Here is a 115343-nt window from a genome sequence, read left to right on the forward strand (position 1 = left end):
GGTGTCAATCGCACCAGCCACTATCGTGTAGGTTGCAGTCCAAGTACCACTACTGTTAGTTGCTGCAACGGCTGCACCACCACCAAATTGGCTGAAGTTGACAGTCGCGGCACTGATGGTATCGCTGTTATCGTCGCCAAAGGCGGAGTTGTCCCAGCTGGCAGTGACCGTATCGCCAATCTTGTAGGCGCCTCCGGTTCCGGTCGCACCGGAAATGCCAATGAAGGCATTGCTGACGGTCGGCGCTATGTTGTCGACGGTGGCATTGCTGGTATCGGCCGTGGTGGTGGGGCCACCCGCGTTGGTAGCCGTGATGCTGACATTGCGACTACCGGCATCGATGCCGCCCGCGGTAATAGTATAAGTCGCAGTCCAGGTGCCACTGCTGTTGCTGGCCACCACAGCGGCACCGCCGCCAAACTGTGAGAAATCGACGGTAACGCCGGTAAGGTCCGCGTTATTATCGCCGCCTGCGGTATTGTTCCAGGTCGCAGTAACCGTATCGCCCATCCTGTAGGTTCCCCCCGTGCCCGCTGCGCCGGAAATACTGATATTGCCATCTGTTACTACCGGGGTTGACGAATTGACCAAGAGGTAAAAATTATCATTGGTGCCATTGACTGCATCCGCGCCACCATCGTTGAGATTGTCGTCCCCCCGAGACTCCATCAAGGCACCCGTCTTGACAAGCCGAATGTCGTAAGTTGGCGCCAGTTCGATAGTCACAGTACCATTCAGGTTGGCGAGGTTACCGCCCGATAAAGTCATGCTGTAATCTGTCGAGCTATTTTGCACCACAGAGGTAATCGTTGCCGTTGTCCCTCCGACCGTAAAATCTACCGCGCCAACCCCTGAGACTGGTACATCGAAAAGCAATCTCCAAATTAATGAATCGGCATCCGTTGGTGAGGTCGCAGGTGTCTGACGTGTGATGCTTTGGATCCGGCAACCCGATGATGTTGAATAGTAATCAGGACTACAAAGAAATACCAATCCACTGAAGCGCTTATTAAAATCATTATCCAAATCACCACTGTTGCTGGTTGCTATGTTCTGACTCGGTTGCAGCAGATCATTTTGACTAAGAAAGCTTAATACATCATGCGGTACTACGGTCGCATCGGATAACTCCGGCAGGTACGAGTCGGTAAAAGCGGCGAAACTCTGCGCACCGTCAAACTCTGGGGCGAGTTCAGCCAGACTAAGCTCATCTTGCTCACGCAAGATACTGAAACCACTATTCGCCGACCGCCCCATACCTCGGCCAGACAGGTGCGATAGGACAGGTGCTGCCTGTAATGGTGCGGCCAAAAATAACAGCGGCAATCCCTTTTTAAACATCTGCTTATCCATAAAATGCGACCTCTTGGCTACAACTTCACCATTTTAATGGCGGAAAATGAAATACTGACATTGCCTGCTTATCGTCCGGCAGCAATAACTCAGGATAGACAGCGCCGGCTAACACGGCGACATCGTAAATTTGATCGATATTCCCTTCAAAACTGACATAGCCAACAACAGTGTTGTCGGCCAGATTAATGCACCAGATGCCGCTCAAGGTTTCAGCATTCTCTTGTGTTATGGCGGCAGGGTCTGCGATGCCAGAGTCACGCTCTTTAGATAAACCGACAAACATCAAAGGGCCATAAAAATCCATGCCGCGGGTAAAACCAGGCAACTTCACCACGTCAATCACTTCTTCTGTGCGGGGATCAAAGCGACGCACTAAACCATGGCCCGACTCACAAAAATAGACGTATCCTTGGTAACAACGGGGTGAATGGGGCATAACTAAATTGGCGAGCTTTAACGCCCCGGTTTTAACATCAATCAGAGTGCCCTTATCTTTAGCGGCCTCACGCCAAGATCTTGCGACATCCAGCTGGTTAAAGGTCGTCACATAGGCAGGCTCACCGTCCAACATCGCCATGCCGTTTAAATGGCAACGATCTTCAGGCATCAGTTCAGAAATAAAACTTGGCTTCCAGCGCGGCACAAAACTGTAACCAGGCTCTAGGGTCCCGAGGCACGAAAAGTTGCTATTGACCACCCATAGGCCTTTTTTGCCATAGGCAATGTCATGAATATTGATAAGCCCTGTGGTATGGCTCGCGCTCGCGATATAACAGGTATCGGCCTGTGACGGCTCAGATAAAAAGTCCAGCGCCGCATCACTGCGTCGAAAACGCCAGACTTCATGTAATGTCCCTAAGGTAATCTGTTGCGGCGTAACGGCTAACCCCATAGGGCGCGGAACATTTTTGAAGTGAACATCCACTTTGTTACCGTCTGAGCGGATAAAAAACAACCTATGGGCCTGATAGCTAGTCACAACCAAGGAAATGTTTAAACCCGCGAGAATTGCGGGGAAATTGCTGCTGCAGTGACTGGCAAAATCCAGTTCCCGATTCACTTCATCTGCGGATGGCACTGGGGGCGTCATATCTTGCATATTATTCTGGCATCTTCCTTAATTTATCGAGCAGCTGATCCACATCCAGTGAGGGATCATTGGCAATTAGCAAAGCTATGTAACCTGTGATAATTGCAGCAGAAACTGAGGTTCCTGAAAAATAACTATAGCCACCATTGGCATCCGTGCTGATTATTTTTTCACTCATACTCCATACATCCACTGTATAACCAAAATTACTGCTCTTTAATGGCATGCCATTCGCATCGGCGGCACCGACCACTATCGCACTCGCTATGCTGGCCTCATGCATGTTTGGGGTTAACAATTTGCCCTGATTGCCCGCCGCAAACACCACAGCAACCCCCTTGCCCTCTCGCCCCTCGCGCGCCATCACATCCACAACATCCTCGATAGGCTCGAGTAACCATTGACTATGCCAACTGCAGTTGATCACATCTGCTTTGGCAAGATAAGCAAGATAAAAACTTTGTAAGGTCTGGCTAGTCCAAGTATCTCGCTGACTAATACCAATAAAGCTGGCCTTAGGCACCAACCCTTCGGGCGCGCGACGATTGTGCAAGCCAAAAAGCACCCCGGCGATTTGGGTACCATGCCGCCCAGTAGAAACCTCGTGGTGCGGGTTGGCATCCACCAATTGCCTGCTAGAAAAATCATAATAAAAACGCGTATTCAACTGTGCAAATTCTGGATGTGACAGCTCAAAACCATCATCGATCACAGCCACTGTGACCCCTTCACCGCCATTCGAGGGCCACAAACCACTCTTCTTCACTCCAGCTAAATGCGCGGGTAGCGCCCACACCTCGCTTATTCGCTCAGACCCAGATCCCATAGGCGCAGCGGCCCTTTGCCTTTGCTGGCGCAAATCGGGTTGAATAAAAAGAAGTTTCGCTTCAGCTTGTAACTTCACCAAGGCAGCAAATGCCTGCGCTTGCCCATCATAATGGAGCAAAAAATAGCGGTAACGATTCATCAAAAACAAATCGGTAATCCGCGTCGCATCCGGCGCCATTGCGGCCATTTCAGCCGTGGTGACCTCACGTGTTGTTTTTACAATCAGACGAGGGGCGAATTGCACAATGAGATCTGCAGCCTTTTGGCGATAGAGGCCGTCACTCGCCGATTCGAACCCAACCCATTGCCCATAATTTTTAAATGTCACTGTCTCCGCCTGTAACGGCGCAACGAACAGGGGAACAAACACCCAAAACCACCGCAACAACAGGTTAATGACCTTCATCGTTTACATTCAATCCCAGCCATTAACACGCGATTAAGACAGCCTCTTACTTAGTCCAGTAAGAGGCCTTAACCACCACACTGCCAATCCAACTAATTACGAACTGGGTATTCGCCATTGAGCGCAATACAAAACTCTAAGGTCAAATAAGGTTGAGTATTCGGATGTGACATACCTGAACCCGCACCTGCAAGACTATTTTGCGACATTATGCTATCCACAGTCGCTGTGCTCGGTACCATGTAAAAAATATTTTCACCGCTGCCACCCGCGCCATCCGCGGCTATATATAAGGTTTCATCAGGACCAGCTTGATTACCTATGGTTGTTCTGCCATTTAAAGAATGGCTGTGTGCAGCCATTTGAGTGCTTAACAGTGTCACGTCTGCCACACCGCTAAATTTACCCAGTACCACATTTGACAACCCAGATCCCTGTCCCGAACAAATAGGTGTCGCGCTTCTAAAATCCGGTAAATTAAATATCGTGCTACCGTTACCACCAAAGGCAATGCCCAGCACAGAGTAGAGCGCAGGATTTTGCGATATCGGTATCGATTGTCCATCACACAGCGCCCACCCATAGGGTGGAAAAGTGTTTGCCATTATTCTGATTTCACCAACAAATGGATCGGCCATAATGAGACTCCATGAATACTCAGTAGATTTAATTTCTGGATGGAAACAAGCCATTCAGACAGATAATGTAAGTCACAGCCAAGGATGGCATCACATTCGCATGTGGTAGGCTATTACCAGCGGTAGAAACCGAAGTGGCCGCCAGTGTCGCCAGCTGATTGGTGCTAGCCTCTGCCAAATAAATCTTATCGCCATCCGTTTGAGCGGCAAACAGCGCATTACTTGGAAATTCCGAGGACGCCGCCGCCTTATTCGCAGCTAACGTATGGTTGTGAGAGGGTAATTCAGTGGATACCAGCGACACAGTCTCCGCACCAAATTTTCCCCCTATCGTCCGTGCCGTTAAACCGGGCCCTTGCCCCACCCCCACAGGTACTCGGCCACGTAAATCGGGCAGGCCGAAGGTATTGACGCCATCACCGCCATACAAGGTGCCTATCAAGGCGAACATCGCCTGATAGTCATTAACCGCTAGCATGGTTCCATCACACTTATGCCAGTTTACGGGGGCATAATTCCCGCCAAATAATCTGATTTCACCAATAAATGCTTCGCTCATCATCATCTCCTGCTTGTCGGTATAGGTTAATTACGAGATGGAAATATGCCTTGCAGGGCAATACAGAAATTGACCCCCATCGAAGGTTGACAATTCTGATGTGGCAACCCTCCGCCCGTGAGTCCAATCGAACCTGGGTCAAGACTGACATGATTAGCGGCATCGAAGGGGGCATACATATGAGTCGCTTGAGAGCTCTGTTTATTAATGGCGGCACCTATGACGTTATCCGGCAATGCCTTTAAGGTCGCAGGTGACGATGAGGCCGTTACTTGGTGATTATGGGCGGGTATTTGTGCCTCGGTTAATGCGATCCCCTCATTACCACCAGCGGTGCCAATTGTACTGGTGACATAAGTGAGTGAATTTCTCGCCGTGGTGCCCAAATGCACTGGGACTCGCCCCCTTAAATCCGGTAAGCCAAACGTTGTCGTGCCATTACCCCCAAAATTCTTACCGAGCAAAGCAAATAGTGCGGGATTTTGCTGAACGGACAGTAAAGATCCATCACACTTTGCCCACCCTCTGGGCGCCCAATCAAAACCAAATATCCTTATTTCACTTATAAATGGATCCATCACTCTCTCCTTTTTTACACTTTACAAGGGTTCGATTTCACTCTTACACTCAAGTCAAATAACCATAGGGGTGACGCATGACAGATCTACAACACAGGATTCAATTACGGCCTTACCAACCAGAGGATCTGCCTTTTTTATTATCACTTTACGCAACAACCAGGGACGATGAATTATCTCAAGTTCCCTTTACCGCGGACCAAAAAGCGGCATTTTTACAGCAACAGTTTTCGGCTCAACTGCATCACTACACTCACTATTACAATACCGAGCAGTTCTTTATCGTCGAATGGGATCAGACGCCGATAGGCCGATTATTTGTCGACCAGTGGACAACTGAAATCCGCGTAGTCGATATCAGTTTGCTTCCCGCATATCAAAAACAAAAAATTGGTAGCTATCTCTTTGAGCAACTCTTTACTAAAGCGCGCCAACAACACATTGTGGTCAGTATTCATGTGGAACAGTACAACCCAGCACGCCTATGGTACGAAAAGCTCGGTTTCAAACATAAAAGCACGGCAAATGAGGTCTATCTGCTAATGGAATGGCAGCCTTAAACGACTCTGCGATTAAACACAATTTCGTATTCCACCTGACTCTTAGGGCTCATAAATAAGGTTTCAGCCCCTAATGCTGGGTGCTCAAACATATAATTGCCTTGGGGAACCCGAATATTTTCCTGTCCTAACAAATAGAGCGCAAAAGCCTCCCATTGGGGAGCACTTTGTACACCTTGTTCGACATTGTGAATAACCAGCTGAAGACGACTCCCTTGAGAGTCAGTCAATGTGATGTGATCGCCTAATAAAGCGGTTAACTGCTTGAAAGTATATGCTTGCATTTTCCATCCCTAGAATAAAAACGTTAACTTTCTGATATTTTTAAATATAAACAGCTAGGTAAAGTTAGTTTACGTCACAATAAAATACAAGATAGATGTTACTTTTTAGTTTCAAAAAGGTGAAGGTTCGACCAGTTGCAATAACTGTGGATCTGTGCTTTTTGCTTAGCCGAAAAAAACATTTGTTTGGACTGTGAATCTGCCACGAAAAATTGCGTCGCGGTTTTAGAATGTATTAACTGACATAACTCAACTTGGCTTCGCTCTTCTGCAGAGAGATCCAACAAAAACCACTTAGCAATATTATCCGCTATCGCAGGTAATACATTTTTATAATCCATAACGAGCACTTGACTCTGCCTACTGACATCTAAGCTGTAGTCCAATAATAACCGCAGTACCTTGCATTGATAATCCAGTGTCGTCTCGTTAGCCTCAACCCTTGATAACTCACTAAACAAAGGTCCTGATGGGTGTCGCACCATATGAAAGCCGACCGACTTTTGCTGTGAAGCCAGTATTTCTACCGGATCCCTGAGTAATAATAAGACAGGAACCTTGGGATACAGTGACAGGATCAAGGGCCAGAACTGCAAATCCCACGCATTCCATTTAATCAACAAATGCTGTTCAGGATGAAACAACTGACCTTGGGTATTAATGCAAAATGTTAAAGCCGCACGTCTTTGTGTGTCTGATAGGCTCCTGTCCAGTAGCACTTGAGTCAGCAGAGGCGACTCAGATAACACCCTGCATTTAGATAGCCCAGCAAAACTACGCGACACGAGTGTGGAACCACAACGCGAGAGGTGAAAGATAAAACCCGCTGGCTGCACTTGCGCCGTCAGCCGAAGTGGATCGGGCAGCGGTAATAGAGGGGTTCTAGGCCTTATCAAGGCGGACAGCATCTGGCTACGCACGGCACAAATATGCTCAGAGTGAAAAGGTAATGTCGGTTTTTCCATGGCGGAGATCCACTCTAGCACCCTGTGTTTTGGATCATAGTTTGCTGGAGCCCAAAACTGACACAAGAGGGATAAATCGGCCTGCAAAGATTGCCGATTACCTGCACTTAAGATAGCCAGTAATTCACCATCACCATAGTCTGGCAGAGCCCAAAACTGCCGAAGATACTGACAGAACTCAACCATAGTCGTCGCCTTGCTCAGTTCCCTCAAGGCAATCGGACTATGGACTAACGACCAATACCGCTGCGACTGGCTCATAACGGATACATGTTAATGTATTGCACCATACGTGGCAGCTTAGCCCTGTTAGGACTGGCACCATGGGGCAAGGCATGGTGCCAAATAATGAGATCCCCCGCCTTTGCCGCTATCGGCTTCACCGACCATTCATGCCAATCCTGCTGCTGCAGCTCGATATCCGTTTTAGCCTGTTCAACCAGCCAATCCGTTATCTTAAGATGAAATCCGGGGACGCAACAAAATGCCCCTTGATCCTCGCTGGTGTCGGTTAAATAGATTAACCCTTGGGTGCCAAACTCGACCGGGAGTTGTAGCGGCATATCCCAATGCATATCGGGCCCAGGAAAACGCCATATCTGTGTTTCAGGGGGATTGAAGCTGACTCTATCGGTCGTCATCACCAGATCGGTTCGCTGCCACAACTGTTCAAATACTTGGCGGATGAGTGGAGTCTGGCGATTCGCATCGAGAGTTGGGTGACGAAACAGCTGTAGCATAATTTTCTGCATCAATTCATGGGGATGATACCAAGTCGCAGTGTCTTGTTCATTCGCCCCTAACTGTCGCCAAATCAAGGCTCGCGTCGCGGCGCATTGCTCTGCCGATAACACTTGCGGGATCACTAAGTAACCTTCACTGTGCCAAAAATTGAGTTGTGACTCACTGAGTACTGCCGCCGGATTTGAGTCTTCAACCTCTGCTGAATTTAAGTCTTCGACTTCTGGTACTGTGACCGATGGCATTAATCCATGGGAAATAGCGCCTAATTGCTGATTAATCCCAGCAATATCCGCGGCTGTCAGCTTGGCGATTTGCTGAATGTAAGCAACAAAAGCTGACTGATGATCGTTTTGATATAAAGCTCTTAGACCCGGCTCGAGCCCTATTCCACAAAGATCCAGCAAGGTTTTATCTAAGTGCCATTCATTAGCCGGTTCAGTGAATGGCACTCCCCGTTTGCGTAGCTGTATCTTTTGCCAAAGCCGCTGCAAATGATAAATGCCTAAGCAGCTCAGATCGTCACTCGACACAAGCACAGGTTTTTGCTCTATAACATCAAACACAAAATCGGGATGAGTACCCTGCTCATATCGAAAAGCAAGGCATGAGAGCGGCTTAAGCCAATGTTCACGTCGATATCGAGGTAACGTGAGTTGAGATTGGTTTTCGCTCAGCGTGGAATTACCATAGACTTGAATGGAAGTCGTGAACTTAAGCGTTACCGCACTCGGGCTGAAATCGGGGAGCAGTAAAGTACCAGCCAAGAAGCTACGGTCTCCACTGGCAAGTAAGCGCGCTGTTTGTAGGTTGAGCGCGAATAACGGTCCTAAATAATGCGTCTCCACAAAATCCTGCACAGTACGACACTCAAGCCAAGCGTCTAACTCAATATTTTGCGGGATGAGCACACCATCATCGGCAAGATACGCCTGTAAATGGGTAAAAATTTGCACTTGCGGCTCCTGTTGCAACAAGTGCTTCATGGTTTCGGAAAGAATCACATCAAACTTTACGACTGTATTTGGCTGCCAAAGCGTGGCATCCGCACAGACACGCTCCACCACACGATCAGCCAAATCAAAGCGTTCAATAAGCTTAGTGACTTTATCTAACGAGGCTTGATGAATGTCGAGCAAAGTCACTTGAATTTGACTCGCAGAAAATAACGGCAGCAGAGGTAATAATAACCAAGCAAAAGGTCCAGTCCCCGCATATAGGATGTTCACAATCTGCCCGGGATGAGCCTTTAGACGATCTTGTATTGCTTGATAAATCCCTTGTATAAAGACTCGACCCCGTTCGGGATCTTCGGCACACTGCGCCGCGGTAGTGAGTGACACCGCCTTACCAAAAGGCGTATGGCTCGCCTCAGTATCCAAAAAAGACTCGGGGTGTAACTCCACTGCCGCTATTTGGCATAACTGCTTCAGCATGGGATCAATGAGCCGTTTAGACTCTCCTGCTGAGGTTGACAGCAGTAGCGCATTAGCAAACTGAGTTAATACAGCTACATCCAAACTATGCCCTAATTCAAGCTCTGATTTTTGCAGCATCGATTAACTCCCTTAACCATGTATTGACCTCGCAATCAATCACTAAATTGATCCGCGCATCCTGCCCTTTATTTTCAACCCAATGGACTTGGTCGGCATTGATATACCAAAGCTCTCCGGCCTGCATGGGTACACGTTTATCGTCCACGTAAAAGTTGAGTTGCTCATTCGTTTGCAGTGGCAAATGCAGTCTTGCCTCGCCTTGTTCTAGGCAGAGTCCTTGATCTCTATGGGGTTTGATTTCTGCCCCCGCATGTAAGCGCATCAAACGCACGGATTTCACTGGGCAGGCTAAAGATTGTAGAAAATGGCATAACGCAGGGCTCGATTCGAGTTGAGGCAAATTTTGCCAGTACTGACCGGTAGAAATTGAGAAGGCTTGCAAGATAGGATGAGCACCGCGATACTCTGCAGCACAGCGTAAGACGAGAACATCCCAACCACCCATATAATCACGCTGATTTACATGGGGTAACCAGTCTTGTTGCAGTAAAGCATTCAACTCTTGCTGTAAACTAAGGGAGTTTGAAACTTGAGCTAATAGGGCAAAAGAACAGATATCCATATCCAACCGCTTAATTTTCAGACTAAAAATAATTAATCATCCAAGACTAGCACAAAGATTTAAGCATACAAGTGACTCGAATCATCGTCATCACTGAGTATTACGCAGTGCAACAATCAATGCTAAGCGTGATTCAGTTTTGCAAAAATAGGAAATACCCATGTTTAACTGGAAGACTATCGATACGGTTCTGCTCGATATGGATGGCACCCTATTGGATTTGCACTTCGACAATCATTTTTGGCTGAATTTAGTACCGCAGGAATTGAGTCGACAACAAGGTGTGAGCCACAACGAAGCGCAGCAATTAGTTGTGAACGCCTATGAGAAAGTCGTAGGCACGCTCGATTGGTACTGTCTCGATTATTGGCAGGAGCAACTGCAGCTCGACATTATGGGCTTGCACCGCACTTTAGTGGATCGTATTCAACTGCGCCAAGACAGCATGCCATTTTTAGCGGCCTTAGCCTCTGCAGGTAAACGGCGCATCCTAGTGACCAATGCGCATCCTAAGAGTCTTGCCCTAAAGCTTGAACATACCGAGCTGGCCGCGGGGCTCGATGCCATGATCTCCAGCCACGAGACGGGTTACCCTAAGGAACACCCACAATTCTGGCTCACCTTGTTTGAAAAGTTTCAACTTGAGCCAAGTCGCTGTCTCTTTATCGACGACAGCGAAGCCATACTCAAGGCCGCTAAACTTGCTGGCGTGGGCCATCAATTGGGGATTGCTAACCCAGACAGTAAAAAACCAGTCAAAGTCTTTCAAGATTTCCCCGCGATTACCGACTATCACTCACTACTGACTGATCTAACGCGATAAAAAGGCTATAAAAAAGGCACCTAAGGTGCCTTCGTTTCTATTCATCGCATTGTTTTATGATCGGACATTTAATCGCAACTCTCGCATTACGGCCTTCACATCTGAGCACTCACATTAAGTTTAAGTGCTCATCTAAAACAGCGCTATAACCCAGGGATCCGCCCCTGATATACCACAGGGAAATAACCATCCGCACCACGCTTACCTAAAATATTCAGCGACTCACGCATATCTTCCGGTTGCTCTGCCGTTTCTTTAATCTTAGCCTCAACCTTCACCATATTGCCTTCATCTAACTGTAAGGTACCAACAATACCAAGCTGGTTCTTGGTTTCATCTGTGGCCAATTGCGCTTTGCCTTCGACACAACTCAGTCCGAGTTCAATATTACCTAGAGGATAGTTACCAAACTGATTCTTAACATTGGTTTGATTCAAAAACAGCTTACCAGACAACTGTTCACACCAAGGCTTACCTTGCTCTAGCGTCTCAACCAACAAACTGACTTCACCGGTAATTTCGGTTCTAAAGGGCAGTTTTGCATTGCCGAGTAAAAAACTATCCGGCGCTTCGAAACGTAGCCCCTGCGCACTTAAGCCTCCCATAGACCAAGAAATTAATCCCTTAGCACTGACAGGTGTTGCGCGGCTGCCCACTTGAAAATCAACTTTCACTTTACCTAAAAATAGCGCCCAAGGACTCAGATCCCAACGCACTTGCTCTACCTGACGCTGCGGCATACTTAAGGTTTCTATGCTGCCAGACCAAATACTGCCACTCACACCCGAAACACTGATATTCGCGGGCAATGGGGCTAACGCTATCGCAATCTTAGCGGGGAATAGAACGACTAAAAATATTAAATAAATCAGTACGCCTATGATGACTTTTTTTATCAAACTCACAGCTACACCTTAATTTATTGCGCTAATTGGATACGTCTCACTTTGACATAGCCAGGTACATCGGCCTCAGCCAAATCAACACTTTCGAGTGAAAGTCCTTTCTTCTGTACTAACTCACTCAAATAACCTAACAAGGCATCAAAAGGAACATCGTCCATCCACACTTGGATCTTATCGCCTTGGGGCTGCATGCGAGTAATCACTAACCCATAATTGCCCGCAGTTTGGTTAACCACTGAGCTTAAACTGCCCGACGTAGTTGGCTTAGCACCGTTCTGCTTAAGACTCGCTATTTTATTCGCCGTTTGTTTTACATAGTTCAACGTCTGTTGCTGTGCATTGAGGTTACGTAATGCATCGGCTTCAGCATTGGCAATCGGCGTCCAAACACCCCAATAAAAAATACCTATAACTAAGAATACCGAGCAAAAGCCCACTAATTGCTGCTCGCGCGATGCGAGCCCTTGCCACCAAGTCCGCAAATTATCCATCTTATTTGCTCCTCAAAGTTAAGGTACTGGTGACTTGCTCTTCACCGCTATTCATAGTGCCGCCATCGAGTTGAAAACGACGACCGACAATCTCTTTAAACTTCTCGATCTGCGCGTAATTTTTCGCACTCACTTGCATACGGATCTCGTTACGCGCGCTTTCGAATCTTAGGCTATTAGGTTTAAGTTCAGGCACTTGCTTAAAGGCATCCTGTAAACCATCGAGCATGGCAAAAAACTCGGCACCACTGCCCTGTCCCTGCAATGCACGTAACTGACTTTCCATCTGCGAACGTAGATTAACAATGCGCGAATTTCCCGGGATCACTTGCTGATAAATGGATTCACTCTGGGCTTTAAGATCGGCAACCTGACCATTGACTTGATGTATAGTCAGCCCTTTATTCACTAAGGCCAGCACACAAGCGATGGCAATAACGATGGCCGCACTTTTCCACATCATCAACTGTTTGCTGTATTCACGCTTCGGCGTGTAAACGCCGCTCAGTAAATTCACTGGCGCATGCAAAATACCGCGGGCTAACACTAACATAGGTAGCTCGAGTGACTGCGGCTTAAGCTCGACACCCTCGAGTTGCATCTCGGTATAACTGGCGACAGAGACTTCGCCCTGTGCAGGCTTAAGTTGTTCTAACGCAATTGGCAACCAAGGCAGAGGTAAGCTCTGGCCCGAAGCTAATCCGGTACGCAGCAATAGCTCATTGCCAAAATTCATTGCCGCCCATTGGCACTCTTGCAATGGCAAGGCTAAACAATCAGGCACAATGCGCTTCACTTTTAAACCCGCTTCGGTCAAACAACTCAGCCAAGTCTGCATTTGCTCATGGGCCACTGCGACCACACTTAAGGCATCACCGTCACGTGGACCAACAGTAAAATGCATAGCATCGACATCATCGGCTAAGGCTTCTTCGAGCATAAAAGGCAAGGCTTTCAAGGCTTGGCGTTGACCTTTTTCGGGCAAATGCACACTAGTGAGCGTCATTGCCGCGGCGGGCACTAACACATCGACGGGACGATTGCCCGCACGCTCGGTTAAGGTCGACAAACCTTGAGCATTGGCGAGCTCGCCAGAGGCGATAATTTCCTGTTCTTGCTCCGACCAAACGAGCCAAGAGCACGCTTGCTCTGCTGTTCTGCCTAAGCGAATAAATAGCCGTTCACTCACAGTTTTTCTCCACCAGTCCCAGTCAAGAAAGCGTGACTGAGCTCGTTGCTATTATTTTTGTCCACCAGATTCTGCCGGGTGAGCACTTCCATTATTTTTGGCCACCAACATCAACCCCTGACGGGTGAGCACTGCCATTATTTTTGCCCACCAACATCAAACACTGCCGGGTGAGCACTTCCATTATTTTTGGCCACCAAACTGACGGGTGAGCACTTCCATTTTATTGCCGCCGCTCTTTTTGAGCACACTTTCCATTCTAAATACGGCGTTATCAACCTTCGCCCCCGAGGCCAATAAAAAATATTGGCTATCGATGACAAAGCTCGACTTCATGGCACCTTCCCACTTGATCGATCCCATGGATGAGCTTTCATAAAAGTCATCTATCTTGGCAAAGCCATCGCCGGGGCGTTGGTTGATGATACTTTCTGCTTCGCCTACCGAAATCTGATTTTCGAGCATGCCAGCTAACAGTGCCGCTTGCTCTACTTCCAAGGTATTCACATTCAGTAATTGCCTGTCATTGCCAGGGATAACGCATACATAGGGCAAGAGTTTCAAATAGATATCTTGGGTGTATCCCATCACTGCCCGTAATTCACTGCGATGATTCATCAGTGTATTGGCCGCACGGTAAGGCACATTTCGCGCTTCGTATTCCGCATCTTCGGCACCATAAGGGCTAGCAGTGGTGTCTTCGTCGATATAATCTTTTAAGGTCTGGGTCAGACGGTCCGCACTAAAGTCGTCCATCCCTAAACTCACCAACAAGGCCTTATATTGCTTCGCCGCCAGCGGCAGCTTAGGTTGACTGTTTTCCACCTCTTTCGTGGTCACAGACAAGGCATTTAAGTTAAAACAGGCGCGCATATCAGTGATCTTGCCAGCAATTTCACCGTATTCCGCCGGAAACACAACATCGGCCATGGCCCAATATTGTTGCCTGTGGACTCGACCTTCCGAGTCGTCTAAATCTTGTTTTAAAATCTTCTTCGCCAGTTCTTCGGCAGAAATCGCGTACCAATAGGCTTGATCGTACTGGGCCAAGTTCAACGTTCGACGCATGGATAACTGATTACGACCTGTGATATTTGTCGCGATGATCACCACCATGGCCACAATCAAGAGCACAACTATCAGTGCGACACCGCGCTGTTTAGACCGAGATTGGGTTCTCATTCGCGGCCCTCATCTTCAGGGTCACCATCACCTGGATCACCAGAACCGTCACCAGGATCGTTCCCCGAGCCATCATCGACTCCATCACCATCTTTGTCTTTATCTTTGTTCGTATCGTCAGGATTTTCGTCTTTATTATCGTCATCCTTAGACTTTTCTGGTGCAACAGCACCCAGCGGCAACAAGAACTTACGTTGGATCTTGCCTAAACCTTCAATCTCAATCTCCATGGCGATCGCTTTAGGCAACTTAGTCGCCTCGACTTTACGCTCCCACTTATCTTCCATGAAGAAGGAATATTCCACCGACAGCACTTTGTCGATAATCACTGTCTTAATTGGCTCGGCGCCAAACTCAGGCTCAGGATAAGGAAAATACCAACGTTCCAGCCGCCCTTCATGCACCACATACGCCACCGACTGCAAGCTGCCTCGCGGTAATAAACCGTCGGGATTTAACCAGCCTAAACGGTAAAACACTAAGGCTTCCGATTCCGAATCTAAGATATCATTGCCCGTTTGGAAGACGGTCGAACCTCGACCACCTTCGAGTAATCTTGGTGTGCGCGCCACCATTTGCGCGAGATCACGCTCAATCGCACCAAAACCTTGCTGTAGAGCTTTAAGCCGAGTTGAAAACGCGCGCGTCACTTCATCGTTAGTCAGCACTGTGCTGAGTACCGCATTAGAAGCCAAACCTATCATGGCGAAAATCGCGATGGCGATCAGCATTTCCAGCAGGGTGAATCCCCGCTGCGCACTAGTTAGTTTTAAGGACATAACTGCTCACTTGTGCGGCAATACGCTGATAGCGTTCGTCTTCACTCACACTTATGCGGATCATACGAAAATTATCGTCCGTCGTTTTCACCACTTCTTTACGCCAATACCAATCCTTTCCTGCGAGCTCAACTTGACCTTCTTTTTTACCGATTTCAGGAAACTGTGGATCAAGTCTGGCATCGACCATCTGATTATCAGCCACCCACTGTGCCAAAGTGCGCGATTCCAGAATCGGCATGTTTGCCATCTGCTCGCCCAAACTTTTAGTGATAGACACGGCCGCAATTGAAAATACGGCAAGGGCCACAATCACTTCGAGTAGGGTCATGCCCTTAACGCGTTTCATCGGGGCGCCCTATGGTTAATCTGCCCAGCGCATCACCGACCACTAACGTTTCGGCCTGCTGGCCTTTGTTAGTTTTAGCGATAAACGTCAGCTCAAAAGCGCTCATTTCACCGCTCGGGAATAGCATGACCTGTGGCTCAGGGTGTTTCTTCTTATCATCGGCAGAGGGTTCAATCAGCGGTTCTTCGAACCAAGAATCGTCTTTCTCATCCTCTTGTACCAAAGGTAAACCATCGAGCACTAAGTTCAGTACAACCCCTGGCTCCATTTGCTTTTCAGATAAGAGTCTGTCTTTATCCAAAGGCTCCCACTTACCTTCTTTATAAAAAACAAACTGATAACTGGTTTTCTCAATCACAATACCAATAAACTGGCCACTTAAAACGGTTTCATCAAGCACCATTTCAGTGGCCGCAATAAACTGCCGCGCCGTTCTATCTAAGGCCTGTTGCGGCCCAGAATTGCCGATAGACATAGTCACAGCCGCAGCCGTGAGCCCCATCAACAAAATCACTAGCATCACCTCCATTAAGGTGAAACCAGCGTGACGCAGCTTTAGCATCTTATTGGAAATTCTGTAAATTCCAGTTACCGATGTCATCTTCGGTACCTGGTTGACCATCGGGGCCTGCACTGAAAATATCTAACTTGCCGTTTTCGCCAGGGCTTAACAACAGGTAGTTATTGCGCCATGGATCTTCTGGCAAACGTTTTACATAACCATCTTCACGGTAGTTACGTGGCTCAGGCGAAATCGTAGGCTTTTGCACTAATGCTTCTAAGCCTTGTTCGGTCGATGGATAAACACCGTTATCTAACTTATACATATCTAAGGCATTTTCGAGTGCAACTATGTCAGACACGGCTTTTTGTTGGTCAGCCTTGTCTTTGTTACCCATCAAGTTAGGCACAACCATAGAGGCTAAAATCCCTAAAATCACGATAACAACCATCACTTCGAGTAAGGTAAAACCTTGATGTTTCTTGTTCATTTGCATCGACTACTTCTCCTAAAAAATCCTATGCCAATCGACTTGGTCATAATCCATAAATTCAAAAATTAACCGCTAATCAAGTTATTCAAGGCTAAAATTGGCTGCAAAATTGCCATCACGATAAAGAGCACAACACACGCCATACTGACCACCAGCATAGGTTCGAATACACCCAATGCTATGTTGACGTTACCTTCGAATTCCCTGTCTTGGTTATCGGCGGCCCGCTCTAACATCTGCTCAAGTTGACCACTCTTCTCGCCCGACGCAATCATGTATAACATCATAGCCGGAAACAACTTAGTATTAGTCAACGCTGCACCTAAGCTAGTTCCTTCCCGCACGCGTGCAGTCGCCTCGTCAACTGCGGCCCGCACTCGCATATTCTGCAACACTTCACTCGCAATACGCATACCATCGAGCAAAGGCACTGAACTGGCGGATAAGATACTTAACGTCCGCGCAAAACGCGCCGTATTTAATCCCTTACTCACGCGGCCAACAACCGGCATGCTCAATAAAAAATTATCGTACTTCATCCGAAACGCAGGTGACTTTAACATGCGGCGAAAGAGTGCGAATAACAGCACTAAGGCGATAACCACAAACACACCATAGTTTTGAACAAAGTCAGAGGCCGAGATCAAAAATCGGGTCGAGGCGGGAAGCTCAGCGCCCATGTGCTCAAACTGTCCGACCACTTTAGGCACAACCGCTGCTAGCAGGATTGAAATCACCCCTATCGCCACTGTGGTCAAAACCGCGGGATAAATCATAGCTTGGGTCAGCTTAGATTTAAGCTGTTGGCGTCGCTCTGTGTAATCCGCTAACCGATTAAGCACCACTTCTAAGTGACCCGACTTTTCACCCGAGGCCACCATGGCACGGTATAAATCATCGAAAATATGCGGAAATTCAGCCAAGGAATCGGCCAGACTATAACCTTCCACCACCCGAGAACGTACCGCCATAATCATGCTCGCGAGACGATCTTTCTCGCACTGCTGACCAACGGCTTTAAGGGATTCTTCAATCGGTAAACCCGCGGCCACTAAGGTCGCAATTTGGCGGGTGATCAAAGCTAATTCAGCAACTGAAATGCCACGTTTGAAAAACGAAAAACTGCTGCTCTTAGCTTTGGCTTCTTTTTCAGTAACAGGCAGTATTTCCAAGGGCATCATGCGCTGATCACGCAGTTGGCTGCGGGCGTGTCTGGCGGTATCCGCCTCAATCACGCCCTTAAGCTGCTTTCCCTTGGCATCCAGTGCCTTATATTCAAATGCTGGCATAAATTACTCCTCGCGAGTCACACGTAGCACTTCTTCGAGAGTGGTGATGCCCGCGAGCACTTTGCTCATGCCATCGTGACGAATGCTCGGTACAAACTGACGAATATACTTTTCGATGGCTAACTCACCGCGGCCGCCATGGATCAATTCACGCACATTATCGTCAACCAGTAAAAGCTCATGAATACCGGTTCGACCACGGTAGCCATTGTTACCACAGGATTTACAGCCATTGGCACGGAAAATACGTCTGTCGTCATCGGCGGCTATGCCCAGCAACTCACGCTCACGCGCATCGGGCACATGCTCGATTTTACATTTAGGACAAAGGGTTCGGATCAAACGTTGAGCCAACACACCGAGTAAACTTGAAGACACGAGGAAAGGCTCTACGCCCATGTCTTGCAAACGTGTAATCGCGCCAGACGCTGTGTTGGTATGCAGGGTTGAAATCACCATGTGGCCAGTGAGTGACGCTTGCACCGCAATTTGCGCAGTTTCGAGGTCACGGATCTCACCTATCATCACGACATCGGGATCTTGACGCAAAATAGCGCGCAGACCACGGGCGAAAGTCATGTCGGCCTTAGTGTTAACTTGGGTCTGACCGATACCGTCTAACTCGTATTCGATAGGGTCTTCTACTGTGAGTATGTTGGTGTCTTTGGAGTTGATCTCCGTCAGACCCGCATACAAAGTGGTACTTTTACCCGAGCCCGTAGGGCCAGTCACCAAAATGATCCCGTGAGGACGACGAATAAGATCTTCAAACTTAACGCGAATACTGTCTGTCATCCCCAATTGTTCTAAATCGAGGTTACCAGTATTTTTATCCAGCAGACGCAGTACAACACGTTCACCGTGGCTCGATGGCATGGTCGATACCCGCACATCTACCGCACGACCTGCGATTCGCAGCGAAATACGGCCATCCTGCGGCACACGTTTTTCGGCGATATCGAGGCGAGCCATAACCTTAATCCGCGACACTAACAGCGACGACAGTTTACGGTTTGGCTTGAGGACTTCCTTAAGTACACCATCGATGCGGAAACGCACCACGAGCTGTTTCTCGTAGGTTTCGATATGGATATCCGACGCTTCTTCTTTAATCGCTTCAGATAACAAGGCATTAATCAATTTGATGATAGGCGCATCATCATCACCTTCAAGTAAGTCTTCGGTCTGCGGCAGCTCTTCGGCAAGGGTGAATAAATCCATCTCGTTGCCAATGTCTTCCATCAACTGCTGCGCTTCAGACGAGTTCGCCTGATATGCTTGAGTGAGTTTGGCCTCAAACTTTGCCACTTCGAGCTTAACCAAAGGCAAATCAACACCCGAATAACGCCGCGCTTCGAGCATAGCCGTTAAGGGTGTTTTACTCGTATAGAACAAGCTTAACTCGCCCGTTTCACCCAGCGCGAGCACCACATCGTGGCGGTGTGCAAAGGCAAAAGGTAAACGCTCTTTACTGCTCGAACGAAATACCTCATCACCTTCAGCTTCAAGGCCTAGCTCATTAGAGACTTGGCTGAGGTCATCGACTTGGGATAGTTGAATTTCACTCATTGGTTTTATCTTTGTTTTTGTTTTCATCGAGCGTTTTGAGCGTTGGATCCGTTTTACGCATCTGAGTATCTAAGCCTTTACCTTCTTTATAACGCTCTAAAATCTCGTTAACTTCAGGAGGTAAATACTCAGACTGATTCCATTCTTCCAACACTGGCACTTGAGTATTTGGCATTAAGTTCACGCCCCGCTCTTGCTGTTCAAGCTGTAATGCTCTGAAATAATTATATTTACGCCCAGCAATCCCTTCCATCGTGATGCCATCACGTATGATCGTTGGCTTGATGAAGATCATGAGGTTTTTCTTCGTTTTTTTGCTCGAAGAAGATTTAAACAAATGTCCTAGAATAGGGATATCACCCAAGAACGGTACTTTTTGTATACTTTCTTGTACTTCTTCGTTGATCAAACCACCGAGTACCACAATTTGACCAGAATCCGCCATAACGGTAGTGGTTAAGCGACGAGTCGCGAAGGAAATATCCACGCCTGTATTACCGTTAACCCCAGAAACTTCCTGTTCAATCGTCAGCTTAACTGAGCTGCCTTCGTTGATCTGTGGCACCACTTTCAGTTTAACCCCAACCTCTTTACGCTCAACGGTTTGGAATGGGTTGCTGTTGCTCGAGCTGGCGGTAGAACCTGTCAGAATAGGCACTTCGTCACCCACAATAAACGAGGCTTCTTGGTTATCTAAGGTCGTAATAGAAGGCGTTGCCAGTACGTTTGAGTTAGTGTCACTGGATACGGCTTGGATCAGCGCACCAAAGTCACCCATGGCCACACCCCATGCCATACCGTTCACTTTACCTAAAGCTTGGGCAAGTAAGGTAACATCGCCCTTCGTACTCGGGTTTTGACCTATCACCTGACCAGTACTCGGGTTAGTGATGAATGTGCCTTCTTTATCTTGCGCCTGCCATACACCAGCGCCAATCTCACCTATGGTTGGGCCTAAGTTATTAAACTGAGTGCCGCCGCCCGCTTTCGCCGCCCATTGCACCCCAAAGCCGACACTGTCGCCTTCGGCAACTTCGACAATAATGGCTTCTACGAGTACCTGAGCACGGCGGATGTCGAGTTGATTAATCACGCTCTCGATAGTGCGCATCTGATCGGGTTCAGCACTGATCACTAAGGCGTTGGTTTCAGTATGCGCCATGATATTAATTTCATTACGGCGTTTACCACCTGCAGCCTGAGCGCTCGGATCTTTCTCGCCTTCCAACTTTTGGGCAAAACCGGTCAGCACTTCAACTAAATCTTCTGCTTTGGCATAACGTAGATAACGAACTTTTGTGTTACCTGTGCTGGCTTGTTCGGCATCGAGACGACGGATAAGCTCGACCACACGTTGGCGGCTCTTCTCATCACCGCTCACGACTACGGCATTGATACGTTCGTCAGCAACCACTTTTGGCGCTTGGCCTGGCAATTGGGATTGGTTAGCAGTAGCACGATAAAGGGTATCTATGATTCGTACCATTTCACCCGCGGAGGCAAATTCTAACGGCACCACTTGCACCGAGGTATCGCCTTGCTTATCCACTCGACGGATAATTTCGACTAACTTGTTCACGACAGCAGCACGGCCAGACAACATCAAGACATTGGAGGGGTCGTAGTTCACTACGTTGCCGCCACCCGCATTATCATTAAGTTGACGTAATAACGGCGCTAATTGCTTAGCCTCAGTGTTATACAAGGCCACGATACGCGTCACCATTTCATCACCAAGGCCGGGGTCATTATCGTTAGCGACTCGAATTGCAGCGGTTTTGGCATCTTTGTCTTTGATGACTTTAATAACGTTATTTTCCATCTCAACGATGGCATAACCGTAAACTTGTAAGACGTTGAGGAAAAACTGGTAATACTGTTCATCGTTCAACAGATCATAACTGCGAACGTTGATTTTGCCGCGAATTGTCGGGTCAACTATGATGGTCTTATTCAGGTTTTTACCAACGATATTGATAAATTCTTGAATATCCGTGCCTTTAAAGTTGGCCGCATACTGTTCAGACCAAGCGAATTGGGAGGAGAACATGGCTGCACCCGCAACAACCCCAGCAATCAGCTTGCGTCGAATCCTTTTGTTATTCATTCTTTTTCTTTCCTCTAACGCGTGTTATTGCGGCAAACTAAACATGATTTCAACCAATTGTCCTTCCCGCTCAACCATAATAGAAACTTCGGTTAACTCGGGTAATTGGCTCATCATTTCTAACGCTTGACTCATTACGGTCAAGTCGTATCCATTAATCGATTTGGCTAAATCGTTAGCTTTAAAACCCGCCTGCTTAAACAAATTGGCGTCTTTCCCTGGATTCAAGCGATATCCCGCCACAGCGTCACCCTGTCTGACAGGTGAAATGGCAATATAATCGGTGATCTTACTGGGGTCGGCTAACAATTCGGTGCGGGATTCGGCGAGTTCTTGGGAGATTTCGGCATTTTTACGTTGATCGACACGGCTCACTGCCGATCCAGTCTTATTAGTCTTAGCTTGTTGTAACTGCTGATTGGCTGGGCTTTGGCTAGTGTAAACTAAGCCATCGAGCATTAATGTCTCGTAACGGCCAGCGTTAGTGATGATAATACGGTCGGCATAGACTTCTTTCAGTGATGCCGAAGTGCCCTTAATTTTATCGCCTAAGCTGTAGGTCTCTTGGCTGCCGTTTGACTCAATGATCGCTAAGCCTTTCTGATCCGCTGTCGATGCAACAACGCCAGTGAGCTGAATAGAGAGCGTGGTCTTAGGCGCGTCGGTCACAGTCTCAACAACCTCAGTTTTTGGCTTTTCAGATTTAGCATCTGCCTTACCAAAGAGACCAAGCTGCTGTAAACCCGCAAGATCAACCTGCCCAGCACCTTTACCCGTCAGGTTAACGGGCGTTGGTGACCAAGCACTGGGTGATGAGCTAGTAGGCACTAATTTCCATGTAATTTGCGCGGCTAACAACATGATCACAATAAAACCCAACCAGAAGACTATCCGGCTTAAGGGCTTATGGGGCATGCCAATGGCTTTTGCGATAACTTTATCTAATAAATCCATATTTTATGTGGACCCTCGATACAGGTCTCTGTTCTGATTATAATAATTAGGCGGTTACCGTCTCATGCTAACCTAGGCAGCATTTGGCAACAAGCCCATAACAGCATTCAAATTGGCGAAAATAGGCCAATTATGCTAACTTTGCCCGCCATAAAAGGGTGTGAAGCACGCCACCCTTTAACATAATAGAAATGCTCTTCACGCATTTTCTTGCTCGGCATGTGAACTCATCGATCTTTTAGCTGGAGACACTATGACTCAAGGTCAAAGCGATAAAACAGACATTCGACTCGATAAGTGGCTTTGGGCTGCACGTTTTTATAAAACCCGTGCCATCGCCAAAGAAATGATTAACGGCGGCAAAGTACATTACAACGGCCAGCGTGCCAAATCTAGTAGGAATGCCGAGATAGGCGCCGTCCTTAAGATACGCCAAGGATATGACGATAAAGAGATCGTCATAAAAAAATTATCGCAATTACGCCAAAGTGGTGCGATTGCACAAGAATTGTACGAAGAAACCGCGACAAGTCTGGCTAAACGGGCCATTAATGCTGAGCAACGACGCCTCCACATGCTCAATAACCCGATACCCGATCAGAAACCAGATAAAAAGCAACGACGCCAGCTCATGCGCTTTAAAGACCTTTAACAGTGAGATACACGATGAACCAAGATACTTTACACCGCTACTTGTTCGATAATGCCGATGTGCGCGGTGAACTGGTGCAGTTACAAGACAGCTATCAACAAGTGATCAGCGCCCAAGAATACCCAGCCGTACTGCAAGTGCTACTGGGTGAATTAATGGCAGCCACCTCACTATTAACCGCTACATTGAAATTTAGCGGTGATATCAGCGTACAGTTACAAGGCAACGGCCCTGTTTCTTTAGCAGTGATCAACGGTAACAATTTACAAGAGTTACGCGGTGTGGCTCGCTGGAATGCTGAACTCGCCGATGATGCTAGCCTCACAGAACTCTTCGGCCAAGGCTATATGGTCATCACCTTAACACCCGACGAAGGTGAACGCTACCAAGGTGTCGTTGCACTAGACAAGCCAACGCTTGCGGCCTGTGTTGAAGAATACTTCAATCAATCTGAGCAGTTACCTACGGGAATTTGGTTATTTGCCGACGGCAAACAAGCGGCGGGCATGTTCCTACAAATTCTGCCAAGCCAGCAAGATCACAACGCCGACTTCGAACACTTGAGCCAACTGACGTCGACCATCAAGGCCGAAGAGCTATTTACTCTTGATGCAGAAAGCGTGTTACATCGCCTCTATCATCAGGAAGAAGTACGCTTATTTGATCCTATCGATGTGAGCTTTAAATGCACTTGTTCCCATGAGCGCAGTGCCGGCGCGATCAAGACCTTAGATCAAGCAGAAATCGAAGCCATACTCGCCGAAGATGGCAAGATAGAAATGGGTTGCGAATATTGCCACGCTAAATACACCTTTGATGCCATAGACGTAGCAACCTTATTTGCTAACGGTCAAACATCAACAACCCAGCAGTAAAACGACTCCCGCTAAAAAATGGGCGCCCTATTTGGCGCCCATTTTTTATTCATACCTATAATCCCCTCACACATTGCACTCGGCTTAGGCTACAATCGCCCTCACTTTGTCACCTAGCACGACTCAGGCGATAAATAAAATTAAATCGGCAGACGATCGATATTAAAATAACCTTACAAATCAAATGGAGACCTCACTATGGCGGATGGATTAAACCGCGTTCACTTTAACCCCTCAACAGCACAACTTGTCGAATTTGCCCTGCTACGCGGCGAAGGTGAATTGACAGCCAATGGCGCATTAGTTGCTAAAACAGGCGCTCGCAGCGGTCGCTCACCTGGCGATCGTTTCATTGTAAGAGAACCCAGTTCAGAAGCTGATATCGAATGGGGCCCAGTCAATCAGGCTTTCGATCCAGGTGCTTTTGAAGGTTTATGGGCACGGGTTGAAGCTTACCTAGCCGATAAAGAACTGTTTGTATCTGATCTCGAAGTCGGTGCTGACACTGAACATTACCAACCAGTACGAGTCACCACGCAATACGCTTGGCACCAACTGTTCGCCCGCAATCTATTTATCATTCCTGAAGAATTTAATCGTAAAGACAAACCAGTGTGGCAGATCATCAATGCCCCTGACTTTGTTTGCGTACCAGAACGTGATGGCACTAACTCAGATGCGACCGTGATTTTAAACTTCGCTGAACGTAAAGTGCTGCTTGCTGGCCTGAAATACGCTGGCGAAATGAAAAAGTCTATGTTCTCAGTGCAAAACTTCCTACTGCCAGCCCAAGGCGTGCTCCCAATGCACTGCTCGGCCAACGTGGGTAAAGATGGCGACACTACGCTGTTTTTCGGTTTATCTGGCACAGGTAAAACCACACTCTCTGCTGATCCAAAACGCTTCCTGATTGGTGATGATGAACACGGCTGGGCACCCGGCGGTGTATTCAACATCGAAGGCGGTTGCTACGCCAAATGTATCGATTTAAGCCAAAAGAATGAGCCCGTGATTTGGGATGCGATTCGTTTCGGCACTGTGCTTGAAAACGTCGTTATGGACGAACACCGCGTACCTAACTACAAAGACAGCAGCCTGACGGAAAACACCCGCGCAGCCTATCCGCTGGAGCACATTGCCCAACGTAAAGAAGACAACTGCGGCGCTGAGCCACATGCGGTTGTATTCTTAACCTGCGACGTATCTGGCGTATTACCACCGGTTTCTATCCTGACCAAAGAACAAGCGGCATACCACTTCTTGTCTGGCTATACCGCCAAAGTAGGTTCGACTGAAATCGGCTCAACCTCGGCGATTCAATCCACCTTCTCAACGTGCTTCGGCGCACCTTTCTTCCCACGCCCTGCTGGCGTGTACGCAGAACTGTTGATGAAGCGCATTGAGTCATTCGGTAGCCAAGTGTACTTAGTCAACACAGGCTGGACTGGCGGTCCACACGGTGTAGGTAAACGTTTTGACATCCCAACCACCCGCGCCATCGTCGATGCGATTGTCAGCGGTGAATTGAAAGATGTGGAAACTGTCCACTTAGACACCTTGAACCTCGCCGTTCCTGTGGCAGTCACAGGCGTAGACAGCAATTTACTCAATCCAATCAACACTTGGGGCGATAAAGCGCTATATGCCGAATACGCCCAGAAGCTAGCAGAAGCTTTCACTAAAAACTTCGCTAAGTATCAAGTGTCAGACGCTATCCGCAATGCAGGCCCAAAGGCTTAAGCACGTAGCGGCTCCATTCGGATAATGTAATCAAACACATTGTTGAGTAAAAAAGCGCGGGTTCAGTCATGAACCCGCGCTTTTTATTTGCGGCTAAATTGATTTAGTGATGATTAAATCCACCCGCACTAAAGCCACTGCGATAGATTTTTATGTGTTTTATTTCTTATCGATTAGTTAAACCAAGCTTAAATTAATGCTGCGTTTTTATAATCGCCGATAACAATCATCATTTTTAGGAAGCGGCACCCAAATGGAAAATCATAAACCTGTCACTGGATTCCAGCGATTTCTCAATGGCGTCGAAGTCGTCGGCAATAAACTGCCCGACCCAGCAGTATTATTTGCGATGTTTCTGGGCTTAGTCTGGTTGATCTCTTGGGGATTATCGGGTGTCAGTTTTGATGAAATCGACCCTCGTACTGGTAACCCGATTCAAGTCGTCAATATGCTTGATGGTGGTGCGTTAACCGCTTTTACCTCGGCGATAGTCACGACCTTTGTCACTTTCCCGCCGCTAGGTGTGGTGCTTGTGGCCATGCTGGGCCTAGGCGTTGCTGAACATACTGGCTTTATTAATGCAGGGCTGCGCTCCATTTTATCTGTTACCCCCAAGATGTTACTCACTCCGGTATTGATAGCCGTGGGTATTCTAAGCCATGTCGCGGTTGATGCGGGTTATGTACTCGTTATCCCACTCGGCGCGGTGATCTTCTACGCCGCGGGTCGTCATCCCTTAGCCGGTATTGCCGCCGCTTTCGCTGGCGTATCCGGTGGTTTTTCTGCGACCGTTGGCGTGCCATCCAGCCTTGATCCTATGCTAGCGGGCTTAACTCAGGCAGCGGCAAGATTATCAGCCGACCCCGCGGCCGCGACATTAACGATTAACCCACTAAATAACATCTTTTTTACTTCGGCTTCTGCCATTTTAATTATCTTAGTTGGCTGGTTCTTAACGGATAAAGTTATCGAGCCGCGCCTAAAAAACACTGCGGTGAATGGCGATCCCAGCACGCTCCCAACCCTAGATGAACTGCAACCCCATGAGCGCCGCGGACTCAAATTCGCCATGGCCGCCATGTTGTTGTGTGCATTAGGATTAGTATTAACCGCCTATGGTGAACATTCTGCTTGGCGTGCTACTGACGGCGCCCTAACCAGTGCTTCAGCGCCATTAATGCGCTCCATTGTGGCGATTATTTTTGTGTTTTTCCTCATTCCCGGCATCGTGTATGGCTATGCCGCTGGCACGGCAAACAACCACAGAGCCATTATTCAAGGCATGAGCAAATCCATGAGCGGCATGGGTTATTACATCGTCATGGCTTTTTTCTGCGCCCAGTTTATTTATGCTTTTGGTCAATCCAATTTAGGCGCATTAATGGCCATTAAAGGCGCGTTGGCGTTAAAGGAATTAGCCCTTCCTATGGGTGTGACTTTGGTGGGAATTGTGTTTCTCACGGCGTTCGTCAATCTATTAGTGGGTTCCGCCTCAGCCAAATGGGCATTGATTGGCGCCATTATGGTACCCATGTTAATGGAACTAGGTGTGTCACCGGATTTGACTCAAGCCGCTTACCGAGTGGGCGACTCATCCACTAATATCATCACCCCACTGATGCCTTACTTTCCGTTAATTGTGGTGTTTTGCCAAAAATACGTTAAGGAATCAGGCATAGGCACCTTAGTGGCGCTGATGTTACCGTTTTCAATCAGTTTTCTTTTACTTTGGAGCGGTTTCTTACTGGCATATTGGGCCTTAGGCTTGCCTCTAGGGATTGGCAGCTCGTTCTCCTTCCCGGCACTATCTTAGTGTGAATATCGCTTGGCTGAGATTTTCGGCTGAGCGATCACAGATAAACAAAAATGGCGCCCACTTAGTTAACTGTGAGCGCCATTTTTATATCTATTGAATCAAGCTATTGTGTTTACTTAGTATCCGATCTCAGCACTAACTCTACTCGACGATTCTGTTGTTGCCCCGCCTCATCATTATTGCTGGCAATGGGCGCATGCTCGCCAATACCCACAGCTTCAAGCTGTTGAGTTTTAATACCATGACTTGCGGTAAGCAACTTGACGACTGCAACAGCACGACGTTGTGACAAACCTTGGTTATAAGCTTGGTTGCCTTTGTCATCAGTGTGGCCAACCACATAAAATGCGCGGCTTGGGTTAGCGCTTAAATAACTCGCCAGCACTTCCACAACGGGCAGAGCTTCTGGTAATAACTTGTCGCTATCGTACTCAAATAACAGCCCTTCTAGAGTGACATGTCCTTTAGCTTCAATTTGATCAGTCAAAGCCGCAAGGTTGATACCGACACGGTCATCCTTAAGTTGAGTTTCTTCCAATACCCGTAACTCTGTCCATAAGCCGCCAATAAAGCCAATGGTATAAGTACTTACATGCACATTGCCCTGGGGGCGAGTTAAGGTATACCAGCCATAAAACTGGCTCTCTTCATTACCAATATTGACTAAAGAATCAATTGCCTCGACAAATTTTCTTTCAGGGCCACAGGCCTCTCCCTTACACTCAAATTGCGCCTCGAAGCCGAGTTTAGTCAGCGCTGCTTTATAGTTGCTAAACACCTCATAACTTGAGTATTCCTTTGGCAACTGATAACCATTCTGAGTCAGCTTACCTGCACGCTCCACCACCACAGGTTTGTTGGTAGCATCCATAGCAGATACGAAAGCTGTGCTAGCAAAACCCTGACGTTTAAATTCATGAATCACAGCGCCCTTTAAGCGACTTAGCAACGGATGATCTTCAGCACCTTCAGTGTCCTTTTGTACATTGTCATTAAACTCAATCTGCTTAGGTGCTTGTTGTAAAAATGCCGCATTAGCAGTGACTAAACCTAAAGGTTCAGGCACAACTTCTAAGGTCGTGATATGGATAGTTGCATAAGAATTAGTCGTGCTTGCAGTTTGTATCGCAGTATAAAACTCTTTCTGCTCATGCTTAACTCGAGCGAATAAATAACCATTATCGACACCAATCACGCCATCCAACAAGGCAATATTCTCTTGCAATAGACGAGTATTACCGCACGTTTCAAGACGACACTCGAATAATACTTCACCGCCAAGCCTTTTCAATTGAGCCCGATAATTATCGAGTATATGGTTAGGACTATATTCAGGTGCTAATTCGTATGTTTGCTGCTGTAACTGGCCAAATATTGGCTTAAAGCTAAAGTCCGCTCTACTCTCGCCAACGCTGATAATAAAAGGATACTCAACATAGTGGCGAGTCAGCTCTTCTTTTAACTTTGCCGTAGGAAACAGTGTAAATAATTCCTCATCGGCCGCCTTTAACGGCAACGACGTAAAAGTACCCATTGATAACGCCAATAAACCCACTAAGCAACCTGAACTGAAAACACGCATTAATATTTACCCTCCATAGAAATACTGGTGAGCAAGTTAACACTAAATGCAGTATCAAATAACAAATCAGAAACAAGTTAATACTTTAGCGTGATTGTGATGATGAACTCTACACGCAAAAATAACTGGCGAAAAAAACAGGCTAACAACATATTAGATGTCAATCGCTTAGCCTGTCTGTTAGCCGAGATTCACTTTCATCACAAGGATGTTTATTTTGCGACTACCCCACTCTGCCCGCGCTCTATCCATAATCGCCCTTTTATTTATGCCTCTATGTGTGCAAGCAGTAAATCAAAAATTAGACGATGAATTAACCCAACGCTGCTTAGGCACTTTCGATTTTATTAAGACCCAAGACCTAGCGGCCTTTATCGCTCTTATGCCGTACGCACCAACTCAAAAAGAACAGGAATATGCTGGCGAGATTTTGCAACGCTCCCACAAGCGCTGGTATGTTGACCGAACCATGGATGAAATTACTCCCAAAGGCGTGAGCTACAGCCAAGCAGATGAATTTAAACGGCAAAAAGGCGCTATCCAAGAGGCAAGAGTTAAACTGCTGATCACCAGCCCCAATGAACAAGCCTCGGTCAGTTGCAAATTTGTCGAGACGCAAGAAGGTTGGTTCCTCTCCAAATTGCCGTAAGTGACCTAAAACAGCCAACGACATAAAGGCAAGGTAGTGATGCAGTATTCGCAATTATCTAAAAAAGCTCCAAGATTTATCAATCCTGATGGATTACCTGAACAGCTTCGCCTTGCAACTAAAAGCCATTATGTTCGTCGAGGGTTAGCATTATTGGCGCTATTGCCACTTTCGGCATCTCTTATCATGGCGATAACCCTCGACGGCGGTGAGCAGACTTTTTACCAGTTTGTGGTGGCATTGTTGCTACCTGTAGTGCTCATTCTCTGGGCGTTCAAGCAGCATTTGGTACTTGATAATCCAAGTCAGCAACGTTTCGTACAATCACAATTTTTGGGTTATCACTTCAAAAAAGCCTACCTAGCCCCACTGAAATCTACCGAGTTACTACTGCGCCACGATAGCTATAACAGAAATCAATATGAGCTTAAGTTGCATAATCTTGTGTACCCCATCGGGGGTTTAACCGATACCACCCAAGCTATGATGTTCTTTGCACAGACATTTAATCTCTCTGCCAAAGAGCAAATCACCCAATTTCCCAATATCCGTGAGCTAGACATACTCTCATCGAATGAACCACTTATCGCGTCACTCTCGCTAAATGGTCAGGATAAACCTATCGCGCAAGAGGTCGACACCATCAACACGGCCGATGGATATAGCGCACAAGCGATTGACGCTAAAGAGAATGACAATCCTACTCATCGTCCGCCTTCGGCAGATATCGAACCACTTTGGCACCCCAAATTAATACTTAAACTGTTTTATCCGCTGCCATTTATTATGGTGTTTGGCTTTGCGATGAAGTTTATTGGAAGCCTATAGCGATGCACTTTAAACAACTCTCACCGACCATAGCAATCATGGCTAAAACTCGAGCACAAACCATTGGACGCTGGATTTTTGCAAGCCTAGTCGCTTCAATCACCTTATTTAACGCACTAGGTTTTGAACATTGGTCCTATGGCGAAGTGATTATCTGGTCATTCATTGCACTTCTTAGTTGGCATCTGCTATTTGCTCGAAGGCGTATTCAGATTGATCTCGAACGGCAACTGATCACCACTAAAGTCAGTTCGCTCTATCCGCTAACTCAACAAGTCATCCCCATCAACCACATCGCAGCATTTCAAATACGGCAACGTCTCGGCCAGCCCCATGGGTATGATTTGTTGATAGTGATGGATACTCAAATTGAACCATTGAAATTTCAATATGGTGACTTGCACCAAATACAGGAGATAGGTAAGCAATTATCAACATTTTGCAATGTTCCCCTGCTTAGCTAACTGGAACCTACTATGTATGTTTTTAAAATAATCTGAAAATTGAAGCTAAACGGATATTGATACTTATGGAAAAGATAAGAATTATTGCACTGTGTAGTTTACTTGCCTGCAGTATTTTTCCTGCTAGCGCCGCACAGGATAGAGATCAGGCTTTGGCGACTTTTGACAGCCAAACAGTACCACTCATAGAGCAAGCCATTGCATTAGGGGAAACAGCGCCTGAGGACAAAATTGACGATGCGTTAGATCGTCATCAAGGCGATGCACTTGCCGTTATAAGGGAAGGCATTCCTCAACGTCTGGCGATTAAGGCAAAGCAACAGCTTACGTTAGCGAATGAGTACCTTAGGTATTTTAAAGAATTACAGCAGCAAGTTCCGCATGCGAGTCAATGCCATCAACCAGAACTTGTGGCAGATTTCAGAACACAAATCAAAGAGCTCAACGCCTATGTGGATAGGCTCAACACTTACCCTAAACTCCAAAACCTAGGCGACGCTTTTCCAGCCTTAATGGACATGAATATTAATCAGGCACGGGTTAACACCTTAACGAGTCTGTTTCATCGATTTCGGCTCTGTGTTTTAGGCGATGATACACCAGCTATTGTCGATGGACTCACAGGCGAGAAAGGGGATGCAATAGCCAACGCCTTGACCAATGCATTTGCTGCTAAACAGGGCTTGCCCCACCCAACTGCATCACAAAATATGGCGGATGAAATGGCTGAAGATGATGCGCCAATACTCGATGATATGGGAGATGAACAAGCCATCGAAGAGGATACTGAGCAAGACAATAGCGAGTCTGATGAGCCTGAAACTGAGCTCGCTACTGAAATTTCACAACCGATATCCGCCGTTAAATTCAGCAATATGCCACTTAATGACTGCATCCAAAAACAATCGAAACTCTTCGCTATTCAGCAGAGCCAAGAACTCAGCCTACTTAACTGCCAATTTAATCCCACTGACATAGTGACGCTGCAAGATCTCAGCGCCTTTACCCATCTCAACACCCTAAGCTTAAAAGGTGGCACGCTCAGCACACTCGGTAATCTGAACAGTAATAATCTTAAAACCTTAATGCTGACCGATATGAAGGTAACTGACTTTTCTGGTAAAAACCTGCAACTCGATAGCCTGTTCCTCAGCCGCATTAGCTCAAATAATTGGCCAAGCTTAATCGAACTTAACGTCCAGACCATCAGCATTGACAAAACAGTGAATTGCGCTGAACTCAAAACATTATTGGCATCAAAAAAGCTTATTCCTATCCATCCTGGACTGAGTCCAACAGAAATGGCAGAACGTATGCAACAAGCAGAAACCAATGGCATACCGCTGTTAATGCTGGAATGTGCGATCTAACCAGCTCAAGTCTCTCATTAAAATCTTCAAGCTAAGTATGCACCTTTCATACTTTTGCATACTTGTTTGATTTTTAAACAGAAAGGAAAATACACAAGCAATTAACACTAGCACAACAGTCGCCTGAGTTAATTACAGGATTGGATGTTAAGTCGTAGCGAAAGGGATTTCTCTAAAAAATGGTAAACGTCTCATCAAAAGCGTTCTCAATTACTATCCGCTATTGCCTACCCCGTCATCGTACCCAATGTAAAGCTAATCACATTTGAACAATAGAAAAACGCTCCAAGATATTGATTCATATTAAAATAAAATAGACACAGCTTAAATAATGGCGATGGAAGTTGCCGAGTATATTCACGTAAGGATACAAGATGTTTAAACCTAAACTGCTCTCTTTGCTTATCGCCACCAGTTTGCTGACGGCATGTTCTGGCTCGGACGATAAAGATGATACAACACCGATCCCAGAGCCGACGCCACCCACAGAATACGCACATAAAGTCACAGGTCAGGTCACTTATATCGGCGCTATCGCGGGGGCCAACGTGTGCGTCGATCTTAACCAGGATTTAAGCTGCTCTGAGGGCGAACCTAGCACAACGACGGATACCGATGGTAAATATCAAATAGATTGGAAAAGCGAGACCGAAAAACCTAACTATTACCTGTTGGCCAATTGGATTGATAACGCGGCGTCATCTGCACGCTCAGCATTGGCGATGAGCTCCGCCGCAGCTAACACCAACGCCACCACTGGCGGCATGAATATCGTTGCCCTGCCCGATCATGCGGGTCATATCAATGCGCTGACTAATATTGAATTTTCACGCTATCGCAAGATGATTGAGGCCGACTTAACGCCACAGCAAGTGATTGAGTTCCGAGCAAAACTAAAAACCTTATACGCCAGTGGATTTAAACAAGTTGAAGCCGATTTATTTAGTCTTTCGCCCGAAATCACCCTGCAACCGACATTTATCGACACGCTGCTGTTACACGATTATCTGCTAAATCTCACCAATGAGCGCACAGTGGAAATTTTGGCAGCCATCGAAGTGTTAATCGCCACATTTGAAGCCTTCGAGAATTTAATCCTAGGGTATGGATTTGGCACTGATGCTTATCTGCAAACCAATCCTGTTGCCGTCACTAATAAGGTGGAAAGCACCTTAGTGTCCTTCGGTTATATGGAAGCGCCGGTTGATGACAAAGCCATGAACAGTGTTGACTGGGATAATGTGTATAGCAGTATGCACAATCAAGCAGGCGAATTACACGTACTCAGTATACAAACCGTACGCAACAGTCATTTTATCACCTTGGATTATGGTGTTGATAAGCAAAGCCTTACTGGCGTAATCTCAGGTAAAGTCGCTATGCTCATCGAAAAAACATCTCAAGAGGATACTGAAACCGAATGTTGGAATGAGCCGATGCAAAAATGGATTAATTCCACACGTAACGATCAAGGTTATGCCAGTAAAGAGCCGATCATCGAGGGCAACCTATTAAAAACCGTCTACGCTGGCACTGATGTCGAAATCCAAATGAATTTTCAGAAGTACCAAAACAGTGCCGCTGACTGGCAAGATTTGCTAGTGAACCTCCCTGCGGATCTTAAACTGGCGCCACTCGCTTGGCCTGCACAGATATATCGTATGGATCTTAAGCAAGTTGCCGATGTGATTTGCCGCAATGAAGCTCCCATCAAACATGAAACTGATGTTGCAACAGCAAGTCAGATGTACTCTAAGCTGCTAGTGCAACTCTTCTGGTCGTACGCTTACCCTGACGGGTATATTCAAGATACGCCCAATAAGTTCACTCTTCTCGATAGTTTCGGCCAACCCGAAGCGCAATATGAATGGGGCATTAGTACCAGTCCAAGTAATGAGCAGCTGTTGACCATAACTCAAATAGTTGAAGACCCTATTGAGCGCGAAATGGTTAGTGCACACTACTACCTAGTCAGCCCTTACTTGCTGACCGAAGTTGAGCTAAACAAGGCTTTTGATACATCAGTAAATAAACAGTTTTATCGCTTCACCTACGACAGCAGTTTCAGCAATACGCTGTACAACCACTTTAAGTCCTTAGCAAAGTAAACCTTAATCCATCCGCGCCCCTGAAGTGACATTTCGGGGCGTTTATCTGGGCTCATCTTAAGTGGCTAAGCGCCAAGGTAACGTAGGGGCGACTCGTCACCCATAGCGCCATCAAGCAAATTAGCACCGATTAAAGGCTTATAAACGCATCTCGCTCATAGTAAAAGATAATAGCTTCAAGTAGTTCCTGTTCACTGGGCTGAGCTTTTTGCTGCTTAATATTATCGATTACATCCTCGATTTGATCCATATTGAGCAGATAGCAATAACCATTGTTTATCAGACTATCTTCAAACTCATCGATTTCTTCATTAGACCAATCCCTCATATCATCGACAATTGGCAGTAGCCGCGTGGTCAGTTGGAGAATTTCATTTTCCGCAGTATCTTGATAAACGAGCCAATATTGTAAGCCTCGCTGAGTAATACACTTATTAATCCAGTTTTTTAACGGATCTGATTCGCCAAGGAATGATCCTATATCCACCAATGTCTCCTTCATATTAACGTCAGAGTGACATGTTAACTTGCTTAAAAAATATAAGTCTATGGCTTTGAGTTAATCTGCTTCTTCCAATCACTTGCAGTCAGTTCATCCATAAATAATGGAAAAAACGGGTTGTATACCACAGAAAAAACTACGCAAAGGTTAAAATTGATACTTTCAACAGTCGTTATATCTACCCAACGCGACTCTGCAACCTAACGCAAAATCACAATTCATCAATCCAGAAGTTAAAAACCCACAATAAAATAAGCTTTATTCATTTTTAAGTGCATAAATTTAAGCATTCCTCATTTAACGTTAACGTGATTTAGACTTTGGTTATTTTGAAACCAAGGTTAGTGATGTTTCACAATCCCCTGCTATGCAATTGTGGTACTTTACTCGGTCAAAAATGTCGGGCATTTGCCTTTAACATAGAGTGAACCTTTAGCCTAGATTAAGCCTTAATCACTAAGCCTTGAGTCGTCTAGGTTCAAATCGTCTGTGCATGACACAAAATGCTGCGGCAACTGGGGAGTTTCGCAAGAATGAAGAGCAAGAGTTTATTAGGTAACATTGGTGTGCAAGTGGTTATTGCCATGATTATCGGTGCACTGGTGGGTTTTATGATGGGCGAGAGTGCAAGTGTGTTTGCACCACTCGGAACCATTTTCATCCATTTAATCAAAATGCTAGTGATACCACTGGTATTGGTTTCTATCATCAGCGGAGCAGCGAGCTTAGGCGATAGCCCATCGGCGGGTAAGATTGGCATTGGCACTTTCGGCTTTTTTATTGTCACGTCGGGCTTTGCCGTTGTGCTTGCACTCTTGATGGGTAATCTGTTCCAACCGGGTGCAGGCGTTGATTTTACCGCCCACAGCAGCACAGACTTGATGGAAGTAACCAAGGAACATGGCGCATTACCAGGGGTAATGGATACCTTTATCGGCATGATCCCAACCAATGTGTTCGAGTCGCTGAACGGCGGTAACATATTACAAATCTTAGTCTTTAGTATCTTCTTCGGCATCGCACTGACTAAAGTTAAAGGCGATGGTGCTAAACCTATTTTGGCCGCACTCAACACAGTCGTTGATGCCTTTGTGTGGATGATCAACTGCGTGATGATCATTGCCCCTATCGGTGTATTTGGTTTGATGGCCGATTCTGTCGGCACCTTCGGTTTTGATGCACTAGAAGTCGTGTTTAAGTTATTCGCCGTGTTTGTGGCTGCGATTCTGATCTACGGCTTTATCTTCTTCCCATTAGTGGTGCAACTCTTCTCAAGAGTGTCGGCGCGCCAGTTTATTTCGGCAATGAAGAAGCCGCAGGTAATGGCCTTATCGACCGCCTCTTCAATGGCGACTCTGCCAGTGAATATGGAAACCTGCGAGGAAGATCTTAAAGTCTCTAAGGCAACAACGGCTTTTGTACTACCGTTAGGCGCCACCATTAATATGAGCGGCAACGCGATTTATTATGGTTTAGTGGCCATGTTCTTCGCCCAAATGTATAACGTTGATCTGTCGATGACAGCCTATGCGGCCATCATTTTCACCTCAACCTTAGGTGCAATTGGTCAAGCAGGTGTGCCGGGCCCATCCTTCTTAGTAGTGGCAGTGCTGTTAGCTGCGGGAATTCCTATCGATGGTTTACCTTTGCTGTTTGCATTAGACAGGGTTTTTGACATGATCCGTACCGCACTCAATATCACTGGCGATGCAGCTTGTGCCTTGATTATGGATAAATACACAGAAGTTGACGTTAAAGCGGATAGTGAGCGCAGCTTAAGCTAACTCAAACACTTTGAATATCGGCTTGAATAGGCAACGCTTATTCAAGCCTTTTTTATATCTGCAGCACGGTATAATGGCCTGCCTCTACACGCATCAGTTAAGCCTATTTAATCTGAGTGTTAATGTGATCTCTCCCGCGCCATCCACTAAGCTCAATTTGCTAGATTTCGCAATTTACATTTCTTTATGGCGCTATGGCCGCAAGTGACACGGTTTTTCTGCGATACTGCCACTAGATTAACATCGCTAAGTTAGCTCAAAGGAATTTTGCCCTATGTCTGTATTTGCCCCAGCCACACCCTTTGCCGACTTTATCTATCGCCATTTCCGCTCAATTCACGCCCTAAAGCTCGGGCTAGCCTTACTCGTTGCTGTCACTATTAATGCCATTTGGGCGCCACCGCATTTTATTTGGAGCATGGTCACGATAGTGATCATTATGATGAGCTTACCTCAAGTAGGCGGCGCGATTGAAAAGTCGCTACAAAGGGCGATAGGCACTTGTTTAGGCTCAGCTTATGGGGTGATGTTAGTTGCCACAGTGGACAGTTATTGGCTAATCATGAGCCTGCTGATCTTAGCCGTTAGCTTGATTTGTTTTATCTCGGCCGGACGTTATAGCTATGCTTATTTAGTGGCCGGATTTACCATCATAATCGTGGTCGGCGATGCCAACCATGACACCTCTGAGGCACTATGGCGCACGGCCAACATCCTCTCCGGCTGTGTGATTGCTATTTTGGTCTCACTGTTCATTTTCCCGATTAAAGCTAAACAAGATTGGCGCTCCCAACTCACCCATGCCATCGACAATATGGCCGAAGTATTAGCCGAGCATCTTAAGGCGCCCGCCAATCATGAGCTCGATTTTCGCGCTAGACTAGAGGCTGCGATGAAGGCCGTACTCACTCAAAAGAAACTGTTTTTCTCCTTGGAATGGGAAAGTCAAACCCTCAAAAAACACAAAGTGCTACTGTCACAGTTAGCCAATAAACAAGTGCGCTTAATCACCTTACTCGAACTCTTACCCTTAACCCGCTGGCAGGAAGAAGACAAAGACGCCTATCTGCAGATTAATGCGGTTGCCTCTGAGCTTGCCTTCTATTTGCAACAACTTGCAGAATTTGTAGCGGGTAAAGCTCAACAATTACCGACACTACCAGAATGCTTAGATCAAGAATTACAACACAGACTCCAGCTTGCCCTAGTCGCAGCCACTCAAGCATCAATCGCTGATCCAGTGACAGCCGTAAACGACCAAGTGCCGCAGGGATTTGCACTCACAGGTTATAGCTGGCTGATTTATCAGCTCGCGATTGCCGTCGAAGCACTTTATAAAGACATTGCCATTATCGACATTGCCTATCACAAGCGGCCAGCTTCTCAGATAACGCCCAACAAAACGGCTTAGTCGATTTTCCCATTCCGCTTAGTGCTTAAATCCATGTCAGAAATGCCGGATAACCCTTAGCCGCCCTTGCGTTAACGGGGCGTTTAATGAAAAGATACCGTCCTAATAAAAATTCGATAGATGGACTCTTTTCATGCGCTTGTTTTCTTTCTCCGTTATCGCCATTGCCTGTCTCTCTACGGGCAATCTGTACCCTGGGAATGCTTTTGCCAATGATGCGAAAACCACAGCCCAAACAACTCCGGCAGCCACTATGGCGCAAGCCTCTACCACAGAAACATTGGCAGTTGGCTCCCCAGTAATCACAACGTCACAGGATGCAAGTCCAGCAGCGAATAGCCAAGCAACTGAAACTGCGACTAATGTACTGACCGATACCACAGTTGCAGCGCCAGAAGCACAACCAGCGCCCATTCCTGAACGAGCCAACACCTTTGTCAACGATGTGATTTTACCGCCCAGCATCACTTGGCATGGCGCCAGCGAATCGCTCATGTTAAGTGTTGATAGCGAGTGGGCGACTCCCTTTGAGCAAAGTGGCGGTATTGAAAGTCCAAGCTACGATGCCACTATCGCTTGGCTCGACAAACTCGCGGGCGAGACAGATAAATTACAAAAGGTTAGCTTAGGTAAGAGCCCACAAGGGCGCGATATTTGGATGTATATCGCCAGTAGCGAAGGCATTAATGAATCGGCACGCCTCAAACAAAACACTAAGCCGACAGTGCTAGTGCAGGCGGGGATTCATGCGGGAGAAATCGACGGTAAGGATGCCGGCATGATGCTGCTACGAGACATTATCCAAGGCGATAAAAGTGCCCTGCTCGATAAAGCCAACCTCTTGTTTGTGCCTATTTTTAGTGTTGATGCCCATGAGCGCAGCGGCGAATTTAATCGTGTAAATCAACGTGGCCCTGTGAATATGGGCTGGCGCACTACGGCTAATAATCTCAACCTTAACCGCGATTATGCTAAGGCCGACAGCTTAGAAATGCAGCACATGCTGCGCGCAATCAACGTATGGCAACCGGATCTGTATATCGATGTGCATGTTACTGACGGCATCGACTATCAATACGATGTCACCTTTGGTTATAACCTCGCCCAAGGCTTAAGCCCAGCCAGTTACCGCTGGCTCGAAAACAGCTACAGACCTGCAGTTGAAGCGGCATTAACGGAACAAGGCCATATTCCCGGCGCACTGATTTTTGCCGTGGATAACGCCGATATTAACAAAGGTATGTCGCTGTGGAATCCGAGCCCGCGCTTCTCTAACGGTTATGGCGATGCTCGCCATTTGCCCACCATTCTGGTTGAAAACCACAGTCTAAAGCCCTTTAAGCAAAGGGTGCTCGGCACTTATGTGATGTTAGCGCAAACCCTCAAAACAGTGGGTGAACAGGCGACAAAACTTAAGAGTGCGATTCAAGAAGATAAATACCGCGCCTCACCACTAATTACCCTTACTTGGAAATTAGCACCATTAGAAAAAGGCTGGGATTTTAAAGGCATAGATTATCAACTTGAAAAGAGCCCCATCAGTGGCGTTGAAGTTGTGCGCTGGACAGGTGAACCTAAGCTTTACCCTAACTTGCCGGTGATGGCTGAAACAGTGCCCGACATTAAGGTCACTCGTCCGAGTGCTTACTATATTCCAGCGCAATGGACTCAAGTGATTGATCGTCTTAACGTGCATGGCATTCGCATGACCACGCTCAAAAAGCCAACCGAGTTGAAATTGCAGCAATATACCCTCAGCAATCCCGTGTTTAACACTAAGGATTTTGAGGGCCGCCAAACGGTCAAAGCCGAGTCAGAGTTAACCAAAGTCAGCACCACTCTGCCCGCTGGCACCATTAAAATCAGTACAGATCAACCGCTAGGCGATCTAGCGATTTTACTGCTTGAGCCGCAATCACCAGATTCTTTACTGCAATGGGGTTTCTTCAATCCTATCTTCACTCGTACTGAATACATTGAAGATTATGCGGTAGAGCCACTGGCGGCCAAGATGCTAAAAGATGATCCTAAGCTACAAGCTGAGTTCGACAAAGCACTGACCAATGCAGAGTTTGCCGCCGATCCTGAGGCACGCCTACGCTGGTTCTATGAACGCAGCCCTTACTACGATAACCAATACCTTAAGTATCCGGTTTACCGTAGTCGTTGATCATCGCGATTACAAAAGGCTGTGATTACGCTGGCTTACGCGCACTGATGCTATACACCAAGGGCACCTTCTGCCCTTGGTGTGTTAACACATAACGACCATCTTCTTGCGCTTCGAGCCCTTCAAAGCAGTTATAGGGGCTGAAATCAAATTCGTGGAAAAACTCCAACACTAAGCCCGCCTGCAATAACGCATTGATCACTTCAGATAAACTGTGCGACCAGCACATTAAGGTCTGCTGATCATCACCGGTATTTTCGGTATATGTGCCTTCCTGCTCTATGTCTGGCTCACCCCGATTAAAATAGCTATAGCCATCGAACAACTGCTGCGCAGGATGGAACTCGGCCATATAAAACTGTCCGCCGGGTGTTAAACAGGCAGCCACAGTCTGCGCCCACAGAGTTAAATCCGGCAGCCAAACAATGGCACCATAGGACGTAAACACAATATCGTGAGGCTCAACCTTGCTTGCCACACTGTAAACATCGCTACAGATAAACTCGGCGGACAACTGTGTCCGTTCTGCCAGTTTTTGCGCTTCAACAATCGCCACCTCTGACAAATCGACGCCTGTGACTCTCGCTCCCATTCGCGCCCACGACAAGGTATCTAAGCCGAAATGACATTGCAGATGCAGCAAACTTTTACCTGCAACCTCGAGTTCACCTAGCTCAATTTCCCGCAGCGAAGTCTTACCATTAAGAAAACCCGCCACATCATAAAAATCAGAAGTTAAATGTACCCGAGTGCGCGCATCCCAAGCCGTCTTGTTCGTCGTTAAATAATCCATCTGCATCCCTTCTTATGTTTTTTGTATTTTTGATTCCGCGTGACTTACGGAGCTTAAACTAACTTAATAAATGAGCAATTTCACTAATCTATGAGTAAATCACCCATGTAGCGGACATGTCCGCACAGTGAACCCCGGACACTTTTTAGCTTAACAAATTGATTATAAATGAAAATTAAAATTGGCATGGGCTGTGCAATGTCTTATTCATCGCAAGACGACTCAGCACTCACCCAAAAAATCGAGTGCCAGATAAACAAGGAAGCTAACATGTCACTACGCCCATTTATATTCACCCTCGCTTTTATAGTGTTTTTTACTGCGGGGGTATCGCTCACTGGCTGCATTCTTAATGTGAACGCTGCAGGCATGCCAGACTTAGACCACCAACAACGCGAACTCACACTCGATAGCCAAGACTTACAAGGCCTGATTGCTGAAACTGGCGCAGGCAGTTTGGAAATTATCGGTGTCGAAGGCCTAACCCAAATTAAACTCGTCGCCGACATCTATAGCAATAAGGACGGCAACGATGACAGCAAAGTCATTCTCACCCTTGAGAAAAAAGCCAATAAAGCCAAGCTCAAGGCCAACTTTGAGCAAACAGATTCTAATAATAACTCGCCCTATATAGACCTAAAACTGCAAGTCCCTGCGAACTTTACACTGGATATTGATGACAGCTCAGGGGCTATTTTGATCAGCAAGATGACGTCAGACATGAACGTCAAAGACGGTTCGGGTGAACTCACTATCAACGGTGGTAACAATATCAACATAGAGGATGGCTCAGGTGATATTGAAATCAGCCAAATCAACGGCAGCCTAACCATTGAAGATGGTTCAGGCACAATCAAGGTGACCGATATTCGCGGCAATATCGCAATTGATGACGGTTCGGGCAACATAGAGGTCGCCAATGTGCAAAGTGCTGTGACCATCACAGATGGCTCAGGCAACATTAATGTCTTTAATACTAAGGGATTAACGATTCTTACGGCAGGTTCTGGCGATGTGACATTTAACAAAATCGACGGCCCAGTGAGCATGGAATAACGCGCCGTTTTACCACCCTACACCCAAAGGTTTTACCCACTTCCCGGCGTAGAGGCTGATGTTGCAACGGTTCCCAGCCAAGATGTCAGTCTTCTACCCACCCTTTTAAGCGTATGCCAGACTTATGCATTTATGCCACTAACCCCTTGTAGTGGCATTTTTTATACCGAAATTAAGCTTGAGTTTGCAGAAATGATGTTGATTTTATTCAGACCGTTACGCTTTAACCTTGTGGATTTGCTAAGATTGTCAGCCTTCCCACTTCAATAGTCGAAAAGTCACACTGTATTGCCAGTAAGGTCGAGAATATGGATCAGTTTTCGGAATACCAAAAAGAAATTGAAGCGCTTTCTCTATCGGATAACCCTAGACAGATAATGGAAGGACTAGGGGATATTTGTTTTGATGGCGAATCTTTTTATCGCAACGGCAATAAAGCCCTAGCCAAACACATTTTCAAGCATATTTACGCCTTAGATGCGCACTCAGACTATTTCTCACACGCCAGGACTGTCGCAAAAGCCTTTCTTATAACCTTGGAAGAAATTCCCCCTATCTCCCTAGAAGAGGCTATTTTACAGATAAAGCATGAGCATGCCTCATTAGCTGCACATCAATTATATCTGCTGATTGCAAAGCGTATTTTTAGGGAATTTAGTCACCATCAAGACGCTATCCACATCACTATGCAATATCTCACCAAAGCCGAGGCACTTACCCCTCTGAGCAAGAGTGACCTTCGCTTTAAAGCTTTAGTCAGCTCAAATAAGAGTGAGTAAAGGGATAGCGTGACAGAATAAATCATCAGAATTTAGAGCCGCTTCTCAAAAGAAATGCAAAAATATACCAGAAGAGATCAACGTTCTGAATTCGACAACCCAATTTTAATTAAGTGATAATATGGACATTTCATCTTTTAAGAAATATATAAAGTTAGCACCAGAAAATGTTTCAGAATGGCAGAGGTGGGAAAATTCATTACCTACCTTCGATTCTATATTACCAATATTGGATTATGTATATAACGCTGAGTGGCAGCGAGATGATTGGAAAGCCATAATGGCATTCATTCGGAAAGGTTATGTTGAGCAAAATGAATCATCTGAATTGGTTGACGGGATTAAGCATGTAAATATATTCAACTCCAAAGTTATTAATCTAAAAGTTGATGTCGCAATTTCATTAAACTGCTCCATTGTTCGTTCATTAGAGTCAATTAATTTATGCTCAGACTCAGTTGAATCATTAAGTGTGTCCCATGCAAGCAAACTCTCTGAAATTACTGGAAACACCCAGAATTTAAGCTACTTATCTTTAAATAAATGTCAAAAGTTAGATTTTTGTTCTATCATTTCAACGCTGGACAGCGTAAAAATTTTAGACCTCAGTGGAAACCCACAGTTGTCCAGTATTGATGAGTTGCGTGGAAATAAAAATATTTTTGCGTTATATCTTGTTGAAACAAATGTAATCAAGACTAAAGAGACAGTAGAAATTTTGGCTTCGATACCAAACTTGAAAAAACTTTGGATTAAAGCAAACAAAAAGGAGTTGGAACTTTTAAGAGAAGCCCTACCAGGGATTGTAAATTAAGCATAGAAAAAGACCGGACATGTAGTTCGAGAGCGTGAAAAGATCTGTGTAAGTGGCATTCTTAACCTATTAAATGGAGTTCAGAATACCAATAGCAGACAAACTTATCGCTCAGCAGAAGAAACCCAAGCATAGTCGGATGTTAACTGCCGCGCCATTAAGAGTGGGTGTCCCATTTAATAATTATATGCTTTTTGAGATCTCGTCTCTAAATACCCCCAGCAACTCATACTTTTTGTAAATCGTGGCTTCAATGGTAAGCCTCATATCAAGAGCAGCATAGCGAAGTCTGAAATCATCCCCTGAATTAAGATGCTCAATGCTACTAGCATAATGCTTTAGGGCCATTACTAAATAATTGCTTTCCATAACAATACTCGAATAACTAAGTTAGATAAGCCAATAACAAAAAAGGAGCCCTCAAAAATGAATCCGGCCACCCAAGTTAAAACAACATAATGCACTCTGGGTTTGGCTTCAAGCAACGGAAAGTCACTTAGTCGCGAGTTTATCGAGACGCCCACTGTTAAATGTTGCAACGAAACAACAGAATCGGGGCCGTTCTTGTTAAATGAAAGGGCAGCGTATCACTGGAATGACAGTGCTGAATCATTTCATCGACACACATAAGTGGCACAGCAGGCTAGAAGCTTGTATCCAACTTAGAAAGCAAATATTCACGGCGTTTTGTAAGAAGATCTGGGCGCTTTGCAAAGGTACTTGGGGCATTAGGAAGAGCTGCTATTGTGGCCGCCTCTTCAACATTTAATCCCGATAAAGGCTTATTGAAAAGTGCATGGGATGCGTAGGAAAAACCTTTTGAATCTTTGCCAGTATGCACTTGGGCCAAATAAAGAGTTAATTGCTCATGCTTCGTAAGGTGAATCCTTACCAACTGCAGCCATAGAAATGACTCTATATGCCTACCAATCATTGATTTGGGCTTATTACAGATATTTAAATTATCAATAATTAACCTTGTAACAAGCCAATCAACATTCTCGCCAGTGGATATACGAACGAGCTGCACGATCAAGGGTGGAGGCTCAGATTCTTCTGGTGTAGCAACTTGGATGAGTCGAGTAATTTCTACACGGTGATGCTGAAAGTAAAAAAGATCATAAATTGCAAAAATTATCAGCGGCAGCATCACAACAATTGCTGCCGCCCAAGACGAAATTTTAAGACCTAGTCTCATTATGGTTCCTCAAATAAATCTTGCTAAATTAAAACGGGTTTATCGAAACATCCATAGTTAAATTTTGCGACGACACAAAAGATATAGGAACATGTTCCAAAACTGAGGGTACAGACACATCTCTCTTAGGATTAACAGCCAACGCCGAAGTATCAGAATGCACCATACCCTCGGAGTTGCCGCAGGGTGAATAGACAAATTGCGTGAGTCTCGGCATGGATGCCGAGCTAGCTTTCGCAGGTGCAGGGACGCATCCTTCGGAAGCGATAGCAAATTTGGCAATGAGCACAAGGGGCTTCAACTCCGTCAGGGGCGTCTTGGAGAATCCAAGGAGGATAGGACGAGCAGTCCTCCTTGGTCGGGTGTGGGGTGAAGCCCCACGACGTTGATTTAGCTTTTGCCTGAACACAATAAGATCTGAATGATGTCAGAGTTCAGTGTTATCTGAGTACAGATTCGATCAACGCCAATTTCTGAGCACGACTCAGTTTTTTAACCGCGATTTCACGCTTTAGGGCATCGCTGCGGGTGCCGACTTGTTCTTGATACATCAAGGTTAACGGACCTTTACCGCGCAAATACTTAGCGGATTTGATACCACCCGATTGATGCTCGCTAAAGCGTCGTGTGACATCTGTGGTGACACCTGTGTATAAATGCCCGTTGGCGCAGCGGACTAGATACAAATACCAGAGGGGTGCTGATTTTATGGGTGTAGGCTTCGGTGGTGCAGGATTTAATGGTACGGGATTCAGCGAAGCTTCTGTAACAACATTTTTGGTTGCGACAGCGCTAGTCACTGGGACAAGTGTGTCTGCCACCAGTGACTCATGTTGCTGTACAGCTTCTATGTCCGTATTGCCTAGGCTGACGGCTGATTCAGTCACTTGCGAATAACCTACTTCGCCATACCTAATAGACTCAAGAAGAACGCATATTCTTGGGCAGTGTCTTGGTACTGGCGATAACGACCACTCTTACCGCCGTGGCCAGCTTCCATATCCACATTGAATAACAACACCTTATCATCCATCTTGTACCACTTATTCTGTACATCGCGCAGTTTAGCGACCCACTTGGCGGGTTCAAAATACTGCACTTGGGAATCATGCAAACCAGTCGTCACTAACATGTGTGGGTATTCTTGCTCGGTGACATTGTCGTAGGGCGAGTAACTCAACATGTAATCAAAGTAAGTTTTCTCGTTCGGATTGCCCCACTCGTCGTACTCATTGGTCGTCAACGGAATCGACTCGTCCAGCATAGTCGTCACCACATCAACAAAAGGTACATGGGCTGCAAGGGCGAAATACTTGTCCGGCGCTTGGTTAGCAATCGCGCCCATTAGCAAACCACCCGCGCTGCCGCCAGAGGCAACAACCTTGTTTTTGTCGCCATAACCTTGCGCCGTTAATGCCGTTGTTACGTCGATAAAATCATTGAAGGTATTCTGCTTATTCAACAATTTACCATTGTCATACCAAGGGCGGCCGAGCATTTCTGAGCCGCGCACATGGGCGATGGCATACACAAAACCGCGGTCAAGCAGACTGATAACAGATGAAGAAAAATCGGGTTCTACTGTGTAACCGTAAGATCCATAACCGTATTGGTACAGAGGGTTAGTGCCATCTTTCTTGAATTTATCTTTGCGATACACCAAAGAGACGGGCACTTTCGCACCGTCGCGGGCCGTCACAAATATCCGTTCGGCACGATACTGGCTGGCATCGAAGCCGCCTAAGACTTGATCTTGTTTCAATAAATCACGTCTATCGGGATTCACCAGCGAATATTCGTATACGGCTTCTGGCGTCGTTAGGCTGGAGTAGAAAATGCGTAACTTATTGCTGTCTTGCTGGGAATTAATCTCTAAACCCATCACATAAGCAGGCTCATCAAAGCTCAACTCGAAGGGCTTTTGACCATTGAGCGGCATCACTTTAATCCGCGTTAGGCCATTTTCACGGGTCTGAATAATCAGATAATCCTTGAGCACTAACTCGTCTTCGATACGGGCATTGGAATTATGCGCAACCACTTCTTGCCACTTAGATTTATCCGCAGCATCTTTAATGGCGACTTTCATCAAACGGAAGTTAGTCGCCTGCCAGTTGGTGAGAATGTAATAAGTATCACCCAGCTTAGACACACTGTATTCGTGACCTTCTTCCCGCGCTAATACTGGCTTGAATAAACCTAAAGGCTCGCTGGCATCGAGAATAGACACTTCACTCGTCGTGGTGCTTTCTTGGAACAACACAATTTGCGACTCATCTAAGGTTTTGCCGAGTGAGATATAAAATGAATCGTCTTGTTCTTCATACACTAAGACATCGCTCGATTGCTTAGTGCCCAGCTCGTGGCGATACACTTGATAGCCCAGCAAGGTTTTTAGATCTTTGGCGATATAGAACACATGCTTGTTGTCGTTCGCCCACACTACGCGACCTTCGGTATTTTCAAGCACGTCGGTGATCATGTCGCCCGAAGCCAAGTCTTTAAAATAGATGTGATATACACGGCGGCTTAGGACATCTTCGCCAAAGGCCAACATGGTTTCATCTGGGCTGACACTGGCGCCGCCTAAACCATAAAACTCATGGCCCTTAGCTCGCTCGTTAACATTGAGCATCACTTGCTCAACACCATCGGCGCCCTTACGGCTGATCAGCGGATATTCGCTGCCCTCTTGGTATCTGTGATAGTAGCTGTGCTGATGCCATTGGTACGGCACGCTCGACTCATCGGCGACTAAACGCTCGGTTAACTCTTTATAAAGACCATCTTGCAGCGGCTTTAATGGTTTGAAATAAGCAGCGGTATAGCGATTCTCAGCGTTGAGATAGGCCAACACTTTAGGATCTTTGCGCTCATCATCACGCAGCCAATAGTAATCATCGGTACGTGTTACGCCATGTAAAGTCATCACATGGGGAATTTTTTCAGCAACCGGGGCGGGTACTTGCCCTTTGGAGGTCGAACAAGCGGATAACAGCATAACAATACCTAAAGTGAGTAGCAGAGAGCGCATTTATACGTCCTTGTGACGTCCATAACGACCGTCGAAGAATGCGACGGCAAGTCAATTAGCTTATGTGTTCAGTATGATAGTGGTCAGGTGTGCACTAGCGCAAACATTGAACGTGAGAAGTTGCCATTCGCGGTAAATAAGAGCAACATAACCGCGTTTTTGAGCGCAAATGGCTCAAAAGCAAATTCTCAGGGCGGGGTGAAACTCCCCACCGGCGGTAAATGGGTAACGACTAAGTGATTATTTTGCTGAGCGACACCCAAAGCCCGCGAGCGCCCGAAATCACTTTCGGGGTCAGCAGATCTGGTGCCTTAGATTTTGCCTAGTGCAAAACTGACTATTCCAGAGCCGACGGTAATGGACTGTTTACTTTAATGGCGACAGTGCTGAGTCCGGATGGAAGAGAATGTAAGACAACATTGTGGTATCTCAGTGCAACGCGCTTGTGTATCTCAGTGTTAGCCTCATGTTTTGCAATAACTTCACACCAAGTGAAGTGATATTGCTACAGCAAAATCGAGCCTTTTGGTTTGATTACGTTGTATTTCTGCACGCCCTGATTCTGGATATTCCAATGTCGTTTATTTAAGGATATTAACCATGAATCAGTCTTTACTTGCTCCTTTTGGTACTGCTATCGAACGCGTTGAAGCGGGTCTTAATGCCCTGCGTCAAGGCCAAGGTGTATTAGTTGTCGATGACGAAGATAGAGAAAACGAAGGCGATTTAATTTTCGCTGCCGAGACGCTGACTAACGCGCAAATGGCCATGCTCATCCGTGAATGTAGCGGTATTGTTTGCCTGTGTTTACCCGATGCAAAAGTCAAAGCCCTCGAATTGCCCCCTATGGTGGAAAACAACTCGAGCCAATACGGCACTGCGTTTACTGTGAGTATTGAAGCTAAAGTCGGTGTGACTACAGGGGTTTCTGCCGCCGATCGCGTGACCACCATTAAAGCGGCGATTGCCGATGGCGCTAAGCCAAGTGATCTCGCTCGTCCTGGCCATGTGTATCCACTTCGCGCCCAACCGGGTGGGGTATTGACCCGCCGTGGTCACACTGAAGGCACTATTGATTTAATGCAACTCGCGGGTTTAAAAGCCGCTGGCGTATTGTGTGAAGTCACTAACACCGATGGCACTATGGCGCGTTTACCCGAAATTATTGCCTTCGGTGCTCAGCACAATATACCCGTGTTGACGATTGAAGATATTGTCGTTTATCGCAAATCATTGCTGGCCAATGTCGGCTAGATAACACGCCAATCGCCTGAATCTAGGGCATTGATTTAAATAGAAGGACGTTTAGCTACGGCAAACGTCCTTTTTATTTAAGTAGATTTACCGTTAACAATCGCGTTCCACCTAATGCACTAAAAACCGATGAAAGGTAAAGTTAAACAAGTCATTCTTTCGAATGATGAAATACTGCTTCACATCACAGACAAAGCAAATGCTTGTTTGATAGGTGCAAAATAGGTTAATAAAAATAGTCTCTTAGCATGATATATAACAATTTGCTTAATTTCGTGACCTAGATTAGATATCCATAAACTAAAGGTCGCGGTAGCTGGCCGCCTATGTTAAATATCCTCACCCTGTGCCTAGTCCTATTTGTAACTCGGATTCAACGTTATTACGTTGAATTTTCTTTTTCTGCCTAGGCGAACGAGTGGAGTGATCTTTAATGCCGTCAGCGCTACACCATCTCAGTTTGAAGCAAAAGCTCATTCTGTTTTCGTTAGTCCCATTATTAATGATGAGCTTTTTCATTCTGACGCGCATGCATGACTTGATAAAGGAATCACACTCGGCCAAGCACAATCATCTTGCGGTACAAACGACGGTACAAATCACTGAGCTACTCTATCAGTTGCAAAACGAATATGGTCTAAGTACAAATCAGCGACCAACCGATGAAGTGCTATTACAGCAACAAGCGACTAGATCAAAAGCACTCGATGCATTACTGAACAGTGAGCCTTTAGAGCATCTTCTGGAGGCGCTCGACCCTAAAAGTATTGAAGCAAACAAAATGAACGCATTGTTGGATGCGCTCAAACTCACAGGCAACAAGCTCGCTAACGTTCACCAAAACCACACAGACGAAACACTGAGTCAGTTTACGGAACTCTATAATCAATTCCACACTCAGCTTTTGCAGCTCATTCAGTTATTACAGTTACAAACCAACGAAATCAGTCAGTCCCGTGCCTATACCGATCTATTGAACCTACTTATGGTGCAGGAGTTGGCCGTAAAAGAACGAAGTGCCATCAATCAATTACTGCTCAGCAAGTCACTCAATATTAATGATTACCGCACCATAATCTCCTTTATGTATGAATATGAGCGAGCCGTGATGCACGCGAGTAATGCATCAATTTCCGATAGAAGGTCCTTACTGCAAAATCTACAAGATTCGCCAGAAAATCAACGCATTCTGCAAATCAGCAAGCAAATTGAACAACAAACTCGCATTAGCGCTCTGGCACAAAATATTAATGCCTACTTAGGTTACGGTGGCTTAATGGGCAGTTTTCAGGACTATTTGCTTAAGGGCGATGAGATTTCACTGCAAAAATTTAATGCAGCACTTGCGACGATTCAGCTTAATTTGGATGAACTCAGTCACGAGACTCGTTATCTGCCCGAATTTAAGGCGGCGCTGAAAACCATTGAGGACAGCATAAATCAATACCAGTTCAGCATGGTCAAGTTGCAGCAACTGCAGCAACAAGGTTTGCCGATGACGAAGATCAAAGCCATCGCGCAAGTCCCAGCCAGTGAGGACAAATTAAGCCAAGCGATGAGCCAACTATTAATGCCGCCACATCCAATTGATAGCCAGGAGTGGTGGGATCTCACCACTCAGCGTATCAATCAACTACATTTGCTGGCGCAAAATATCACCAAGAACATGGCGCAGCAGAGCGAATATCAACAAAACCACACCTTAATCTTACTCAGCTTATACTTGTTCTCGGCTTTGTTCACCGCGACCATCACACTTTGGCTTGGACAAAAGATAATCCGCAATTTTATGGATAAGATCACTAAGATTGCCAATGACATGCAGCAAATGGCAGCAGATCCACAGCTCAATATTAATATCCAAGTCTCAGGCACAGATGAACTCGCCCGCATGGCCCGTGCCATGACCCGTATGATTAGCGAACGGCAAAAAGCAAACCATGCCCTAAGCCGCGCTGCAGCTGTGTTTGACTATTCTGCCGAAGGCATAATGGTGACAGATGCCGACAACCATATTGAACTAGTCAACCCCGCGTTTTGTCAGATCACGGGCTATTCATTGGAAGAAGTGAAAGGCCGCAGTCCCTCCCTACTCAGCTCTAGCCGTCATCCTAAGCACTTTTACACCGCCATGTGGGAGTCACTACAAAAAGAAGGGAAATGGGAGGGTGAAGTTTGGAATAAACGCAAAGATGGCCAAGTATATCCCGAGTATCTAGCGATCACTGTGGTGCGAAATGAGCAAGGTAAAATAATCCAACATATTGGTTTATTTATGGATATCAGTAAGCGTAAGCAATATGAGCAGGATCTTTGGTATCAGGCCAACTTCGATGGGTTAACTGGGCTGCCTAATCGTAAGCTGTTCAATGAACGACTACAGCACGAAATCCATGTGGCGCAGCATGACTCTCGCAAGCTGGCTATCTTGCTGATTGATTTGGATCAATTCAAATATATCAATGATGTACAAGGTCATGCCACTGGCGACTTATTACTTAAAGATGTCGCAAAGCGCTTAGAAGGCATTGCGGGGAAAACCGATTTTATCGCACGTATCGGTGGCGACGAGTTTGTACTTATTTTGCCGCGACTGACTAACGAACTCGCCATCGAACACATGGCAACCCGAATCATTGAAACCTTAGGTATGCCATTTAACTTAAATGACCGCGAGATCCAGATTTCGGCCAGCTTTGGTATTGGCGTCTATCCCGAAGATGGGTTAGATACCGGCTCACTCACCCGCAATACCGAAACCGCCATGTATCAAGCCAAAGACGCAGGGCGGAACAATTTTAAATACTTCACCGCGGGTATGAATCAAGCCATGTTCGCCCGGATGGAGTTAGAACAACGCCTACGCCGTGCCGTGGCACAAAATGAATTTGCCCTGCATTATCAACCTATCGTGGATATGCAAACCGGAAGTGTCTGCAGCGTCGAAGCCCTTATCCGCTGGCAAGATCCCGAGCTTGGGTTGATCCCGCCGGATCAATTTATCCCGTTAGCCGAAGAGACTGGATTGATAGAGCCTATGGGCGAATGGGTGCTCAACCAAGCCATGCATGACCTGAGGCAATGGCAGAAAAGTGGCTTAAATATCAATGTCGCGATTAATGTTTCCAGCCGCCAATGTATCAATACACGCGGCATGGGGTTCGACCAAGTGTTGCAGGAGTGCTTCAACCGCCACCACGTTAACCCACGAAATGTGCATATTGAGATCACTGAAAGCATGCTGATGGGCGATGCCAGCCATTGCTTGAGCACGCTCGAGTCTATTCGTCATTTAGGCTCGCAAATCTATATTGATGACTTTGGTACGGGTTATTCTTCCCTGAGTTATCTGAAAAAATTCCCGATTTCAGTGATTAAAATCGACCGTAGCTTTGTGGAAAATGCCCTCGAAAATAACTCGAACGCCAACTTAGTCAAAGCGATTGTCATGATGGGACAAAGCCTAGAAATGGAGTTAGTTGCTGAAGGCATAGAAACCGAAGCACAGTGGCACTTCCTACGAGATTTAGGTTGTCACTTCGCTCAAGGGTATTTGATCTCCAAGCCGCTCCCCTTCAATGAAATCACTCCCTTGCTACGCATCAAGCACACAGCACTGTTGAATGATGGCTATCAAGATAAATGCGTGAATATCTAAGCTTATAAAAAATAAAATGATAAAGAACAAAAAAGCAGCCTAGGCTGCTTTTTTGTGGCAAATAAAACGGACTTAAGCCTGTGGTTGGCCTTGGCCGTTCATTATGCTTTCGCCACCCTTAGAGGCTAGCTTAGCTAAATCTTTATCAATAAAGAACAGTGCTTTACCATCTTCGCCCACTAAACGTATCTTATCGACAATCGACTTAAACAGCTTTTCTTCTTCGTGCTGCTCAGCGACATACCATTGTAAGAAGTTAAAGGTTGAGTAATCTTGATTCGAAAATGCGGCATGGGCCAAGGCATTGATCTGACGGGTAATCAGCTGCTCATGCTCATAGGTTAATTCAAACAACGCCAGTAAAGAATCGAACTGTGACTGCGGCGCCGCAATCGCACCTAACAAAGGTAAGCCACCAGTTTCACTCACATACGTGAACAGACGACGCATATGGCCCATTTCTTCATCCGCGTGCTCACGCATAAACTTAGCTGCGCCTTCAAATCCCTGATCTTCACACCACGCACTCATTTGCAGGTATAAATTTGAGGAGAAGAACTCCATATTAATTTGTTCATTCAACTTTTCGATCATAGTTGCAGACAGCATAGTAAATCCTCTTTTGCATTCGAACTGAATCATGGGGGACATTGTCATCAAGGGGGTCGACAAAAGCAACAAAATTTACCTTTGGATTTCTTGCTAAGTTAATGATTCATTGATAAAAATGATTTTCATTTGTTCATCGACTCGCGTTCAACCCTCGAATTAGCGCAGTAAATTGTGTGACTTCTAGCGAGGTTATCGCCCAAAGTGGCAGAAAAAACTGACTGGCCTATCACAGAAACTCACATGCAAATCATAGCCATCCCAGATCACCGTGGCATAATAGCCAGTCATAATCAGGTGGAAATTCATTCAGCGTCATTACGACCCATTGCATATAAGGCAGACCCTAATGTCCGTAACAGCCGATCCTTGTTCGCAACCTAGCTTAATGCATCCAGATCAAGCTATTCCCCTTTTGCTCGAGCAAGTTAGTCCAGTGTCAGACACCGAAGTCGTATTGCTTCCCCATGCCCTTGGCCGCGTCCTAGCAGAAGATTTAGCTTCCTGCATCGACCTGCCGCCCTTTAACAACTCTTCTATGGACGGCTACGCCTTCCGTTTTGTCGACTTAAATACGCAAACCAATCAGACCGCATTGCGCCTTATCGGCAATTCCTTCGCCGGCCATGGTTTTAAAGGTGAAGCCAAACCTAATACCTGCGTGCGGATCATGACGGGCGCACCTGTGCCTACGGGTTATGACACAGTGCAAATGCAGGAAGAAGCTGAGGTTGAAGGAGAGATTATTCATATCCGCCACCCTAAGGCGCAAGGCGCCAATGTGCGTTGCCGCGGTGAAGAACTCACCCAAGGCACTAAAGTGCTCAGTGCTGGCATTCAAATTGGTGCTGCCGAACTCGGGGTGTTGGCCACGATTGGCGTTAGCCAAGTGCGAGTTTATCGTCAGCTTAAAGTGGCCTTTTTCTCCACAGGCGATGAACTGCGTCCCGTTGGCAGCGAATTAGCCCTAGGACAAATTTACGATTCAAACCGTTACTCGATCCAAGGTTTACTCAGCCGCGCTAACGTGGAATGGCTCGATTTAGGCGTGATTGCCGATGATCCTGAAGCCATACGTCAGGCATTTCGCCATGCTGCCAGCCAAGCCGACATGGTATTAACCTCGGGTGGCGTGTCGGTCGGTGAAGCAGATTTCACCAAACAAATTCTTGATGAGGAAGGCAAAATTACCTTCTGGAAACTCGCCATCAAACCAGGCAAGCCCTTTGCCATGGGCCGTATCGGCAAAGCAATATTCTGTGGTTTACCGGGGAATCCCGTGTCTTCTATGGTGACGTTTTACAAACTCGTTTGGCCAATACTGAACAAGATGCAGGGCTTAACCCCAGTTGCACCTTTGATGTTAGACGCTACGCTCACCACGCCTGTGCGTAAACAACCGGGCCGCGTCGAATATCAACGGGGCGTTTTAAGCCGTAATGCACAAGGTAAACTTGAAGTTGCCATTACCGGTAGCCAAGGTTCTGGCATGTTGACTTCGATGAGCTTAGCAAACTGTTTCGTTTTATTGGAGCAATTCCAAGGCGATACTCCCGCTGGCACCCTAGTGACGGTCGAGCCATTTAACAGCGTGCTTTGCTAGGAAAATCTCAATGAATGTGCCAGAAGATATTCTCAGCGACAGCGAACTCTTAAGATACAGCCGCCAAATATCCATCAAGGCTATGGATATCGACGGTCAAGAACGCTTAAAACAGGCCAAAGTGCTGATGATAGGTGCTGGCGGTTTAGGCTGTGCCGCCAGCCAGTACCTGACAGTTGCGGGTATTGGTGAGCTGACACTGGTCGATTTTGATACAGTTGAATTATCCAACCTGCAGCGCCAAGTGCTGCATCAAGATGCCAATGTCGGCCAGCCTAAAGTCGAATCAGCTAAACAGAGCCTCATGCAGCTCAATCCCTTTATTAAGATCAACATTATCAATGCAGTATTAGATGATCATGAGATTGACGCCCTAGTCGCCGATCACGGACTAGTGCTCGACTGTACCGATAATGTCAGTGTGCGCGAGCAACTTAATCTCAGCTGTTTTAAGTATAAAGTGCCCTTAGTGTCTGCCGCGGCAATTCGGATGGAAGGCATGGTCACTGTGTTCGATTATCACAGCGAAACGCCTTGTTATCATTGCTTTAGCGCCCTATTTGGCGAGCAACAACTGAGCTGCGTTGAATCGGGCATCCTAGCACCAGTGGTCGGTATGATAGGTTGTTTGCAGGCGGTTGAAGCCATCAAAGTGATTACTGGTATGGGTAAAACCTTAGCAGGACGTATTTTGATGATCGATGCAATGACGATGGAGTTTCGCGAGATGAAGTTACCGAAACAAGCCTGCTGCAATGTTTGTGGCACTGAAGAGGCTTAGGTTGTTCTCGCTTGAAAAACGGCTTTATTTACACTAGCTTAATTGCCACCGCTTAATTTGCCGTCATATAGCTCAACACTGATGACGCTTAATGGCCCGTTAAAATAAGGAAATCACAAGGAAAACATATGGATTCGGAAAACAGTGTATTTGACCGCATGACCACAGACGACCCCATCGTTGGCGCAGGTATTTACAACCTCGTTATCGGCCTCACGCTGATTTGGGGTTTTGCCGTTAACTATTGGATGGTCACCAATATCGACCCAGAGGCGATTGCCAGTGTTAATCCTTGGATTTTCTTTATCGGCTATTTCGCCTCCTGTTTCTTTGGGATTTATCTGTTCCAAAAATCGACTAATCCCGTTGTCAGTTTTATTGGCTACAACTTTGTAGTCGTGCCCTTCGGCTTAATTATCAATATGGTGGTCAGACAATACGATCCCGAATTGGTGACTGAGGCCATTCGTATCACAGGGCTAGTGACTATAGCCATGATGTGCTTAGGCACACTCTTCCCCGCCTTTTTCCAAAAAATTTCCGGCGCACTCACGATTGCTTTATTGCTCGTTATCGTCGTCGAACTGATTGAAGTGTTTATCTTTAATACTCACCACGGCATTTTAGATTGGATAGTCGTGCTGATTTTCTGCGGTTATATTGGTTATGACTGGGGACGGGCGAATCAAATCCCTAAAACCATAGATAATGCCATCGATAGCGCCGCCGCTTTGTATATGGATATCATCAACTTGTTCCTACGTATCCTGCGGATTTTAGGGCGAAAATAACTCACCAAGGAGTGTCTATGAAAATCAAATTCCTGCTTGTTACTGCTCCACTTCTGGCGAGTCTGGTATTAGTCGGATGCAGTGATACTGAACAAGTAAAAATAGCCAATCCCGCCTCTGAGTATTGTGTCTCCATTGGTGGCAAATTAACAATTGAGAAAACTGCCGAAGGTGAACATGGGATCTGCACCTTACCCAGCGGTGAAGCAATTGAAGAGTGGGCGTTATTCCGTCGCGATCATAAGGAAGAAAAGCCGCAGTAACAGTGGCTATTTTTACCTTTAATAAAAACAGGCGCCATTAGCGCCTGTTTTGTTAATAGTACTTAATTGGGTCATACCCAAAAAGCCTTAACGGGCTAAGTGTTCACCGCGCCAGATTTTGCGCTTAGCTGCAGACTGGAAGCTCCACGCCAAAACTCGCGTAATTTTATTACCCTGCTGCATCTCAATCGTTTTCACAGTATCGACGTTCAACTGCGCTAAGGCTTGATAACAAGGTTTCAGGTTTTCCTTCTTCGACACTAGACTGGTAAACCATAAGCATTGATCTGCAAACATTTGGCTCTCACGGATCATAGTCGCTAGAAACTGTCGTTCACCGCCTTGGCACCAAAGTTCAGCTCCTTGACCGCCGAAATTCAGCTTAGGTGCAACCTTTACCAAGCCACCTCGATTGAGCTGCAGATTATTCACCTTACGCTTTGTACCTTCGCTCGCCTCAGCCATAGAGGCATGAAATGGCGGATTGCACAGGGTTAACGCAAAACGTTCTCCGGCTTGAATGATTCCCTTGAAGACCGCCTTGTCATTTGGCTGTAATCGTAAACTTATCTGCCCTTGCAGCACTGGGTTTTGCTCAATAATACTCTGCACATTACTGAGTGAATGGGCATTAATATCCGAGGCGACAAATTGCCAACCGTATACTTGGCAACCCAATATGGGATAAATACCGTTCGCGCCAGTGCCGATATCTAATACCCTAGTTTTATCCAAAGCAAATACATCATCGCCTTCGGCTAGAAGGTCTGCTAAATAATGTAAATAATCGACTCGACCTGGAATAGGAGGACATAACGCTCCATCAGGAATATCCCAAGATTCAATCCCATAATGATGTTTCAGTAGCGCCGCATTAAGCATCTTAACCGCTAACGGATCGGAAAAATCGACTGATAAAGCCCCATAAGGCGTGGGTCGAACAAAGGCTTTTAGCTTAGGGAATGAACTCATCAGCGCCGGAAAATCATAGCCGTTCAAGTGTACATTTCGAGGATGCAAAGCTTTTTTAATCTCAGCACTGGGCCTGTTTTTGACCGACTTGGCTTTGCCTTTCACCTCAGTTCTAGCCTGCTTTGGTGCTTTAGTTTTTGCATGACCAATGCTGGCTGTACTAGTTAGGCGTTTCGCAGTCACTAATTGGACGGGTTTCACGGCAGGTTTTGACATAATAGCTCTTGTAACGCAATGGGCCGACCTGAGTCAGCCCATGGAATGGGGCAGTAAATTAATCGTACAGATAAGAGGTAAACAATAAGTTTACGATCAAGGGTTTGCCAGCTTCTTTGGTGATCAAGTTGTTGACCATTTCAAAGCACTCACGACGAATCTCTTCACGACCCGTGAGCGACTTAATCTTCTCTTCCGATTGATTGCCTAACACTTCAACAATCGCGGCTCGCAATAATGGATTATGGAGCTCAATTGTCACTAGATCATCTGGACTCTTTACCATTAACTCAACGCTAATCTTCACAAAACCCAATTTCTTGCGATTAGAAATATAGTTAGTGACAATTTCGGGTTCGAAACCATAGTAGGCATACTCACCCGTAGGTGGGGTTGCTGCAGCAGGTGCAGCTTCTTTTTCATCGGCCGCATAAACACTGAAAACACTTGTAAACAGGATAAGACAGACTGAGAGTAATTTTTTCATAGCGACTTACGGCTCCCTAAAACAATAATGGTAATGGAAGAAACTTCCCAATCTATATAGCCAAACAACCTGAAGATGCAGTATCCGTATCTGGAAGTAGCTTGGGTATATATGCTCGCGTCGCGACATGCTAGACTGCCGACGTTTGTTTATATTGTAACGAGTATTTAATGAATGTGACTAGCTTAAGCTTTCCCTATGGTGAATCTATTCAGTGGTTTTCAGCCGATCTAGCCGACAAACTCCCCAAATCGCCCTTGAAAGAATGGTTGCTTGCCACTGGCAGCCTAACGCAAAAACTCAAAACTTGCTGCGCTCAATTTGAAGTAAAGGTACTAGGCGAAGGACTGCATGCTCCCTTAGAGGGCGAATATCCCCAGCAAGGTGCTGTATGGATCCGTGAAGTCTTGCTTTGCCTCGACTCGATACCTTGGGTATTTGCCAGAACCTTAATCCCTGAAAAATTAATGGCCGAGCGCAAAATGGATTTCCTTAGTTTGGGTACTCGCCCCTTAGGTGAATTACTGTTTAGCCAAGATAACTTCATCCCCGGTAGAATCGAAGTTGCCAGTTTCGAAACCTGTAGTCGCCTTGCCCACTTAGCTGAAAGTTTAGATCAAAGTGTCGAACATGCACTCTGGGGACGCCGCCGCTATTTCCATCACGGTGAGCATGAAATGATCGTCAGCGAAATCTTTCTGCCAGCGGCCGAGCAAGCTATCCGTCAGTTGTAAACTTTAGACTTCATCCAAAGCTTAGTCAGAATTTAGCCTCAAGACAGATAAAAAATGCCTCTAGATCAGAGGCATTTTTGTTCGTGTTTCAAACAATCAACTTAGTGAACATTTAACTGGCGGCGCCAAGTCAATAAGCTAAGGAAGGCAAGGCTTAACCAACCTAAGCTGCCGCCACCTGAACTCTCACTGGCCGGCGGAGTTACTGGAGGCGTAACAGGTGCAACAACCGTTACCGTCGAACTGCTAATCGCCTTAGTATTTTGCGCATCGATAACCGTAAGTGTCACTGTATAAGTGCCAGCCTTCGCATAGGTATGGGTTGGCGCCGTGACAGTGCTTGTCGTGCCATCACCAAAATCCCAAGCGTAGGTTAATACTCCCATACCACCATCAACGTTACTGGTGAAGTTCACCGCTAATTGACTAACTGTCTTACCAAAACTGACAGTTAACGGCGCTATAGCATCAGAGTTCGCATTCGCAAGACGAATAACCGCAGTACCATTGTTGCTGGCTTGAGATAGTACCTGCATTGTCAACCCTAGCTGCTGCAACACCATACCTGACTGTGGCTGTAGTGGCGCGCTGTAATCAAAACTGTCATCGAACAGGCTGACAGCATCGCGATGATTGTCCTCAAAATAGAAGGTTTGATTTACTGTACTAAAGGCCGCATCACGAATTTGTACGTCGGTAGAGCGAGTGCCAATCATGTTTTGGTCAGCATCAATCACGCCAATCAAGCCATGGCCAGCATGGTTTGAAACGTTATTGTCTCTGAAACCTAAATCTTCTAACCAGAGTAAAACTCCGGGATCAAAGCTTTTTGCTTTCAAACCCGCATCGACACCATTATGGCTACGCAGCTGAATAATATAACGAGACTGGGATTTTGGATCCGGACGAGAATCCTTAATCCGGCTATAGCCATAAAGCGTCATTTTATCCGCAACTTCAGCGTTATCACCATATAACTCAGTGGTATTTTGTTTAACACTGATGTTATCAATAGTGATCCCTGACTTAGAGGTTAAATCATCGGTGACATAGTTGATCTCGACAGCAACAGATTTTCCAGAATATGCTGATAAATCATATTCTAATGTTACCCAAGCATCACGACCTTCCGCCTGAGCAAGCGCAGACGATTCACCAGTGATGATATGACGAGCGCTATTTATCCCATTGTTCGACTTAGTGTAATTACCCGCAATGGCCGCACCATCCACTTTCACCTGCATGTAGTCAAAGTCAAGTTCAATACTCCAACTGGCCTTCATACTCAGAATCAGTTTATCTGTGGTTACGGCAGGTAATTTAACATTAAAAATCATGCTGTTATTCAGCATATTTCCTTGGCCAGAATAGTACTGATAACTGCCCTGATAAGGTGTTTTAAAAGGAATTAGCGTTGGAGGAAGTGGAATAGAGATCTGATTAACCGCCTGATGATTAACCGCCTCATTCAACGTCACTTCCATGCCTGATTTGGGAATGCTATCTAAGGTGATTTCACGTTCATTCAACCACTTACCTTTGTATCTTTTCTGTAGATAAGATCGAGCATAAGGGCTAAAACCACTCGGCTGAGCGCCAGGAATAGCACCAGCCCAACTACCACCAGACATTAAAGACCATAGCCCCACAGGCGAGCCGTCTTTCTTATCATTTTCAGAGGTATCGTACTCATCAGGCAGACCTAGATCATGGCCAAACTCGTGGGTACACACGCCCGTTGCCGCATCAATAGGCTGGATTGTATAACCGAATACTTTTTTGTTCGTACCAGGAAGCGCATAACCATTGGTTGCTTGGTCGACATAATATCGATGCGACCATATCGCACTCGATCCTAGTTTTCCGCCGCCGACCTCTTCGCCTACGCTAGAGTGGAAAATCATCACATGGTCGATAATGCCATCGGGCTCATCGTAAATACCGTTATTGTTCAAATCATTTTGGTCTTCAACATCATAACTCGCCAACTCAACTGCAGACATATTTGCAACCGCTTGAGATACAGCTTCTTTTACCAATTGTTCGACCTGTGAATCACTACGGGTATCTGGATCATTAGCACCATAGTATTCGGCATTTTGCGAGGCGGTATACCAGCCCTTCACATCCCCAGTAAAGGAGAAGGTTTGCCCAGAAACCGCTTGATAATATTGATACCCCGAATCTAACGTCTGCCCCTGTGGACCTTTGAAGCCCGTAGGCGAAAAGAGTAATTCCTTGTAGTGGGACGCAGGATAACTCGGGTAATACATGTCTGTATCCCCCGCTTTTAAGCCATTATCATCATGTTTTAGATCAGCAAAATCCACTAATACTGTGAGCACTTTAACGGTTTTCTTTACATCCGCATCGGCCTGTAAACGCTGTGCGGATGAGCGCATCATTTGCGATGATTTAGCTCTTTGTAGACGCGCATGTTCAGCTTCAACTTCGATGCGCGGCGCTTTGGGTTGTGCCAAAGTGGCGCGATGAATATAAGCTTCTATCGCCTCCTGCTTTACGCTATCACTGGCATCGGCGGCCACTTCGCCACGCTTAATCAACCAATATAAAATTCGATCTTTATTAATCACACCCGCATCTGCAGGCGTATGATTCGGAGCGGCAATACTCGCGCCGCTAATCAATGCCAACATCAGTCCAAACGCTGTTACGCCTTTTGTACTTCGCATTTTTAACATCCTTCTGTAACAGCTAACGCCGTTTACGCCATTCTATTTATTAAGACTAGTGTCTCTTTGTATTAAGACAAATTGCCTTTAATTAGTAACCTACTCAGGGTTTATCCGTCTTCAAGTGATAGAGACAGAGTTTTCGACATTAGCAGCACTGCACCTCAGTAACAACTTGATACACCTGTTCGCAGGTAAGATTTGCACTTTTGTCAGCAAACCTCTGTGCTGACTCAATTCCAAGCCAAATCTCAGCCATAAAAAAAACGCATTAACAACGTTAATACGGTTTCGTTTTGATCAAACTAGATAAAGTTAGCCAGCGGTTTTCAGATAGTTTGAAATGCCGTCGAGGAACATTTGCACTGAGATCATGACCAGCACCATACCCATCAAACGCTCGACTGCTGTGAGCCCCTTTTCCCCCAGCACACGGGTGAAAAGTTTATAAAACATTAAGATCACCGCACTCGCCCCCCAAGCTGACACTAACGCTATGGTCCAATCGCCCATACGTGAGCTATCGGTATGCGCCAGTAAAATCAAGGCTGCAAGAATCGATGGGCCAGCCATCAAGGGAATAGCCATAGGCACGATAAAAGGCTCTTCTCCCGCGGCTAATCCAACGACACCACCGGGTTGGGGGAAAATCATCTTAATCGCGATCAAAAACAGAATAATACCGCCTGCAATACTCACAGATTCGGAACGAAGATTTAAGAAACTTAAAATGGCTTCACCCGCATAAAGGAAAGACAACATGATCACTAAGGCGAAAAGTAATTCTCGGATCAGTACCTTACGACGTTTCTTGGGATCGATATGCCGTAGAATCGACGCGAAAATCGGCAAATTCCCCAAAGGGTCCATGATCAGAAACAACATTACCGCAGCAGAAAATATATCCATTTAACGTATCAACACCCAAGCCAACATAAGCCGATATTATATACCCAAACAATCTGAAGATGCAGGATTCAGCGGGAATGTAACGCACTTTAGGCAAGGCGGTTATTTGCGGACCTAGTGGGCTAAGTTAAAAATAACCAACACGGCATAAAGTACGTTACAACCCGCCGGAACGGAGCGCCGAGGGAGCTCCACTTCTGTGTTGCAACAATTCAAAAGGTGGCCGACATTCTGTCATTGATGCTCCTTGAATTGAAGCACCCTAGGCGCTCTGAAACTCGTATCTTCAGGTAGCTTGGGTATAGTACCTTTTCTCGAGTTAGATCTGAAAATTTCTCCGCAGAATGGCCAAAGTGAATAAAATTCTCACCTTCAAAACACAGTATAAAATGTCAGTTGAGTAAATTGCCTGCAAGTCACTGCTCACTTTGCTTTACAGCTGGTATACTATGGCGTTTTTTCAGCAAATTTTCCGTGGAATCCATGCTCTATCTTCTTGCTAGCTGTATCGCACTCTTAATTGGCCCTCTGTTTTATCGCTACTTCTCATCGAGTAGTGGCTTACAAAAGGGGCTCGATGGTTTTATATTCGTCTCATTAGGCGGATTAGTGCTGATCCACATCTTGCCAGAATTACTCGAGCATGGTGGCATGCTTGCGATCGTCTTTGTACTCCTCGGCATCTGGGGGCCTACCGCCAGCGAACGCCTATTTCACCGTTATTCAGAAGTCACCCATAATTTTACGCTTTTCTTGGGTATTGGTGGCTTATTACTGCATACCATCACCGATGGCACCGCTATGGTTTTGGCGCAGCAAGACGATAACTCCATTCTGCTAGCTCTTGGTGTCATACTCCACCAATTACCCGTCGGTTTTGCAGTATGGTGGATACTTAAACCCCATCTCGGAACACGTTGGACACTTATGATCTTTGCAGCCCAGATGCTATTTACAGGCATAGGCTATTTCGCCGGTGAGCAACTACTTCCTTATTTAAATATCGATGACACTGTCTACTTACAAGCCTTTATTACTGGCACAATTCTGCATGTGGTACTACATCAACCCCATGGTCAGCATGAAAGTGATACGCAAGGCAAATATGAATACCAAGCTGGCATAGGTAGTTTGCTCGGCATCGGTTTACTCGTGATATTGCTATTAATGGATTCAGGCGGCCACGAACATGCCCACCATGATCACAGCACAGAGCAATTAATGACTTGGCTATTAAAGCTCGCACCCGTGTTGCTGCTAAGCTATGGTGCGGCTGCGCTGCGCTTTAAATTAGGTTTGACGCCGCAGGATGGCAGTTTAGCCCGCCGCTGGTTCCAACGCTTAGCAGGGCCTGAAGCCTTAGTGATCACAGCTCTACTTCTCGGTCCTTGGTTAGCGTTATTCCAATTGCTTGTAGTGTTTATTCTGAGTGCGTATTTAAGCCATGCTAACGTCACCATTACCGATCCACACACTAAATTACCCAGCAATTCACTGCGTTTCGGCTTTGCTCATTTAGTCGATCGCAGCGCACCTTGGATTTTACTTAGCCTAGTATTAGTGAATTTAATTGGCCACCCTTCAATGCCCTTAAGCAATCCATTGCTACAGGTTGTTGTGCTATTGCTTGTATTTTTACCAATGCGTTTCTGCAACTTAGGCGCCGCCGTACTCGCTCTTGCACTGGCTTATAGTGGTTGGAATCCTATCGCGATTATGATGCCGCTGATTGCAGCACCTGTGCTCAACATAGCTCAGCTTAAGTTAATGACATGGACGCAAAGGGCGATATTACTGAGTATTATTGCGCTGAGTTTAGCCGCAGCATTACGCTTACCACTATGGTTCTCCTTATTTACCTTGCCTGAAGTCGTGAACTTAATTGCTCTACTGATCCTCTCAGGGTTGTTTGCTGCCAGCTTACTGCGCTTAGGTCCACGTAAATTTTTACGCCGCTTAATGCTCAGCAAACCGGTAGCTCATGCGCATAGTCATTCGCACAGCCACGCCCATAGCCATTCCCACGAGAATACACATACTCATGAATCTAGCGCTTCGCACACAGACGAGCAGAAATCTGTTGTGACACCTAGTGCTGATAAACATGCACATGAACACGCAAAAACGGATAAGCACTCGCACCACTAACGCTGTTCATTTGTGAGCAGACAGGCTAAGTTAATCTACCTTTGGATTAATTTAGCCTGCTATGTGCATACTCTTTGTCGCCATTAATGCCCATCCTAAGTATCCCTTAATCATCTGTGCCAACCGCGATGAGTTTCATTATAGACCAACTGTGCCAGCGCATTTTTGGCCGCCGGAAGAAAACATACTCGCGGGTAAAGATCTGCAGGCCGGTGGCACTTGGTTTGGCATCAATAGACAAGGACAAATCGCAGGCGTAACCAATCTGCGCGTTCCGCAAAAGAACCCTGAAGCCATGCGGAGTCGTGGCGAGCTGATTACTATGACGCTCAACTCAGGATCGCTCGTGTGCCCTAATTGGCTCGTTGAACATAGCGACAATTATCAGCCGTTCAATCTCATCTTCGGCCAAGGTACAGACTTATATTGTTTTAACAGTATCAATAAAGACACAGTAAAACTTGCCGATGGATTTCATGCCATTAGCAATGGTGCACTCGATGATATTTGGCCGAAAATGGCGAAGGGACAGCAGGCATTAGAAGCGGCAATCAGCCAGTCCAGCAGTATAGAAGTGCAAGTACTGTTACAACTAATGAAAGACGATTCCCAGCCGCAAGATAATGAGCTGCCGAATACGGGAGTGGGGATCGAGTGGGAACGGCGTTTAGCTGCGATTTATATTCGTCACCCCGACTATGGCACCCGATCCACCAGCATTCTGCTCGAAGATGCTGAGGGCGGTATGCATTTCACCGAAGTGAGATACGATGGCAAAGGTAGACAGCTTGGACAGCAGGATTTCCATTTAACCCTGCCCGCCGAGCCGCCAGCCAAACCAGACTGTTTATTATCGCAAATATAATTTGAACTGCAGTGCAGCACTGAGTGTAAAGGACACGGTTTAGTCTGAACTGTGGTCCATAGTGATCACCCAACGATCGTCGATTTTTTCAATCAACAGAGTAAACGCGCCCGTTGGGGCATCTTTTATCCGCCGTAAATCCCAGCGCCCAACAACCATAGCGGCGTAATTACTGAGCATTTTTATTTCTTTGATAGTGAACTTCAGTTCACCAAGCGCTTCTTTATTTGGATAATTTTTCTTATAGGCAGCGAGAGTTTCTTCCCAGCCAAAACGAAACTTACCATTAGAGACAAAACGCAGTTGATCACTCTTCCAATAGCCTTGCATATAAGCATCGAGATCACCGCGATTCCAGGCGTCTTCTTGGCCTTTGAGCATCTGCGTAATTTCATCCGTCGGCACCGCATTAACATGACAAGTCAGCAAGAGTAACAGTGCCGCAAAAACACGCTGCCAGATAACCTTGTTTAATAGTCCATTTTTCAACATAGTATCGTTCCCCCACAATCAATCAGGTTAAACTGTATTATACCCAAGCTACCTCAAGATACGAGTTTCAGAGCGTCTAGGGTACACCAATTCAAGGCGCTTCAATGAAAGAATGTCGACCACCTTTTGAATTGATGCAACACGGAAGTGGGGTGCCCTAGGCGCTCCGTCCCGGCGGGTTTTAACGCATTTTATGCCGTGTTGGCTATTTTTAACTTAGTCCACTAGGTCCGCAAATAGCCGCCTTGCCTAAAATGCGTTCAATTACCGCTGAATTCTGCATCTTGAGGTTGTTTGGGTATATCGCGAATTCAGTACAGACTATCTTGTTTAAGCCAGTTTAAAATCTAAAAAAGCTGATGATATTATTAATTTTTCGACTCTGGGCACCGAACTATGTTTACACCACTTTGCCGTTGGCTACTTAAAACTTCAGGCTGGCAGATAGAAGGCCAACTGCCCGACTGTGCTAAATACATCATCATAGTTGCGCCGCACACTAGTAACAGGGACTTCATTGTCGGCATTTTAGCCCGTGGCGCCCTAGGTATCCGCATTCACTTTCTCGGCAAACACCAACTCTTTATCCCGCCTTGGGGCTGGTTTTTCCGCGCCATTGGCGGCAGTCCGGTGGATCGGCGCAAGAACAACAACTTAGTCGATGCCGCCGTGCAGCTGTTTGAGTCAAAATCCGATTACAAGTTAGCGCTAGCGCCAGAAGGCACCCGCGGCCCAGTGACGCGCTGGAAGTGCGGCTTTTATCATATAGCCAGCAAGGCCCAAGTACCCATTACACCCGTTGGCTTAGATTTTAGCCGCCGCACTGTCGTTATCCGCACACCACTGCAACCCAGTGATGATATCGTGACCGACATGCAAGAAATTTTGAGCTTCTATCGCACCATTAAAGGCCGTCATCCCAAGGTGATCCCTGATTTTATAGCGAGTGCTAAACATTAACATTTATTCCATTTAGAGCAGCAAATATGCAACCCGAAACTTGGTTACTCTATCTCTTTGCCATTGTATTGATTGGGATTTCACCCGGTCCTATCGCTATGTTATCTATGTCCCATGGGATCCACTTCGGCAAGATGCGTAGCATAGCCACAGGCCTTGGCAGTGTTAGCGCCGCTTTAATCTTAATGATGGCGTCAGCGGCAGGATTGGGGGCGATTATTAGCGCCTCAGAATACGGTTTTACCCTGCTCAAATGGTGCGGCGCGGCCTATTTAGTATTTTTAGGTATTAAGCTGTTATTGACGAAAAACCAAGGTCAAGCCCTTGAAGTTAGCCCGTCAGAGGGCAAAGGTACGCCTGCGCAGCTTTATAAGCAGGCGTTTCTAGTGGGGATCAGTAATCCGAAGGATTTACTGTTTTTTGCCGCCTTGTTTCCGCAATTTATCAATCTTGCCGCGCCGCAATTACCGCAACTGACCATTCTTGCAGTCACTTGGGCCGTGGTGGATTTTAGCTTTGTGATGATTTACGCGAGCATGGCCAATGTGCTTGCGCCCGGCCTAAAGGCGAGCAACAAGCTGCATTGGTTTGACAGAACCAGCGGCGGTGTTTTTCTTACCTTAGCCGCGATTCTGATCAGTCGAAACTAACCCTCGACCTTCACCGATTTTAAACTGCGAATATCATTGCCGGTGGGCGCTTGGAACGCCTGCAGACCAAACTCAGGCAATATTGCAAAAACATGGTCGAAGATATCCGCTTGTATCGCTTCATAAAATGCCCAGCGAGTGTCATTGGTGAAGATATAAATCTCGATCGGTAGACCCTCTGTGGTTGGCGCGAGCTGCCGCACCATTAGGGTCATGTCCTTGTGCACCTTATCGTGACGCTGTAGGTATTCCTGCAGGTAAGCGCGGAAGGTGCCAACGTTAGTCAAATGGCGACCATTCACTTTCATATCAAGGTCAGAGACTCTGGCATTCGCCTCACGAATTTCATTTATTTTTGCGGGGAAATATTCTTTTAAGCAATTGATCTTACTGAGACGTTCGCGCTCTTCCTCGGTCAAAAACTTTATACTGTTGATATCGATATTGATCGCGCGTTTGATCCTGCGACCGCCCGACTCAGACATACCCCGCCAGTTGCGAAACGCATCCGACACTAAGGCATAAGCAGGGATCATAGTGATGGTTTTGTCCCAGTTACGCACTTTCACTGTGGTCAGCGAGACTTCTTCTACCGCACCGTCGGCGCCGTATTTGTCCATCTGGATCCAGTCGCCTTTACTCACCATACGGTTAGCCGCTAACTGAATGCCCGCCACAAAACCTAAGATAGTGTCGCGGAACACTAACATCACAAAACCCGTTGCCACACCTAAGCCGCTGAGGAAGTACACAGGTGATTGATCGGCCAAGATTGAGATAGAAACGATAATCCCAACAAAGAATAAAAATAGCTTAGTTAACTGTACGAAACTCTTAACAGGCAAGCGCCGACTCACCAGATTCACATCTGAAATTTCATCAACCGCATCCATACCTGCATACATAGCGCGGATAATCAGCACCACTAACCAAATACTCAGTAATCGGTCGACTAGCCCGCTTAACAGTGGATGCTCAGTCAGCGCGATTGGCACCAATAGATTAAGTACGATAGCGGGCACAAGCATGGCCAGCTTTTCAAGTACCTTATAACGCATGAATACATCGTCCCACGTCGCCTTAGAGCGCAGGATCACCATATTCACCGCACGAATCACCACGCGTCGGACAATAAAATAAGCGATGCTCGCTAACAGTAAGCAAGCAATGACCATAACTGTGGTCGATATTCCATCAGAGGGTTGGCTATCAATCCCAAAGCCCGCTAACCATGCCGAAATTTCGAGCCTTATTTCCTGATCCACAATTTCACTCCAACGTAGGCGCTAGCGCAACAAACCCATACAAAGGTAACTGCCGAGTTGACCTCGGTTAAATGTCACCCTAGAAAACACTCAAATCAAAACACAAAATATTTACAAACACTTATTTTAAAAGAGATTTTAGCATTTTGAATTGACCCCGCACACAGGAAAATGAACAATATTTCCCCTATCCCTAAGGAAACCATCCCATGTGTCGTCATTCATATACGCTAGCCTGTCTTAGCATTGGACTCCTGAGCCTATGCCAACCGCTTCAAGCGGCCGAATATAGCACTTCTAAGCAATTAGTTAGGCCAGATAAATCAGACGAAACTGCCAATGCACCTTATATCGCTCTCATGCTCGATTATATTCCCGCCACAGATAATCTCTATGGCATTACAATCGCCCCCTATCATTTCGATAATAATTACCAACAATGGGGTTATTACCTAGGCTATGCCCGCAGTCGTGAAACCGATATTATCGTGCCAGAACCCGCGCAGTCCTATCGCCAAGAAAGCCTCTTCCGCTTAGGCTTAAGCTACAGCTTAACGGCAGATTTAAGCTTTTATGCCGGAGGCAGCGGCTATATCAGCACAGTGTCTTACACGAATAACATTTCACCCAAAATTGTCGATGGCAAACCCACATGGGAAGAAGATAAAACGACCCGTTGGGGCGCAGAAGCTGGGCTAAGATATCGAATCACTGAGCACTTCATACTGAGTGCCGGTTATAACTCCAGCACAGAATCCACTATTTTAAGCATAGGTTACGCGGGCTAAGCTCCTAGCGATTGGGCTTGAGCTATTTATTGCGTTAGCTCGGCTCGCGCCTTAGCAAGATCAGCCTCGACTTCGGCGACTTTATTGCGTTTCTTGTTGATTTTATCCATAGAACGACCTTCTTCTATGGCTTTGGCCAATTCGTTTTGGCGCTCGGTGAGTTTTTCCTCTAAGGCCTCAACTTTAGCGACTCGCTCGGCGTATAAGCTATCATCGTCGCAATGTGTTGAAACTTCGTCATAGGCCTTTTCAAGTCCCGCGACTTTATGCTTATTACCTGCCGCTTTTGCTTGGGCAAGTTCGGCACTAATGGCATCTAATTTCGCCGCGCAACCCACTTTCGGTGCTTCAGCAGCCAAAGTGACTGTGCTAAATGCCAATCCAATCACTAAGCCATAAATTCCATGTTTCATCTGCATCTTAATCTCCTGTTACTTTATTCATTGAGCATACCGCTCATGTCCCCTAATAGTGCCACAGTCAGCTAGCTCAATCTGTACTAGCGTTAAAATCTCGCCTTTAAATCCACTTTATTCATCAAAACACGACTTAGACAGTGACTAACAGGCGGCAAATTGTTTATGTTAGGGCAGAATATTGACTCAGACGGATATCGAAGCCAGAAAATTAATGCACACTTCATTACGCCTTAGCGCACTTAGCTCATTGTTATTGCTAACATCATCGGTTATGGCGGCCGACGTAGCCAATATCACCCTAGAAAATGGCGCCCAAGTCAGACTCAAAGACGACTTTACCTGGGAATACGTGATCACTGAAACCAAAGCCGCGCCCAATGCCCTAGCCGCTGCAGCCGTAGCAAGTGCATCAAGCAATGTTGCCAGTGTCCCAAGTGCCGCAGTTACCACTCAAACTGTTGCTGCGCCAGTCACCACCTTGACCGCCACTGCGATTACCCAACCTGAGCTATTAGGCTCAACGGCAAAAGATGGGATCAAAGTCAGCTTTGCTGAAGGTCAATGGAAAGGCGACAAACTCGGACTCAGCTTCGATCTCGCCAGCACCAGCAATGAACACGTTACCTTAGTTGAAGTTGAAGCTAGCTTCTTCGCCGATAATGGTACTTTGCTCAAAACCGAAAAACTCGAAGTGTGGGAAGCCATTTTCCGCATGCCTGAGACCTATCTACGCAAAGGCGAACAGCGTAAAAGCAGCGTCATTTGGGTCGAAGGCATAGATACATCCCAATGGCAGAAGCAGCTCATTAACCTCAAAATAACCGAAATTAACTCACGCTAACTGGCAAAGAAGTAAGGGATTGCGAACCCGTTTTCAATCCCTTATCAACACTTTTATCAAATGTTATTGCTTTGTAGAGCCTGTGTTCGAGTAGAATGACAACACTTACTCTCCCTTTATTTTGAGCCCACGAGCAAGATGCATAATCTGATATCCAATCCAGCATTGTACCTTGTTGCTACGCTCTGTAGTGTCAGCCCCTTGTGTTATGCCGACACAGTTTTTTTGCTCAATGGCGATAAAATTAGCGGTGAAATTAAAGAGTTTAACGATCAAAATCTCATCATCAACACCAGTTATACCCCTAAAATTACCATTCAACGCAGTGCCATTCTCAGCCTCGAAGTCACAGATACTAGACCTTGGAGTGTCAGTCGTTCCATACAGGACATAAGTATTCAAGCCTCTAATGAACATGGCATGGTATTAATTAATAACCAGCACACTCCCGTGAGTGAGTTGAGATTCTCGCAGCACTATGCAAACTCAGATTGGAATTTTAACGGTAGTGTAGAAACCACACTTGATGTCACCAAAAACAAGAAAAATAGTCAGAAGCTACATATCAAAGGCGATATCACAGCGGAAACCTTGCAATGGCGACATAATCTCAAGACCGAAGTGCGCTATGAAACCGAAGATGACGTGACTAAGCGCAACACCCTCGAAGGACATTATTCATTAGACTATCTACTCAATGAGCATTGGCTGTTACGTCAGGAAGATTTTTATGAAGAAGATAAACTCGGCATCGATAGCCATAGCTATTATGCAGCGCTCGGTCCTGGTTATCGCTTTTGGGGTGCTGGGCGCGATAAATTAGACTTCGTCGTAACCTACAACCATTTTTGGCTTGAACAACAGTCCTTTAAACTAGAACTAAATGCTTGGGCGGCCTCACTTAACTATAAACAATATTGGTTTGGTGGCATTTTAGAGTCCTATGCCGATCTGCAAATTGCCTTCCCAGATATGCCTTCGATTGATTACATCTCAAACTCGACAGTAGGACTTAAATATCTGCTAACTCAGCGGATTTATTTGTCATTTAAATACGACTTCAACGACACTAAAACAGTGATAGGCAATACGAGAGATACCAGCTACACCTTAGGATTAGGGGTTAACTTCTAATCCTCACTCCCGATACGCTAACCTGTGTGCCATAGGATGCTCATCATTCAATTGCAGTAAATCCCATAAGTTACCGTAGAGATCTTTAAACACAGCGACTGTGCCATAGTCTTGTTCTTGCGGCTCACGCGCAAACTCCACGCCATCGGCGACCATGCGTTGACAATCCCGCAAAAAGCCATCGGTATTCAAGAATTTAAACAGGGGGATATCCAAACAATTTGAGGATTCAGCTAGCTTATCGATCAACGGTTTCCTCGCATTATATCAGCCCCTCGATTGAGGGGCTTTCTATCATTGATTAGAGACTTCCAGCATTATACAGCGGCGCCCAAGCGCACATTGTACGATTGTTACTTACATCAAACAGATTGAAACGACTACAGTTATTGTCATAGTTATAACTACCAATGTTGATTCTATATTGTCCCAAATGTACATCTTGCAACGACACATGGCGGCCATCCTTTAATAAAGAAAAATGCAAATGTGGCCCAGTTGAACTCCCACCTTCACACAAGGCTGCATTTTTATTATTTGCATAAATGCCCATCACGGTATTCTGGTTTACATATTGACCATTACGCACTGTAATTTGATCCATATGATAATAGTTAGTCGCCCAACCGTTAGCATTTGTCACCCGTACTTGGCAGCGAGACAACACATTGACAGTCCCAGCATGTGCGGAAGCAACCGAATAAGTCGGACTTCCCCATTGTGGCCAATCGTAGGATACATCGATTGATGATAGCGGATAGCCAGACCCAGTATGCGAATGAGCACCGTTGGATTGCCATGAATATCCCTGTCGCCAAGGCATTTGCAGCATGTTACTGGGTGGCAGACTGCTCGCGGTGATATTCGCCAATGGGACGACTTGTTGCATCGACTGAGTTGAATCAGCTACAAGCGGATTTTTAGCAACTGAACTCATTAACAACTCACGGTCAGTATTGCCAAATAATAATCTAAACTGCTCAATGAATGGGTCCAATCCCAAAGCGTGCTCACCCGTCATAACGGCATGTTGCTGTTGCTCTATCCTACGACCGTTTAACAAAGCCAATAATGCGAAACTTGATGCATTAACTGCGTCGGTACTTGGCGGGTATAGGCCTTTTAATTGAGACTCTTCATAGGCATAAAAACGTTGTGATAGCTGAGCCAATACATCTTGGAGTTGTTCCTCAAAGCCCTGCTTATCCGATAATGTTCCCAAAGGTCGGTTAAGCGCTACAGTTGTTGGAGACGAAATTAACTGAGATTGCATTTCCATCAAAGTCAGTATGACTTTGGGGTTAATACTATAATATCCAGCCCAATGCGTAATCGCCTCTTCTTTATCGATTAAATCAGGAACATTGACGTAAATAAAGTCAGCTAAATCAAACTGCGATGCATCTACGCCATATAAAAATACAAGATTATTAAATGGCAGTAACACGCTAGGCATATCTACCATTTTTATTTCATCTGCATCAATATGATACTGACTGGTTAGCATATCAGATGCGAACGATGGTAACGCTATTATCGCGGAGACACTTAACGCGCGGCCTATCCATAATGCCGTGCAACGTATTTTAAAAAAATTCATACTTATCAGATTCCTTTAGTAAGTCACTCAGATTAAATATTATTTTCAAATGCCAGCTTGCTTTAGACGTAATGATATTCACGACTAAATTTTTATAGCTAGAGAACATTAAAGAAGCTAAGTGACAATAATCGCCTATGCAAATAAGTGACGTATAAAACTGTCAACAAAAACTGACGCTCATTAATTTAAATGTGAGTTAAATACTAAAGTACGAAAAAAGTGAATTGGTAATTATAAAAACCAAAGAATAATTTATTCGATAGATATTTAATTTTGAATAAAAACATAATGGCATTGGCCGATCCATTATAAAATCTATCCGTTCCACAAGAATAAATTGAAATTTACAGTGAATTCCCAATAAAAATGATCAATAACTGAGAATTTTAAACGAACTTAACAGAGGTCAAACACAAAGAGTATTCCCAGTGTTTGACCCCATTAAATAGCTTGCGCGGTAATTCATACGAAATACTGAATCTTAACTCATTCGCTTAGCCATGACATGATTCGGGTTCAATTGCAGTAAATCCCATAAGTTACCGTAGAGATCTTTAAACACAGCGACTGTGCCATAGTCTTGTTCTTGCGGCTCGCGCGCAAACTCCACGCCATCGGCGACCATACGGCGATAATCACGCCAAAAGTCATCGGTATTCAAGAATAAAAACACCCGCCCACCCGCCTGATTACCGATAAAATCGAACTGCTCAGGTTTAGACGCCCGCGCTAACAAGATAGAAGCGCCCTTAGAACCCGGTGGGGCAACAACGACCCAGCGCTTATCTTGCTCGGCTTGATAAGTGTCTTCGACTAATTCGAATTTTAATTTATTCACATAAAAATCAATCGCCTCGTCGTAATCTCTTACGACTAAGGCGATATGCACGAGAGCTTGTTTCATGGCGACCTTAAATCAATCCTATTTAGTCACCAGTTTACAGGTCATTTCTGGTGCTTCGTAGCCCCAAACCACTTTAGCTTCGCCTTGATGTTCCCATAGGCTTTCATTGCGGCCTTGATACTTAGCGCCGCTGCCGCTGGGTTGCACAAACATTAATGAAGTACTATCACCATGTTCAGCAATCAGGGTGGCAGGTTCGGTTTTAAAATAAGTCACGACCACTTCGTTAGCTGGATTGCCGTCACAGGCATAAAACACTGGGCCGGTCATGTCGACTAAACGATATTGTGCCTGCAGTTCGGCAATGCGGGTTTGATAGCTAGATTCAATACACGCGTGCTTATCGTCGCTCTTCCAGCATTCATTACGGCCTTTCACCCAACCACGTTGCATCGCCTTTAAAGTAGGAGGTTGTTCATTCTTCGCTTTTTCAAGCGCTTGGCTATAGACCTTAGCTAACTGATTATCAAGTTGGTTCAACCCTGCATCCTTACAGACCATGTCTTCAATACTGCCAGCATTCACTTTCGTGCAGTCAAAAGAAGGTGCGTTAGCCGCCATTGCTCCCCCACTTAACGCGCTAACCATCACGCCTGCGGCACAGTACCATTTGAAACCCAATCGATTACTTATCACCTTATTTGTTAACTTAGCCATCTCAATTCCTTTGTATTTCTGTGGTTTGTTTTAACGCTTGCCATAGCTAACCCTATTTAGGCTTAACCGAGCCTGACTCAAAGCACTCTGCCTTGAAGAACCATGCCTTAAAGTGCACTAATAGTGATGTAATTTACTTTTATCTCGGTTCTAACTTAAGACTTAACCCTCTGCCGAGATACTGCGAAAACACCTAATTCTAGTGCGCTGCGAGGAAAATGCCCAGAGGCGAAGAGCCACTTACCAAGCAGTGTCCGCCTGCATAATCGGACTCTCTAGCGCTAAAAAACCACAAAATTCTGATGAAATCGACTTACTCCAATTTGCGCATAGCTGATTAAACTGAATGACAAAACGGTTAATTTTTTACTTTGCACGCGATAGTGGTTGAATTTTCGAGTAAAATTGACTACTTTCACGCCGTTTGTCTCTTCACAAGGAAAAGGATCAACATGGAACAAGTTATTACCGCAGGGAACGAGAATCCCATTCAAATGACAGATATTGTCTATTCGAAGGAAAAATCGCTGTTCACTCTGTTAGCTATTATTTCTGGGATCGTCTGGGCGGCATTGATCATAGGCACTTTTGGCATGGCGCTGCTCTATGTGTTGATGTTTTTCATTATTTATCTCTTTAGCCACTCCGCCTTTATCAGCTACTTAAAAGGCACGGCTGTCGAAATCAATGCAGAGCAATTTCCTGAATTACATAAACAATATTTAGCCTGTTGCGAACGTTTAGAAATGCGCGAGCCACCACGCGCTTACTTATTGGCCGCTGATGGCATGTTAAACGCACTGGCGACACGCTTCCTCGGTCGCAACTATATAGTGCTATTTTCATCGATTGTGGATGCGCTTGAGTCAGATAAAGATGCGCTCAACTTCTATATCGGCCACGAGTTAGGCCATATTCGCCGCAATCATATAGGTAAAGCGCCCTTCTTAGTCTTCGCCACTTGGTTACCTTTAGTGGGTGCGGCTTATTCTCGCGCCTGTGAATATACCTGCGATCTCCACGGATTACGTTGCTGCAACAGCTTACGTTCAGCCACAAATGCCGTTGCTGTGTTAGCCGCTGGTGTCGAGCAATGGAAACGTATGAATGTGGATCAATATATCCGCCAAGCCAGTGAGTCGAGTGGTTTTTGGATGTCGCTGCACGAGCTTAATGGCAGCTATCCTTGGTTGACCAAGCGCATGGCGAGAGTCCAAGCCAAAGCACAAGGAGTGGAATATGCACCGCCATCACGCAGTGCATGGGCCTATGTACTCAGCTTCTTTATGCCACGTTTAGGCACAGCGGGCGGTGGATTGATAATCTTCGCTGCGATTATTGGTATTGCTGCAGCTGTCGCGTTGCCAGCGTATAAGGACTATCAAGAGAAGATGGGTGCCACCACGAGTTATGAGGCACCAACCACGACCGAAGCCACACCAGCAGCATTGAATGTACCCGATGCGGCACTGGCCATTGCCAGTATCGACCAGCAACATCAAGCACTGGCACCGATCACTGACATCTTAGTCGGCTACTATCAAACCAACAAAGCTTGGCCAACCGAATTGGATGTGCTTGGACTCACGGACGAGCAGATTGCGACATTTAATCTGTACACAGATGGCATAGTCGGTTTTATAGGAAGCGAAGCACTCGGGGATTATCAAGGCTATGAAGTCTATTTATCGCCTCAAGTTGATGAGCAAAATAATATCACTTGGGTTTGCAGCAGCAACGGTATTCCGGATGAATATCTGCCAGTAGATTGCCAAGGCTAAGATCAAAAAGCGCTGCAAATGCAGCGCTTTTTAGTTGAGGACGAGTTAGCCTTTTTGAATCGTCATAGTCCAAGCAGCATCGCCCTTCTGGGCAAAGTGGGTCACCTCATGCCCGGCTTCAGCCGCCCAGCGGGGAATATTCTCAGTTGCTTGGCCACAATCGTAATCCAGTACCACTTTATCGCCAGTCTCAAGACTCGCAATTAAGCGTTGTAGCTCAATTAAAGGAAAAGGGCATAGCTTACCCGTTGTGTCGAGATACTGTTCCATATACAGCTCCTTTATAAACGTTAAATCTGCGCAAGACGCATTGGCCTCAGTAGCGCAAAATAGTTAAAGCACCAACTGCCAAATAAAATAGCAGGGATAAATAGCCAGCCTTGCCACGACAAATAAGCCGTGCCAACGAGCGCATTACCAAGCATGCAACCTCCGGCAAGCCCGCTCCCCACGCCCATCAATAGGCCACCAACAAACCCAAATAACACCACTTTATGACCTGGGTAGCGCCAGCGCTGCTCAGCACTGCCCCGGGCAGCGATAAAAGCGCCTACAAATAATCCCAAGAGAAAATATCCCGGCCAACTAAAGAACTTAGTGTTACCTGTGGTGACAAGATCCCATAACTGCGCACTCGGGCCACTGATCCCAACACTGCCTACACGGCCACTTTCAAGACTTGCAGGCCATGCAAGTAGCGCCAGTAAACCAATCAGCAAAGCACTTACAAAGGGATGCCAGCGCGCTTCAAACAACCAATGAGCTAAACCCGTTTTACGGGGTGCCATCAGTGCAACCGGACGTTTGCGGCGTTTGAGATAACCCAATGCCAACCACAATGTGAGTAATACGAGGACAAGCACGATCACCCAAGGGGAAACGCCCAGAGTTTGATAGAGCGTTTGGTCCTCAAGTTGATGCTGCTTAAAAGGTTTAAGTAGACCTTTCAACTCATCGAGACGCACTAATTTACTGGCAGCAATAAAACCGAGAACGGCCATCACACTGGCAGCCAACCCTTCGGCAGCGCGGTAATAGGCGCCAGTGGAGCAGCTTCCCGCTGCAGCCATACCCACACCAAACAATACACCACCGACTAAGGTTGCCAACCAAGGGAAATGCCCTTCTGGCAATTTAACCCAACCCCATTCGTAAAACAGGAACAGCCCTAGACTTTGGATGCTGATGGCAATCAAAATAGCGATCACCATGGTAAAGTCCCGTTGCAGATAGGTATCGCGGATCCCGCCCGCCATACAAAATCTACCCCTTTGCATCACAAATCCCATGGCTAAGCCAATACCTAAGCCACTGAGAATAGTCAACATAGTCCTATCCTCAACGCTGGATCAGATAACGAATAGTCGGACCATTCTGCTCAATTTCCAGCACTTTATAACCATGATTTTTAGCATCGAGGGGAATGTTGTTAATAGACTGCGGGCAGTCACTAATCACCTCGAGAATTTCACCGGGCTTTAACTTTGGCATAGCCTCAAGAGTAGCCACTGCGGGATAAGGGCAAGGTTCACCCACCATATCGAGTTGATAATCTGGAATATATTGGGCCATTACGCCGCCTCCGCTAGCAATTGTTCATCCCGCTTCGCCTTACGAGCAAAGAAACGTTTTTCCCACAGCAACATAGCGCCAAAGGAGAGCCCCAGCAGCACATAGGTAAGCAATAATCCGCCTTTATCGCCAAAGCTGGTCAGTAAATTAACTTTGTCCCAGTTCGTTGCTAATGGCTGAGCGATATCATCCCAGTAATACGCCAGTAAGGTTGAACCCAACACGTTACCTAAGCCCACCCACCAGAAATGCACTTGGCCTTCGACTGCACGATACATCCAACCCGTTTCACAACCACCAGCCAGTACAATACCAAAACCAAACAGTAAGCCACCGATCACCGCATTAGGGCCAGCCCACATGATCTTAGGTGGCACACCCAGTTGCACATAGCTGTAAATACCTATCGCACTGACCGCCATGCCTAAGATAATCGCCTTCGCCATGTGAGTACGACCAGTGATCCACATATCGCGGAACGCTGAGGTAAAGCAGATTTGGGCCCGTTCGATTAATAAACCAAAACCAACACCACAGAGCATAGCAATGCCGAGTTTTGGCGCATTGAACATAGTCAATAACCCCCAACCGACGATGCCAACAAACACCAGCATACCGATACGGAAACGACGTCTAGCTTGGTTTTCGTCCTGCTTGATTGAAGTCGCTTTATCGACTTTTTTCAGTTTTATCGGAATACGAAAAATCGGCAGTAAGGTAAATCTTGCACCAAAGTAAGAGCCTGCTGCGGTCGCCAAAGCAAAGAACCAAGCATGTAAAGAGAACTGCGGAATACCCGTGAAGAAGGCGGCAAGGTTACAACCCATAGCTAAACGGGCACCAAAGCCAGCAATAATGCCGCCGATCAGTGCCTGAGCAATACGGATACGGCTCTGTGGCATACGCAGTTTGACGTTATTGGCCCAAAGCGCAGCAGCAATACAGCCACCAAACATACCGATAATCATCATGCCGTCGATACGATCTAGAGGAGAGCCCTGCAGACCTATCACTTTGAAATAACCCCAAGTTTCTGGTTCTGCACCTAAAAACTGCAGTAAATGCCCCCCCCAACGAGTGAATTCCCCAGTAACAGCCCAGAAGGTTCCGGTCAAACCAAAATAGTAAGTAGAAAGGATACCCGCAGCGATAACCGCTGGCATAGGTGCCCAAAAACGGACTAAATATTCTTGTTTAAATTGTTGCCATGTCATGTCATTACCCTAATGAACGAGACTATAAAAAATAAGCGCAATGCGCTTATAACCTGTGTGCCAGTGTGATTGAAGTCGTTCGACAACTTCAATCACAAGTGGCCTCACGCTTAAATGGCTTTAGCTAAGCTGACACACTGCTGCCCCAACAGGCGATAACCGTGGGTGTAAAGCGTTGCCCTGCCATTACGGCAAAAACCGATAAGCGTGATATTGCTTTTCTCTGCTAATTCCAACGCCAGTGAAGTCACGGCGGACATAGCAAACAGAATTTGGATATTGGCACTAGCGGCCTTTTGCACCATCTCAAAACTCGCGCGACTGGTGAGCAATACGGCCACTGGACGCTCCACATTGTGAGCGGAAAAGGCGCCAATTAGCTTGTCTAGTGCGATATGCCTGCCTATATCCTCATAGGCGGCGATGATCTGTCCTTGATGGTTAAGCCCCATGGCCGCATGAGTGGCGCCCGTCAGCTTAAAATGTTGTTGATTATCTTGAATTTGCCCAAGTGCGACCTGTAAGTGTTCGATATCGAATCTGGCATCTGAGTCCACCCGCATCACAGGCTTGACGGCCTCTTCGAGCTGGGCGACGCCGCACAATCCACAACCTGTGCGTCCTGCCATATTGCGCCTTTGCTGCTTGAGTTCCATAAAGCATCTTTGGTTGATTTCCACTTGGATCAACACGCCTTCACTGGTGAACTCGAGCTCAACCCCTTTGATATCATTGATATGGGAAACGATACGTTCAGATAACGTAAAACCAATAGCGAAGGCTTCTAAATCTTGAGGGCTCGCCAACATCACGGTATGCGCTATGCCGTTATAGACCAGTGCAACCCGCACTTCATTAGCTAAGTAGTCAGTCAGCTCAGATGCGTGCCCATGTTCTAACAAGATCACGTTTCTTTCTGTCACCACTTCATGTGAATGATATTCCATAACGCCCCTTTAAAACTATAAAACCAAATAAAAACAATTAGTTTGATGACAATTTAAGACTTGTATCACAAACCCATAAACTAAATAAGAATCGCCTTGAATCATCCTTACGCATTTTCTACTATCCCTAAGTCTTCTATTGGAAGAACGTCGTCTCCGGTGAGGCGTCCGGATTTCAAATCCGGGTAGGGCTGCCAGCAGTCCTGGGTAGGTTCGACTCCTATGTTCTTCCGCCAATTCTCATGGGAAAAAAACAACTCCGCATCCCGAACTTCTCGGCTATTACTGCGATACTTCCTACGGGTAAAACCACTTCTGTCAAAGAACTCAAGCAGTTGAATACTCACCTTACGCCCAAGCCCAACCATATCTTTAAATTCTGCCGTTTCGAGCTTGCCGTGTTCTGCAATATGAGTACGTACTAAGCTGGCGTAGTAACAGATTTGCTCGCTGAGCAAATATCTGTCCTTCACCACAGCAGTAATAAATCCCTGCTGCACCAGCTGGAAACACAACAACCTTAATTTGGCAGGTTCAAGCTCAAGGTATTCGCCCATTTCGGTGACCCATACAGGAGCGGTTTGCTGTGCAAGCCAAGGTGCAAGCGCCTGCCAACAATGCTGAGCCTCAGCGTCTAGTACTATTTTGTGTTCAGCGAGCTGCAACAAGGCACCACGCAGCACCATGCGACCTTCTTGGCAAAGCGTGTCGAGCACTTTATTGGCTAATTCGGGCGGCAAAGCGCTATGGCTCATGCGTTGCAGGCGATTACGTCCAAGCCCAAGTTGGTCAGGATGCTGTTGATGGAACTCGTGAAGTAAAGTAATAAACTGTTGTTTTTCTTGCTCAAGTAAACTTGTCGCTATAGCAAATGCCCCAAAACGGACTAAACCCGCTTGGGCTAACAACATAGCCAGCCCTTCGTCAGTTAATTGCCAACGCCACGCGATTTCATCAAGATCTAGCGCCTGAGTTTGGCCGAGTAAAGCCACCACATGGGCAGGATTATCCAAGCGTGCTAATTGCAGTAATCTCGCGACTCGTTCAGGCGTACGTTTCTTACGATTAGGGACTTTCAACGCCAACACTCGCCCCGCACCTAAAGTCTGTTTACCCCCAATGTGTCGCAGGACAATTCGATCGTCCTGACATAGGAGTAGTGGCTTTTCGAGTACTAACTCCGCCAGATAGAAGCCTTCTTCATCAGCTTCATTTAACAGGGAAACTCGACCTAAAGTATGATCGGCGCCATGGTGACAGTGGACATTTTGCCAATGCACTAATGGCTCACAGCCTAAAAAATCGAAGGCTCGAATGTGCACTACTGGGCGACTACAGAGCTCGGCTTGAGGCAAGCTGCTCAGCCAATCGCCACGCTCTGGCTCCCTATGGTTATCGACACCCGTTAAATTGAGTGCTACGCGTGTACCCGTGACAGCCCTTTGGGCTTCTTGTCCCTGACAATGTATGCCTCGCACTCTGAGTTTGGCCTTTTGCCCTGAGCTAAAAAGACTATCCCCCACACATACGCTGCCGCTGATCACTGTGCCCGTCACGACACAACCCGCACCTTTCACACTAAAGGCGCGATCGAGCGTCATCCTAAAGCTGCTGGCATCCTCCGCTCGCTTTGACTCTTGCTCACCTAAATCAAGAATATGCGCCTTCAGCGCCGCCACGCCATTGGATGCTAAGTCGGCGGTTCCATTCGCCGACACTTCAAAAACACCACTGGCCTCAATGCCATACTCGGCCAGCAAAGTGAGTCCATCGGCGACAAGCTGTGCCGCCGTGCCACTATCAACTAAATCCCGCTTAGTTAGCACTAAGGTCAAACTGTGCAAAGGTAAGAGCGCAAGAATTTGCAGATGCTCACGGGTTTGCGGCATTACGCCATCGTCACAGGCCATCACTAACAGGGCATGCCGAGCATGACTCACGCCCACCAGCATGTTGTTGATAAATTTTTCGTGGCCGGGCACATCAATAAAAGCAAGGCGCGAACCATCTCGAAGTAGCATAAATGCATAGCCAAGATCGATCGTCATACCGCGGCGTTTTTCCTCCGGCAGACGATCGGTATTCATCCCAGTCAAAGCGCGAATAAGCGTACTCTTGCCATGATCGACATGACCCGCAGTCACAATGATCACAACTGCACACCTAAAGTGCTCAACTCGGCGAGGAGTTCGGCTTCACTATCAAGACCGCGCAGATCTAACCTGAGTTGGTCCTGACTCATGCGACCTATGATAGGCCGTGCCGCCTGCTTAAATTGTTGTTCTAACAAACTTAAACTACCGCCATTGAGTGCGGTAAAACACAGCGCCACTGAGGGTAAAAAAGTATCGGGCTGTGAGCCACTGCCGACCTGTGTTTGGCACTCGACTAACTCAATGCGATAACAAGGTTCAAAGTGTGGAACCAAAGCTTGCTGTAAGCGACGACCAATCTGCCATAACACCTCTTGGCTATGGGCAAATTTCGCCATAATGGGCAGCTCAATGTCTAAGGTTTCAGGGTGAAGATAGTGGATCAATGTCGCTTCTAACGCCGCCAAAATCAGCTTATCGCAACGCAGGGCGCGCTTTAGTGGATGACTCTGTAACTTCTTAATCAGCGACTGTTTGCCAACGATCAAACCAGACTGAGGGCCACCCAATAGTTTGTCGCCGGAAAAACTGACTAGATCAACCCCATCGGCTAGCATGGCTTGGGGCGTAGGTTCTTGCTTTAGACCAAAGCGGCGCAGATCAGTAAGTGAACCGCTGCCAAGATCCGAAATGAGTGATATGCCACGCTCACGACATAACTGACCCAGCCTTGCCTCCTCCACTGCGGTAGTAAAACCACTAATATGATAATTACTGGTGTGGACCTTCATTATCGCAGCGGTATTTTCAGTAATGGCCTGCTCATAATCCTTAAGGTGAGTCCGATTGGTGCTGCCGACCTCGACTAAGGTGCAGCCCGCTTGGCGCATAATGTCAGGGATGCGAAACGCGCCGCCAATTTCCACTAACTCACCACGGGAGACTATGACTTCTTTCCCCGCCGCCACCGCTGACAGCATCAACAACACAGCTGCGGCATTGTTATTCACGACACAACAAGCCTCGGCACCCGTTAAGCGCTGGATCAAAGCACTGATCGCATTATCCCTGTGACCACGTTCACCTGCCGCAAGCTCAAACTCCAGCGGTGTGGGATAGCGCATAACAGAAGTCACGGCTCGAATTGCCGCTTCTGACTGTTGCGCTCGGCCAAGGTTGGTATGCAATATGGTGCCAGTGAGATTCCACACGGGTTTTAAGCTGTGGCTGTAATCGTTAGACAGTTGATCAACCAAACATCTGTGCAATTGCGCAAGCTCACCACACCATGTCGGCAAACAGTGCTCGCGGCCGATTAAGCTGCGCGCCGCCTTTAACTGGGTATCCAGTGCGGCCTTTACTGCCGCTTTGCCGTAGGACTGCTGCAATACCACAAAACTAGGCTCTGCAAGTAGGCTATCCATTGAAGGCAAAGCTCGGTACAGAACTTGTAGTGTTTCAGGTGCTTGGGTCATCATCTGTGTCATTTTGTTTATATTATTGCCATTGGTTTATAAAAAGCAGGAAGGCATCAGCAACCCGACTCCCTCCCGCATTTGTTTAAGCTATGTGGCTTACGTGGTTTCGTGGGCCAGTAGCAGTGGGTTCAGTGTTGTTGCCCCAAAGCCCTTAGCATTTAGCTCACTGTCTAACATCAAGGTCGCGAGATCGTCTGCCGCCACATCCATAGAAGGTGACTTCTCGACGAACATCATCTTGGTATAGCCATGACATTCATCGCAGCTTTCGATCCGCACTTGAGCCTTGGCATCATCTAGCGACCAAATCGTCATCTCTTTGTCCTGACCGCAACTGGTGCAATGGGCGCGAATGTAATGCCATTCGCTCTCGCACAGACTGCAATGCAAGTAGCGCAAACCAGCTCGAGGCTGATCGACAATCACACTCGCCACTGGATGACATCCACACACGGGACACATACTCTGCTGCGCCACCTTGCGCTGATCCATCCGCTTGATGACCATAGGTGCCCAATGCGACCAATAAACGCCCATCGCCGCCCAGATGAATAAGCTAAAACGGGCAGGCACTTCACTGACATGCCCTTGGCGTAGTGAACGCCCCCACGAACTCAGTTGCTCAGGTGATTGCTGCATCAACAAACGCACTACCCGAGCTATGGATTCATCCACCTGCGGCAACAAATCACTTAACAGTTGCTGTAGCAGTCCTTGCCAATAGCTATCTGCCTCTGAGCCCAAAAGGGAAAGCGGAGTCGCCTCATCTTTCCCCCAAGCGAGAAGCTGACCGAAGTCAGCCTCCTGCACTAACCTGGCCTGTATAGAGACCAAACGGCGACATAGCTCAAAGTAGTCAGCCAGCGGCGAGTCCTTGGCCAATGACAGCAAACGCTGCGCCCTTCTGTGATACACAGCTTGGGGATCTGCCGCTTTTAACGGTTTAAGTTCCAGCGGCGATTCGCTGCCTTGGGCCAGAGGTATCTCGGCTGTATGACTCATTAATGTTTCTCCACGTCCGAATGTTCATCCAACATCACAGGGTGATGTTTGCGGCACCAAGCCTTAGAGACTTTGCCGTAAAGCATGCCTGTAACCGACCCTTCCACCCATGTCGCCATCCAGAAATGCACCATCACAAAAATCAACATGATGAGCGCACAAATGGCGTGCAACAGAATGGCCCAACCCACCACAGTGGCTGAGAAATAGGGCGCAAAGTAAGGCTGCCACATGATGATTCCCGTCACCGTTAAAGTGATAGATGTCAGCACGAAGGCGCGAAACAATACCTTTTGCCCAGGGTTGTAATGGCCGATAGGCGGGATTTTCTCCTCGTTCTCGAACATCACATCCTTAATGGCGAGCATCCAAGCGAGGTCGTGCTTTTCCCATTTGTTGTGTTTGTAGTAACGCACCAACATCAACATCAGCGGTAAGCACATCATCAAGCCCGCAATGGGATGAATAAACTTCGCCAATTGCGGTGTGCCCGCTATCGCCCCAAGCCATTGAAACGATGGATAGAAGAAGGAAAAGCCAGTGAGAAATGTCACTAGGCCAACCGCCACAATGAACCAATGACAGATGCGATCGAACAGCTTGTGACGCACTATCATTTCTTGCTTATCATGCTTGCTCATTTGTCGGCCCCCTCTTCCTGCTTAGCCTCTTCCTCTGGCGGTTGATAACACGGTTGGTCTTCTTCGACTATGTTGCGACCGACGGTGATCTTATGCAGACAAGCGACGGCGGCAGTGGCAAGAATGCCCATAGTGCCTAAAGGTTTGACCCAGTCCTGCCACAGAGTGAGTGACAGAGGGATCTGCGGGTTATCAGGCATGTTGTAGCTTTCTGGCTGATTGATATCGTGTAATATCATCATCATACCCGTGCCACCTACGCCCTCAGGGTTATAAAGTCCTGCCTTAGCAAAGCCCTTTTCCTTCAGTTCTTCGACCCGTTTTTGCGAGTAGAACAACATGTCCTCACGGGTGCCAAAACGCAGCGCCCCTGTGGTACAGGACTTAACGCAGGAAGGTTCCAATCCCACAGCCAAACGGTCAGAGCACATAGTGCACTTGTAGGCCTTGTTATCCTTAGGATCGATTTTGGGCACATCAAAGGGACAAGCACTGGCGCAATAACCGCAGCCGATACATTTGTCCGAATCGAAGTCCACCACACCATTGGCGTGCTGGATAATCGCGCCCGAGGTCGAACAGGCCGTTAAGCAGGCAGGGTCAGCACAGTGCATACAGGCCGAGTGGGTAAATTGCCAACGCAGCTTGTTGCTTTCCATAACCTCATGGAACTCCATCAGGGTCCAACATTGGCCTGATAGCGACATAGGGTTTTGGTAACTGCCTTGGAAGGTGCCCACCTCTTCCCGTAAATCATTCCACTCAGAACACGCCACTTGGCAGGCTTTACAGCCATTACACTTAGTGGCGTCGAACAGCTTAGCGACCTTTTCTGACGAATTACGCCCCTTTGCCGCAGGCGTCACCGCTGAAGTACCGGAGCGGCGGATAATGTCTTGTGATGCCATAATCAGATCCCCTCCGCTTTAGTGATGTTAACCAAAAATGCTTTGAACTCAGGCACCTGTGTATTTGCATCCCCCACTTCCGTGGTGAGTACGTTACAGGAGTAACTCTTACGAGTGAGTGCATTATGGCTGCCGTGACGGGGTAACCCGACGGTATGGACTAACTGGCCATTTACCTTTAACGGCTGTAGCCGTTTAGTCACTAAAGCTTTGGTTTCAATGCTGCCGCGTTTAGAGCTGACAGTGACCCAATCCCCATTGGCGATACCTTTTTCTGCCGCTAACATTTCATCGATTTCGACGAAGGTTTCAGGCATAGAAATCGCAGCTAAACGAGCATGCGTAGACCAGAAGTTAAAGTGTTCAGTTACACAGTAAGTAGTTGCCACATAAGGGAAGTCCTTATGGGAACCTAAGGTTTCCTTCACACCCGGTAACATACGTACCGCAGGGTTACTGGTGACCTTGTGTAACGGGTTCAACCCAATAGGCGACTCCATCGGCTCGTAGTGCTCAGGGAACGGACCTTCGGCCAATAGTTTAAGGGCGAAGAAACGACCCACACCTTCGGGTTGCATGATGAAGGGGCCAGCGGATTCCTGTGGTGTTAACTTCATATTGAAGTCGCCCACATCGATACCGTGCCACTTACCGTCAACCCACTCGACGATAGTGCGTTTTGGATCCCAAGGTTTGCCGTTGATATCGCAAGAAGCGCGGTTATACAGCACACGACGGTTTGCTGGCCAAGCAAATGCCCAACCCGGAGTAACACCTTTACCGGAAGGATCATGGTTGTCACGGCGAGCCATCAAGTTGCCTTCTTCGGTCCAAGAACCCGCATAAATCCAACAGGCGCTGGCGGTACTACCATCAGCTTTCAGTTCAGCAAAACTACTGAGCTGACGTTGAGTCACGAGATCCTTACCGTTAAGCTCGCGAGCGATTTCTTCAGCGTGCGGTGAGTGAGGATTGTGGTAATTCCAGCTCATCGCGTGCACTGGCTCAGGCAGCTTACCGCCCTCTTGTTTGTACAGTTCACGCATTGCCATTAAGACGCCAGAGAGAATCTCAGCATCTGGCTTGGCTTCACCCGGCGGGTTAGCTCCCTTCCAATGCCACTGCATCCAACGGCCAGAGTTGACGATGGAACCTTCTTCCTCGGCAAAACACGTCGTAGGTAAACGGAACACTTCCGTCATGATTTCAGCGGGATTGACTTCATTGAAGCCATCGGCATTTTGCCAGAAGGTTGCAGTTTCCGTTGCCAAGGCATCCAACACCACCATGTATTTAAGATTACTCAAGGCTTTGAGTACCTTATTACGGTTTGGCATAGAGTTAATGGCGTTAACACCTTGGATAATGTAGCCATTCACTTCGCCGTGGAAAGCCATATCTAAGTGTTTAGTAAAGTCGTACTGCTTGTCCCATTTCGGCAACCAGTCATAACCAAAGTCATTTTCAACCGTAGCGTTATCGCCCCAAAAGCTCTTCATTTGCGAAACAAAGAATTTAGGGTAATTTTGCCAATAGTTGGTTTGACCCGGACGCAGAGCGACAGGGGTATAGTTGTGGAGATAGGTTTTAAGATTAATGTCTTTTTCGTTCGGTAACTTGAGGTAACCGGGCAAGCTTTGACACAATAAACCCATATCGGTCGCGCCTTGCACGTTCGAGTGTCCACGCAGAGCGTTAACACCACCGCCCAACACCCCAATGTTACCCAGCAGCAACTGCACCATGGCCATAGAGCGAATGTTCTGCGCCCCTTTACTGTGGTGAGTCCAACCTAAGGCATACATAAAGGTCGCGGCTCTATCGTGGGTATGAGTGCTACCAATTTGTTGGCAAACGATCTCATAGTCCGCAATCGGCGTACCGGTAATATTGCTTACTGTTTCAAAGTCATAGCGTTCTACATGTTGCTTCATTAAGTTCCACACACAGCGTGGATGTTCGAAGCTAGGATCGATTTTCGCGTAACCCTGTTCGTCTAACTCGTAGTACCAAGACTCTTTATTGTAGCTATCTGTTTCTTCATCGAAACCGCTGAACAGACCTTCACTAAAAGAGAAGTCTTCGCGCACTATGTAACTGGCATTGGTATAAGCCTTCACATAGTCGTAGTTCACTTGTTTAGTTTCAATAAGATAGCGGATCACCCCGAGCAGGAAGGCGATATCTGTGCCCGAGCGGATCGGCGCATAGTAATCGGCCACAGCGGCGCTACGGGTGAAGCGAGGATCGACCACCAAAAGTTTAGCGTTGTTATGTTGCATAGCTTCTGTAACCCAGCCGAATCCGACAGGGTGAGCCTCTGCAGCATTACCGCCCATAATAATGATCAAATTAGAGTTTTTAATATCGATCCAGTGGTTGGTCATGGCACCACGTCCAAATGTCGGAGCAAGACTTGCTACCGTTGGAGAGTGTCAGTTACGCGCAATAGTATCGATTGCAACTAGGCCCAGTGCCCGTGCAAATTTCTGGGTGATATAGCCGCCTTCATTCGGCATCGCCGACGAGGTCATCATCCCAGTGCTAAGCCAACGGTTAACCGTCATCCCAGCAGAATTCTTTTCAATCAAGTTAGCATCACGGTCATTCTTCATCAGACGGGCGATGCGTTGGTAAGCTTCAGTCCAGCTGATACGAGTCCATTCATTACTGCCTGGCGCACGGTACTCAGGATATTTAAGACGATTAGGGCTGTTCACATAATCCACTAGACCAGCACCCTTAGGACACAAGGCCCCGCGGTTGACTGGATGGTCTGCATCCCCTTCGATATGGAAAATACTTTGTTCGGCGTTTTTGCCGTTACTTCCTTTGCTGTACATCAGCAATCCGCAACCCACTGAGCAATAGCAGCAGTTATTGCGGGTTTCTTTCGCGCTAATGAGTTTGAATTCTCGAACGGCCGCATAGGCCTTTTCGGACATCAATCCCAACGCTGAAATTGCTGAGGTGGCAGCTCCGGCAGCACACAGTCTAAAAAACTGGCGTCTGTTCATTGCGTCCTCTCACACTCTTGTCGTTATGAGTCTAGTGGTTGCTGTGGTAAAAATGGCAACCGATTGAGTGAGTCCTACTAAAGACCACACTTAATTTAAGATTATCCCCAAAGAAGAAATAGATAACAAATAATGACATGAGATCAAGATCCCAAATAAACAACCACAGAACTTAACTCCAAAAAATATTACAAATAAAGAATTAAAACCCAACTAATAATAATCAAAGAACAGTAAAAGGAATTAAAAACCAAAAAACCACAAAGGACAATTTGTCCAACATTGCAAGCCCATATTGTCCCATATCATAGGGTTGTGGTTATTAAAAATGATTACATACATTCAAATATGCATAATGATGGCGGATAAAAACACAAAGGTAACGGTTTCTAGAGGGATAGACAGCCACAAAAACTGACAATGTAAAGATTAGGGTAAAAATTGCAGAGTCTGCGGTGTTAAACACACCAAAATGGCAAAGACAAAGATCGAGGAAAAGCAGGAAAAAACCAAATAAAAAGGCACAAGCAATCTGCCTGCACCTTAAATTTTGCCTTTTAACGCTTATTTTTAGCACATTGAGGTGCAAAATCTGGGCGCGATAACAAAAGCGCCTCAGTGCAGCCTATTCCCGCGGAGTAAACACCTGTTCAGCCATTAAACTAAAACAAACGCCTAAAAGCTGGCTAGCGTTCCTGCAGGCAGATAAGTGTTAAAGCTCGCTGTATACAACAAATCGGTCGCGGCTTCGATATCTGGCGCGAAGTATCTGTCTTTATCGTAATAGGCGACGACTTCACGCAATTCGGCTTTAGCCTTAGCCACTGCAACACTTGGGGCTAAAGGAGCACGAAAATCTAAACCCTGAGCCGCCGCTAACAATTCAATTGCCAGTACACCACGGGTATTTTCGCTCATATCGCGCAAGCGGCGGGCAGCAAAGGTCGCCATAGAAACATGGTCTTCTTGGTTAGCCGATGTTGGCAAGCTGTCAACTGATGCCGGATGTGCGTAGGTTTTGTTCTCGGACGCCAATGCCGCCGCCGTCACTTGGGCGATCATAAAGCCTGAGTTAACGCCACCGTTTTTCACCAGGAAAGGCGGCAATTTTGACAGGCTAGAATCGATTAGCAGTGCAATACGACGCTCGGCAATGGAGCCCAGTTCAGCAATTGCAATCGCCAGATTATCCGCCGCCATAGCCACGGGTTCGGCGTGGAAGTTACCGCCCGAAATGATATCGCCCGTGTCTTGGAACACCAGTGGATTATCGGTTACGCCATTGGCCTCTGTGCCTAACACATCGGCCGCGTGACGAATTTGGGTCAAGCAAGCACCCAGCACCTGTGGCTGACAGCGCAGTGAGTAAGGATCTTGCACCTTTTCACAGTTAGCGTGACTTAAGCTTATCTCAGACTCTTCACCCAGTAGATGACGGAAGACCATGGCCGAATCGATTTGACCTTTCTGACCACGCGCCGCATGGATGCGAGGATCAAACGGGCTACGGCTGCCCATAGCCGCTTCGACGCTCATGGCACCGATCACAGAACTTGCCGCAAACAAATCTTCGGCGTGGAATAACCCTTCCAGTGCCAGCGCAGTCGAGGCTTGTGTGCCGTTAAGCAAAGCTAGCCCTTCTTTGGCCGCTAAATCGATTGGCTTGAGGCCAGCGATTTCTAAACCTTCGGCGGCAGAAATTAACTCACCTCGATAGCTCATTTCGCCTTCACCCAGCATAGGCAAACACATGTGCGCCAGTGGCGCTAAGTCACCCGAGGCGCCAACAGAGCCTTTTTCTGGCACGCAGGGATACACTTCGGCGTTCACTAAACTGATTAAGAAGTTAATCACTTCTAAACGAATGCCCGAGAAGCCACGGCTTAATGAATTGATTTTTAACACCATCATCAAACGTACTGTGGCGTCTTGCATGTATTGGCCCGTACCTGCGGCGTGCGACAACACGATTGAGCGTTGCAGCAATTGCAGATCTTCGGGCGCTATCTTGGTATTGGCCAACAAGCCAAAACCCGTGTTGATGCCGTAAACGGTACGGCCTTCATCCAGCACTTTTTGCACGATTTGCGCACTGGTGTTGATGTCGGTAATGGCCTCTGGCGCGAGTTCGAGTGTCAGCTTATGGCGGCTGATTTCGCGTAATTGCGCTAGGCTCAAGCTACCCGGCGTTAACACTAAGTGATTCACAGATTTCATATTTTTAGCTCCAAGCTTTTAGTTATTATTGTTATTTTAAGAAGTTAGCATCGGCTAGTCTTGCATAGGTAAGTCGAGGCCTTGCTCTTTGGCGCAGTTTTTCGCAATCTCGTAGCCCGCATCGGCATGGCGCATCACGCCTGTCGCTGGGTCATTCCACAGCACACGGCCAACACGTTTGGCCGCCGCATCTGTGCCGTCACACACAATCACCACACCCGAATGTTGGCTAAAGCCCATGCCGACACCACCACCGTGGTGCAAAGACACCCAAGTTGCGCCGCTAGCGGTGTTGAGTAATGCATTCAATAATGGCCAATCGGATACCGCATCTGAGCCGTCCAGCATAGATTCGGTTTCGCGGTTCGGGCTGGCAACAGAGCCAGAATCTAAGTGATCGCGGCCAATCACCACGGGCGCCGACAACTCGCCATTTTTGACCATTTCATTAAAGGCTAACGCTAAACGGGCGCGATCTTTTAAGCCGACCCAGCAGATACGCGCAGGCAAACCTTGGAAGGCGATGCGCTCGCGTGCCATGTCTAACCAATTGTGCAGATGTGGATTATCCGGAATAAGCTCTTTCACTTTAGCGTCGGTTTTATAGATATCTTCTGGATCGCCAGACAGTGCTACCCAGCGGAACGGGCCAATGCCTTCACAGAACAGCGGACGAATGTATGCAGGCACAAAGCCTGGGAAATCAAAGGCGTTTTCAACGCCCACTTCAAACGCCATTTGGCGAATGTTGTTGCCGTAATCGAGCGTTGCTGCGCCGGCAGTTTGCAAATCGAGCATGGCTTGTACTTGCACCGCCATCGAGGCTTTTGCCGCCTTAACCACAGCAGCTTCGTCGGTTTTACGCATAGCTGCGGCCTCTGCCATAGTCCAACCCTGCGGCAGATAACCGTTTAATGGATCGTGGGCCGAGGTTTGGTCGGTCACAACATCAGGAGTAACGCCGCGCTTAACCAGTTCGGCAAACACATCGGCGGCATTTGCCAGTAAGCCAACGGATACTGGCTTGCCAGCTTGGTTTGCCGCTTCAATCATCGCCAATGCTTCATCGAGCGAAGTGGCTTTCTTGTCGACATAGCGGGTGCGCAAACGGAAATCGATGCGGGTCTCGTCGACTTCACAGGCTAACACCGAGAAGCCCGCCATAGTGCCCGCCAGCGTTTGCGCGCCGCCCATGCCACCTAGCCCGCCAGTGAGGATCCATTTGCCTTTGGAGATACCATCAAAGTGCTGTTTCGCTACAGAAACGAAAGTCTCGTAGGTGCCTTGAACTATGCCTTGAGTACCAATGTAGATCCACGAACCTGCGGTCATCTGGCCGTACATGGCCAAACCTAGCTTATCTAACTCGTTGAAATGCTCCCAGTTCGCCCAATGTGGTACTAGGTTTGAGTTAGCGATTAATACGCGCGGCGCATCGGCGTGGGTGCGAAATACACCCACTGGTTTGCCCGATTGCACTAATAAGGTTTCGTCGTCTTCGAGGCGTTGTAAGACTTCGATGATTTTGTCGTAGCAATCCCAATCGCGGGCGGCGCGGCCAATACCACCATAGACGACTAAGTCTTCTGGGCGTTCGGCGACATCTGGATGTAAGTTGTTCATTAACATACGCATTGGCGCTTCTGTGAGCCAACTCTTACAGCTTAATTGTGTGCCATGCGGTGCAATAATACGGCGGCTTGGGTCGTGGCGCTTATCCATTGAATTTTTCCTCTTTCAACCTGTGGTGCTAACTCGTATTCGCTAAGTCGCTAATACGGGTTAGCACTATTGTTTTTATTGTGTTTTTATCTTTTAACTTATAAAGGTACAGCTATTAGAGTGACTGATTTAAATCGGTAAATAACGCCACTGGCGCTACTTGCTAAAAGTTAAGTGGCCGCCGAGTTTAAAGCGGCTACCGGGGTGAACTAACTTGGCAAAACTCACCACGCCTTGGCGTGACCAAGTGCGGCGTAAAATCTGTAAACAGGGCTCAGTCGCGGGGATCTCGAGCCTTTGCTGTAATTCGGCGCTGGCGATAATCGCCTCAATCGTGTGATGCGCCTCGGTCAGCGGTGCCACTTGGGACAAATATTCGTGGGGTGTCTGCTGGGTAAAATCCTGCAATAAATAATCGGGCACTAACTCGGGATTCACATAACGCTCCTCGACTTGCAGCGGTAAACCCTGCTCGCAATGCACTAAGATCGAATGGAATACCTTTGCACCGTGCTCAAGTCCAAGGGAAATTGCGATAGTTGTACTGGCAACGGTTTGTTCTAGCACCCATTGCTGTACGCTATAGCCGTGGCCGCGGTCTTTAATTTCGTCGGCAATATTGCGAATCGCCAACATAGACGACTGGGATTTTCGCCCAGCCACAAAGGTGCCGAGCCCTTGGGAGCGTTCGAGTACGCCGCTATCCGTCAGCTCGGTTAGCGCACGTCGCGCCGTCATTCGGCTGCAGGTAAACAAATCGGCAAGCTGATTCTCAGAAGGCACGCGAGCATGCTCTTCCCACTCACCCGACTCGATAGAGGAGATAATGTATTGCTTAATTTCTGCAAACTTAGGTGTAGCCAAAACATTTCCTCAATATAAAGCGCTAGAATCTAGGTGCTATTCACTCTTTCAAACGTTCAAAATTGCGGCTACAATCCTAGCTTGTATATACAAGTAAATACAAGCCAGCTCACATAAATTTAATAAACCGTTAATCACTTGGTTAACATCTGCCAGCACAGCGAGGGGAATACATGTCTTGGGATCAGGTTTGGATAGACGTTAACTTAGCCACAATGGACCCTTCCGTATCAGCACCTTATGGTGCGATCACCAACGCGGCCATCGCAGTAAAAGATGGCAAAATTGCTTGGCTTGGCCCCCGCAGCGAACTGCCCGCCTTCGATGTTTTGTCAATTCCCGTTTACAGGGGCAAAGGCGGTTGGATCACCCCAGGATTAATTGACGCCCACACCCACTTAATCTTTGCCGGTAATCGCGCCAATGAATTTGAGTTACGCCTACAGGGCGCCAGTTACGAAGAAATTGCTCGTGCAGGTGGCGGCATTATTTCGACCGTTAAAGCTTGCCGCGAAGCGGATGAAGCAGAATTATTTGAACTCGGCCGTCAGCGTTTAAACGCGCTGGCCAAAGAAGGAGTGACTACGGTTGAGATAAAATCGGGTTACGGCTTAGATACTGAAACTGAATTGAAAATCCTGCGTGTCGCCCGCGAGCTCGGCAAGCATCACCACGTAGATGTGAAGACCACATTCCTTGGCGCCCATGCAATTCCGCCAGAATATAAAGACAATAGCGACGGCTATGTCGACTTAATTATCAATAAGATGCTACCCGCGGTGATCGCCGAAAATCTTGCCGATGCAGTGGATGTATTCTGCGAAAATATCGCCTTTAACCTTGAGCAAACTGAACGGGTACTCTGCGCAGCCAAAGCGGCGGGCTTAGAGATTAAGCTCCATGCCGAGCAGTTAACTAATATGGGTGGCAGCGCACTGGCCGCACGTCTTGGTGCTAAGTCTGTGGATCATATCGAATATTTAGATGAGGCAGGCGTAAAAGCCTTAAGTGAAAGCGGCACCTGCGCCGTACTGCTGCCGGGCGCCTTTTACTTTTTGCGGGAAACCCAAAAACCACCTATCGATTTACTGCGCCAATACGGCGTACCTATGGTGCTCGCCAGCGATTTCAACCCTGGTTCATCCCCCATTTGCTCAACCCTGTTGATGCTAAATATGGGCTGCACCTTGTTCCGCTTAACGCCAGAAGAAGCCCTAACTGGACTCACCTTAAATGCCGCCAAAGCACTCGGAATTGAAGACACGGTTGGCAGCTTAGTCGTTGGCAAACAAGCCGATTTTTGTCTTTGGGATATCGCTACGCCTGCGCAGTTGGCCTACAGCTACGGCGTCAATCCCTGCAAAGATGTAGTGAAGAATGGCAAGCTAGTTCACCAGTAGCCTAAGTGCATCAATAATAGGTGCATCAGCAGCAAAAACGGCATAAGCGAAAGGTTAGATAAGGTCGTTAAGTCAAACTTGGCGACCTTATCTGGATTTAAACACTGGCCCCATTTTCTAACTGTTCATCTTCTTGTTTTACCAGCTTATGCTCACCTTCGTTACAACCTATTTTCCAATAGCTCGAGGTATAAAAATGACTCTTAGGCAATGAATGCGCTTGCTTAAAGTGTCTTCTTAACGCGCGCATGCTATTAAATTCACAGGCAATCCATACGGCGGGCTCGCCAGCAAGCCAAGGTAATTGGGCAATTCGCTCGATCAAAGGGCGGCCTTCGGGATCGGCTTCAGGATTGATCACCCAATGCAGCTCAACATGTTCAGGATGCACGAGAGGTTGAATGTCGGCTTCGCTCAATACTTCAATCACGGCATAACCCACGGCATCCTTTGGTAATTGCGCTAAGTTCACGCTAATGGCGGGTAAGGCTGTCATATCACCTGCGAGTAAAAACCAATCCGCCTCAAAGTTGATCAGTTTTTTAAGTCCGGGTCCGCCAATTTGAATGAGTTCGCCCACCTGCGCCGTTTTCGCCCAACTCGATGCGGGGCCGTCGGTATAGTGCAGCACAAAATCCACATCGATTTCATCATCGCGTTGCTGACGGATAGTGTAAGTTCGCATTAATGGACGCTCACCCGCTTGTGGGAATAACAACTTGATATAGGCACTCTCTTGACCGGCAGGAAATCCAGCCAATCCCACACCGCCTAAGGTGATACGTAGCATATGCGGGGTGATATAAGTCGAGCGGATCACTTCTAGCTCACGTGGTGCAGGTTTATTCATTATGATTTTCTCCTATTGCGTTTTCTGCCGTTAAGCGCAACTCAATGGCTCCTTTTCCAGCCGTATCTTTTGGCTTACTAGATGGTCTTTTTTGAGTAAGGCAATCAGCTTCACTTTTGGCGGTAGCGGCATCATCCACACTTTTACTGATCCTATTGGCAAGTTTAATAAAAGTATCGACTTCGTCTGAACTGAGCGCCTGCGTCATGCGCGCCACGGTTTTACGTTCTGAGGCATTGATCTGAGTCATGATCTTTTCCCCCTCAGCCGTGGGTCGCAGTAACTGGCTGCGGCCATCCTTAGGGTTATCGATTTTAGTGATCAACCCGCTCTGCTGTAGCTCATTAAGAACACGGGTAATTTGCGCTTTATCCCGCTGCATTCGCAGGGCAATAGACTGAGCTGTCGATTCAGGATTGCGACACACGCCCTTCAAGGCACGGATATGAGTGACAGGTAAATCAATCTCTTGTGCAGCAATATCGCTACGCAATTGCTTTTTGTAGGCATGCACTAATCTGTGCAAGGTTTCACTGAGTGACAATGAAGGCATAGAAGGCTCTCGATATAGTTGACTGTATCAACAATATCGAGATTAGTTGATTGTGTCAACTATACCGACTAGCGTTAAACAATTATGACGATGCAACATTATAAATCGAAGCTTTATTCCATTCCGTAATGCTCATACGTCACCTTACCTATCACTCATTAACGCTTTAGAGGCAAATAAACGCGTCTCGCTTAAAATAAAAAAGAATAGCTTCAAGTAATTCGCTATCTGTCCATTGCGCTTTTTGCATTGTGTAGTTGTCAATGACATCTTCGATTTGATCCATATTCAAGAAGTAACAATAGCCACTTTTAAACAGGCTATTTTCAAACTCATCAAATTCTTGATCCGAAAAGTTATTGGTACTACCCACTATCGGTAATAAAGTTGTCGTGAGTTGAATATCATCATTCTGTGAAGTGTCCTCATAAACAAGCCAATATCCGAGACCTCGATTAGAAATACATTTATCTATCCAGCCCTTTACTGATTCAGGCCTATCAAGAAATGGTGTTATATCCACTGATATTTTTCCTTTAAATGTCAATGCTTGCTAAACGGCAAAAAATTTAATTCTGTATTAGGACGATAAGTGAATTCAAATAAAAATTATGTTTTGGCGCTATTCCATTCTTCCTCGAATTAGCGCCATCATATTATAGGGCGTGTCGCCAAGGATCAATGTCCGTATTTAGCACTCACTTCCGTAAGTAACGCTTGCCATTTAGGGTAAATCGTTAACTCATCATTCCATGGCGCCATGGTCTGTGCCATGTTGGGATTTTGGCCTTGTTTTAACTGATATAAATAAGCAAACGCTGACGCTCGATAATTAGCGAGACAATGCACTAATACATCTTTCCCCTTATGCTGATCCATAGCCGCAAAGAAGGCTTCCACATCTTCGACCTTTGGATTTTGCCAATCCACGGGAATATACACATAGTCCATTCCGGCCTGAGTCACGAGTTTACCTTCATCAGGGTGGGCATCTTTACTGCTGTCCGGCATAAGATTGATCACCACATCCACACCAGCTTGTTTAAGCAGTGAAAATTGCTGCTCATTTGGTAAACCTGAGCTTAATAACTGCGGCGCTTGCTGTTGTAATGCACGAATACCCTGAAGATTTTCGATCGATTCTATATTGGCATTCGCCAGTGGAGCCCCCAAAAACAGGGCAAGAACAAGGCTTGAAAGTACGGGATTTCTCATCAATAACTCCTTGGCTAACATAAAAATCAGAGGCTTGCTTAATCCTCTGATAATCCTGTACCACCGAAGTTCAGCAAATATCATCCCAATCCACCACAAATGCACAAACCTTTGAGCTAGCACTCATTTTTCGCGCCGAATTAACGATGGTTGCGTTTCATCTTGGGAGATTTAGCAATCGGTTGCAAATATCGATGACTTACCTCTCAACATTTTTAAAAGCAACGGGCTAAAACATATTAAAAATCAACCATAAAAACAAAATAGAAGGTATTACCATCAGCGTGCTCACAACCACATATACCCAATGTTTGAAATAGATAAAGATCCCGATACCCACAATATTGGCAACAACAATAGAAATCACCAGCAGCAAAGGGGAGACAATATGTGCAATATTATTCAAAACTCGAGATGTTGGGATATGGATTATCACTCCCGTAGAATTCAGCACAATCAACACTGCCAGTAATGAAAATGCCATCAGTACCCAAAAAAACTTACTCATTGTCCATATCAACCTGTTATCCCTACATCCATCAGGATTATAAAGGTTCGTACCCCTATATGGCATACACTATTGAGTGTAATTATCTGTTTTACAAAGCACACCACCGAAAGCAACAGACAGGCATAAATCATCATCTTACCCAAGGTAATAAATTCGATGACTAACCTTAAACCTGAAACGCTGCTAAATTACAGTCCTCAACTCGCACGATTAAGGAAGCTGCATGCTCAATCCTGAACACAGTTACTGGCATGACACGCTTAAAGCTATTCGTCGCTGCGGTAGAAAACTCATTGAATTTGAACTGTTATTCACCTTAGTGTCGGCGGGTATTATCGTCCCGTCTTTTGGCTGGCTACTGCGCCATCTGATTGCCAAAACGGGCAATGTCACCATCACCAATTACGACTTAATCGCCTTTGCCATGTCTCCCTATGGCTTGCTGTTTATGGTCATTACTCTATTCAGTAGCTTTACCGTGTTTTTTACCCAACGTGCTGGAGTCACGATTCTCGCAGCATCTGGCTTATATGATATTCCCATTGGCCCAGTGCGGGCGCTGATTTTCGCGACAGCGCGCTTACCCGTATTTATTCGCCTTGGTAGCATTTATGCGGCTTGCTTATTGCTGCTCAGCGTACCTTTTATCGGGTTAGGATATCTGATTTTCAGCGTGTTTCTACAGGGACACGACATCAATTACTACTTATATTTCAAGCCTATAGACTGGTATCTCGCCTTAACGAGTATGGCGTTCTTAGCGATAATCTATGTCCTTGTTGCCTTATATCTGTGGGCCAAAGCGGCCTTTTCACTAACAATTATTGTGAGTGAAACGACCGATGCTTTGACGGCACTCAAACGCAGTTGGCAATTAAGCGCAGGCAATGAACGCCCGATTATGTGGCACGCTGCGGGTTGGTGGTTGAGGATAGGTGCTTTGGTGTATCCCTTAATGCTGCTGATCTCCTGGGGTGCCGATAGCTTACTCGATAGGGTTACGCTGACACTTTCGACAGAATTAGCCATATTGGCCCTCGTCTCCGCACTGATTTTTATGCTCAGCGCGGCATGGTCCTTACTCGGAATGTTTGGGGAAGCCTTTATCATATTGCTGTTATACCGCCAACTGGGAGAAAAACCCGCAGGGTTAGAACGCCTTGGGCGACAAACGGTAAAAAGAACGTCTGAACTGTCGATTTATACGATAAGCGGGGTGTTGATCGGCACTTTTTTAATCATGTTGGGGTTAGGGGTATATGCCCTCAATAGTGAACCACAAAGGGATGACATCCTGATTACTGCCCACCGTGCTGGCGCTGCTAGGGCACCAGAAAATACCCTTGCGGCTTTGCGTTTAGCGATTGCAGAAAAGGCGGATTATGCCGAAATCGATGTGCAAACGGCATCCGATGGCACCTTAATGGTATTGCACGATGCTGATTTAATGCGCATAGCGGGCGATCCAAGGCGAGTTGCTAACCTCAGTGCGAGTGAAATACAACAGCTTGATGCAGGGAGTTGGCACAGTGCCGCCTTTGTAGGTGAATCCGTACCAACACTACTAGAGATGCTTAATGAGGCACGCAACAAAATCGGTTTGAACATTGAGCTTAAATATAATCAAGCCGATCCCAGCTTAGCGCAGGCCGTTGTCGCCTTATTGCAACAAGAGAAAATGACACAACAAGTGGTGATTACATCGCTCGAAGCAAGAGCCATTGAAGAAGTTCAACGACTCGACCCTTCCATTCACACTGGCCTTATCGTCACTCAATCCATTGGCGATCCCATTAAGGCGAATACACAATTCTTAGCGGTCAATCAATCGATTACTAACGAAAAGTTTATCGCCCGTGCACACAAAGGAGGTAAGCAAGTGCATGTATGGACTGTTAATAATCCACGGCAAATGCTGCGCATGTTGGCGCTGGGAGCCGATGTACTCATTACCGACTATCCGCAGGAAGCCGTGGAAATCCGAGAACAGTGGCTCGCGTTATCCCCTGTTGAACAAACGGCGCTGCGCCTACGCTATGTTCTGTAGATTCTGCTTATTTACTCAACCTCGCCTCGAAGCGCTTAGCTCTGCGTTGAAGCAACCAAAAGAGGCTTAGCACCCCAAATGAAGCGGCTAAAGTGGTCAGCGTTAGTGCAAAACCTTTGAATGAAAACAGGTTTAAAGTAAAACCATCTAACACCAGTACCGCCAAGCCAAGCGGCATTTGGATAAGCACAGCGGTAAACCAATCGAAGGGAAGTTTAGGAAAGATCCTGTGGTAAGCATAAAGCACTAAACCTGCAAGCAATATCAGCAAACTCGCATCGTGAGCCGCCAACAAAAGATACTCCACACTGTTATGCGAGATGTGAGGCACCGCACTCAACATGTCCAACATATAACCCACGCTGGCGACCAATGAGAAGCTGATAAAACTCAATAAGGCTAATAGGATACCAAAGCCAAGTGCGGGTAAATATTTCATGTAAGGTCTCTCTATTCGCAGGTTAAATATGCTGTCTCGTCTCCCGAAAACCACAGCATGCAAGGTATAAAGGAGTAAAGAGACTTTAACTACAATAGCAGCCTAAATTTCCCTTAGCTATTAAGACCATAGTCTTATGTCTACCACAAACTTGTGCGCAATAAACGAGATGAAATCCAGTATCAAGTTAGTGTTTTCTCGGATAATCAGTGGGTAAGCTTTTAAAATTACTAGATTAATCAAATTTCAATCTTATCGCTTAGTGATATCACCCACAATTTGCCCATGTGTTTGGGTGAAATAGACTAGCCAATTTCACCAATAACGCTTAGGATCGGAGTTGCATTTTTTAGCCAACATATTGTGGAGTATCAAAACATTATGGGTATCAGAGCCATAGTCGTAGACACAGCAGGCACCACGACAGACCTAAACTTTATCCAAGATGTACTATTCCCCTATTCTGTCAAAGCCTTGCCAGACTTTTTAGAACAGAACCAACACAATGTATTGGTTGAAAACTGTATTTGTGACACTAAAGATATCGCCCTAGAGCCCGAGGCTGACTTAGCGCGTGTAACTGAGATCCTGCAACAGTGGGTCAACGAAGACCGTAAAGCTACGCCACTTAAAACCTTACAAGGGTTAATTTGGAAACAAGGCTATGCCCATGGCGAATTTAAGGGCCATATCTTCCCGGACTTTATTGAAGCGGTGAAACGTTTTAGCGCACAAAATCTGCGTATTTACAGCTTTTCATCCGGCTCTGTCGACGCGCAAAAACTGTTGTTCGGCCACAGTGACGGCGGCGATTTAACTGAAATGTTTAACGGCCATTTCGACACTCGCACGGGCAACAAATTAGATAAGCAGGCTTACTGCAATATCCTCAACACCATCAGTTTAAGCCCCAAACAAGTACTGTTTGTGTCTGATGTTATTGAAGAATTAAAGGCTGCCGACGCTGCGGGCATGATGACCTGCCAAATGGTTCGCGACAGCAAGCAACGCACTGGCGAGTTCCGCAAAATCAGCAGCTTCGATGAGCTGCTGATTGAATAATGCAATTTTGAATAACGTGATGGTTGAATAGCACGATAGTCAGCTCAAACTGATTTAGCCGATAAAACGAAAGCGACCTTGTGGTCGCTTTTTTATTAATTGACTCAATTGCCCTTCACCGCCAGCGGAAACGCGGCCGAGATACATTTTTCCACCTCAAAACGATAACCATAATCCGCATTCTTATCGGGTGTGATCAACAAAATCTCGTAATCATTTAATTCAATCACATTCGACTCGGCAGGCTTTTTACAACGCGAGCGGCCATTGGCTTCAAGTGAAAATGCGAACGTAGCTAGCCATTGCCGCACTAAGTACTGATATTGAGTTCGCACTGAGGCGTAGGCCTTTTTGCGATCTTCCTCTTCCAGCTCGCTGTCATCATTACTATTCTCAGCCTTGCTCGATTTATCGCTTTCAGAGTCAAGAGCAGTCTGAGTTAGCTCTACAATCGGTACCGTCAGCACATCGGTCGCATCCGGCAACCGTCCCGATTTAGGCTCGCGAGGCGCATGCTTAGCGGCTTCTTGGGGAGAGGTAATAAAGTTGCCAAACGAGGTTTCAATGCGAGTCTCTAAATCAATTAGCAGGCTCAAGTGATACAAAACCACAGTCGCTAGCACGATACGGATCAAAAAAGTCGTTTTACGGAATGAAGTATGCGAGGTAAGCCGTAACGATTTGACACCTAAAGGTTTAAGCAAAAAGATCAATATTAAATAGATAGGAATAATCAACTGTAATGCCAGCAGCACAATCGCGCTTACCATCAAAAACCAAGCGGGCATATAGAGTAAAATCGCTAAGTTATGGGTGTAATTGAGATCGCTTGCTGAGACCCCAACCACTTCGTTAACTATCGCGCCAGACCAGCCCAAAGCAAAGTTGGCAATCATCGCATAAAACAGCAACAACACAGCTTTGCCCGCCAAACTGTGCCAAACCCGCTCGAACACAGGCCAAAACTCGATGGCCATAGCGATGACGGCAATCACAGCGACCAACCCCATTAACTCGCTACTAAAAGCCAATATCAAAGCAATAAGATACAGCTTTTGCGCAAAGGATAACTTAGCCACCCCTTGGATAAGACAGCGCCAAAATTTGCCCAAATCTAAACGGATTTCACTCAGTGATGGTAAGCTGAGCTTTCGCAAGTATTGGCGAGCCGCCCCAATGTAACCGATTAAATTCATTATTATTTTACATTCCATTGAAATAGTAAGACGGGCAACATTTGCCACTGTAATGTGCAAAGCACAGTGATGGCAACTGTGCCACTCAATCTCGGTACATTGGTCACTTTGGCTATCTCTAGCCAAAGTCGAACGCTCTGCTTAGAGTCGAATGAAAGCTCTGCAACACCCCATCGCCAGTTTAAATCCAACTAAAATGAACTTGAGAGGAAATCAAAGCGGCCTTATCGTCACTTTTACAAATCAATAAACCTGACTCAGGACTAACTAAACGACGCTTAACTCCCGCTCAGAAAATACGGTTTTAGCGACAAACATGCCATTAAGTGCAGCAGGAAAGCCAGCATAAACCGACATTTGCAATATCACCTCAACAATTTCCTGCGGCGTACAACCGACATTCAATGCGCCATTAATATGTACGTTTAACTGTGGCTGGCAATGCCCTAGCGCCGTGAGTGCGGCAACTGTCACTAGCTCCCGCGTCTTAAGGTCGAGCCCTTCACGCTGATAAATATCCCCAAAAGGATATTCAATAATGTACTTGCCTAAGTCAGGGCAAATATCGGCAAGACTGCGGATGACTTTCTCCCCCGCCTCACCGTCGATTTCAGTCAGTTTAGCGAGGCCCTGCACATATCTTTGATTACTCATTTTTAGCTCCTGTTGGATTAAATCACAGTAAGCAGCCTAAACCTTAGAGTTAACTCTAAGTCAATGGTTCATTGATGGATGACACAGGCAATGCGGATCAGTAAAACTAACCCTCTGTTTAACTCGCCGACTAGAGGCGCAAGCAAATAGAAAAGTAAATAATATTAGCTTTTTAGCATTTAACCAAAATGTTAGCGACTGAGCTTAGCCACTAAAAATGAGTTTGGTAATAGTGAATTTTTTGCTTAAGGGCAGCCAAATGCTCCTGCTCTTGGCGAATACGCTCAGCCAATTGTGTTGCATGTTGCTCGAGCAACTGCTGTCGCTGGCCAGCGGTTGCATCGCCTTGGACACGCAACTCGGCATAGGTCAATATCTGCTTTAACGACATGCCCGTTTCTTTTAAGCGATTGATAAACCCAATCCATTCCGCTTCTTTCGCCGCATAATCACGATGCCCGCTGCCATTTCGCACGACAGACTGCAGTAGGCCAATTTTCTCGTAATATCTGAGCGTATGCGCCGACAGCCCTGTGAGTGCAGCAAACTGACCTATGTTCATAATCTAACGATCCGCAGGATGGTTAACGCCATCATTCGTGGGCACATTTTCGAGATCGAATGGATTGACCCCTTCGAGGCAACCAATGTTGTAACCATACTCATGGGGATTGGAACGCCGCTGGTGATGGGTGTAAATACCGCAGATAGAGCAGAAGTAGTGTTTGGCAGTTTTGGTATTGAATTCATAGAGTTTCAGCACTTCCTCACCCTTGAGGATCTTAATCCCCGCCAGCGGCACAGAGCCAACCATTGCGCCCTTACGACGACAGATAGAGCAATCGCAACGGCGTGGATTTTCGATGCCATTAGGCAATGACAACTCCAATACCACGGCACCGCAATGGCAAGACGCTCTGTGTTTTGGCTGAATAAGAGTATTGCCCACTTGTTTAATCACACCCCACTCCTTGTTTCACTAGATTCTATAAACCTAAATTCCCCAGCCGCTGCACCAACGCTCGCCATTGTTGCAATTGCGGCTCCTTAGCACTCATCACTGGCCCCAACATATTGGACTTAGCCCGCTTAAAACCACTAAATACTAAGGTGGCGGTATCAAGCTGTTTGAGCGCGGGAGCACCTTGAAACCACTTGTAATACCAAGGCGGCGTGTCCATAGTCATGATAATTCGCGAGGTTTTATGGCGCAGCAACTTAGCGGGTATCAATTTACCTTTCTCATATTTAAATGCAAACCCAGATAAAAATGTCCTATCGATTAAGCCTTTAAACTTAGCAGGAATACCGCCCCACCAAATCGGGGTGACAATCACCACATGCTCCGCCCACTGGATATTCGCTTGAAACGTCTGCAAATCGGCTTCGAGTGGCTGAGGTTGACGATAACCATAGCTCAGATTCGGGTCAAAATTCAGCTCAGCTAGTTTGACGATTCTCACTGAGTGTTTATCTGCCGCCGCTTGGGCATAGGTTTCAGCCAGATGCTCACAAAAACTCTGCGCCTTAGGATTACCACAGATCACTAAAATCTTTTTTGCCACGATGAAACTCCATAACAGTCACTGTGACAAATAGCATAAACTCTGCCCCTAAGGGGAGAGTCAAGACCTAAGGTAACAGCTGCGACTCACAGGAGGTGAGCCCATCAATACAGGCATCTAACTGAGTGACTTTATGTTCTAACTCACTTATCTGGCGTAAAAAATCTGCTTTTATACCCAACAAAAAAGCCTGTACTGTGGCTAACTGAGCATGCTTATCGCCTTGTTCGAGTAAATCTTTTAGTTGGACAAGCTTAATGCCGAGGGCTTTGGCCTCTTTGATCAGCAACAACAGCCTAATATCCGCCGCACTATAAATACGATAACGCCCCTGACGTGCGGGAGTGTCAATAAGCCCCCACTCCTCATACAAGCGAATCGCTTTTATCGACAGCCCAGTTTGCTTTGCCACTTGTCCAATATACATAGCTCAACCTAACCCTTTAAAGACATTACTCATATCTGCATTGCTTGCCATTATCAGCCACAGTATCAGCTTAGGCCAAGACTTGTCGCAGCAATCTTATGCTGCTAGTCTGGCCGCTTAAACGAGCGTTTTAACTTGGGATTTTTATCATGGGATTTAAACAAGAACAGTTGCAAGAAGGTGTACAAGAACAGGCAATGGAAAAGTTTCTCGCACAGCACCCCATAGTCACAGAAATCCCCGTTGCATGGGGTGAAATGGATGCCCTACAACACGTAAATAATGTGGTGTATTTCCGCTATTTTGAAACGGCACGTATCGACTTTTTCAATCGCCTCTTCCCGCTAGATACTCTGTATAAATCCGGTATTGGCCCCGTAATCAGCGAAAATCAGGCTCGCTATAAACGCCCAGTGACTTTCCCCGATACTTTATTGGTGAGTGTCAGTATTAGCGATATTCACAGCGATAGATTTACCATGCATTATCAGGCTTTTAGTAAACAGCAGCAGGCAGTGACCACCTTAGGTACTTCAGTCGCGGTGATGTTTAACTTTAAAACGGGTAAAAAAGCCGAGTTACCGACAGAACTGCTGGCGATTCTCAAACAGCACGAAGTCGCTTAAGCTATTCAAATCAATAACGAATTGCCAGCACACTTTAAGCCACTCCTTGAGGGAAGCATGTATGTCAGATAACGAAAATATCGAGATAGCCATTGAACATCAACAGGATAGACAGCGTTTTATTATCCCTGTCGATGGCTATGAAGCCGTGTTGGAATACCAATTATCAGGCAAGGATATCGATTTTAGCCGCACCTTTGTCCCCAACGAACTGCGCGGTAAAGGCCTTGCCGAACGCTTAGTGCGCCACGGCTTAAAGTGGGCTAAAGGCCAAGAGTTTACTATCCAAGCCAGCTGCTGGTATGTGCAGAAGTTTTTGAAATAGGCAGATTTAAAAACGAGTTCGCTAAATCCAATAAACAGGGTAATGGCGCTTGGGATCGGTGGAAAGGTTATTGACCACCAGCGCGACCAGTAAGAGTAATACTGAGCCGAGGAACACTGGCATTAACGCGTAAAGAAAGCCAAGTTGATGCACGTTTTCACCGCCAATCACGGCAATCAATGCCGTTGCGCCGCCCGGAGGATGAAGAGTGCGAGTCAGGTACATGAATGCGATAGACAGGGATACCGCTAAGGCGCTCGCCAGCACCACATAATCGCCACACACTTGGTACACTGCGACCCCAATTAAGGCCGATAACACACTGCCACCAATCAAGTTACGCGGCTGAGAAAACTCCGCCAGCGGTGCACCGTACACTAGCACTGCCGACGCGCCGAACGAGCCAATGACAAACATAGTGTCGACGAGGTTTTCACTCATATAATTTGCGAGACTCGCGACCAAGTAAATGCCACAGAAAGCCCCAACCCATGACCACACAATCTTTTTAAGTGGCTGTCTTGGTGGACAAATGTCCTTCGATCGCATGCGGGTAAAATAGAATCTCATGGTTAATCCGAACCGATAAAAATTAAGCAATACAGATAAGTGATCTGCATCACAGTTAGCGGGTCGACAAATTAACCCTTCAGCAGCGCAATTGCAATTACGCTGACCGAAAGAGTAAGCAGACTAAGCACTTTCACCATTCAGATTAGCGAGCATTTCGCGGATTTCTTCAGGAATCGGGCGGCTTTTTTCACTGCTGTAATCGTAGTGCACTAAGGTAGTTTTTACTTCGGCGGTCTTGTTGCCCGCTTGCCAACAGGTTTGGGTCAGTTCGAAGCTGCTATTGCCGATACGGCTAACATAGGTTTTTACTGTGACACTCTTGCCATAGTAAGTCGGCGCGATAAATACCACGGTAAACCCCGCGACGATTAAGTTCCACTGATGCAAATCTAACTCGGGATTAAAAATCTCAAAGATTGGCGTGCGCGCCGCTTCGCACCATACGGGGATAACAGTGTTGTTGATATGACCTAGGCCGTCGGTTTCAGTAAATCTTGGATTGATTTCGAGACTGTATTCTGTGGCTGACATGCAAACTTCCTTTTTATTATTTTATGAATGGAAGAGCGTGGTGATTATCGCAATGAAACCACACCACCAAACTCATCCATTATCCTAAGCCAAACAGGTTCTAGCCACTAGCCCAAACCTAGCATTTTAAAACTGACAACTCGCCGTTTCTGGGGTTTGCTTGCCGTTAGCATCGTACTTTTTAAGGCATCCAGCCTTACCCATATCATACATTTTCTCGTATTCTAACTTGCCATTTTTATAAGACTTATACACCCCATGAGTTTTTGGGTTCTCTAAGTGATAAATCTTACGGCCCTTAGTGATATGTGAGTAATCGGCAAAACCCGGCTCTTCGGAATAGATGACACCGTTAATGTAGCGCTTGTGTACCACATGCTGTTCATCGATACGCAGCATTTCATTCGCTATCTTGCCATTCATGTCGTAACACACTTTGTCCACGGCATAATTGCTATCGAGGTCTTCAATACAACTCACGGCACCATTATCAAAGTACTCGCGCTGTATACCGCAGCGCGCAATGGCGTTATCCCAGTAGTAAGGTTCACCGTTCCAGGTTTCGCCTTCTTGCTGGCAGTAGTTCCACAGGCTTCTTAATTGCCCATTGGGATAGAAACTGTAATGGGGGCCAGAGACACGGTTATTCACTTGGTGACCATATCGGGAGAGTGAGTAACCACCATCAGTGGAATAACTGATACTTGGGCCGTATTCCTTACCCGCTTTGTACGTTTTTAAATTTAATAAACGGCCATTGGAATCAAACTGATATTCTTTATCTACAGCGCCATTGGTGTAATAAGCCAATTTATACAAGGAGCCGCTGCTATGATATTCGCGCTGCTCACCGTGTTTTATCGATGAAATTGCTTCATTTTTACCATTAATCACCCCTTCACAATCATCTGAGTAGGGATTCTCACGCATACTACATTCATCGTGCGAAGGCTTAAGCGTCACCGCTTCATTGAATTTATAACTCGTTAGTTCAGTCAGCTCACCGTTCTGGGGATTAAAGCGCATTTGCTGGCCATCCAACTCTCCTTGGCGGTAATTAGCGATATCCACCACGACATTAGGACTTGAATACCAAATACTCTGACCATTAAGGCGACCCTGCTCATAATGACGGGTATTAAACATCAGATTATTTTTGTCGAATGATTTAGACTCTCCTTGACGTAAGCCATTGACATAGTTCACTTCGGTACGAGTCCCATCTTCGGCTTTAAATACCCAAAGGCCAGTGCGTTTTCCGGCAAGATAGGCGCCTTCACCAACTTGATCACGGAAATGTCCGCTCGTCACTTTATCGACCCAAGGACCTTGTTTGACACCCTTTTGATATTGGCCTTTGCTGCCATCAGCCTCAAGCCACTCGCCATCTTTTACGCCATTAAGATAAATACCTTTTGCCACTAATCGCTTATCGCCTTCTGCACTGGAGTCATAATCGGGCTCATAGACTTCGTAGGGGCCGTCGAGCACATCCTGATTGTAATGGGCAAAACCAAAGTTATCGGCCTCATCGAACATCGACTGTGCAATCCATTTACCTTGCTTTTTACCGTCAAGATATTCGCCTTCCCAATAAATGGCTTGGTTCTCTGTCTCCATCCACTTACCGACTTTTTTGCCCTGTTTGTAGTTACCAGAGTAAACCACGCTACCATTGCGACCATCGTAGGCCGCATACGGGCCATCAAGCACGCCTTGGGCATAATGACTTTCACTGGCAAGCCCTGCCCAAGTACTCGCCATGCTCATACTCATAAAATCGTAGGATGGGCCAGTTTTAGGGATCACGGCACCACCACTTTTAAGCCAATCAAAGTCATCGGCCTCAAAGGCCACGCTCACCAATACAAAACTGCCATCTTCTTCACTATATCCACTGCGATCAAAGGTGGTCACAAGGCTATATTGATGCTCATTACCTTGGGCATCTTTATCTTTACGAGTGAGTGGATAACGTAATTTATATTCGACGGCTGTCTTCACATCGACGGGGGAACCTTCGGAATTACGATAACCCACTAAGGTCGGCTTGAGCTTAGTAGAACCATCGACAATCGCTTTAATGGCGGGATCTTCAATCGCGTCAACATCATAGGTCATACGATATTGTTGCGGCGGAATTTGGCTTAACACTTTGCGAACGCTACCCACGGTAAACGAGGTTAAGGTTGGTGCCACTTCATCAAGCACAACCTGTAGACGGGGGAGTTTTGTGAGATCATCTCCTTCAAAACCATAGCCCCGTAAATGCTGACCATCGGCATCTTTAAGCATGACAACCACTTCTTTGGTGCCACCTTTATCAAAATCGAGGTAAAAAACCGCAACCACTTCAGCAGAACCATAATCATCAAGACGCACGCCGGGCGCATCGCCATAGAGCATTTCGCCCCACACTTTATGATCTTTTTGATAGAAATTGAGCCATTGCCCGTTAGGCAAGTCCACTGGGCCATGGACGATTTTGTCGTAATCCTCAGCGTCAGCTGCAGGAATGACAGTTAAAGAAGATAACAACACCGCACTCGCTGCAGTGAATAAACTACGAATCGAAAGTTCCATTTAACTACACCTTTTATACCGACGCCTCGCGCCTCATGCGCACCAGTAAACGGGGCGAATTTTAAGCGAAGAAAAGCACTTCAGGAAGTAGTAGATAAAAAAAAGGCCGCTTCTGCGGCCTTTAGCAACAACAAGTTAACAATTAGTTGTTGTACATAGCATTTATTTCATGGGCATATTTATGGTAAATCATCTTGCGGCGCAGCTTGAGCGTTGGGGTGATTAAACCCGCTTCCATCGAAAACGCTTCAGGCAACAGAGTGAACTTTTTAATTTGTTCAAAACCGGCCAACTCATGCTGTAACTGCTTTAAGCGTTGCTCAAAATGCTCAACCACATGACTATGGCGCAGCAATTCTAAAGGTGACTCATACTTCAGCCCTTTGTCCTTCGCCCACGCTTCCAGTGACTCAAACGCTGGCACAATCAAAGCGGTCACATAATTACGCGCATCGGCAATAATCGCCACTTGCTCGATAAAAGGACAACAGCCAACGGCGCCCTCAACCCTTTGCGGCGCGATATATTTACCGTTGGAGGTCTTCATCAATTCTTTAATACGATCGGTAATAAATAAATTGCCATTCGCATCGAAACGCCCTGCATCACCGGTTTTTAACCAACCATCTTCAAACGCAGCGGCGGTATCTTCAGGACGATTGTAATAGCCCCGCATCACAGTCGCGCCGCGGACTAAAATCTCATCGTCCTTACCTAGCTTAATTTCGGTTTCCAGCAAAGGTTGTCCATTGGAACCCGGCACTCGATTACCTAAGGTATTGCAGGTCACAGTCGCGTTAGTTTCTGTCATACCGTACCCACAAAGTACTGGAATATTAATCGCATGGAAGAAACTACCTACATTCACATCTAAGGCTGCGCCACCGCAAGGCATAAACTTCAAACGGCCACCAAGCACGGCTTGCAGCTTGCTATATACCAGCTTGTGCGCCAAACGCCATTGCAGCGACAACCACAATCCGCCCTTAGCACGACCTTGGCCAACTTCGAACTGACGTTGGCCAACGCGCATCGCCCAAGCAAACAACTTCTTACGACCGTCGGCTGATTTGGCGACTTTATCTTGTACGGCGCTATACACTTTTTCGAGGAAACGCGGCACCACACACAAGGTATGTGGACGCACGGCGCTAATCGCCTCTTTCACTCTTTGGGTATTTTGCAGATAGACGTTATGGCCGCCACGGCACAAGACGTAGAAACTCCAACTGCGCTCAAATACATGGCTCAAGGGCAAAAATGCCAAAGACACATCGCCAGAATGGAAGGCCAATTTTTGATCGTGCTGGCGTATGGTAGACGCCATATTACGGTAATCCAGCATCACGCCCTTAGGATCGCCCGTCGTGCCGGAGGTATAAATTAAGGTCAGTAAATCATCGAGATTTGCAGCTTGTAAACGCTGATTAAGCTCGGCTTCTTGCTCAATGTTTAACTGAGTGTCACCCGCCAGTAGGGTATCTAGATGCCAATGCTGATTGGCCTTATCGGCAGCGAGTGTCACGCTGGCATCGAATACAATCACATGCTCTAGGCTTGGGCATAAGGCTTGCAACTCACACGCCATGGCGTATTGCTTAGCATCGTCAACAAAAATCACTTTAGCGGTGGCGTCGTTAACGATAAAGCTCGCCTGTTCGACTGTACTGGTGGGATAAATTGGCACTACAACGGCACGAGTTTTGAGAGTGCCGACATCGGCACAAGTCCACTGCGGGCAGTTTTGCGCCAGAATAACGCAACGGTCTTGCACTTGTACGCCAAGTTCGATCAACACTTGTGCAATTTTACTGCTGATTTGGTCGAAGGCTTGCCAACTCACCTGATACCAAGGAGCGGCCATTTCAAAACCTTCCAGCGCTACTGCGTCTTTTAAAGACTCGCTCTGCTGCTGTAGTAGTCGAATAACATGATATTGATCGAGAGACATAAGAGACTCACCTTTTTAGCTTACAAGTGTACCGCTTTTGCAGCATTCTACCTGAAGGCCAAATAAAAACTAAGAGTTTTTGCTCTAATGTTGTGCAAATGTCGCCCAAATCACGCTGTAAATAGCCTTTAGCGGCGTACCACTCTTGGTTTCACTTACTTGCCAGAGCGAACAAAATTTAATTTCGAAACGTCAACATGCCCTCATAACATCGCCCTTCCAGAGGATTTTCTTGCCCCAAATCAGCACCGCTTGCCCAAGCAGTATTAAGAGTAGATCCCATAGCAACCAATTAGTTAAATTGCCGCCATCACTTAAAGACGTAAGGCTGATGGACACCCACAGGGAATGCCCCGCGACGACCATCATAGTGAGCGTGATATGCAAAACTCGGCGACACATACAGCCAAAACCTAACGTCAAGGCGCAGGCCCAGTAAGTGCTGAGCACCAGATGACCCACTAACTGCATATTCAGATCACCATTGAGCCAGCCCAACAGCAAACTACACGCCAGCATAATGCCGACGACCACATTCAGGAGTCTTTGCTGTCCAAGGCAAAATGCTGCTATGAGTCCTTTTCGACCATCAAACCCTGGCATCAACAATAAGGTTTCTGTCGAGCGCGAGCGTTGCACTCGGCTCCAATGCACCAGCGAACAACTAATCACGCTGAACTGCGCCAAAAACAATAATACAGGGATATTCAAATGAAATTGATGCGACAACAGCCCAAGCACTAAGCAGACTACGGGCAATAGCAGCAGTAAAATCGTCAACATAGGGCCGATAAAAAAATTGGTGGGATGCAAATAACGCTCGAAGCGACTCAAGATACGCATCGATTGCAGATTCGGCAGCCAAAACCACCCCATTTCGAGACCATTAAGATATACCGTCCTCGCCTCAGCACGCCAAGGTAAAACACGGCATGCACGCGCAATCAGCATACCTAAAATCAGCAGGGCAATAGCACTTAGCCAAAGGGGAATGTGCTCTGCAATCAATGGGATAAATGGCATTAAGACAAAGAGCAAAAACGAAGCATAAAACCACTGAGTACAGAGTAAACAAAGCCAAATAAAAGTTAAACTCATCACCAAAGCCAGCACTAAGCTCGCTAGGCTAGCCGTCAAACCTAAAGCCAAACAGAACAAGACTCCTATGCCAAAAACGCTAGCTAAAACAGTGACACTTTGAATGTAGATATGGCGACGATAATGGGGAATTAACGGTGCGCATTCATTCGCCATCAGACGTATGAGTTGCCATGCAACCGCCGCCGAGCTTGAGATAATC

The 115343-nt window shown here is 46.6% G+C and carries 105 protein-coding genes, 1 tRNA gene, 3 pseudogenes and 1 riboswitch (1 of these 110 running past the window's edge); of the genes and pseudogenes, 38 read left to right on the forward strand and 71 right to left on the reverse strand.

What is annotated here, in order from left to right; genetic code table 11:
- The 6 genes and pseudogenes from L5L98_RS15225 to L5L98_RS15250 all read right to left on the reverse strand — a co-directional run.
- Positions 1-1341: pseudogene (locus L5L98_RS15225) on the reverse strand (hypothetical protein); the annotation flags it as partial.
- A gap of 37 nt (positions 1342-1378) precedes the next feature.
- Positions 1379-2455 carry a TIGR03032 family protein gene (locus L5L98_RS15230; RefSeq protein WP_263142156.1) on the reverse strand — a complete coding sequence of 359 codons (1077 nt, stop codon included), beginning with the start codon at positions 2453-2455 and terminating at the stop codon, positions 1379-1381.
- A gap of 1 nt (position 2456) precedes the next feature.
- Positions 2457-3602, reverse strand: coding sequence for a S8 family peptidase (locus L5L98_RS15235; RefSeq protein WP_263142158.1), 1146 nt, complete (start codon positions 3600-3602; stop codon positions 2457-2459).
- Between the two features lie 170 nt (positions 3603-3772).
- Entirely contained in the window at positions 3773-4318 is a 546-nt protein-coding gene (locus tag L5L98_RS15240; protein WP_263142160.1) for a phage tail protein, read from the reverse strand.
- 28 nt (positions 4319-4346) lie between these two features.
- Positions 4347-4877, reverse strand: a complete 531-nt coding sequence (locus tag L5L98_RS15245; RefSeq protein WP_263142162.1) for a phage tail protein — start codon at positions 4875-4877, stop codon at positions 4347-4349.
- Between the two features lie 26 nt (positions 4878-4903).
- Positions 4904-5455, reverse strand: a complete 552-nt coding sequence (locus L5L98_RS15250; protein ID WP_263142164.1) for a phage tail protein — start codon at positions 5453-5455, stop codon at positions 4904-4906.
- A gap of 77 nt (positions 5456-5532) precedes the next feature.
- Here L5L98_RS15250 and L5L98_RS15255 point away from each other — a divergent pair, with 77 nt between their 5' ends.
- Positions 5533-6015 (forward strand): GNAT family N-acetyltransferase, encoded by a 483-nt coding sequence (locus L5L98_RS15255; protein ID WP_263142165.1) that lies wholly within the window; start codon positions 5533-5535, stop codon positions 6013-6015.
- Here the strand turns inward: L5L98_RS15255 and L5L98_RS15260 are convergent.
- The 4 genes from L5L98_RS15260 to L5L98_RS15275 form a co-directional block, all read right to left on the reverse strand.
- Positions 6012-6299: a DUF6916 family protein gene (locus L5L98_RS15260; RefSeq protein WP_263142166.1), complete on the reverse strand. Its 288-nt coding sequence runs from the start codon at positions 6297-6299 to the stop codon at positions 6012-6014. The genes L5L98_RS15255 and L5L98_RS15260 overlap by 4 nt on opposite strands.
- 98 nt (positions 6300-6397) lie before the next feature.
- Positions 6398-7525, reverse strand: a complete 1128-nt coding sequence (locus tag L5L98_RS15265; protein WP_263142167.1) for a sulfotransferase family protein — start codon at positions 7523-7525, stop codon at positions 6398-6400.
- On the reverse strand, positions 7522-9561 hold the full coding sequence (locus tag L5L98_RS15270) for a phytanoyl-CoA dioxygenase family protein (protein WP_263142169.1): 2040 nt from the start codon (positions 9559-9561) through the stop codon (positions 7522-7524). The genes L5L98_RS15265 and L5L98_RS15270 overlap by 4 nt, the downstream gene beginning before the upstream one ends.
- A complete protein-coding gene (locus L5L98_RS15275; RefSeq protein WP_263142170.1) occupies positions 9539-10126 on the reverse strand; it encodes an aspartyl/asparaginyl beta-hydroxylase domain-containing protein in 588 nt (195 codons plus the stop codon). The genes L5L98_RS15270 and L5L98_RS15275 overlap by 23 nt, the downstream gene beginning before the upstream one ends.
- Before the next feature lie 160 nt (positions 10127-10286).
- On the opposite strand from L5L98_RS15275, the gene yrfG reads away from it, so the two are divergent.
- The gene (yrfG, locus tag L5L98_RS15280; RefSeq protein ID WP_263142171.1) at positions 10287-10949 is read left to right on the forward strand and encodes a GMP/IMP nucleotidase; all 663 of its coding nucleotides are present in this window, start codon (positions 10287-10289) and stop codon (positions 10947-10949) included.
- A 143-nt stretch (positions 10950-11092) separates the two neighbouring features.
- Here yrfG and L5L98_RS15285 read toward each other — a convergent pair whose 3' ends face one another.
- The 12 genes from L5L98_RS15285 to gspC all read right to left on the reverse strand — a co-directional run bounded on the left by L5L98_RS15285 (position 11093) and on the right by gspC (position 22758).
- On the reverse strand, positions 11093-11854 hold the full coding sequence (locus L5L98_RS15285; protein WP_173497004.1) for a type II secretion system protein N: 762 nt from the start codon (positions 11852-11854) through the stop codon (positions 11093-11095).
- Between the two features lie 14 nt (positions 11855-11868).
- Entirely contained in the window at positions 11869-12345 is a 477-nt protein-coding gene (locus tag L5L98_RS15290; protein ID WP_105251002.1) for a type II secretion system protein M, read from the reverse strand.
- Between the two features lies 1 nt (position 12346).
- Complete coding sequence (gene gspL, locus L5L98_RS15295) at positions 12347-13534, reverse strand: type II secretion system protein GspL (RefSeq protein ID WP_168826965.1); 1188 nt, start codon at positions 13532-13534, stop codon at positions 12347-12349.
- A 183-nt stretch (positions 13535-13717) separates the two neighbouring features.
- Entirely contained in the window at positions 13718-14716 is a 999-nt protein-coding gene (gspK, locus tag L5L98_RS15300) for a type II secretion system minor pseudopilin GspK (RefSeq protein ID WP_105251000.1), read from the reverse strand.
- Positions 14713-15495 (reverse strand): type II secretion system minor pseudopilin GspJ, encoded by a 783-nt coding sequence (gspJ, locus tag L5L98_RS15305; RefSeq protein WP_105250999.1) that lies wholly within the window; start codon positions 15493-15495, stop codon positions 14713-14715. The genes gspK and gspJ overlap by 4 nt, the downstream gene beginning before the upstream one ends.
- Positions 15476-15844 carry a type II secretion system minor pseudopilin GspI gene (gene gspI / locus L5L98_RS15310; protein WP_105250998.1) on the reverse strand — a complete coding sequence of 123 codons (369 nt, stop codon included), beginning with the start codon at positions 15842-15844 and terminating at the stop codon, positions 15476-15478. The genes gspJ and gspI overlap by 20 nt, the downstream gene beginning before the upstream one ends.
- The gene (gspH, locus tag L5L98_RS15315) at positions 15831-16406 is read right to left on the reverse strand and encodes a type II secretion system minor pseudopilin GspH (RefSeq protein ID WP_113941577.1); all 576 of its coding nucleotides are present in this window, start codon (positions 16404-16406) and stop codon (positions 15831-15833) included. Before gspH ends, gspI begins: the two co-directional genes overlap by 14 nt.
- Before the next feature lies 1 nt (position 16407).
- Positions 16408-16842, reverse strand: a complete 435-nt coding sequence (gene gspG, locus L5L98_RS15320; RefSeq protein ID WP_105250996.1) for a type II secretion system major pseudopilin GspG — start codon at positions 16840-16842, stop codon at positions 16408-16410.
- Between the two features lie 62 nt (positions 16843-16904).
- Positions 16905-18128, reverse strand: coding sequence for a type II secretion system inner membrane protein GspF (gspF, locus tag L5L98_RS15325; protein WP_263142175.1), 1224 nt, complete (start codon positions 18126-18128; stop codon positions 16905-16907).
- Positions 18129-18131: 3 nt separating this feature from the next.
- Complete coding sequence (gene gspE / locus L5L98_RS15330; RefSeq protein ID WP_105250994.1) at positions 18132-19697, reverse strand: type II secretion system ATPase GspE; 1566 nt, start codon at positions 19695-19697, stop codon at positions 18132-18134.
- The gene (gene gspD, locus L5L98_RS15335; RefSeq protein ID WP_263142178.1) at positions 19690-21804 is read right to left on the reverse strand and encodes a type II secretion system secretin GspD; all 2115 of its coding nucleotides are present in this window, start codon (positions 21802-21804) and stop codon (positions 19690-19692) included. Before gspD ends, gspE begins: the two co-directional genes overlap by 8 nt.
- Positions 21805-21828: 24 nt before the next feature.
- Positions 21829-22758 (reverse strand): type II secretion system protein GspC, encoded by a 930-nt coding sequence (gene gspC / locus L5L98_RS15340; protein WP_131525237.1) that lies wholly within the window; start codon positions 22756-22758, stop codon positions 21829-21831.
- Positions 22759-23011: 253 nt separating this feature from the next.
- Between gspC and hslR the strand changes: the two genes are divergently transcribed.
- From hslR to L5L98_RS15360, 4 genes are all read left to right on the forward strand, one after another.
- On the forward strand, positions 23012-23410 hold the full coding sequence (gene hslR / locus L5L98_RS15345) for a ribosome-associated heat shock protein Hsp15 (RefSeq protein WP_011848177.1): 399 nt from the start codon (positions 23012-23014) through the stop codon (positions 23408-23410).
- A gap of 14 nt (positions 23411-23424) precedes the next feature.
- Positions 23425-24285: an Hsp33 family molecular chaperone HslO gene (gene hslO / locus L5L98_RS15350; protein ID WP_105250990.1), complete on the forward strand. Its 861-nt coding sequence runs from the start codon at positions 23425-23427 to the stop codon at positions 24283-24285.
- Positions 24286-24483: 198 nt separating this feature from the next.
- The gene (locus tag L5L98_RS15355; RefSeq protein WP_173497001.1) at positions 24484-26025 is read left to right on the forward strand and encodes a phosphoenolpyruvate carboxykinase; all 1542 of its coding nucleotides are present in this window, start codon (positions 24484-24486) and stop codon (positions 26023-26025) included.
- A gap of 253 nt (positions 26026-26278) precedes the next feature.
- Positions 26279-27838, forward strand: coding sequence for an AbgT family transporter (locus tag L5L98_RS15360; protein WP_131525240.1), 1560 nt, complete (start codon positions 26279-26281; stop codon positions 27836-27838).
- 115 nt (positions 27839-27953) lie between these two features.
- Here the strand turns inward: L5L98_RS15360 and L5L98_RS15365 are convergent, their stop codons facing one another.
- Positions 27954-29423 (reverse strand): OmpA family protein, encoded by a 1470-nt coding sequence (locus tag L5L98_RS15365; RefSeq protein ID WP_263142184.1) that lies wholly within the window; start codon positions 29421-29423, stop codon positions 27954-27956.
- Positions 29424-29640: 217 nt separating this feature from the next.
- Here L5L98_RS15365 and L5L98_RS15370 point away from each other — a divergent pair, with 217 nt between their 5' ends.
- The 5 genes from L5L98_RS15370 to L5L98_RS15390 all read left to right on the forward strand — a co-directional run bounded on the left by L5L98_RS15370 (position 29641) and on the right by L5L98_RS15390 (position 34842).
- Positions 29641-30072: a hypothetical protein gene (locus tag L5L98_RS15370; protein WP_263142186.1), complete on the forward strand. Its 432-nt coding sequence runs from the start codon at positions 29641-29643 to the stop codon at positions 30070-30072.
- A 39-nt stretch (positions 30073-30111) separates the two neighbouring features.
- Positions 30112-30900, forward strand: coding sequence for a hypothetical protein (locus L5L98_RS15375; RefSeq protein WP_263142187.1), 789 nt, complete (start codon positions 30112-30114; stop codon positions 30898-30900).
- A gap of 2 nt (positions 30901-30902) precedes the next feature.
- Entirely contained in the window at positions 30903-31364 is a 462-nt protein-coding gene (locus tag L5L98_RS15380; RefSeq protein ID WP_131525705.1) for a hypothetical protein, read from the forward strand.
- 65 nt (positions 31365-31429) lie between these two features.
- On the forward strand, positions 31430-32734 hold the full coding sequence (locus L5L98_RS15385) for a hypothetical protein (protein ID WP_263142188.1): 1305 nt from the start codon (positions 31430-31432) through the stop codon (positions 32732-32734).
- A gap of 374 nt (positions 32735-33108) precedes the next feature.
- Entirely contained in the window at positions 33109-34842 is a 1734-nt protein-coding gene (locus L5L98_RS15390; RefSeq protein WP_263142189.1) for a hypothetical protein, read from the forward strand.
- A gap of 130 nt (positions 34843-34972) precedes the next feature.
- Here the strand turns inward: L5L98_RS15390 and L5L98_RS15395 are convergent, their stop codons facing one another.
- Positions 34973-35329: a hypothetical protein gene (locus L5L98_RS15395; protein ID WP_263142190.1), complete on the reverse strand. Its 357-nt coding sequence runs from the start codon at positions 35327-35329 to the stop codon at positions 34973-34975.
- Between the two features lie 548 nt (positions 35330-35877).
- Between L5L98_RS15395 and L5L98_RS15400 the strand changes: the two genes are divergently transcribed.
- From L5L98_RS15400 to L5L98_RS15410, 3 genes are all read left to right on the forward strand, one after another.
- Positions 35878-37128: a dicarboxylate/amino acid:cation symporter gene (locus L5L98_RS15400; protein WP_131525701.1), complete on the forward strand. Its 1251-nt coding sequence runs from the start codon at positions 35878-35880 to the stop codon at positions 37126-37128.
- A 274-nt stretch (positions 37129-37402) separates the two neighbouring features.
- Positions 37403-38539 (forward strand): FUSC family protein, encoded by a 1137-nt coding sequence (locus L5L98_RS15405; RefSeq protein ID WP_263142192.1) that lies wholly within the window; start codon positions 37403-37405, stop codon positions 38537-38539.
- 133 nt (positions 38540-38672) lie between these two features.
- Positions 38673-40709, forward strand: a complete 2037-nt coding sequence (locus L5L98_RS15410; RefSeq protein ID WP_263142194.1) for a M14 family metallopeptidase — start codon at positions 38673-38675, stop codon at positions 40707-40709.
- A gap of 25 nt (positions 40710-40734) precedes the next feature.
- Here L5L98_RS15410 and L5L98_RS15415 read toward each other — a convergent pair whose 3' ends face one another.
- The gene (locus tag L5L98_RS15415; RefSeq protein WP_263142196.1) at positions 40735-41502 is read right to left on the reverse strand and encodes a class I SAM-dependent methyltransferase; all 768 of its coding nucleotides are present in this window, start codon (positions 41500-41502) and stop codon (positions 40735-40737) included.
- A 270-nt stretch (positions 41503-41772) separates the two neighbouring features.
- On the opposite strand from L5L98_RS15415, the gene L5L98_RS15420 reads away from it, so the two are divergent.
- The 3 genes from L5L98_RS15420 to L5L98_RS15430 all read left to right on the forward strand — a co-directional run bounded on the left by L5L98_RS15420 (position 41773) and on the right by L5L98_RS15430 (position 44151).
- On the forward strand, positions 41773-42558 hold the full coding sequence (locus L5L98_RS15420; protein ID WP_263142307.1) for a DUF4097 domain-containing protein: 786 nt from the start codon (positions 41773-41775) through the stop codon (positions 42556-42558).
- A 308-nt stretch (positions 42559-42866) separates the two neighbouring features.
- Positions 42867-43337: a hypothetical protein gene (locus tag L5L98_RS15425; protein ID WP_263142198.1), complete on the forward strand. Its 471-nt coding sequence runs from the start codon at positions 42867-42869 to the stop codon at positions 43335-43337.
- A 121-nt stretch (positions 43338-43458) separates the two neighbouring features.
- Positions 43459-44151 (forward strand): hypothetical protein, encoded by a 693-nt coding sequence (locus L5L98_RS15430; protein ID WP_263142199.1) that lies wholly within the window; start codon positions 43459-43461, stop codon positions 44149-44151.
- A 643-nt stretch (positions 44152-44794) separates the two neighbouring features.
- On the opposite strand, the gene L5L98_RS15435 is transcribed toward L5L98_RS15430, so the two are convergent.
- The 3 genes from L5L98_RS15435 to L5L98_RS15445 all read right to left on the reverse strand — a co-directional run bounded on the left by L5L98_RS15435 (position 44795) and on the right by L5L98_RS15445 (position 48383).
- Positions 44795-45349 carry a transglycosylase domain-containing protein gene (locus L5L98_RS15435; RefSeq protein ID WP_263142201.1) on the reverse strand — a complete coding sequence of 185 codons (555 nt, stop codon included), beginning with the start codon at positions 45347-45349 and terminating at the stop codon, positions 44795-44797.
- Between the two features lie 440 nt (positions 45350-45789).
- Positions 45790-46236, reverse strand: coding sequence for a GIY-YIG nuclease family protein (locus tag L5L98_RS15440; RefSeq protein ID WP_263142203.1), 447 nt, complete (start codon positions 46234-46236; stop codon positions 45790-45792).
- 11 nt (positions 46237-46247) lie between these two features.
- The gene (locus L5L98_RS15445; RefSeq protein WP_263142205.1) at positions 46248-48383 is read right to left on the reverse strand and encodes a S9 family peptidase; all 2136 of its coding nucleotides are present in this window, start codon (positions 48381-48383) and stop codon (positions 46248-46250) included.
- Positions 48384-48563: 180 nt separating this feature from the next.
- A riboswitch (FMN riboswitch) is annotated at positions 48564-48795 on the forward strand.
- A gap of 188 nt (positions 48796-48983) precedes the next feature.
- On the opposite strand from L5L98_RS15445, the gene ribB reads away from it, so the two are divergent.
- Together ribB and L5L98_RS15455 are read left to right on the forward strand one after the other, a co-directional pair.
- Positions 48984-49637 (forward strand): 3,4-dihydroxy-2-butanone-4-phosphate synthase, encoded by a 654-nt coding sequence (gene ribB, locus L5L98_RS15450; protein WP_105250977.1) that lies wholly within the window; start codon positions 48984-48986, stop codon positions 49635-49637.
- A gap of 433 nt (positions 49638-50070) precedes the next feature.
- Positions 50071-53295 carry an EAL domain-containing protein gene (locus L5L98_RS15455; protein ID WP_263142207.1) on the forward strand — a complete coding sequence of 1075 codons (3225 nt, stop codon included), beginning with the start codon at positions 50071-50073 and terminating at the stop codon, positions 53293-53295.
- 72 nt (positions 53296-53367) lie between these two features.
- Here L5L98_RS15455 and ftnA read toward each other — a convergent pair whose 3' ends face one another.
- Complete coding sequence (gene ftnA, locus L5L98_RS15460) at positions 53368-53904, reverse strand: non-heme ferritin (protein ID WP_105250975.1); 537 nt, start codon at positions 53902-53904, stop codon at positions 53368-53370.
- Positions 53905-54253: 349 nt separating this feature from the next.
- Here ftnA and glp point away from each other — a divergent pair, with 349 nt between their 5' ends.
- The 4 genes from glp to L5L98_RS15480 all read left to right on the forward strand — a co-directional run bounded on the left by glp (position 54254) and on the right by L5L98_RS15480 (position 57342).
- Positions 54254-55507: a gephyrin-like molybdotransferase Glp gene (gene glp / locus L5L98_RS15465; protein WP_263142210.1), complete on the forward strand. Its 1254-nt coding sequence runs from the start codon at positions 54254-54256 to the stop codon at positions 55505-55507.
- A gap of 10 nt (positions 55508-55517) precedes the next feature.
- Entirely contained in the window at positions 55518-56288 is a 771-nt protein-coding gene (gene moeB, locus L5L98_RS15470; RefSeq protein ID WP_263142212.1) for a molybdopterin-synthase adenylyltransferase MoeB, read from the forward strand.
- A 128-nt stretch (positions 56289-56416) separates the two neighbouring features.
- Positions 56417-57079 (forward strand): Bax inhibitor-1 family protein, encoded by a 663-nt coding sequence (locus L5L98_RS15475; protein ID WP_263142214.1) that lies wholly within the window; start codon positions 56417-56419, stop codon positions 57077-57079.
- Positions 57080-57096: 17 nt separating this feature from the next.
- Positions 57097-57342 (forward strand): DUF333 domain-containing protein, encoded by a 246-nt coding sequence (locus L5L98_RS15480; protein WP_113941266.1) that lies wholly within the window; start codon positions 57097-57099, stop codon positions 57340-57342.
- A gap of 87 nt (positions 57343-57429) precedes the next feature.
- Here L5L98_RS15480 and rlmF read toward each other — a convergent pair whose 3' ends face one another.
- Both rlmF and L5L98_RS15490 read right to left on the reverse strand, forming a co-directional pair.
- Positions 57430-58530: a 23S rRNA (adenine(1618)-N(6))-methyltransferase RlmF gene (rlmF, locus tag L5L98_RS15485; RefSeq protein ID WP_263142215.1), complete on the reverse strand. Its 1101-nt coding sequence runs from the start codon at positions 58528-58530 to the stop codon at positions 57430-57432.
- 58 nt (positions 58531-58588) lie between these two features.
- Positions 58589-59017: a flagellar basal body-associated protein FliL gene (locus L5L98_RS15490; RefSeq protein ID WP_105250969.1), complete on the reverse strand. Its 429-nt coding sequence runs from the start codon at positions 59015-59017 to the stop codon at positions 58589-58591.
- Positions 59018-59187: 170 nt separating this feature from the next.
- On the opposite strand from L5L98_RS15490, the gene L5L98_RS15495 reads away from it, so the two are divergent.
- On the forward strand, positions 59188-59751 hold the full coding sequence (locus L5L98_RS15495) for a chorismate--pyruvate lyase family protein (protein ID WP_212600815.1): 564 nt from the start codon (positions 59188-59190) through the stop codon (positions 59749-59751).
- A 101-nt stretch (positions 59752-59852) separates the two neighbouring features.
- Here L5L98_RS15495 and L5L98_RS15500 read toward each other — a convergent pair whose 3' ends face one another.
- Together L5L98_RS15500 and L5L98_RS15505 are read right to left on the reverse strand one after the other, a co-directional pair.
- Positions 59853-62444, reverse strand: coding sequence for an immune inhibitor A domain-containing protein (locus L5L98_RS15500; RefSeq protein ID WP_263142217.1), 2592 nt, complete (start codon positions 62442-62444; stop codon positions 59853-59855).
- A 315-nt stretch (positions 62445-62759) separates the two neighbouring features.
- Positions 62760-63353 carry a YhgN family NAAT transporter gene (locus tag L5L98_RS15505; protein WP_011848195.1) on the reverse strand — a complete coding sequence of 198 codons (594 nt, stop codon included), beginning with the start codon at positions 63351-63353 and terminating at the stop codon, positions 62760-62762.
- Positions 63354-63836: 483 nt separating this feature from the next.
- Between L5L98_RS15505 and L5L98_RS15510 the strand changes: the two genes are divergently transcribed.
- Together L5L98_RS15510 and L5L98_RS15515 are read left to right on the forward strand one after the other, a co-directional pair.
- Positions 63837-65501, forward strand: coding sequence for a metal transporter (locus tag L5L98_RS15510; protein ID WP_263142308.1), 1665 nt, complete (start codon positions 63837-63839; stop codon positions 65499-65501).
- Positions 65502-65562: 61 nt separating this feature from the next.
- Positions 65563-66366, forward strand: coding sequence for an NRDE family protein (locus L5L98_RS15515; RefSeq protein WP_263142220.1), 804 nt, complete (start codon positions 65563-65565; stop codon positions 66364-66366).
- 39 nt (positions 66367-66405) lie between these two features.
- On the opposite strand, the gene L5L98_RS15520 is transcribed toward L5L98_RS15515, so the two are convergent.
- Entirely contained in the window at positions 66406-66858 is a 453-nt protein-coding gene (locus L5L98_RS15520; RefSeq protein WP_168826916.1) for a YybH family protein, read from the reverse strand.
- Between the two features lie 396 nt (positions 66859-67254).
- Between L5L98_RS15520 and L5L98_RS15525 the strand changes: the two genes are divergently transcribed.
- Both L5L98_RS15525 and L5L98_RS15530 read left to right on the forward strand, forming a co-directional pair.
- On the forward strand, positions 67255-67818 hold the full coding sequence (locus tag L5L98_RS15525; protein WP_263142222.1) for a lysophospholipid acyltransferase family protein: 564 nt from the start codon (positions 67255-67257) through the stop codon (positions 67816-67818).
- 26 nt (positions 67819-67844) lie between these two features.
- Positions 67845-68468 (forward strand): LysE family translocator, encoded by a 624-nt coding sequence (locus L5L98_RS15530; RefSeq protein ID WP_263142224.1) that lies wholly within the window; start codon positions 67845-67847, stop codon positions 68466-68468.
- Here L5L98_RS15530 and L5L98_RS15535 read toward each other — a convergent pair.
- Entirely contained in the window at positions 68465-69733 is a 1269-nt protein-coding gene (locus L5L98_RS15535; protein ID WP_131525677.1) for a mechanosensitive ion channel family protein, read from the reverse strand. The two genes, L5L98_RS15530 and L5L98_RS15535, sit on opposite strands and share 4 nt — an antisense overlap.
- A 209-nt stretch (positions 69734-69942) precedes the next feature.
- Between L5L98_RS15535 and L5L98_RS15540 the strand changes: the two genes are divergently transcribed.
- On the forward strand, positions 69943-70521 hold the full coding sequence (locus tag L5L98_RS15540) for a porin family protein (RefSeq protein ID WP_219235484.1): 579 nt from the start codon (positions 69943-69945) through the stop codon (positions 70519-70521).
- 26 nt (positions 70522-70547) lie between these two features.
- On the opposite strand, the gene L5L98_RS15545 is transcribed toward L5L98_RS15540, so the two are convergent.
- Positions 70548-70940, reverse strand: a complete 393-nt coding sequence (locus tag L5L98_RS15545; RefSeq protein WP_105250960.1) for a DUF1090 domain-containing protein — start codon at positions 70938-70940, stop codon at positions 70548-70550.
- 211 nt (positions 70941-71151) lie between these two features.
- On the opposite strand from L5L98_RS15545, the gene L5L98_RS15550 reads away from it, so the two are divergent.
- On the forward strand, positions 71152-71781 hold the full coding sequence (locus tag L5L98_RS15550) for a DUF3157 family protein (RefSeq protein WP_263142309.1): 630 nt from the start codon (positions 71152-71154) through the stop codon (positions 71779-71781).
- 138 nt (positions 71782-71919) lie between these two features.
- Positions 71920-72915, forward strand: coding sequence for a DUF481 domain-containing protein (locus L5L98_RS15555; RefSeq protein WP_263142228.1), 996 nt, complete (start codon positions 71920-71922; stop codon positions 72913-72915).
- Positions 72916-72918: 3 nt separating this feature from the next.
- Here the strand turns inward: L5L98_RS15555 and L5L98_RS15560 are convergent.
- From L5L98_RS15560 to L5L98_RS15575, 4 genes and pseudogenes are all read right to left on the reverse strand, one after another.
- Positions 72919-73119 (reverse strand): annotated as a pseudogene (locus L5L98_RS15560) (VOC family protein); the annotation flags it as partial.
- A gap of 97 nt (positions 73120-73216) precedes the next feature.
- The gene (locus L5L98_RS15565) at positions 73217-74515 is read right to left on the reverse strand and encodes a M23 family metallopeptidase (protein ID WP_263142230.1); all 1299 of its coding nucleotides are present in this window, start codon (positions 74513-74515) and stop codon (positions 73217-73219) included.
- A gap of 484 nt (positions 74516-74999) precedes the next feature.
- Positions 75000-75422, reverse strand: coding sequence for a VOC family protein (locus L5L98_RS15570; RefSeq protein ID WP_006083714.1), 423 nt, complete (start codon positions 75420-75422; stop codon positions 75000-75002).
- A gap of 18 nt (positions 75423-75440) precedes the next feature.
- A complete protein-coding gene (locus L5L98_RS15575; RefSeq protein WP_263142233.1) occupies positions 75441-76079 on the reverse strand; it encodes an MliC family protein in 639 nt (212 codons plus the stop codon).
- Between the two features lie 452 nt (positions 76080-76531).
- On the opposite strand from L5L98_RS15575, the gene L5L98_RS15580 reads away from it, so the two are divergent.
- On the forward strand, positions 76532-77860 hold the full coding sequence (locus L5L98_RS15580) for a M48 family metallopeptidase (protein ID WP_168826895.1): 1329 nt from the start codon (positions 76532-76534) through the stop codon (positions 77858-77860).
- A 45-nt stretch (positions 77861-77905) separates the two neighbouring features.
- Here L5L98_RS15580 and L5L98_RS15585 read toward each other — a convergent pair whose 3' ends face one another.
- The 5 genes from L5L98_RS15585 to fdhD form a co-directional block, all read right to left on the reverse strand.
- Positions 77906-78130: a sulfurtransferase TusA family protein gene (locus L5L98_RS15585; RefSeq protein ID WP_107946198.1), complete on the reverse strand. Its 225-nt coding sequence runs from the start codon at positions 78128-78130 to the stop codon at positions 77906-77908.
- A gap of 20 nt (positions 78131-78150) precedes the next feature.
- Positions 78151-79188, reverse strand: a complete 1038-nt coding sequence (locus L5L98_RS15590) for a YeeE/YedE family protein (protein ID WP_131524603.1) — start codon at positions 79186-79188, stop codon at positions 78151-78153.
- A gap of 10 nt (positions 79189-79198) precedes the next feature.
- Positions 79199-79432 carry a sulfurtransferase-like selenium metabolism protein YedF gene (gene yedF / locus L5L98_RS15595; RefSeq protein WP_107946196.1) on the reverse strand — a complete coding sequence of 78 codons (234 nt, stop codon included), beginning with the start codon at positions 79430-79432 and terminating at the stop codon, positions 79199-79201.
- The gene (gene yedE, locus L5L98_RS15600; protein ID WP_263142235.1) at positions 79432-80646 is read right to left on the reverse strand and encodes a selenium metabolism membrane protein YedE/FdhT; all 1215 of its coding nucleotides are present in this window, start codon (positions 80644-80646) and stop codon (positions 79432-79434) included. Before yedE ends, yedF begins: the two co-directional genes overlap by 1 nt.
- Positions 80647-80756: 110 nt before the next feature.
- Positions 80757-81593, reverse strand: a complete 837-nt coding sequence (fdhD, locus tag L5L98_RS15605) for a formate dehydrogenase accessory sulfurtransferase FdhD (RefSeq protein WP_113941247.1) — start codon at positions 81591-81593, stop codon at positions 80757-80759.
- Between the two features lie 141 nt (positions 81594-81734).
- Between fdhD and L5L98_RS15610 the strand changes: the two genes are divergently transcribed.
- Positions 81735-81829: transfer RNA gene (locus L5L98_RS15610), tRNA-Sec, on the forward strand.
- A gap of 69 nt (positions 81830-81898) precedes the next feature.
- On the opposite strand, the pseudogene selB reads toward L5L98_RS15610, so the two are convergent.
- The 9 genes and pseudogenes from selB to hutC all read right to left on the reverse strand — a co-directional run.
- A pseudogene (selB, locus tag L5L98_RS22455) lies at positions 81899-83746 on the reverse strand (selenocysteine-specific translation elongation factor); the annotation flags it as partial.
- Positions 83743-85164, reverse strand: a complete 1422-nt coding sequence (selA, locus tag L5L98_RS15615; protein WP_263142311.1) for an L-seryl-tRNA(Sec) selenium transferase — start codon at positions 85162-85164, stop codon at positions 83743-83745. The pseudogene selB and the gene selA, both read right to left, overlap by 4 nt.
- A 96-nt stretch (positions 85165-85260) precedes the next feature.
- Positions 85261-86166: a formate dehydrogenase accessory protein FdhE gene (gene fdhE / locus L5L98_RS15620; protein WP_263142236.1), complete on the reverse strand. Its 906-nt coding sequence runs from the start codon at positions 86164-86166 to the stop codon at positions 85261-85263.
- On the reverse strand, positions 86166-86807 hold the full coding sequence (locus L5L98_RS15625) for a formate dehydrogenase subunit gamma (RefSeq protein ID WP_011982054.1): 642 nt from the start codon (positions 86805-86807) through the stop codon (positions 86166-86168). Before L5L98_RS15625 ends, fdhE begins: the two co-directional genes overlap by 1 nt.
- The gene (gene fdxH, locus L5L98_RS15630) at positions 86804-87715 is read right to left on the reverse strand and encodes a formate dehydrogenase subunit beta (protein ID WP_317629542.1); all 912 of its coding nucleotides are present in this window, start codon (positions 87713-87715) and stop codon (positions 86804-86806) included. The genes L5L98_RS15625 and fdxH overlap by 4 nt, the downstream gene beginning before the upstream one ends.
- A gap of 2 nt (positions 87716-87717) precedes the next feature.
- On the reverse strand, positions 87718-90732 hold the full coding sequence (fdnG, locus tag L5L98_RS15635) for a formate dehydrogenase-N subunit alpha (protein WP_173496974.1): 3015 nt from the start codon (positions 90730-90732) through the stop codon (positions 87718-87720).
- Between the two features lie 675 nt (positions 90733-91407).
- Positions 91408-92949, reverse strand: coding sequence for a histidine ammonia-lyase (gene hutH / locus L5L98_RS15640; RefSeq protein ID WP_113941242.1), 1542 nt, complete (start codon positions 92947-92949; stop codon positions 91408-91410).
- 54 nt (positions 92950-93003) lie between these two features.
- Entirely contained in the window at positions 93004-94671 is a 1668-nt protein-coding gene (gene hutU / locus L5L98_RS15645; protein WP_263142238.1) for a urocanate hydratase, read from the reverse strand.
- A 156-nt stretch (positions 94672-94827) separates the two neighbouring features.
- On the reverse strand, positions 94828-95535 hold the full coding sequence (gene hutC, locus L5L98_RS15650; RefSeq protein ID WP_263142239.1) for a histidine utilization repressor: 708 nt from the start codon (positions 95533-95535) through the stop codon (positions 94828-94830).
- 173 nt (positions 95536-95708) lie between these two features.
- Between hutC and hutI the strand changes: the two genes are divergently transcribed.
- Positions 95709-96935, forward strand: a complete 1227-nt coding sequence (gene hutI / locus L5L98_RS15655; RefSeq protein ID WP_263142241.1) for an imidazolonepropionase — start codon at positions 95709-95711, stop codon at positions 96933-96935.
- A 97-nt stretch (positions 96936-97032) separates the two neighbouring features.
- Here the strand turns inward: hutI and L5L98_RS15660 are convergent, their stop codons facing one another.
- The 5 genes from L5L98_RS15660 to L5L98_RS15680 form a co-directional block, all read right to left on the reverse strand.
- Complete coding sequence (locus L5L98_RS15660) at positions 97033-97785, reverse strand: siderophore-interacting protein (protein WP_263142243.1); 753 nt, start codon at positions 97783-97785, stop codon at positions 97033-97035.
- On the reverse strand, positions 97778-98338 hold the full coding sequence (locus L5L98_RS15665) for a MarR family winged helix-turn-helix transcriptional regulator (protein WP_263142245.1): 561 nt from the start codon (positions 98336-98338) through the stop codon (positions 97778-97780). Before L5L98_RS15665 ends, L5L98_RS15660 begins: the two co-directional genes overlap by 8 nt.
- A 166-nt stretch (positions 98339-98504) precedes the next feature.
- Positions 98505-98861, reverse strand: coding sequence for a hypothetical protein (locus L5L98_RS15670; RefSeq protein WP_131524582.1), 357 nt, complete (start codon positions 98859-98861; stop codon positions 98505-98507).
- A 155-nt stretch (positions 98862-99016) separates the two neighbouring features.
- Positions 99017-99553: a protein tyrosine phosphatase family protein gene (locus tag L5L98_RS15675; protein WP_014611817.1), complete on the reverse strand. Its 537-nt coding sequence runs from the start codon at positions 99551-99553 to the stop codon at positions 99017-99019.
- Between the two features lie 229 nt (positions 99554-99782).
- A complete protein-coding gene (locus L5L98_RS15680; RefSeq protein WP_248066808.1) occupies positions 99783-100061 on the reverse strand; it encodes a hypothetical protein in 279 nt (92 codons plus the stop codon).
- Positions 100062-100287: 226 nt separating this feature from the next.
- Here L5L98_RS15680 and L5L98_RS15685 point away from each other — a divergent pair, with 226 nt between their 5' ends.
- Positions 100288-102111 (forward strand): glycerophosphodiester phosphodiesterase, encoded by a 1824-nt coding sequence (locus L5L98_RS15685; protein ID WP_263142248.1) that lies wholly within the window; start codon positions 100288-100290, stop codon positions 102109-102111.
- 7 nt (positions 102112-102118) lie between these two features.
- Here L5L98_RS15685 and L5L98_RS15690 read toward each other — a convergent pair whose 3' ends face one another.
- Entirely contained in the window at positions 102119-102550 is a 432-nt protein-coding gene (locus tag L5L98_RS15690; protein ID WP_263142250.1) for a hypothetical protein, read from the reverse strand.
- A gap of 381 nt (positions 102551-102931) precedes the next feature.
- On the opposite strand from L5L98_RS15690, the gene mtnC reads away from it, so the two are divergent.
- Positions 102932-103612: an acireductone synthase gene (gene mtnC, locus L5L98_RS15695; RefSeq protein WP_105253037.1), complete on the forward strand. Its 681-nt coding sequence runs from the start codon at positions 102932-102934 to the stop codon at positions 103610-103612.
- Between the two features lie 104 nt (positions 103613-103716).
- On the opposite strand, the gene L5L98_RS15700 is transcribed toward mtnC, so the two are convergent.
- The 6 genes from L5L98_RS15700 to L5L98_RS15725 form a co-directional block, all read right to left on the reverse strand.
- Positions 103717-104808 (reverse strand): hypothetical protein, encoded by a 1092-nt coding sequence (locus L5L98_RS15700; RefSeq protein ID WP_263142252.1) that lies wholly within the window; start codon positions 104806-104808, stop codon positions 103717-103719.
- 267 nt (positions 104809-105075) lie between these two features.
- Positions 105076-105462 (reverse strand): carboxymuconolactone decarboxylase family protein, encoded by a 387-nt coding sequence (locus L5L98_RS15705; protein WP_263142254.1) that lies wholly within the window; start codon positions 105460-105462, stop codon positions 105076-105078.
- Between the two features lie 211 nt (positions 105463-105673).
- Entirely contained in the window at positions 105674-106024 is a 351-nt protein-coding gene (locus L5L98_RS15710) for a MerR family transcriptional regulator (RefSeq protein ID WP_263142256.1), read from the reverse strand.
- 3 nt (positions 106025-106027) lie between these two features.
- Entirely contained in the window at positions 106028-106423 is a 396-nt protein-coding gene (locus tag L5L98_RS15715) for a GFA family protein (RefSeq protein WP_263142257.1), read from the reverse strand.
- 25 nt (positions 106424-106448) lie between these two features.
- The gene (locus tag L5L98_RS15720; RefSeq protein ID WP_263142259.1) at positions 106449-107027 is read right to left on the reverse strand and encodes an NAD(P)H-dependent oxidoreductase; all 579 of its coding nucleotides are present in this window, start codon (positions 107025-107027) and stop codon (positions 106449-106451) included.
- 67 nt (positions 107028-107094) lie between these two features.
- Positions 107095-107454: a MerR family transcriptional regulator gene (locus L5L98_RS15725; RefSeq protein ID WP_263142261.1), complete on the reverse strand. Its 360-nt coding sequence runs from the start codon at positions 107452-107454 to the stop codon at positions 107095-107097.
- 197 nt (positions 107455-107651) lie between these two features.
- Here L5L98_RS15725 and L5L98_RS15730 point away from each other — a divergent pair, with 197 nt between their 5' ends.
- Both L5L98_RS15730 and L5L98_RS15735 read left to right on the forward strand, forming a co-directional pair.
- Positions 107652-108080 (forward strand): acyl-CoA thioesterase, encoded by a 429-nt coding sequence (locus L5L98_RS15730; RefSeq protein WP_259528795.1) that lies wholly within the window; start codon positions 107652-107654, stop codon positions 108078-108080.
- A gap of 61 nt (positions 108081-108141) precedes the next feature.
- Positions 108142-108405 (forward strand): GNAT family N-acetyltransferase, encoded by a 264-nt coding sequence (locus tag L5L98_RS15735; protein WP_263142262.1) that lies wholly within the window; start codon positions 108142-108144, stop codon positions 108403-108405.
- Between the two features lie 21 nt (positions 108406-108426).
- Here the strand turns inward: L5L98_RS15735 and L5L98_RS15740 are convergent, their stop codons facing one another.
- The 5 genes from L5L98_RS15740 to L5L98_RS15760 form a co-directional block, all read right to left on the reverse strand.
- A complete protein-coding gene (locus tag L5L98_RS15740) occupies positions 108427-108975 on the reverse strand; it encodes an HPP family protein (RefSeq protein WP_131524567.1) in 549 nt (182 codons plus the stop codon).
- A gap of 123 nt (positions 108976-109098) precedes the next feature.
- Positions 109099-109509, reverse strand: coding sequence for an acyl-CoA thioesterase (locus tag L5L98_RS15745; protein ID WP_219251701.1), 411 nt, complete (start codon positions 109507-109509; stop codon positions 109099-109101).
- A 126-nt stretch (positions 109510-109635) separates the two neighbouring features.
- The gene (locus L5L98_RS15750; protein ID WP_263142263.1) at positions 109636-112092 is read right to left on the reverse strand and encodes a toxin-antitoxin system YwqK family antitoxin; all 2457 of its coding nucleotides are present in this window, start codon (positions 112090-112092) and stop codon (positions 109636-109638) included.
- 142 nt (positions 112093-112234) lie between these two features.
- Positions 112235-114043: an AMP-dependent synthetase/ligase gene (locus L5L98_RS15755; RefSeq protein WP_198573882.1), complete on the reverse strand. Its 1809-nt coding sequence runs from the start codon at positions 114041-114043 to the stop codon at positions 112235-112237.
- A gap of 192 nt (positions 114044-114235) precedes the next feature.
- Positions 114236-115343, reverse strand: partial view of an ABC transporter permease gene (locus L5L98_RS15760; RefSeq protein WP_263142265.1) — the 3' portion only. Its footprint extends 209 nt past the window's final position; only the last 1108 of its 1317 coding nucleotides appear in the window; the start codon falls outside the window, past its right edge; the stop codon is at positions 114236-114238.

The sequence above is a fragment of the Shewanella sp. SM23 genome (assembly GCF_025654295.1).
In the GTDB taxonomy this organism is placed as follows: domain Bacteria; phylum Pseudomonadota; class Gammaproteobacteria; order Enterobacterales; family Shewanellaceae; genus Shewanella; species Shewanella oncorhynchi.

Bases quoted from the DNA above. Each gene is read 5' to 3' on its own strand.
- L5L98_RS15230 (WP_263142156.1), bottom strand. From the start codon at position 2,455: ATGCAAGATATGACGCCCCCAGTGCCATCCGCAGATGAAGTGAATCGG.
- L5L98_RS15240 (WP_263142160.1), bottom strand. From the start codon at position 4,318: ATGGCCGATCCATTTGTTGGTGAAATCAGAATAATGGCAAACACTTTT.
- L5L98_RS15245 (WP_263142162.1), bottom strand. From the start codon at position 4,877: ATGAGCGAAGCATTTATTGGTGAAATCAGATTATTTGGCGGGAATTAT.
- L5L98_RS15250 (WP_263142164.1), bottom strand. From the start codon at position 5,455: ATGGATCCATTTATAAGTGAAATAAGGATATTTGGTTTTGATTGGGCG.
- L5L98_RS15255 (WP_263142165.1), top strand. From the start codon at position 5,533: ATGACAGATCTACAACACAGGATTCAATTACGGCCTTACCAACCAGAG.
- L5L98_RS15260 (WP_263142166.1), bottom strand. From the start codon at position 6,299: ATGCAAGCATATACTTTCAAGCAGTTAACCGCTTTATTAGGCGATCAC.
- L5L98_RS15265 (WP_263142167.1), bottom strand. From the start codon at position 7,525: ATGAGCCAGTCGCAGCGGTATTGGTCGTTAGTCCATAGTCCGATTGCC.
- L5L98_RS15270 (WP_263142169.1), bottom strand. From the start codon at position 9,561: ATGCTGCAAAAATCAGAGCTTGAATTAGGGCATAGTTTGGATGTAGCT.
- L5L98_RS15275 (WP_263142170.1), bottom strand. From the start codon at position 10,126: ATGGATATCTGTTCTTTTGCCCTATTAGCTCAAGTTTCAAACTCCCTT.
- yrfG (WP_263142171.1), top strand. From the start codon at position 10,287: ATGTTTAACTGGAAGACTATCGATACGGTTCTGCTCGATATGGATGGC.
- L5L98_RS15290 (WP_105251002.1), bottom strand. From the start codon at position 12,345: ATGGATAATTTGCGGACTTGGTGGCAAGGGCTCGCATCGCGCGAGCAG.
- gspK (WP_105251000.1), bottom strand. From the start codon at position 14,716: ATGAGAACCCAATCTCGGTCTAAACAGCGCGGTGTCGCACTGATAGTT.
- gspJ (WP_105250999.1), bottom strand. From the start codon at position 15,495: ATGTCCTTAAAACTAACTAGTGCGCAGCGGGGATTCACCCTGCTGGAA.
- gspI (WP_105250998.1), bottom strand. From the start codon at position 15,844: ATGAAACGCGTTAAGGGCATGACCCTACTCGAAGTGATTGTGGCCCTT.
- gspH (WP_113941577.1), bottom strand. From the start codon at position 16,406: ATGCTAAAGCTGCGTCACGCTGGTTTCACCTTAATGGAGGTGATGCTA.
- gspG (WP_105250996.1), bottom strand. From the start codon at position 16,842: ATGCAAATGAACAAGAAACATCAAGGTTTTACCTTACTCGAAGTGATG.
- gspF (WP_263142175.1), bottom strand. From the start codon at position 18,128: ATGCCAGCATTTGAATATAAGGCACTGGATGCCAAGGGAAAGCAGCTT.
- gspE (WP_105250994.1), bottom strand. From the start codon at position 19,697: ATGAGTGAAATTCAACTATCCCAAGTCGATGACCTCAGCCAAGTCTCT.
- gspD (WP_263142178.1), bottom strand. From the start codon at position 21,804: ATGAATAACAAAAGGATTCGACGCAAGCTGATTGCTGGGGTTGTTGCG.
- gspC (WP_131525237.1), bottom strand. From the start codon at position 22,758: ATGGATTTATTAGATAAAGTTATCGCAAAAGCCATTGGCATGCCCCAT.
- hslR (WP_011848177.1), top strand. From the start codon at position 23,012: ATGACTCAAGGTCAAAGCGATAAAACAGACATTCGACTCGATAAGTGG.
- hslO (WP_105250990.1), top strand. From the start codon at position 23,425: ATGAACCAAGATACTTTACACCGCTACTTGTTCGATAATGCCGATGTG.
- L5L98_RS15355 (WP_173497001.1), top strand. From the start codon at position 24,484: ATGGCGGATGGATTAAACCGCGTTCACTTTAACCCCTCAACAGCACAA.
- L5L98_RS15360 (WP_131525240.1), top strand. From the start codon at position 26,279: ATGGAAAATCATAAACCTGTCACTGGATTCCAGCGATTTCTCAATGGC.
- L5L98_RS15365 (WP_263142184.1), bottom strand. From the start codon at position 29,423: ATGCGTGTTTTCAGTTCAGGTTGCTTAGTGGGTTTATTGGCGTTATCA.
- L5L98_RS15375 (WP_263142187.1), top strand. From the start codon at position 30,112: ATGCAGTATTCGCAATTATCTAAAAAAGCTCCAAGATTTATCAATCCT.
- L5L98_RS15380 (WP_131525705.1), top strand. From the start codon at position 30,903: ATGCACTTTAAACAACTCTCACCGACCATAGCAATCATGGCTAAAACT.
- L5L98_RS15385 (WP_263142188.1), top strand. From the start codon at position 31,430: ATGGAAAAGATAAGAATTATTGCACTGTGTAGTTTACTTGCCTGCAGT.
- L5L98_RS15390 (WP_263142189.1), top strand. From the start codon at position 33,109: ATGTTTAAACCTAAACTGCTCTCTTTGCTTATCGCCACCAGTTTGCTG.
- L5L98_RS15400 (WP_131525701.1), top strand. From the start codon at position 35,878: ATGAAGAGCAAGAGTTTATTAGGTAACATTGGTGTGCAAGTGGTTATT.
- L5L98_RS15405 (WP_263142192.1), top strand. From the start codon at position 37,403: ATGTCTGTATTTGCCCCAGCCACACCCTTTGCCGACTTTATCTATCGC.
- L5L98_RS15410 (WP_263142194.1), top strand. From the start codon at position 38,673: ATGCGCTTGTTTTCTTTCTCCGTTATCGCCATTGCCTGTCTCTCTACG.
- L5L98_RS15415 (WP_263142196.1), bottom strand. From the start codon at position 41,502: ATGGATTATTTAACGACGAACAAGACGGCTTGGGATGCGCGCACTCGG.
- L5L98_RS15420 (WP_263142307.1), top strand. From the start codon at position 41,773: ATGTCACTACGCCCATTTATATTCACCCTCGCTTTTATAGTGTTTTTT.
- L5L98_RS15425 (WP_263142198.1), top strand. From the start codon at position 42,867: ATGGATCAGTTTTCGGAATACCAAAAAGAAATTGAAGCGCTTTCTCTA.
- L5L98_RS15430 (WP_263142199.1), top strand. From the start codon at position 43,459: ATGGACATTTCATCTTTTAAGAAATATATAAAGTTAGCACCAGAAAAT.
- L5L98_RS15435 (WP_263142201.1), bottom strand. From the start codon at position 45,349: ATGAGACTAGGTCTTAAAATTTCGTCTTGGGCGGCAGCAATTGTTGTG.
- L5L98_RS15445 (WP_263142205.1), bottom strand. From the start codon at position 48,383: ATGCGCTCTCTGCTACTCACTTTAGGTATTGTTATGCTGTTATCCGCT.
- ribB (WP_105250977.1), top strand. From the start codon at position 48,984: ATGAATCAGTCTTTACTTGCTCCTTTTGGTACTGCTATCGAACGCGTT.
- L5L98_RS15455 (WP_263142207.1), top strand. From the start codon at position 50,071: ATGCCGTCAGCGCTACACCATCTCAGTTTGAAGCAAAAGCTCATTCTG.
- ftnA (WP_105250975.1), bottom strand. From the start codon at position 53,904: ATGCTGTCTGCAACTATGATCGAAAAGTTGAATGAACAAATTAATATG.
- glp (WP_263142210.1), top strand. From the start codon at position 54,254: ATGTCCGTAACAGCCGATCCTTGTTCGCAACCTAGCTTAATGCATCCA.
- moeB (WP_263142212.1), top strand. From the start codon at position 55,518: ATGAATGTGCCAGAAGATATTCTCAGCGACAGCGAACTCTTAAGATAC.
- L5L98_RS15475 (WP_263142214.1), top strand. From the start codon at position 56,417: ATGGATTCGGAAAACAGTGTATTTGACCGCATGACCACAGACGACCCC.
- L5L98_RS15480 (WP_113941266.1), top strand. From the start codon at position 57,097: ATGAAAATCAAATTCCTGCTTGTTACTGCTCCACTTCTGGCGAGTCTG.
- rlmF (WP_263142215.1), bottom strand. From the start codon at position 58,530: ATGTCAAAACCTGCCGTGAAACCCGTCCAATTAGTGACTGCGAAACGC.
- L5L98_RS15490 (WP_105250969.1), bottom strand. From the start codon at position 59,017: ATGAAAAAATTACTCTCAGTCTGTCTTATCCTGTTTACAAGTGTTTTC.
- L5L98_RS15495 (WP_212600815.1), top strand. From the start codon at position 59,188: ATGAATGTGACTAGCTTAAGCTTTCCCTATGGTGAATCTATTCAGTGG.
- L5L98_RS15500 (WP_263142217.1), bottom strand. From the start codon at position 62,444: ATGCGAAGTACAAAAGGCGTAACAGCGTTTGGACTGATGTTGGCATTG.
- L5L98_RS15505 (WP_011848195.1), bottom strand. From the start codon at position 63,353: ATGGATATATTTTCTGCTGCGGTAATGTTGTTTCTGATCATGGACCCT.
- L5L98_RS15510 (WP_263142308.1), top strand. From the start codon at position 63,837: ATGCTCTATCTTCTTGCTAGCTGTATCGCACTCTTAATTGGCCCTCTG.
- L5L98_RS15515 (WP_263142220.1), top strand. From the start codon at position 65,563: ATGTGCATACTCTTTGTCGCCATTAATGCCCATCCTAAGTATCCCTTA.
- L5L98_RS15520 (WP_168826916.1), bottom strand. From the start codon at position 66,858: ATGTTGAAAAATGGACTATTAAACAAGGTTATCTGGCAGCGTGTTTTT.
- L5L98_RS15525 (WP_263142222.1), top strand. From the start codon at position 67,255: ATGTTTACACCACTTTGCCGTTGGCTACTTAAAACTTCAGGCTGGCAG.
- L5L98_RS15530 (WP_263142224.1), top strand. From the start codon at position 67,845: ATGCAACCCGAAACTTGGTTACTCTATCTCTTTGCCATTGTATTGATT.
- L5L98_RS15540 (WP_219235484.1), top strand. From the start codon at position 69,943: ATGTGTCGTCATTCATATACGCTAGCCTGTCTTAGCATTGGACTCCTG.
- L5L98_RS15545 (WP_105250960.1), bottom strand. From the start codon at position 70,940: ATGCAGATGAAACATGGAATTTATGGCTTAGTGATTGGATTGGCATTT.
- L5L98_RS15550 (WP_263142309.1), top strand. From the start codon at position 71,152: ATGCACACTTCATTACGCCTTAGCGCACTTAGCTCATTGTTATTGCTA.
- L5L98_RS15555 (WP_263142228.1), top strand. From the start codon at position 71,920: ATGCATAATCTGATATCCAATCCAGCATTGTACCTTGTTGCTACGCTC.
- L5L98_RS15565 (WP_263142230.1), bottom strand. From the start codon at position 74,515: ATGAATTTTTTTAAAATACGTTGCACGGCATTATGGATAGGCCGCGCG.
- L5L98_RS15570 (WP_006083714.1), bottom strand. From the start codon at position 75,422: ATGAAACAAGCTCTCGTGCATATCGCCTTAGTCGTAAGAGATTACGAC.
- L5L98_RS15575 (WP_263142233.1), bottom strand. From the start codon at position 76,079: ATGGCTAAGTTAACAAATAAGGTGATAAGTAATCGATTGGGTTTCAAA.
- L5L98_RS15580 (WP_168826895.1), top strand. From the start codon at position 76,532: ATGGAACAAGTTATTACCGCAGGGAACGAGAATCCCATTCAAATGACA.
- L5L98_RS15585 (WP_107946198.1), bottom strand. From the start codon at position 78,130: ATGGAACAGTATCTCGACACAACGGGTAAGCTATGCCCTTTTCCTTTA.
- L5L98_RS15590 (WP_131524603.1), bottom strand. From the start codon at position 79,188: ATGTTGACTATTCTCAGTGGCTTAGGTATTGGCTTAGCCATGGGATTT.
- yedF (WP_107946196.1), bottom strand. From the start codon at position 79,432: ATGGCCCAATATATTCCAGATTATCAACTCGATATGGTGGGTGAACCT.
- yedE (WP_263142235.1), bottom strand. From the start codon at position 80,646: ATGACATGGCAACAATTTAAACAAGAATATTTAGTCCGTTTTTGGGCA.
- fdhD (WP_113941247.1), bottom strand. From the start codon at position 81,593: ATGGAATATCATTCACATGAAGTGGTGACAGAAAGAAACGTGATCTTG.
- selA (WP_263142311.1), bottom strand. From the start codon at position 85,164: ATGATGACCCAAGCACCTGAAACACTACAAGTTCTGTACCGAGCTTTG.
- fdhE (WP_263142236.1), bottom strand. From the start codon at position 86,166: ATGAGTCATACAGCCGAGATACCTCTGGCCCAAGGCAGCGAATCGCCG.
- L5L98_RS15625 (WP_011982054.1), bottom strand. From the start codon at position 86,807: ATGAGCAAGCATGATAAGCAAGAAATGATAGTGCGTCACAAGCTGTTC.
- fdxH (WP_317629542.1), bottom strand. From the start codon at position 87,715: ATGGCATCACAAGACATTATCCGCCGCTCCGGTACTTCAGCGGTGACG.
- hutH (WP_113941242.1), bottom strand. From the start codon at position 92,949: ATGAAATCTGTGAATCACTTAGTGTTAACGCCGGGTAGCTTGAGCCTA.
- hutU (WP_263142238.1), bottom strand. From the start codon at position 94,671: ATGGATAAGCGCCACGACCCAAGCCGCCGTATTATTGCACCGCATGGC.
- hutI (WP_263142241.1), top strand. From the start codon at position 95,709: ATGTCTTGGGATCAGGTTTGGATAGACGTTAACTTAGCCACAATGGAC.
- L5L98_RS15660 (WP_263142243.1), bottom strand. From the start codon at position 97,785: ATGAATAAACCTGCACCACGTGAGCTAGAAGTGATCCGCTCGACTTAT.
- L5L98_RS15665 (WP_263142245.1), bottom strand. From the start codon at position 98,338: ATGCCTTCATTGTCACTCAGTGAAACCTTGCACAGATTAGTGCATGCC.
- L5L98_RS15675 (WP_014611817.1), bottom strand. From the start codon at position 99,553: ATGAGAAATCCCGTACTTTCAAGCCTTGTTCTTGCCCTGTTTTTGGGG.
- L5L98_RS15680 (WP_248066808.1), bottom strand. From the start codon at position 100,061: ATGAGTAAGTTTTTTTGGGTACTGATGGCATTTTCATTACTGGCAGTG.
- L5L98_RS15685 (WP_263142248.1), top strand. From the start codon at position 100,288: ATGCTCAATCCTGAACACAGTTACTGGCATGACACGCTTAAAGCTATT.
- L5L98_RS15690 (WP_263142250.1), bottom strand. From the start codon at position 102,550: ATGAAATATTTACCCGCACTTGGCTTTGGTATCCTATTAGCCTTATTG.
- mtnC (WP_105253037.1), top strand. From the start codon at position 102,932: ATGGGTATCAGAGCCATAGTCGTAGACACAGCAGGCACCACGACAGAC.
- L5L98_RS15700 (WP_263142252.1), bottom strand. From the start codon at position 104,808: ATGAATTTAATCGGTTACATTGGGGCGGCTCGCCAATACTTGCGAAAG.
- L5L98_RS15705 (WP_263142254.1), bottom strand. From the start codon at position 105,462: ATGAGTAATCAAAGATATGTGCAGGGCCTCGCTAAACTGACTGAAATC.
- L5L98_RS15710 (WP_263142256.1), bottom strand. From the start codon at position 106,024: ATGAACATAGGTCAGTTTGCTGCACTCACAGGGCTGTCGGCGCATACG.
- L5L98_RS15725 (WP_263142261.1), bottom strand. From the start codon at position 107,454: ATGTATATTGGACAAGTGGCAAAGCAAACTGGGCTGTCGATAAAAGCG.
- L5L98_RS15730 (WP_259528795.1), top strand. From the start codon at position 107,652: ATGGAAAAGTTTCTCGCACAGCACCCCATAGTCACAGAAATCCCCGTT.
- L5L98_RS15735 (WP_263142262.1), top strand. From the start codon at position 108,142: ATGTCAGATAACGAAAATATCGAGATAGCCATTGAACATCAACAGGAT.
- L5L98_RS15740 (WP_131524567.1), bottom strand. From the start codon at position 108,975: ATGAGATTCTATTTTACCCGCATGCGATCGAAGGACATTTGTCCACCA.
- L5L98_RS15745 (WP_219251701.1), bottom strand. From the start codon at position 109,509: ATGTCAGCCACAGAATACAGTCTCGAAATCAATCCAAGATTTACTGAA.
- L5L98_RS15750 (WP_263142263.1), bottom strand. From the start codon at position 112,092: ATGGAACTTTCGATTCGTAGTTTATTCACTGCAGCGAGTGCGGTGTTG.
- L5L98_RS15755 (WP_198573882.1), bottom strand. From the start codon at position 114,043: ATGTCTCTCGATCAATATCATGTTATTCGACTACTACAGCAGCAGAGC.